The sequence below is a fragment of the Streptomyces sp. NPDC007264 genome (genome assembly GCF_042869095.1).
GTDB lineage: Bacteria > Actinomycetota > Actinomycetes > Streptomycetales > Streptomycetaceae > Streptomyces.
Map to the genome: position 1 here is coordinate 230687 of NZ_JBIAFD010000004.1, position 113691 is coordinate 344377.

The 113691-nt window shown below is 72.4% G+C and carries 98 protein-coding genes, 1 other RNA gene and 2 pseudogenes; 62 read left to right on the forward strand and 39 right to left on the reverse strand.

Annotation, left to right across the window (positions count from 1 at the left end; genetic code table 11):
• Positions 1-529: 529 nt before the first annotated feature.
• A pseudogene (locus tag ACFYMU_RS08220) lies at positions 530-1237 on the forward strand (GAF domain-containing protein); the annotation flags it as partial.
• Positions 1238-1452: 215 nt separating this feature from the next.
• A complete protein-coding gene (locus ACFYMU_RS08225) occupies positions 1453-2094 on the forward strand; it encodes a PP2C family protein-serine/threonine phosphatase (RefSeq protein WP_388369684.1) in 642 nt (213 codons plus the stop codon).
• Here the strand turns inward: ACFYMU_RS08225 and ACFYMU_RS08230 are convergent.
• Positions 2091-2735 carry a TetR family transcriptional regulator gene (locus ACFYMU_RS08230; protein ID WP_388369687.1) on the reverse strand — a complete coding sequence of 215 codons (645 nt, stop codon included), beginning with the start codon at positions 2733-2735 and terminating at the stop codon, positions 2091-2093. The genes ACFYMU_RS08225 and ACFYMU_RS08230 overlap by 4 nt on opposite strands.
• A gap of 206 nt (positions 2736-2941) precedes the next feature.
• Here ACFYMU_RS08230 and ACFYMU_RS08235 point away from each other — a divergent pair, with 206 nt between their 5' ends.
• From ACFYMU_RS08235 to ACFYMU_RS08245, 3 genes are read left to right on the forward strand one after another with little or no spacing between them, the layout of a single operon-like run.
• On the forward strand, positions 2942-4462 hold the full coding sequence (locus ACFYMU_RS08235; RefSeq protein ID WP_388369690.1) for a glycosyltransferase family 4 protein: 1521 nt from the start codon (positions 2942-2944) through the stop codon (positions 4460-4462).
• Positions 4456-5202: a class I SAM-dependent methyltransferase gene (locus ACFYMU_RS08240; protein ID WP_388369693.1), complete on the forward strand. Its 747-nt coding sequence runs from the start codon at positions 4456-4458 to the stop codon at positions 5200-5202. Before ACFYMU_RS08235 ends, ACFYMU_RS08240 begins: the two co-directional genes overlap by 7 nt.
• Complete coding sequence (locus tag ACFYMU_RS08245) at positions 5199-6269, forward strand: prenyltransferase/squalene oxidase repeat-containing protein (protein ID WP_388369696.1); 1071 nt, start codon at positions 5199-5201, stop codon at positions 6267-6269. The genes ACFYMU_RS08240 and ACFYMU_RS08245 overlap by 4 nt, the downstream gene beginning before the upstream one ends.
• A 100-nt stretch (positions 6270-6369) precedes the next feature.
• Here the strand turns inward: ACFYMU_RS08245 and ACFYMU_RS08250 are convergent, their stop codons facing one another.
• Positions 6370-6663, reverse strand: coding sequence for a hypothetical protein (locus ACFYMU_RS08250; RefSeq protein ID WP_388369699.1), 294 nt, complete (start codon positions 6661-6663; stop codon positions 6370-6372).
• A gap of 211 nt (positions 6664-6874) precedes the next feature.
• On the opposite strand from ACFYMU_RS08250, the gene ACFYMU_RS08255 reads away from it, so the two are divergent.
• Positions 6875-7429, forward strand: a complete 555-nt coding sequence (locus ACFYMU_RS08255; RefSeq protein WP_388369702.1) for a hypothetical protein — start codon at positions 6875-6877, stop codon at positions 7427-7429.
• A 45-nt stretch (positions 7430-7474) separates the two neighbouring features.
• On the opposite strand, the gene ACFYMU_RS08260 is transcribed toward ACFYMU_RS08255, so the two are convergent.
• From ACFYMU_RS08260 to ACFYMU_RS08280, 5 genes are all read right to left on the reverse strand, one after another.
• Complete coding sequence (locus tag ACFYMU_RS08260) at positions 7475-8485, reverse strand: LLM class F420-dependent oxidoreductase (RefSeq protein WP_388369705.1); 1011 nt, start codon at positions 8483-8485, stop codon at positions 7475-7477.
• Positions 8486-8589: 104 nt separating this feature from the next.
• The gene (locus tag ACFYMU_RS08265) at positions 8590-9372 is read right to left on the reverse strand and encodes a DUF5336 domain-containing protein (protein WP_388369708.1); all 783 of its coding nucleotides are present in this window, start codon (positions 9370-9372) and stop codon (positions 8590-8592) included.
• A gap of 158 nt (positions 9373-9530) precedes the next feature.
• Complete coding sequence (locus ACFYMU_RS08270) at positions 9531-10487, reverse strand: N-acetylmuramoyl-L-alanine amidase (RefSeq protein ID WP_388369711.1); 957 nt, start codon at positions 10485-10487, stop codon at positions 9531-9533.
• A 10-nt stretch (positions 10488-10497) separates the two neighbouring features.
• On the reverse strand, positions 10498-11160 hold the full coding sequence (locus ACFYMU_RS08275) for a class I SAM-dependent methyltransferase (protein WP_388369714.1): 663 nt from the start codon (positions 11158-11160) through the stop codon (positions 10498-10500).
• A 104-nt stretch (positions 11161-11264) separates the two neighbouring features.
• Positions 11265-13004 (reverse strand): MFS transporter, encoded by a 1740-nt coding sequence (locus tag ACFYMU_RS08280; protein ID WP_388369717.1) that lies wholly within the window; start codon positions 13002-13004, stop codon positions 11265-11267.
• 313 nt (positions 13005-13317) lie between these two features.
• Here ACFYMU_RS08280 and ACFYMU_RS08285 point away from each other — a divergent pair, with 313 nt between their 5' ends.
• Positions 13318-14508, forward strand: a complete 1191-nt coding sequence (locus ACFYMU_RS08285) for a lipid-transfer protein (RefSeq protein ID WP_388369720.1) — start codon at positions 13318-13320, stop codon at positions 14506-14508.
• A 142-nt stretch (positions 14509-14650) separates the two neighbouring features.
• Positions 14651-16069, forward strand: coding sequence for an MFS transporter (locus tag ACFYMU_RS08290; RefSeq protein ID WP_388369723.1), 1419 nt, complete (start codon positions 14651-14653; stop codon positions 16067-16069).
• 43 nt (positions 16070-16112) lie between these two features.
• Here the strand turns inward: ACFYMU_RS08290 and ACFYMU_RS08295 are convergent, their stop codons facing one another.
• Positions 16113-16754, reverse strand: a complete 642-nt coding sequence (locus tag ACFYMU_RS08295) for a response regulator (protein ID WP_388369726.1) — start codon at positions 16752-16754, stop codon at positions 16113-16115.
• A gap of 140 nt (positions 16755-16894) precedes the next feature.
• Positions 16895-18163 carry a sensor histidine kinase gene (locus ACFYMU_RS08300; RefSeq protein ID WP_388369729.1) on the reverse strand — a complete coding sequence of 423 codons (1269 nt, stop codon included), beginning with the start codon at positions 18161-18163 and terminating at the stop codon, positions 16895-16897.
• Between the two features lie 281 nt (positions 18164-18444).
• On the opposite strand from ACFYMU_RS08300, the gene ACFYMU_RS08305 reads away from it, so the two are divergent.
• The 3 genes from ACFYMU_RS08305 (at position 18445) to ACFYMU_RS08315 (ending at position 21585) form a co-directional block, all read left to right on the forward strand.
• Positions 18445-19302, forward strand: a complete 858-nt coding sequence (locus tag ACFYMU_RS08305; protein ID WP_388369732.1) for a MaoC/PaaZ C-terminal domain-containing protein — start codon at positions 18445-18447, stop codon at positions 19300-19302.
• A gap of 130 nt (positions 19303-19432) precedes the next feature.
• Complete coding sequence (locus ACFYMU_RS08310) at positions 19433-20509, forward strand: Zn-dependent alcohol dehydrogenase (RefSeq protein ID WP_388369735.1); 1077 nt, start codon at positions 19433-19435, stop codon at positions 20507-20509.
• Between the two features lie 80 nt (positions 20510-20589).
• Positions 20590-21585: a 3-oxoacyl-ACP reductase gene (locus ACFYMU_RS08315; RefSeq protein ID WP_388369738.1), complete on the forward strand. Its 996-nt coding sequence runs from the start codon at positions 20590-20592 to the stop codon at positions 21583-21585.
• A gap of 127 nt (positions 21586-21712) precedes the next feature.
• On the opposite strand, the gene ACFYMU_RS08320 is transcribed toward ACFYMU_RS08315, so the two are convergent.
• Positions 21713-21913, reverse strand: a complete 201-nt coding sequence (locus tag ACFYMU_RS08320; RefSeq protein ID WP_388369741.1) for a hypothetical protein — start codon at positions 21911-21913, stop codon at positions 21713-21715.
• A gap of 48 nt (positions 21914-21961) precedes the next feature.
• The gene (locus tag ACFYMU_RS08325) at positions 21962-23272 is read right to left on the reverse strand and encodes a hypothetical protein (RefSeq protein ID WP_388369744.1); all 1311 of its coding nucleotides are present in this window, start codon (positions 23270-23272) and stop codon (positions 21962-21964) included.
• Between the two features lie 242 nt (positions 23273-23514).
• Between ACFYMU_RS08325 and ACFYMU_RS08330 the strand changes: the two genes are divergently transcribed.
• From ACFYMU_RS08330 to ACFYMU_RS08340, 3 genes are read left to right on the forward strand one after another with little or no spacing between them, the layout of a single operon-like run.
• Positions 23515-24423, forward strand: a complete 909-nt coding sequence (locus tag ACFYMU_RS08330; RefSeq protein ID WP_388369747.1) for a Nif3-like dinuclear metal center hexameric protein — start codon at positions 23515-23517, stop codon at positions 24421-24423.
• Positions 24420-25163, forward strand: a complete 744-nt coding sequence (locus ACFYMU_RS08335; protein WP_388370319.1) for a zinc ribbon domain-containing protein — start codon at positions 24420-24422, stop codon at positions 25161-25163. Before ACFYMU_RS08330 ends, ACFYMU_RS08335 begins: the two co-directional genes overlap by 4 nt.
• Before the next feature lie 12 nt (positions 25164-25175).
• Entirely contained in the window at positions 25176-26504 is a 1329-nt protein-coding gene (locus ACFYMU_RS08340; RefSeq protein WP_388369750.1) for a bifunctional RNase H/acid phosphatase, read from the forward strand.
• A gap of 82 nt (positions 26505-26586) precedes the next feature.
• On the opposite strand, the gene ACFYMU_RS08345 is transcribed toward ACFYMU_RS08340, so the two are convergent.
• Positions 26587-27003 (reverse strand): hypothetical protein, encoded by a 417-nt coding sequence (locus ACFYMU_RS08345; RefSeq protein ID WP_388369752.1) that lies wholly within the window; start codon positions 27001-27003, stop codon positions 26587-26589.
• 80 nt (positions 27004-27083) lie between these two features.
• Positions 27084-27885, reverse strand: a pseudogene (gene yaaA, locus ACFYMU_RS08350) (peroxide stress protein YaaA).
• A gap of 88 nt (positions 27886-27973) precedes the next feature.
• Here yaaA and ACFYMU_RS08355 point away from each other — a divergent pair.
• The 4 genes from ACFYMU_RS08355 (at position 27974) to ACFYMU_RS08370 (ending at position 31649) form a co-directional block, all read left to right on the forward strand.
• The gene (locus ACFYMU_RS08355; protein ID WP_388369755.1) at positions 27974-29413 is read left to right on the forward strand and encodes an RNB domain-containing ribonuclease; all 1440 of its coding nucleotides are present in this window, start codon (positions 27974-27976) and stop codon (positions 29411-29413) included.
• Between the two features lie 225 nt (positions 29414-29638).
• Entirely contained in the window at positions 29639-30217 is a 579-nt protein-coding gene (locus ACFYMU_RS08360; protein WP_388369758.1) for a Uma2 family endonuclease, read from the forward strand.
• An 85-nt stretch (positions 30218-30302) separates the two neighbouring features.
• Positions 30303-30719, forward strand: an RNA gene (rnpB, locus tag ACFYMU_RS08365) — RNase P RNA component class A.
• 327 nt (positions 30720-31046) lie between these two features.
• Entirely contained in the window at positions 31047-31649 is a 603-nt protein-coding gene (locus tag ACFYMU_RS08370; protein WP_388369761.1) for a tyrosine-type recombinase/integrase, read from the forward strand.
• Between the two features lie 123 nt (positions 31650-31772).
• On the opposite strand, the gene ACFYMU_RS08375 is transcribed toward ACFYMU_RS08370, so the two are convergent.
• Together ACFYMU_RS08375 and ACFYMU_RS08380 are read right to left on the reverse strand one after the other, a co-directional pair.
• On the reverse strand, positions 31773-32720 hold the full coding sequence (locus ACFYMU_RS08375) for a pyridoxamine 5'-phosphate oxidase family protein (RefSeq protein WP_388369764.1): 948 nt from the start codon (positions 32718-32720) through the stop codon (positions 31773-31775).
• A 124-nt stretch (positions 32721-32844) separates the two neighbouring features.
• A complete protein-coding gene (locus ACFYMU_RS08380; RefSeq protein WP_388369767.1) occupies positions 32845-33393 on the reverse strand; it encodes a carboxymuconolactone decarboxylase family protein in 549 nt (182 codons plus the stop codon).
• Between the two features lie 141 nt (positions 33394-33534).
• On the opposite strand from ACFYMU_RS08380, the gene ACFYMU_RS08385 reads away from it, so the two are divergent.
• From ACFYMU_RS08385 to ACFYMU_RS08420, 8 genes are all read left to right on the forward strand, one after another.
• A complete protein-coding gene (locus ACFYMU_RS08385) occupies positions 33535-34155 on the forward strand; it encodes a CGNR zinc finger domain-containing protein (RefSeq protein WP_388369770.1) in 621 nt (206 codons plus the stop codon).
• A gap of 268 nt (positions 34156-34423) precedes the next feature.
• Positions 34424-35470 carry a 2,3-diaminopropionate biosynthesis protein SbnA gene (gene sbnA, locus ACFYMU_RS08390; RefSeq protein ID WP_388369773.1) on the forward strand — a complete coding sequence of 349 codons (1047 nt, stop codon included), beginning with the start codon at positions 34424-34426 and terminating at the stop codon, positions 35468-35470.
• A 38-nt stretch (positions 35471-35508) separates the two neighbouring features.
• Entirely contained in the window at positions 35509-36504 is a 996-nt protein-coding gene (gene sbnB / locus ACFYMU_RS08395; RefSeq protein WP_388370322.1) for a 2,3-diaminopropionate biosynthesis protein SbnB, read from the forward strand.
• Positions 36505-36507: 3 nt separating this feature from the next.
• Entirely contained in the window at positions 36508-36717 is a 210-nt protein-coding gene (locus tag ACFYMU_RS08400) for an MbtH family protein (RefSeq protein ID WP_388369776.1), read from the forward strand.
• Positions 36714-37451, forward strand: a complete 738-nt coding sequence (locus ACFYMU_RS08405) for a thioesterase II family protein (RefSeq protein ID WP_388369779.1) — start codon at positions 36714-36716, stop codon at positions 37449-37451. Before ACFYMU_RS08400 ends, ACFYMU_RS08405 begins: the two co-directional genes overlap by 4 nt.
• A gap of 14 nt (positions 37452-37465) precedes the next feature.
• Positions 37466-42439, forward strand: a complete 4974-nt coding sequence (locus ACFYMU_RS08410) for an amino acid adenylation domain-containing protein (protein ID WP_388369782.1) — start codon at positions 37466-37468, stop codon at positions 42437-42439.
• 45 nt (positions 42440-42484) lie between these two features.
• Entirely contained in the window at positions 42485-43753 is a 1269-nt protein-coding gene (locus tag ACFYMU_RS08415; RefSeq protein WP_388369785.1) for an ATP-grasp domain-containing protein, read from the forward strand.
• A 457-nt stretch (positions 43754-44210) separates the two neighbouring features.
• Positions 44211-47126, forward strand: coding sequence for a BTAD domain-containing putative transcriptional regulator (locus ACFYMU_RS08420; protein ID WP_388369788.1), 2916 nt, complete (start codon positions 44211-44213; stop codon positions 47124-47126).
• Positions 47127-47147: 21 nt separating this feature from the next.
• Here the strand turns inward: ACFYMU_RS08420 and ACFYMU_RS08425 are convergent, their stop codons facing one another.
• Positions 47148-47279, reverse strand: coding sequence for a hypothetical protein (locus ACFYMU_RS08425; protein ID WP_388369791.1), 132 nt, complete (start codon positions 47277-47279; stop codon positions 47148-47150).
• Positions 47280-47698: 419 nt separating this feature from the next.
• Here ACFYMU_RS08425 and ACFYMU_RS08430 point away from each other — a divergent pair, with 419 nt between their 5' ends.
• The 10 genes from ACFYMU_RS08430 to ACFYMU_RS08475 all read left to right on the forward strand — a co-directional run bounded on the left by ACFYMU_RS08430 (position 47699) and on the right by ACFYMU_RS08475 (position 59891).
• Entirely contained in the window at positions 47699-48481 is a 783-nt protein-coding gene (locus ACFYMU_RS08430; protein WP_388369794.1) for a class I SAM-dependent methyltransferase, read from the forward strand.
• A gap of 13 nt (positions 48482-48494) precedes the next feature.
• Positions 48495-49208, forward strand: coding sequence for a 7-carboxy-7-deazaguanine synthase QueE (locus tag ACFYMU_RS08435; RefSeq protein ID WP_388369797.1), 714 nt, complete (start codon positions 48495-48497; stop codon positions 49206-49208).
• 37 nt (positions 49209-49245) lie between these two features.
• Positions 49246-49608 (forward strand): 6-pyruvoyl tetrahydropterin synthase family protein, encoded by a 363-nt coding sequence (locus tag ACFYMU_RS08440; RefSeq protein WP_388369799.1) that lies wholly within the window; start codon positions 49246-49248, stop codon positions 49606-49608.
• Between the two features lie 37 nt (positions 49609-49645).
• A complete protein-coding gene (gene folE, locus ACFYMU_RS08445) occupies positions 49646-50236 on the forward strand; it encodes a GTP cyclohydrolase I (protein ID WP_388369801.1) in 591 nt (196 codons plus the stop codon).
• A 61-nt stretch (positions 50237-50297) separates the two neighbouring features.
• Positions 50298-51278: an aspartyl/asparaginyl beta-hydroxylase domain-containing protein gene (locus tag ACFYMU_RS08450; protein ID WP_388369804.1), complete on the forward strand. Its 981-nt coding sequence runs from the start codon at positions 50298-50300 to the stop codon at positions 51276-51278.
• Between the two features lie 158 nt (positions 51279-51436).
• A complete protein-coding gene (locus ACFYMU_RS08455) occupies positions 51437-52126 on the forward strand; it encodes a 7-cyano-7-deazaguanine synthase (protein WP_388369808.1) in 690 nt (229 codons plus the stop codon).
• Positions 52123-53148 (forward strand): isopenicillin N synthase family dioxygenase, encoded by a 1026-nt coding sequence (locus tag ACFYMU_RS08460; RefSeq protein ID WP_388369810.1) that lies wholly within the window; start codon positions 52123-52125, stop codon positions 53146-53148. Before ACFYMU_RS08455 ends, ACFYMU_RS08460 begins: the two co-directional genes overlap by 4 nt.
• 624 nt (positions 53149-53772) lie before the next feature.
• Positions 53773-55605, forward strand: coding sequence for a BTAD domain-containing putative transcriptional regulator (locus tag ACFYMU_RS08465; RefSeq protein ID WP_388369813.1), 1833 nt, complete (start codon positions 53773-53775; stop codon positions 55603-55605).
• A gap of 276 nt (positions 55606-55881) precedes the next feature.
• Positions 55882-59064 carry an amino acid adenylation domain-containing protein gene (locus ACFYMU_RS08470; RefSeq protein ID WP_388369816.1) on the forward strand — a complete coding sequence of 1061 codons (3183 nt, stop codon included), beginning with the start codon at positions 55882-55884 and terminating at the stop codon, positions 59062-59064.
• A 98-nt stretch (positions 59065-59162) separates the two neighbouring features.
• Positions 59163-59891, forward strand: coding sequence for an alpha/beta fold hydrolase (locus ACFYMU_RS08475; protein WP_388370324.1), 729 nt, complete (start codon positions 59163-59165; stop codon positions 59889-59891).
• 165 nt (positions 59892-60056) lie between these two features.
• Here the strand turns inward: ACFYMU_RS08475 and ACFYMU_RS08480 are convergent, their stop codons facing one another.
• Positions 60057-61454, reverse strand: coding sequence for an MFS transporter (locus ACFYMU_RS08480; protein WP_388369819.1), 1398 nt, complete (start codon positions 61452-61454; stop codon positions 60057-60059).
• A 9-nt stretch (positions 61455-61463) separates the two neighbouring features.
• Positions 61464-62831, reverse strand: a complete 1368-nt coding sequence (locus ACFYMU_RS08485) for a hypothetical protein (protein ID WP_388369822.1) — start codon at positions 62829-62831, stop codon at positions 61464-61466.
• Positions 62832-63101: 270 nt separating this feature from the next.
• Here ACFYMU_RS08485 and ACFYMU_RS08490 point away from each other — a divergent pair, with 270 nt between their 5' ends.
• A complete protein-coding gene (locus ACFYMU_RS08490) occupies positions 63102-64253 on the forward strand; it encodes a GNAT family N-acetyltransferase (RefSeq protein ID WP_388369825.1) in 1152 nt (383 codons plus the stop codon).
• 81 nt (positions 64254-64334) lie between these two features.
• Here the strand turns inward: ACFYMU_RS08490 and ACFYMU_RS08495 are convergent, their stop codons facing one another.
• On the reverse strand, positions 64335-64958 hold the full coding sequence (locus ACFYMU_RS08495) for a TetR/AcrR family transcriptional regulator (RefSeq protein ID WP_388369828.1): 624 nt from the start codon (positions 64956-64958) through the stop codon (positions 64335-64337).
• 63 nt (positions 64959-65021) lie between these two features.
• Here ACFYMU_RS08495 and ACFYMU_RS08500 point away from each other — a divergent pair, with 63 nt between their 5' ends.
• Positions 65022-65858, forward strand: coding sequence for an SDR family oxidoreductase (locus tag ACFYMU_RS08500; RefSeq protein ID WP_388369831.1), 837 nt, complete (start codon positions 65022-65024; stop codon positions 65856-65858).
• Positions 65859-65941: 83 nt separating this feature from the next.
• On the opposite strand, the gene ACFYMU_RS08505 is transcribed toward ACFYMU_RS08500, so the two are convergent.
• The 6 genes from ACFYMU_RS08505 to ACFYMU_RS08530 all read right to left on the reverse strand — a co-directional run bounded on the left by ACFYMU_RS08505 (position 65942) and on the right by ACFYMU_RS08530 (position 72183).
• Positions 65942-66394 (reverse strand): hypothetical protein, encoded by a 453-nt coding sequence (locus ACFYMU_RS08505; protein ID WP_388369834.1) that lies wholly within the window; start codon positions 66392-66394, stop codon positions 65942-65944.
• A gap of 33 nt (positions 66395-66427) precedes the next feature.
• A complete protein-coding gene (locus ACFYMU_RS08510) occupies positions 66428-67459 on the reverse strand; it encodes an ABC transporter permease (RefSeq protein WP_388369837.1) in 1032 nt (343 codons plus the stop codon).
• Positions 67456-68418 carry an ABC transporter permease gene (locus tag ACFYMU_RS08515; RefSeq protein WP_388369840.1) on the reverse strand — a complete coding sequence of 321 codons (963 nt, stop codon included), beginning with the start codon at positions 68416-68418 and terminating at the stop codon, positions 67456-67458. Before ACFYMU_RS08515 ends, ACFYMU_RS08510 begins: the two co-directional genes overlap by 4 nt.
• Complete coding sequence (locus ACFYMU_RS08520) at positions 68411-69928, reverse strand: sugar ABC transporter ATP-binding protein (protein ID WP_388369843.1); 1518 nt, start codon at positions 69926-69928, stop codon at positions 68411-68413. The genes ACFYMU_RS08515 and ACFYMU_RS08520 overlap by 8 nt, the downstream gene beginning before the upstream one ends.
• Position 69929: 1 nt before the next feature.
• Positions 69930-71027, reverse strand: a complete 1098-nt coding sequence (locus tag ACFYMU_RS08525) for an ABC transporter substrate-binding protein (protein ID WP_388369845.1) — start codon at positions 71025-71027, stop codon at positions 69930-69932.
• Positions 71028-71169: 142 nt separating this feature from the next.
• Entirely contained in the window at positions 71170-72183 is a 1014-nt protein-coding gene (locus ACFYMU_RS08530) for a LacI family DNA-binding transcriptional regulator (RefSeq protein WP_388369848.1), read from the reverse strand.
• A 157-nt stretch (positions 72184-72340) separates the two neighbouring features.
• Here ACFYMU_RS08530 and ACFYMU_RS08535 point away from each other — a divergent pair, with 157 nt between their 5' ends.
• Both ACFYMU_RS08535 and ACFYMU_RS08540 read left to right on the forward strand, forming a co-directional pair.
• A complete protein-coding gene (locus tag ACFYMU_RS08535; protein WP_388369851.1) occupies positions 72341-74944 on the forward strand; it encodes a PA14 domain-containing protein in 2604 nt (867 codons plus the stop codon).
• Positions 74945-75060: 116 nt separating this feature from the next.
• Positions 75061-75708, forward strand: a complete 648-nt coding sequence (locus ACFYMU_RS08540; protein WP_388369854.1) for a hypothetical protein — start codon at positions 75061-75063, stop codon at positions 75706-75708.
• On the opposite strand, the gene ACFYMU_RS08545 is transcribed toward ACFYMU_RS08540, so the two are convergent.
• The 3 genes from ACFYMU_RS08545 to ACFYMU_RS08555 form a co-directional block, all read right to left on the reverse strand.
• Positions 75693-75884, reverse strand: coding sequence for a DUF397 domain-containing protein (locus ACFYMU_RS08545; RefSeq protein ID WP_388369857.1), 192 nt, complete (start codon positions 75882-75884; stop codon positions 75693-75695). The two genes, ACFYMU_RS08540 and ACFYMU_RS08545, sit on opposite strands and share 16 nt — an antisense overlap.
• Complete coding sequence (locus ACFYMU_RS08550; protein WP_388369860.1) at positions 75881-76729, reverse strand: helix-turn-helix domain-containing protein; 849 nt, start codon at positions 76727-76729, stop codon at positions 75881-75883. Before ACFYMU_RS08550 ends, ACFYMU_RS08545 begins: the two co-directional genes overlap by 4 nt.
• Before the next feature lie 152 nt (positions 76730-76881).
• Entirely contained in the window at positions 76882-77682 is an 801-nt protein-coding gene (locus ACFYMU_RS08555; RefSeq protein WP_388369863.1) for a DUF2249 domain-containing protein, read from the reverse strand.
• Between the two features lie 77 nt (positions 77683-77759).
• On the opposite strand from ACFYMU_RS08555, the gene ACFYMU_RS08560 reads away from it, so the two are divergent.
• From ACFYMU_RS08560 to ACFYMU_RS08630, 15 genes are all read left to right on the forward strand, one after another.
• On the forward strand, positions 77760-78509 hold the full coding sequence (locus ACFYMU_RS08560; protein ID WP_388369866.1) for a helix-turn-helix transcriptional regulator: 750 nt from the start codon (positions 77760-77762) through the stop codon (positions 78507-78509).
• Between the two features lie 86 nt (positions 78510-78595).
• Positions 78596-79702: a hypothetical protein gene (locus ACFYMU_RS08565; RefSeq protein WP_388369869.1), complete on the forward strand. Its 1107-nt coding sequence runs from the start codon at positions 78596-78598 to the stop codon at positions 79700-79702.
• A complete protein-coding gene (locus tag ACFYMU_RS08570) occupies positions 79699-82482 on the forward strand; it encodes a multicopper oxidase domain-containing protein (RefSeq protein ID WP_388369872.1) in 2784 nt (927 codons plus the stop codon). The genes ACFYMU_RS08565 and ACFYMU_RS08570 overlap by 4 nt, the downstream gene beginning before the upstream one ends.
• A 568-nt stretch (positions 82483-83050) precedes the next feature.
• Positions 83051-84241 (forward strand): ATP-binding protein, encoded by a 1191-nt coding sequence (locus ACFYMU_RS08575; RefSeq protein ID WP_388369875.1) that lies wholly within the window; start codon positions 83051-83053, stop codon positions 84239-84241.
• The gene (locus ACFYMU_RS08580) at positions 84238-84639 is read left to right on the forward strand and encodes a roadblock/LC7 domain-containing protein (protein ID WP_388369878.1); all 402 of its coding nucleotides are present in this window, start codon (positions 84238-84240) and stop codon (positions 84637-84639) included. The genes ACFYMU_RS08575 and ACFYMU_RS08580 overlap by 4 nt, the downstream gene beginning before the upstream one ends.
• Positions 84636-85013 (forward strand): DUF742 domain-containing protein, encoded by a 378-nt coding sequence (locus tag ACFYMU_RS08585; protein ID WP_388369880.1) that lies wholly within the window; start codon positions 84636-84638, stop codon positions 85011-85013. Before ACFYMU_RS08580 ends, ACFYMU_RS08585 begins: the two co-directional genes overlap by 4 nt.
• Positions 84988-85593, forward strand: coding sequence for an ATP/GTP-binding protein (locus ACFYMU_RS08590; protein ID WP_388369883.1), 606 nt, complete (start codon positions 84988-84990; stop codon positions 85591-85593). The genes ACFYMU_RS08585 and ACFYMU_RS08590 overlap by 26 nt, the downstream gene beginning before the upstream one ends.
• On the forward strand, positions 85590-86936 hold the full coding sequence (locus ACFYMU_RS08595; RefSeq protein ID WP_388369886.1) for a cytochrome P450: 1347 nt from the start codon (positions 85590-85592) through the stop codon (positions 86934-86936). The genes ACFYMU_RS08590 and ACFYMU_RS08595 overlap by 4 nt, the downstream gene beginning before the upstream one ends.
• 384 nt (positions 86937-87320) lie before the next feature.
• Complete coding sequence (locus ACFYMU_RS08600) at positions 87321-89855, forward strand: tryptophanase (RefSeq protein WP_388369888.1); 2535 nt, start codon at positions 87321-87323, stop codon at positions 89853-89855.
• A 343-nt stretch (positions 89856-90198) separates the two neighbouring features.
• A complete protein-coding gene (locus tag ACFYMU_RS08605) occupies positions 90199-90681 on the forward strand; it encodes an NADH-quinone oxidoreductase subunit B family protein (protein WP_388369891.1) in 483 nt (160 codons plus the stop codon).
• Entirely contained in the window at positions 90678-92714 is a 2037-nt protein-coding gene (locus ACFYMU_RS08610; RefSeq protein WP_388369894.1) for a proton-conducting transporter membrane subunit, read from the forward strand. Before ACFYMU_RS08605 ends, ACFYMU_RS08610 begins: the two co-directional genes overlap by 4 nt.
• Positions 92715-92723: 9 nt before the next feature.
• Entirely contained in the window at positions 92724-93680 is a 957-nt protein-coding gene (locus tag ACFYMU_RS08615; RefSeq protein WP_388369897.1) for a respiratory chain complex I subunit 1 family protein, read from the forward strand.
• Complete coding sequence (locus tag ACFYMU_RS08620; protein ID WP_388369900.1) at positions 93677-94369, forward strand: hypothetical protein; 693 nt, start codon at positions 93677-93679, stop codon at positions 94367-94369. The genes ACFYMU_RS08615 and ACFYMU_RS08620 overlap by 4 nt, the downstream gene beginning before the upstream one ends.
• The gene (locus ACFYMU_RS08625) at positions 94369-96018 is read left to right on the forward strand and encodes a proton-conducting transporter membrane subunit (RefSeq protein WP_388369903.1); all 1650 of its coding nucleotides are present in this window, start codon (positions 94369-94371) and stop codon (positions 96016-96018) included. The genes ACFYMU_RS08620 and ACFYMU_RS08625 overlap by 1 nt, the downstream gene beginning before the upstream one ends.
• A gap of 4 nt (positions 96019-96022) precedes the next feature.
• On the forward strand, positions 96023-97507 hold the full coding sequence (locus ACFYMU_RS08630; protein WP_388369906.1) for an NADH-quinone oxidoreductase subunit C: 1485 nt from the start codon (positions 96023-96025) through the stop codon (positions 97505-97507).
• A gap of 56 nt (positions 97508-97563) precedes the next feature.
• On the opposite strand, the gene ACFYMU_RS08635 is transcribed toward ACFYMU_RS08630, so the two are convergent.
• The 3 genes from ACFYMU_RS08635 to ACFYMU_RS08645 are packed head-to-tail and all read right to left on the reverse strand — an operon-like array spanning position 97564 to position 99059.
• Entirely contained in the window at positions 97564-98088 is a 525-nt protein-coding gene (locus ACFYMU_RS08635; protein WP_388369908.1) for a hypothetical protein, read from the reverse strand.
• A 37-nt stretch (positions 98089-98125) separates the two neighbouring features.
• Entirely contained in the window at positions 98126-98467 is a 342-nt protein-coding gene (locus tag ACFYMU_RS08640) for a MazG-like family protein (protein ID WP_388369911.1), read from the reverse strand.
• A 37-nt stretch (positions 98468-98504) separates the two neighbouring features.
• Complete coding sequence (locus tag ACFYMU_RS08645) at positions 98505-99059, reverse strand: DoxX family protein (RefSeq protein ID WP_388369914.1); 555 nt, start codon at positions 99057-99059, stop codon at positions 98505-98507.
• Between the two features lie 422 nt (positions 99060-99481).
• Between ACFYMU_RS08645 and ACFYMU_RS08650 the strand changes: the two genes are divergently transcribed.
• The 5 genes from ACFYMU_RS08650 to ACFYMU_RS08670 all read left to right on the forward strand — a co-directional run bounded on the left by ACFYMU_RS08650 (position 99482) and on the right by ACFYMU_RS08670 (position 104922).
• Positions 99482-100831 (forward strand): multidrug effflux MFS transporter, encoded by a 1350-nt coding sequence (locus ACFYMU_RS08650; RefSeq protein WP_388369917.1) that lies wholly within the window; start codon positions 99482-99484, stop codon positions 100829-100831.
• Positions 100780-101967 (forward strand): serine hydrolase domain-containing protein, encoded by a 1188-nt coding sequence (locus ACFYMU_RS08655; protein ID WP_388370327.1) that lies wholly within the window; start codon positions 100780-100782, stop codon positions 101965-101967. Before ACFYMU_RS08650 ends, ACFYMU_RS08655 begins: the two co-directional genes overlap by 52 nt.
• 12 nt (positions 101968-101979) lie before the next feature.
• Positions 101980-102972 (forward strand): small ribosomal subunit Rsm22 family protein, encoded by a 993-nt coding sequence (locus tag ACFYMU_RS08660; RefSeq protein ID WP_388369920.1) that lies wholly within the window; start codon positions 101980-101982, stop codon positions 102970-102972.
• A gap of 428 nt (positions 102973-103400) precedes the next feature.
• Positions 103401-104015 carry a TetR/AcrR family transcriptional regulator gene (locus tag ACFYMU_RS08665; RefSeq protein ID WP_388369923.1) on the forward strand — a complete coding sequence of 205 codons (615 nt, stop codon included), beginning with the start codon at positions 103401-103403 and terminating at the stop codon, positions 104013-104015.
• Between the two features lie 169 nt (positions 104016-104184).
• Positions 104185-104922: a bifunctional DNA primase/polymerase gene (locus ACFYMU_RS08670; protein ID WP_388369925.1), complete on the forward strand. Its 738-nt coding sequence runs from the start codon at positions 104185-104187 to the stop codon at positions 104920-104922.
• A 27-nt stretch (positions 104923-104949) separates the two neighbouring features.
• On the opposite strand, the gene ACFYMU_RS08675 is transcribed toward ACFYMU_RS08670, so the two are convergent.
• Genes ACFYMU_RS08675 through efeO form a run of 4 tightly spaced genes read right to left on the reverse strand, consistent with a single transcriptional unit; the run spans position 104950 to position 109219 of the window.
• On the reverse strand, positions 104950-105951 hold the full coding sequence (locus ACFYMU_RS08675; RefSeq protein WP_388369928.1) for a hypothetical protein: 1002 nt from the start codon (positions 105949-105951) through the stop codon (positions 104950-104952).
• A complete protein-coding gene (gene efeU, locus ACFYMU_RS08680; protein WP_388369931.1) occupies positions 105908-106783 on the reverse strand; it encodes an iron uptake transporter permease EfeU in 876 nt (291 codons plus the stop codon). The genes ACFYMU_RS08675 and efeU overlap by 44 nt, the downstream gene beginning before the upstream one ends.
• A gap of 4 nt (positions 106784-106787) precedes the next feature.
• On the reverse strand, positions 106788-108053 hold the full coding sequence (gene efeB, locus ACFYMU_RS08685) for an iron uptake transporter deferrochelatase/peroxidase subunit (protein WP_388369934.1): 1266 nt from the start codon (positions 108051-108053) through the stop codon (positions 106788-106790).
• 14 nt (positions 108054-108067) lie between these two features.
• Positions 108068-109219: an iron uptake system protein EfeO gene (efeO, locus tag ACFYMU_RS08690; protein WP_388369938.1), complete on the reverse strand. Its 1152-nt coding sequence runs from the start codon at positions 109217-109219 to the stop codon at positions 108068-108070.
• Positions 109220-109409: 190 nt separating this feature from the next.
• On the opposite strand from efeO, the gene ACFYMU_RS08695 reads away from it, so the two are divergent.
• Positions 109410-110054: a PhzF family phenazine biosynthesis protein gene (locus ACFYMU_RS08695; RefSeq protein ID WP_388369941.1), complete on the forward strand. Its 645-nt coding sequence runs from the start codon at positions 109410-109412 to the stop codon at positions 110052-110054.
• A gap of 3 nt (positions 110055-110057) precedes the next feature.
• Here the strand turns inward: ACFYMU_RS08695 and ACFYMU_RS08700 are convergent, their stop codons facing one another.
• Positions 110058-110729, reverse strand: coding sequence for a heme oxygenase (biliverdin-producing) (locus tag ACFYMU_RS08700; protein WP_388369944.1), 672 nt, complete (start codon positions 110727-110729; stop codon positions 110058-110060).
• 273 nt (positions 110730-111002) lie between these two features.
• On the reverse strand, positions 111003-111485 hold the full coding sequence (locus ACFYMU_RS08705; RefSeq protein ID WP_388369947.1) for a MarR family winged helix-turn-helix transcriptional regulator: 483 nt from the start codon (positions 111483-111485) through the stop codon (positions 111003-111005).
• A 36-nt stretch (positions 111486-111521) separates the two neighbouring features.
• On the opposite strand from ACFYMU_RS08705, the gene ACFYMU_RS08710 reads away from it, so the two are divergent.
• Positions 111522-112460 carry an alpha/beta fold hydrolase gene (locus ACFYMU_RS08710; protein WP_388369950.1) on the forward strand — a complete coding sequence of 313 codons (939 nt, stop codon included), beginning with the start codon at positions 111522-111524 and terminating at the stop codon, positions 112458-112460.
• A gap of 254 nt (positions 112461-112714) precedes the next feature.
• Here the strand turns inward: ACFYMU_RS08710 and ACFYMU_RS08715 are convergent, their stop codons facing one another.
• Together ACFYMU_RS08715 and ACFYMU_RS08720 are read right to left on the reverse strand one after the other, a co-directional pair.
• Positions 112715-113173: a transposase gene (locus tag ACFYMU_RS08715; RefSeq protein WP_388369953.1), complete on the reverse strand. Its 459-nt coding sequence runs from the start codon at positions 113171-113173 to the stop codon at positions 112715-112717.
• Positions 113098-113643, reverse strand: coding sequence for a winged helix-turn-helix domain-containing protein (locus tag ACFYMU_RS08720; protein ID WP_388369956.1), 546 nt, complete (start codon positions 113641-113643; stop codon positions 113098-113100). The genes ACFYMU_RS08715 and ACFYMU_RS08720 overlap by 76 nt, the downstream gene beginning before the upstream one ends.
• Between the last annotated feature and the right edge of the window lie 48 nt (positions 113644-113691).

Genomic DNA, 113691 nt, shown 5'->3' on the forward strand with positions numbered 1-113691 from the left:
CCTCTTTGAGCCGGGCGGCGAAGTCCTGAGCGTGGAGTGCGGTACGGGGATACCGACGCGCTTCGTTCGGCCCCTGTGGCATCTCCGCGTCTCCTCGGAGAGCCCCGATCCGCTGATCGAGGCAGTATGTGAGCGCAAGCTGGTATGGCTGCCGTCGAGCGAGGAGTACGCGCGCCGCTATCCCCAGCGCGCCCTGACCTTTCCGCACCAGTACGCCATGGCGGCCGTCCCGCTGGCCGACGAGGAGGCGACGTGGGGCGGCATGGTGCTGTTCTGGCAGCCCGGAAGACCACCCGATCTCAGTTCTGCGGAAACGCGGACGATCGAGGAGGCCGTCGCGAAGTGCGTCCGCGTCCTCCGGGCAGCCGACCGGGCCGGGCAACGCCTCGTGCCGGCCGCCGAGCCGCGCGAGATCCCGCCCGTGCGTACGGGGGCCGTGGACAGGGGCGAGGCGCTCGCGGCCCTGGACCACCTCGCCCGGGTGCCGGAAGCCGCGGTGTCGCTCGACCTCGACGGGCGACTCACCTTCATGAACCCGGCGGCGGTCGCACTCCTCGGCACCAAGGAGAGCCTGCTCGGCACCCGTCCCTGGGAATCCCTGCCGTGGCTGGACGAGCCCCGGTACGAGCGGCACTACCGCGACGCCATCGTCAGCCGGCGTACGACCTCTTTCACCGCCCGCTGCCGCCCCGAGCTCGACCTGCTCTTCCGGCTCCATCCGGACTCCACCGGCATCAGCGTGCGCATCACTCCCGTCGTCGGCGAACACCGGGCGCGGGGCCCCGACCCGTACGGAGGCGATCAGTTCGGCGGACGCATTCGACCAGGGGCGATCTACCACCTCATGCATCTGTCCGGCGCCCTCAGCCAGGCCGTCGACGTGCGGGAAGTCGCCGATCTGGTGGCCCACCAGCTCGCGCAGGCCTTCGAGGCCCAGGCGTCCGCGCTCCTCGTGGCGGAAGCGGGCCGGCTGCACATCATCCAGCACCACGGCTTCACCCCGGGGTCCGTGAGGGTTCTGGAGCGCACACCGCTCAGCTCGCCCACCACTCCCGGAGTGGTGGGACTCACCGAGGGCAAGCCGTCCTTCTTCTCCTCCAGGCGGGAACTCGCCCGGGCGTATCCCGCCCGCGCACAGGTGGACGACGGCATGGCCGCGTGGGCGTACCTGCCCCTGCTGGCCTCCGGGAGCCCCGTCGGCACCTGCGTCCTGGGGTACGAGCGGCCCCACGTCTTCACCCCGGAGGAACGAACCGCCCTCGTCGCCTTCAGCGGCCTGATCGCGCAGGCGCTGGACAGGGCCCGCCTCCCGACGCGACGCGGCGGCTCGCCCGCGGCCTCCAGGAGAGCCTCCTGCCCCATGCCCTGCCCGACATCCCCGGCCTGGAGACCGCGGTCCGTTACCTGCCCTCCAGCTACGGCATCGACATCGGCGGCGACTTCTACGACATCGTGTGCACCGGCCCCGGCAAGGCAGTCGCCGTCATCGGCGATGTGGAGGGCCACAACGTGCACGCCGCCGCCCTCATGGGGCAGGTCCGCACCGCCATCCACGCCTACGCCGTCGCGCGCAAGACACCCGGCCGGATCCTCGCCCGCACCAACCAACTGCTCACCGACCTCGACGCGGACCTGCTCACCAGCTGTCTGTGCGCGGACATCGACATCGCCCGCCACCGCCTCCGCCTGGCCACCGCCGGCCACTGCCCGCCGCTCGTGCGCCATGTCGACCACCACTGTGAGATCCTCGACCTCCCACCGGGGCCCCTGCTGGGCGTCGAACCCACGGCCGCCTTTCCCGTCACGGACATCGAGCTGCCGCCCGGCGCCGTCCTCGCCCTCTACACCGACGGCCTGGTCGAGTGCCCCGCCAACCGCGACGACCGCGAGCTCGTCCGGCTCAGGGCGGCGTTCTCCGCCGCCGGCCATGCCCTCGAAGAGATCGCCGACGCGCTGATCGACGAGGCCCAGCTCCGCGGCGGCCGGACCGACGACACCGCCATGCTGCTCCTGCGGTTCGCCGACCGCGCCCCGGCGGCCGACGACAACGCCGCAGACGTGCGTGCCGGACCCCGCGGCGGGACAGGGGCCTAGCGCTCGCCGCTCCGGCTCGTGAGGTCGATCAGCCGGCACACCGTCTCGATGTCGATCTTGACCTGGGCGATGGAGGCCCGGCCCGAGAGCCAGGTGATCAGGGCCGAGTGCCAGGTGTGCTCGATCACGCGGACCGCGGACAGCTGGTCCGCAGTCGGGTCGTCCTGGCCCATCGCGTCCAGGATGATCGCCGTCGTCTGGCGGGAGACCTGGTCCACCTCGGGGGACACGCTGCGGTCGGCGAAGGTCAGGGCGCGGACCATGGCGTCCGCCAGGTGCGGCTCCCGCTGCAGGGCGCGGAAGGCGCGCATCAGGGTCTCCGCCACCCGCTCGGCCGCCGTCTCCCCGGCGGGCGGCTTCTTCCTGAGGGTGCCGTGCATGTGTTCCAGCTGGTCCTGCATGGTCGCGACCAGCAGGTGCACCTTCGAGGGGAAATAGCGGTACAGCGTGCCCAGCGCCACCTGGGAGGACTCCGCGACCTCGCGCATCTGGACCGCGTCGAAACCGCCCCGGCTGGCCAGCTGCGCGCTCGCGTGCAGGATCCGTCGGCGCCGCGCCTCCTGCCGCTCGGTGAGCGGGGAAGTGGCCGGCTGCGTCGCCGGTCGCGCGGTACTGGCTGGCACCTTGGCTTCCGCAGGCATGGGTCCCGTCCGTGGCAGTCGGTGAGGCCGGGTGATCGGACAGCATGGTAGGGCGACATCCGTGGCGTGAATCACCTGATCCACCGCTTACAGTAGGGCTACCAGCCGGTAGATTCGGAGCCTCTTGAACGATCAAGTCTGAAACTTGTTCTAGATTACCGTCCCAGCGTAGTCTCGCCGGAAATGGCAGGGAGAAGGGGCCGAGAGTGACCGCTGAGGCCAAGGAGGCGGGTCCCCAGGAGGACTCGGCCGCTGACGGCGACCGCCCGTTGCGCATCGCGCTCCTCACCTACAAGGGAAACCCGTTCTGCGGCGGCCAGGGTGTGTACGTACGACACCTCTCGCGCGAACTGGTCCGGCTCGGCCACCACGTCGAGGTCATCGGGGCGCAGCCCTACCCCGTGCTCGACGAGGGGGAGGGACTGGAGGGGCTGTCCCTGACCGAACTGCCCAGCCTCGACCTGTACCGCCAGCCCGACCCCTTCCGCACCCCGGGGCGCGAGGAGTACCGGGACTGGATCGACGCCCTCGAGGTCGCCACGATGTGGACCGGCGGCTTTCCCGAGCCGCTGACGTTCTCGCTGCGCGCCCGCCGCCATCTGCGCTCGCGACGCGGCGACTTCGACGTCGTGCACGACAACCAGACGCTCGGCTACGGCCTGTTGGGCGAGCTGGGCGCGCCTCTGGTGACCACCATCCACCACCCCATCACCGTGGACCGGCAGTTGGAGCTGGACGCGGCGAAGGGCTGGCAGCGGCGGGCGTCGGTACGCCGCTGGTACGCGTTCACGCGCATGCAGAAGCGGGTGGCGCGCCGGATGCCGTCCGTGCTCACCGTCTCCGGCACCTCCCGCCAGGAGATCGTGGACCACCTGGGCGTCGCCCGGGACCGTGTGCACGTGGTGCACATCGGCGCCGACACCGACCTCTTCTCGCCCGATCCCTCGGTGCCGCAGGTGCCGGGCCGGATCGTCACCACCTCCAGCGCGGACGTGCCGCTCAAGGGCCTCGTCTTCCTGATCGAGGCGCTCGCCAAGGTGCGGACCGAGCACCCCGGGGCGCATCTCGTCGTCGTCGGCAAGCGCGCCGAGGACGGGCCCGTCGCGCAGGCGATCGAGCGGTACGGGCTCGACGGCGCCGTCGAGTTCGTGAAGGGCATCTCCGACGCGGAACTGGTCGACCTGGTCCGCTCCGCCGAGGTGGCGTGCGTGCCGTCGCTGTACGAGGGCTTCTCGCTGCCGGCGGCCGAAGCCATGGCGACCGGCACGCCGCTGGTGGCGACGACCGGCGGGGCGATACCGGAGGTCGCGGGGCCGGACGGCGAGACGTGCCTGGCGGTACCGCCGGGCGACGCGGGCGCCCTGGCCGCGGGACTGAGCCGGCTGCTGGGGGACCGGGAGCTCCGGGCGCGGCTGGGCGCGGCCGGACGGCAGCGGGTGCTGAGCCGGTTCACCTGGGCCAGAGCGGCCGAGGGCACGGCGGCGCGGTACCGCGAGGCCATCGCCGCCTCCGCCGGCACGGCTCCCCGCCGCCTCGCGGTGCGGGACACCGATCTCTCCGAGACGACGCGCACCGCCCGCTCGGCGCCCCGGACGCCGGGCCGCTCCGCGACCGCCTCGGGCACCGGCCCGGCGGCGACCGGCCCGGCGGCGACCGGCCCGGCGGGGGCCCGCACCGCACCAGTGACCGACGTCGATTCCAACCGAGAAAGCAGGGCCACGTGCTGACCGTCGACTTCTCCCGGTTCCCGCTCGCCCCCGGCGACCGCGTCCTGGACCTCGGCTGCGGCGCCGGACGGCACGCGTTCGAGTGCTACCGGCGCGGTGCCCGGGTCGTGGCCCTCGACCGGAACGGCGAGGAGATCCGCGAGGTCGCCACCTGGTTCGCGGCGATGAAGGAGGCGGGGGAGGCCCCCGCCTCGGCCACCGCGACCGCGATGGAGGGCGACGCCCTCGCGCTGCCCTTCCCGGACGAGTCCTTCGACGTCGTGATCATCTCCGAGGTGATGGAGCACATCCCGGACGACAAGGGCGTCCTCGCCGAGATGGTCCGGGTGCTCAAACCGGGCGGACGCATCGCCATCACCGTCCCGCGCCACGGACCCGAGAAGATCTGCTGGGCGCTGTCCGACGCCTACCACGAGGTCGAGGGCGGCCACATCCGCATCTACAAGGCGGACGAACTCCTCGCGAAGATGCGGGGCGCGGGCCTCGAGCCGTACGGCACGCACCACGCGCACGCACTGCACTCCCCGTACTGGTGGCTGAAGTGCGCGTTCGGCGTCGACAACGACAAGGCGCTGCCGGTGCGCGCGTACCACAAGCTCCTCGTCTGGGACATCATGAAGAAGCCGCTCGCCACCCGGGTCGCCGAACGGGCGCTGAACCCGCTGGTCGGCAAGAGCTTCGTGGCCTACGCGACCAAACCCCATCTGCCCCGCCTCACCTCCGAGGCGGCCGTCAAGTGACCACCCCCCGGACAGAACACCTCGTCCTGCCCGGGGTCCTCACCGCGGAGCAGGCCGCCGCGACCGTCGGCGGGATACTCGCCGTGCAGCGGGAGGACGGCGCCATACCGTGGTTCCGAGGGCACCATCTCGACCCGTGGGACCACGTCGAGGCGGCCATGGCCCTCGACGCGGCCGGGGAGCGCGCGGCGGCCGAGCGGGCCTACGACTGGCTGGCCCGGCACCAGAACGAGGACGGCTCCTGGTACGCGGCGTACGCCGACGGGGACCCGCGGGACGTCACCGACCGCGGCCGGGAGACGAACTTCGTCGCCTACGTGGCCGTCGGCGTCTGGCACCACTACCTGGCCACCGGCGACGACACCTTCCTCGACCGGATGTGGCCGACGGTGCACGCGGCCGTCGAGTTCGTGCTGGGCCTGCAGCAGCCCGGCGGGCAGATCGGCTGGAAACGTGAGGACGACGGCACGGACACCGCGGACGCGCTGCTGACCGGCTGCTCCTCGATCCACCACGCGTTGCGCTGTGCCCTCGCCATCGCCGAGCAGCGTGAAGAGCCGCAGCCCGACTGGGAGTTGGCGGCGGGCGCGCTGCGGCACGCCATACGCAGGCACCCCGAGCGGTTCCTGGACAAGGGCCGCTACTCGATGGACTGGTACTACCCCGTCCTCGGCGGCGCCCTGACGGGAGCGGAGGCGAAGCAGCGCATCGAGGAGGACTGGGACCGCTTCGTGGTACCCGGCCTCGGTGTGCGCTGCGTCGTGCCCAACCCCTGGGTGACCGGCGGCGAGTCGGCCGAACTCGCCCTGGCACTGTGGGCGATGGGCGAGTCCGACCGCGCACTGGAGATCCTCCAGGCGATCCAGCACCTGCGGGACGCGGAATCGGGCCTGTACTGGACCGGGTACGTCTTCGAGGACCGGGCGATCTGGCCGGAGGAACTCACCACCTGGACGGCGGGTTCGCTGCTGCTCGCCGTGGCCGCGCTCGGCGGCGACGAGCCGACGTGCGCCGTCTTCGGAGGCGAACGCCTGCCGCTGGGCCTGGACCCGGACTGCTGCGCCTGAGCGTTCCGTGCGGGGTCCGGCGCGCCACCGACGGGTCCGTCGTGGCCGGTGGTACCGGACCTCGCCGGACCCGATCGGCGGCCCGCTGCCGTCCGGCGGCTCAGTGCCGGTGCATCCGGTGGGCGATGGCGTGGCCGACGAAGAGGTAGACGACCGCGGCCAGACCGTAGCCGGCGACCACGCGCGCCCAGGCGTCGTCGAACGTGAACAGGTCGTGCGACCAGCCCGCGAGCCAGGCGGCCGCGCCGTGCACCACCCGTACCAGATCGTTGGCGCGGTTCGCCTGCAGCAGGTACATCAGGATCCACAGGCCCAGGATGACGGCCATGACGTCGGCGACGACCGCGATGACCGTTCCGGCCTGATCGGTGCCGTTGCGATATCGAGGGGACATGCCCTCCGGGTTGCCCGGCGCGCCCGTCTGAAACCCCCTCAGGAGAACGGCGCGGCCCGTGCGGGACAAGGGATCCGGCCCCGGATGTCACCCGAACGGCCCCGCCCGGGACGACGGGGCCGGGAGGGACGGGTCAGGCTGCCGGAGAGGGTGTTCTCCCCGGCCGGGGAGAACGAAACCTTCCGATCCTTCCCGGAGACCGGAGGACGTCGTGCCCGCACCGATACGCCCCCTCGCCGTGGCGCTCGCTGTCTGCGGCACGCTGTTCGCGGGCGCCGCCGCCTGCGGGGACGGCGGTGTCGCGCAGAAGGCCGCCGCCTACCTGGCGGTCGCCACCCCCTCGCCGTCCACCCCGGCGGAGCGGCGGACGTTCGCCAGGGACCGCTTCGCGACGAACGCGGGGCTCGCGGCCGGGGCGACGTACCGGTGGATCGTGAAGCCGTGGAAGGCCGGCACGTTCAAGAAGGGTGCCGAGGGGCGGAGGGCCGCACTCGCCGAGGCGGGCCTCGCGGGCACCTTCGCACGGCACCGGCTGGAGGCCGCCGTGCGCAACGCCCGGGGCGACCCCGCGCTCGCCCGGGCCGTCGCCCCGCTCGCCTCGGGCATCGACGCGCTCGAGGCCCTGACGCCCGGGCTGCGCAAGGGCGACGCCTCGGCCGTCCGCTCCTTCCAGGACGTCGTCGAACAGGTCAAGCGGGCGGGGAAGAGCGCCGGCGCACCCGTCACGAACCAGGTCCCGTCGCCGGTGCGGCTCACCTCGGGCTGACGCGGGCCGACGCGACCGGGACGGGCACCGCCGCACGGCGGTGCCCTACGCGTTCAGCTCGGCCAGCACGCGCAGCGTGTGCGGGTCCGGGGAGAGCGCCAGCAGGTCCGTCACCGGGCCCTTGCGCCACAACTCCAGCCGCTCCGCAATCCGTTCCCGCGGACCGACCAGCGAGATCTCGTCGGCGAAGGCGTCGGGCACCGCCATCACCGCCTCCTCCCGCCGGCCCTCCAGGAACAGCCGCTGGATGCGGCGCGCCTCCTCTTCGTACCCCATGCGGGCCATGAGATCGGCATGGAAGTTGCGTGCGGCGTGCCCCATCCCGCCGATGTAGAAGCCGAGCATCGCCTTCACCGGCAGCAGCCCCTCGGCCAGGTCGTCGCAGACCTTCACCCGGGCCATCGGCGCGATCAGGAAGCCCTCCCGCAGCCCGGCCAGCGACGCCTCGTACACCTCGGGGCGGCTCGGCGACCAGTACAGCGGCAGCCAGCCGTCCGCGATCCGCACGGTCTGCGCGATGTTCTTCGGACCCTCCGCCCCCAGCAGGAGGGGGAGTTCGGCGCGCAGCGGGTGGGTGATCGGCTTGAGCGGTTTGCCGAGTCCGGTGCCGTCCGCGCCCCGGTACGGGTGCTGGTGGAAGCGCCCCTCCAGCGTCACCGGCGCCTCGCGCCGCAGGACCTGGCGCACCACGTCGACGTACTCCCGGGTCGCGGTCAGCGGCGAGGAGGGGAACGGCCGCCCGTACCAGCCCTCGACGACCTGCGGGCCCGACAGCCCGAGGCCGAGCATCATGCGGCCGCCGGAGAGGTGGTCGAGGGTGAGCGCGTGCATCGCCGTGGTGGTGGGGGAGCGGGCGGCCATCTGGGCCACCGCCGTGCCCAGTTTGATCCGCGACGTCCGGGAGGCGATCCAGGTCAGCGGGGTGAAGGCGTCCGACCCCCAGGACTCGGCGGTCCACACGGAGTCGTAGCCGAGCCGCTCGGCCTCCTGTGCCAGCGTGACGTGCCCGGCCTCGGGGCCACGGCCCCAGTAGCCGAGCGCGAGCCCGAGCCGCATGCCGGTCTCCTTTTCTGACGCTCCGTCAGGTCCCTTGGGTGCTGCGACTGTACGGCAACGGCCCCCCGCCCGGAAGGGCGAGGGGCCGTGCGCGCACGGGGAACTCAGCCGCGCTGGATCCCGCTCGTGTCCTGCAGCACGCCACGGCGGCCGTCCTGCGTCTGCGCCACCAGGCCCGGGCCGCGCTGCTCCACGGCCAGGTACCAGGTGCCCGGCGCCAGTTCGGCGATCGGCGTGGGCGAGCCGTCCTCCGCGTACAGCGGACGCGCCACCGGCACGGCGAACCAGAACGGCGAGAAGTCCCCGGCGGGGGCCTGCGCCTGCTGCGGCTGCCCGCCGAACGCCTGGCCCTGCTGGCCCGGCTGCGGCTGCCCGCCGTAGGGCTGCTGCTGGCCGGCCGGGTAGCCGTAACCACCCTGCGGCTGCGCGCCGTAGGGCTGGGGGGCGGCCGGCGTGGGGGCGCCCATGAGGGCGGCGCCCAGCGCCGGGACCAGGGGAGTGGCTATGGCCGCGCCGGCCAGGACCAGGGCGGCGATGAAGCCGAGGATGAGGCCGGCGCCCGCGTCACCGGCGTCGATGAGCGTCCACAGCAGCACCCAGGCGGACGCCACGGTCAGCGTGGTACCGAACGCCCCCAGGTCCACACCCGCGACCTTGCGCGGCGCCGGGAGCAGCCGGGAGACCACGACGAGCGCGCCACCGACCACGCCGGCCATGTACGTGCCGAGCCCGAGTCCCAGGCTGTCCCACGAGTTGGGGAGATCGATCTGGCTGCAGTAGGCGCCGGCGCCGCCGCAGCCGGCGAGATCGAGGAACGACGCGATGAACAGCAATACCGCTGCTCCGATCACCACGCCGTCGCCTCTAGTGAGGGAGCGGATATTCACTTCGGGTCCTTCGTCTGTCGTCTCGTCGTCGGTGGAGGCGTCGCTGTCACCATGTCGCCCTCGGGCCGCGGTGTGAAGCGCGGGGGTGGCCCCTCATCGTAGGGACGAGAGTATCGCCCGCCCGGGCGGGGTGTCCGCCGGGTGCGGGCCCGTGATCGCTACCCGCGCAGGAAACTCACGATTCCCTCAGAGATTCCCCGCGCCGCCCGCTGCCGCCACGCACCGCTGGTCAGCAGTGCCGCGTCCTTGGTATCGCGCATGTTGCCGCACTCGATGAACACCTTGGGAACTGTTGACAGATTGAGACCGCCGAGATCGTTCCGTACCACAAGGCCGGTGCCGCCGCCCACGTAGTCGGCGGGCGCGCTGCCCGTCACGCGGACGAAGTTGCCCGCGACGCGCTCGCCGAGGTCGCGGGAGGGGGCGACGACGGGGCGGGTGTCCGCGGCACCCGCGTGCACCGACGCCGGGAGGATGACGTGGAAGCCGCGGTCCCCGGCCGACGCGCCGTCCGCGTGGATGGAGATCGCGGCGTCCGCGTGCGCCTCGTTGCCGATGCGCGCCCGCTCGTCCACGCACGGGCCCCAGGGGCGGTCGCCGTCCTGGGTGAACTTCACGGTGGCGCCCTGTGCCTGGAGGAGCGCGCGCAGTCGGCGCGCCACGTCCAGCGTGAACCGGGCCTCCGTATAACCGTCGTTGGTGGAGGTGCCGGTGGTGTCGCACTCCTTCCGGTTCGTTCCGATGTCGACCTTGCGGCTGATCTCGGTGGTGTGCCGGAAGTTGCCGGGGTTGTGGCCCGGGTCGATGACGACGACCTTGCCCTTCAGAGGCCCCGAAGCGGCCGGGGCCGTCGGGGTCTTCGGGGCCGGCCTGGGCGCGGGGGACGCGACCGGCCGTCCGCCGTCCTCGGTCGGGGAGGCCGCGCTCGACGAGTGCGCAGGAGAGGGGGTGGCGGGTGCCGCTCCCGCCGGTCCGCCGCCGGTGTCGGCCACCGCCTCGTAGACCAGCCAGCCGGCGAGCGCGGCCGGCACCAGCGCGGCGACCGCGACGGTCAGCGTCCGGCGCCGCGGGCGGCGCGGCTGGAAGGGATCGAACTCGGGGCCTGCGTACGACATGCCTGTGACCCTAACGGCGAGGTCCGCTCCCCGCCCGCGTTCGCCTCAGGACACGCAGTGAGTCGGTCGCCGAGACCTCCGTGAACCCGCCCGAGGCGAGTGCCCTCAGGTAGACGCGGTACGGGGCCTGGCCGGTGAACTCGTCCTCCGGTTCGGGGAACACGTCGTGGATGAGGAGCAGGCCGCCGACGGCCACATGGGGGGCCCAGCCCTCGTAGTCGGCCGTGGCGTGCTCGTCGGTGTGGCCGCCGTCGATGAAGACGAGGCCGAGCGGGGTGTTCCACACCCCGGCCACCTGCGGGGAGCGACCGACGACGGCGATCACGTGGTCCTCGAGACCGGCCCGGTGCAGGGTGCGCCGGAAGGTGGGCAGGGTGTCCATCAGCCCGATCTCGGCGTCGACCGTCTCCGGGTCGTGGTACTCCCAGCCCGGCTGCTGCTCCTCGCTGCCGCGGTGGTGGTCCACCGTGAGGGCCATGACCCCGGCGGCGCGGGCGGCGTCCGCGAGCAGGATCGTGGAGCGCCCGCAGTAGGTGCCCACCTCCAGCAGGGGCAGTCCCAGCCGTCCGGCCTCCACGGCGGCCTCGTACAGCGCGAGCCCCTCGCGCAGCGGCATGAACCCCTTCGCGGCCTCGAACGCGGCCAGGATGTCGGGCTTGGGCGCCGCGGGCATGGGGGGTCCTCTCGGTCGTACGCGGGTCCGGGCGCCCCATGCTGCCGCACCCTGCGCCGCGCGGGCGACGCGGGGGTGCGGATCAGCGCCCCCGGGGGGCGGGATCAGGCGGAGACCGTCTCGCCCGGCAGGGAGAGGTCCAGCTCCACCGGGCGGTCGTCGCCCGTGTGCGTCGCCGACGCGGAGTGCGGTCCGTGGCCGTCGGCCCGGGCGGCCAGCACGTAGGGGCCTCCGGCCGGCACGGCCAGCGCATAGCTGCCGTCCTCCGCGGACAGCGCGCCGCCCGCCCGGCGGCCACGGCGGTCGAGCAGCGTGATCCTGGCGCGGGCGACCGGGGTGCCGTCGGCGTCCAGGACCCGGCCGCGGAAGCCGCGCAGCACCTCCGTCGCGCGCTCCAGGCCGGCGTCCTCCGCACTGCTCGCGCGCAGCAGCAGCCCGGCCGACGGACGCCGCGAGGGCAGGAAGAGGGCGAGCAGCAGGCCGAGCGCCACCGCGGCCGTCGCGATCAGGAAGGAGACGCGGAAGCCGTGCATGCTCGGGATCGCGACACCGTTCACCTGGTGCGCCGTGTCGGCGAGCACCATGCCGATCACGGCGCTGGAGACGGACGTGCCGATCGAACGCATCAGGGTGTTGAGGCCGTTGGCCGCTCCCGTCTCGGAGGCGGGGACCGCGCCGACGATCAGCGCGGGCAGCGAGGAGTAGGCGAGACCGATGCCCGCGCCGAGGACCACCGAGGTGACCACGGTCTGCCAGGGGGCGTCCATCAGTCCGAGCCCGCCGCCGTATCCGACGGCGATGACCAGCAGCCCGGTGATGAGGGTCACCTTCGGGCCGTACCGGGTGGACAGCCGGGCGTAGAGCGGTGCGGTGAACATCATCGTCAGGCCCAGCGGCGCCACGCACAGGCCCGCGACGACCATGGACCGGCCGAGTCCGTAGCCGGTGGCCGCGGGCAGCTGGAGCAGCTGGGGCAGGACGAGCGAGACGACGTAGAACGAGACGCCGACCATGATGGACGCGAGGTTGGTGAGCAGCACCTCGCGGCGGGCCGTGGTGCGCAGGTCCACGAGCGGGGCGGCGACGCGCAGCTCCAGCACACCCCACAGGAGCAGGACCACGGCGGACGCGCCGAACATGCCGAGGGTGAGGGGGGACGTCCAGCCCCAGTCGCTGCCCTTGGTGACGGGGAGCAGGAGCAGGACCAGACCCGTGGACAGGCCGAGCGTGCCCGGCAGGTCGAAGGAGCCCTCGGCGCGGGTCGCGGACTCCGGCACGACGAGGAGCGTGAGGGCGATGGAGAGGACGCCGAGTCCCGCGGCGCCGAAGAACAGGGAGTGCCAGTCGGTGTGCTGGGCGACCAGGGCGGCGGCGGGCAGCGCCAGTCCGCCGCCGACGCCGATCGAGGAGCTCATCAGGGCCATCGCCGAGCCGAGCCGCTCGGGGGGCAGCACGTCGCGCATCAGGCCGATGCCGAGCGGGATCGCGCCCATCGCGAAGCCCTGGAGCGTGCGTCCGGCGATCATCGGGGTCAGGCCGCTGGTGAGGCCGCTGACCAGTGCGCCGATCACCATGACGGCCAGGCTGGTGAGCAGCATCCGCCGCTTGCCGTAGAGGTCGCCGAGGCGGCCCATGATGGGGGTGGCCACGGCGCCCGAGAGCAGGGTCGAGGTCAGCACCCAGGTGGCGTTGCTGGGCGAGGTGCCCAGCAGTTGGGGCAGATCCTTGATGACCGGGACGAGCAGGGTCTGCATCACCGCCACCACGATGCCCGCGAAGGCGAGCACCGGCACGATCGCGCCGGACGGCCTCCGGGCGGGGTGGTCGGTCGTCGTGTGCGTCATGGCGTGGGGCCTCCGGGCCGGGCGTCGGGCGGTGCGGGCGGGTCGGTGCGTCCGGTCCGTGCGGGATGGCGAGCGCGACGGTGAGCAGGACGATCGTCAGGACGGGTGTCGGGACGGTCAGCGGGACGGGTGTCGGGACGGGTGTCGGGACGGTCAGCGGGACGGGCGGGCGGTCTGGTGACGGGTCAACCCCGTAGCCCGGGGCACCTATTCCGGTGCTTCGAGTGCCTAACGAATTCTTGACCTTCCCGTGGAGATCTGACGTGACGTCAGGGCTGTCCTTGGAGTGGAACGTGTTCTACTCTGGCGCCCCATGAGGGCCTATGTAGCCGGGGTCGGGATGACGAAGTTCGAGAAGCCCGAGACCCGTGACTGGCAGTACTGGGACATGGTGCGGGAGGCCGGCGTCGCCGCTCTCGACGACGCCGGGATCACCTACGCGGAGGTGGAACAGGTTCCCGTCGGCTACTGCTTCCAGCCGTCCACGGCCGGGCAGCGCGCCGCCTACGAACTCGGCCTGACCGGCGTGCCCGTCTACAACGTCAACAACAACTGCGCCACCGGCTCGACCGCCCTGATGCTGGCCCGGCAGCTTGTCGAGGGCGGGGCCTGCGACTGCGTGCTGGCGCTGGGATTCGAGAGGATGAAGAAGGGCGCCCTGGGCCAGGGAGCCGACGGAGGCGACTTCTCCACCTCCCCCGTGGCCCGGCACTACGGGATCATGGCCGCCCGGCACGGCTTCGAGATGACCCCGCCCACCGCCCAGATCTTCGGCGACGCCGCCCGCGAGCACATGGAGCGCCACGGCACCACCGAGGCGCAACTGGCCGCCGTGGCCGCCAAGAACCACCGGCACTCGGCGCACAATCCGTACGCGCAGTTCCAGGACGTGTACGAGGTCGACGACATCCTGGCGGCACGCACGGTGCACCGGCCGCTGACCCGGCTGCAGTGCTCGCCCACGTCCGACGGCGCCGCCGCCGCGGTCGTCGTCTCCGAACGCTTCGTGGAACGGCACGGCATGGAGGAGCGGGCCGTCGAGATCGTGGCCCAGGACATGGCCACCGACACGGAGGAGTCCTTCGCGTCGGGCTCGTGCATCGACGTCGTCGGACAGCCGATGTCGCGTGCGGCGGCACGGCGGGTCTACGAGCGGGCCGGGCTCGGCATCGAGGACGTGGACGTCGTGGAACTGCACGACTGCTTCTCCGTCAACGAACTGCTGACCTACGAGGCGCTCGGCATGTGCGGGCCCGGCGAGTCCGGTCCGCTGGTCGAGTCCGGGGCCACGACGTACGGCGGGCGATGGGTGGTGAACCCCTCCGGCGGACTGATCTCCAAGGGGCATCCGCTGGGCGCCACCGGCATCGCCCAGATCGCCGAACTGGTGTGGCAGCTGCGCGGAGAGGCGGGCGGGCGCCAGGTCGAGGGCGCCCGGGTCGGGCTCGCGCACAACATCGGGCTCGGCGGCGCGGCGGTCGTGACACTGCTGCGGGCCGGCTAGCCGCGGGCGGGCGGGCCGCGCGGTCCCCGGGGTGGGCGGTCCCCGGGGCGGGCGGTCCGTCCGGACGCAGGCCGCAGGACCGAGGCCCCGATAGGGCGAAATGCCGATGCGGAGCGGTATCCCGGTTGGGAGCATGGCACTCATGCTCCGAGCCGCCGAAAACACCGCACTCGTCCCCCGTACCGCACCGCCCACCTGGGTGGTGATCGCGCTCGCGTGCGCCGGGCAGTTCCTCGTCGTGCTGGACGTGTCCGTCGTCAATGTGGCGCTGCCGTCGATGCGGGCCGACCTCGGGCTGAGCGCGCCGGGGCTGCAGTGGGTGGTGAACGCCTACGCGATCGCCTTCGCCGGATTCATGCTGCTCGGCGGGCGGGCCGGGGACCTGTACGGGCGCAAGCGGATGTTCCTCGTCGGGCTCGCCCTGTTCACGGTGGCCTCCCTCGGCGGCGGGCTGGCCCGGGAGGGCTGGCAGCTGCTGGCCGCGCGGGGCGCGCAGGGGCTGGGCGCGGCCGTCCTCGCCCCCTCGACGCTGACGCTGCTCACCGCCGCCGTCCCGGAGGGCGCGGCGCGCGCACGGGCCATCGCGACCTGGACCGCGGTGGGCGCCGGCGGCGGCGCGGCGGGCGGTCTCGTCGGCGGACTGCTGGTGGACGGGCTGTCGTGGCGGTGGGTGCTGCTGATCAACGTACCGGTCGGAGCCGTCGTCCTGGCCGGGTCGGCGCGCCGGCTGACGGAGAGCCGCGCCGGGGACGGGCGGCGCCTCGACCTGCCCGGCGCGCTTCTGGTCACCGCGGGCCTCGCCACGCTCGCGTACGGGATCGTGCAGACCGAGGCGGAGGGGTGGACGGCGGCCGCGACGCTGCTGCCGCTGTGCGCGGGACCCACCCTGCTCGGGCTCTTCCTCGCCGTGGAGGCGCGCACGAAGGCCCCGCTGATGCCGCTGAAGCTGCTCGGGCTGAGGGCGGTGTCCTCGGCGAACGCGGCCATGTTCGTCTCCGGCTCCGCGATGTTCTGCATGTGGTACTTCATGACGCTGTACGCGCAGAACGTCCTCGGTTACACGCCCCTGGACGCCGGTCTCGCCCTGGTGCCCAGCTCGCTGGCGGTGGTGCTCGGCTCGAAGCTCGCCCCTCGGGTCATGCGGGCCGTCGGAGCGCGGAACGTGGCGGTGCTCGGCACGCTGGTCGCGGCCGCCGGGTTCGGCTGGCAGTCGACGATGACCGCGGACGGCGGGTATCTGACGGCGATCATGTTCCCGGGGATCCTGATGATGCTGGGCGCCGGCCTGGCGGCGACCCCGCTCGCCGCGCTCGCGACGTCGGGCGCGGAGCCGAGGGACGCCGGACTGGTCTCGGGCCTGATCAACACCTCGCGCACCATGGGTGGTTCGCTGGGGCTCGCCGTGATGTCGACGATCGCGGCGACCCGGACGGGGGGAGGCCGGTCGGCGCAGGCCCTGACGGAGGGGTACGCCGAGGCGTTCCGGACGAGCGGGGTCCTGCTGCTGGTGGGGGTCGTGCTGATGCTGGTGTGGCTGCCTCGCAAGGGCGCCGCCCGGTGAGGCGACGGCCCGCCGGCGGACCTCGCGGCGGGCCCTGGTGCTCTCAGAGCCACCCCTGCTGCCGGGCCTCCCGCACCGCCTCCATGCGGTTGCGGGTGCCCGTCTTGCCGATGGCGGCGGAGAGGTAGTTGCGGACCGTGGACTCGGAGAGATGGAGCCTGGCCGCGATGTCGGCGACCGTCGCCCCGTCCACGGACGCCTTCAACACGTCGCGCTCGCGTGCGGTCAGCGGGTCGGGGCCCGCGCTCAGCGCCGCCGCGGCCAGCGCCGGGTCGACCACCGTCTCGCCGCCGAGCACCCGCCGGACGGCGGCGGCGAGTTCCTCCACCGGGCCGTCCTTGACCAGGAAGCCGGCGGCGCCCGCCTCCATGGCCCGGCGCAGATAACCGGGACGGCCGAAGGTGGTGAGGATCAGCACCCGGCAGCCGGGGGCCCGTTCGCGCAGTTCGGCCGCCGCTTCCAGGCCGCTCATGCCCGGGAGTTCGATGTCCAGCAGGGCCACGTCCGGGCGGTGGGCCAGCGCGGCATCCACGATCGCGTCGCCCGTGGCGAGCTGTGCGACGACCTCGATGTCGTCCTCCATGCCGAGCAGCAGGGCCAGGGCGCCGCGCATCATGCCCTGGTCCTCGGCGAGCAGGACCCTGATGACCTCCGCGGGTCGCTCACGTCGGGGCGTCTCGTCCACGGGGCCAAGCGTACGGTGCGGGTGCGGGTGCGGGTGCGGGTGCGGGTGCGGGTGCGGGTGCGGGTGCGATGCCGATGGCGGGCCGTCGCCGTGGCTGTGGCCGTCGCCGTGGCTGTGGCCGCCGTCGTGGCCGGGCATCGTCACTCGGCGCCGGGTGCCGTGGCCGCCGCGACGGTCGGCGGCACGGAGGCCGGCTCCGCGGGGAGTTCGGCCTCCACCGGGAGGTCCGCGGTGACCGTGAAGCCGCCGCGCGGTGAGGGGCCCGCCCGCAACGACCCGCCCGCCGCCGCGAGGCGTTCGGTCAGGCCCTTGAGGCCGGTCCCGCCGACGCCGCCCGGAGCGGGCGCGGGGGAGGTGCCCGTACCGTCGTCGGCCACCGTCAGCCGGACCCGCTCCGACGTGCCGTCGACGGTGATCTCGCAGCGGGCCGCGCCGCTGTGCCGTACGGCATTGGTGACGGCCTCGCGGACCACCCAGCCGAGCAGGGCCTCGGTCCGGGGGCCCAGGGGCGGGCCCGACCGGTGGACGACGGGTTCCACGCCGGCCGCGGTCAGGGCCGAGCGGGCACGCTCCAGTTCCGTGGCGAGGCTGCCCTCGCGGTAGCCGGTGACCGCCTCACGGATCTCGGTGAGCGCCTGGCGGCCCACGGACTCGATGTCCGTCACCTGCATCAGTGCCGCCTCCAGATCGCGGTGGGCCAGACGGCGGGCCGCCTCCGACTTCACGACGATCACCGACAGGGTGTGGCCGAGCAGGTCGTGCAGGTCGCGGGAGAAGCGAAGGCGTTCCTTCTCCACCGCGCGACGGGCCAGTTCCTCTCGGGCGGCACGCAGTTCGCGCACGGCCTCGGACAGGGACAGGAGCGCGGCCGTCACCATCGTCGACAGGAAGGTTCCGTAGGCGATGCCGATCCCCTCCCAGCCCTCCCGCACCCCGGCGACCGCACCGGCCGGCGCGCTCAGCGCGAGGCCGGCCTTCCCCAACCAGCGCCCCCGCAGGATCGCGCCCGTCGCCAGCCCCAGCAGCGGGAAGAACAGCAGCCAGCTGCCGCCGTACCCGAGGGCGAGCGCACAGGTCACCACCCCCATCACGAGCAGCGCCGTCCGCGTGGACCGCGCCTCGCGCCTGGGCTTGTCGAAGGCGCGGAACGCCACGTAGACATAGCAGGAGTTGAACGTGAGCAGACCGAGTGCGCCGATCCACGGATTGGGGGTCTCGGCTTGGAAGACGTTGGAGAGCGCGCCCGTCCCCATCAACAGCCAGGGCAGCAGGGTGAAGCCGCTGGGCGGGGGCCCCGCCTCGTCCAGCGGCGCGAGACCCCGGCCGCCGCGGCGGGAGCCCGCCCCGCCGGCCTTCCTTCCCTTCGTCCCCGTCGTCGTCATCGCTTCCGTCCCCGTCGTCCGCTCCATGTCCAATGACGCTACGGGTGCCGGAGCCGGAGCGGCAGCACCGCTTGTACGCGGTCGGCCGGGACAAATGTCACGGGTGCCGTCGGCCGAGGGGGTGCGGACCTGGATCTGACATGGCGTCAGGAGTCTTCCCAACTGCGGAGTGCTGGGCTATACAGGACGTCGCCGTACTGGAACGCGTTCTAGAACGGGCGGGTTCCACGGCCCCGTCACGACCCCGGTGCGGCCGACGGTGCGGACGGCCGCGCCGGGGTCTTTCCCTCGCCAGCGTCAGGAGCCCCATGCCCATCGACGAAGCCGCGGCCCTCGCCGCCGAACCCCGCTCCGGCGAGATCGCCTGGGACCACAAGGATGTCCAGCTCTACCACCTCGGCATCGGCGCCGGCATCCCCGCGACCGACCCCGACGAACTGCGCTACACCCTGGAGTCCCGGCTGCACGTCCTGCCGAGCTTCGCCACCGTCGCGGGCGCGGGCGCCCCGGGCGTGATCAGCGGCCTGTCCATGCCGGGCGTGGAGGTCGACCTGGCCCGCGTGCTGCACGGCGGTCAGACGCTGCGGATCAACCGCCCGCTCCCGGTCGAGGGAAGGGCCACCGCCACCTCCCGCATCGCCGCCGTGTACGACAAGGGCACGGCCGCCATCCTCGTCCTGCGCACCGAGGTCGCCGACGCCGAGGGCCCGCTGTGGACCAACGACGCGCAGATCTTCCTCCGCGGTGAGGGCGGCTGGGGCGGCGACCGCGGCCCGTCCACCCGCCTGGCACCGCCCACCGGCGAGCCGGACCAGGTGGTCGAGCGGGCGATCCGGGAGGACCAGGCCCTCCTCTACCGCCTCTGCGGCGACTGGAACCCGCTGCACGCCGACCCCGACTTCGCAAAGGTCGCCGGGTTCGACCGGCCCATCCTGCACGGTCTGTGCACCTACGGGATGACGCTCAAGGCGGTCGTGGACACCCAGCTCGACGGGGATGTGACCCGCGTCCGGTCCTGCTCCACACGCTTCGCCGGGGTCGTCTTCCCGGGCGAGACGCTCCGCATCCGCATGTGGCGGCAGGACGACGCGGTCCGGGTCGCCGTCAGCGCGGTCGAACGCGACGACGCCCCGGTCCTCGCCGACACGATCGTCGAACACTCCTGAGCCACCGGGCCGTCGATTCCGTCGGGCCCCCGATTCCGCCGGGCCATCGATTCCGTCGGGCCCCGATTCCACCGGGCCATCGATTCCGCCGAGCCGCCGAGCCACCGAGACTTCGAAGGGGAGCCGCACCATGCGCGCAGCCGTGCTGCACGAGATCGGCCAGGACAAACTGGAGGTCCTCGACGACGTCGAGGCGACGGGGTTCGGCCCCGGCAGGGTCAGGATCCGGGTACGCGCCACCGGGCTGTGCCACTCGGACCTGTCCGCGATGAGCGGCGTGCTGCCGCAGCCCGCCCCGTTCGTGCCCGGTCACGAGGGCGCGGGCGAGGTCCTCGAGGTCGGCGAGGGAGTGAGCAACGTCAAACCGGGCGACCGGGTGGTCGTGTGCTGGCTGCCCGCCTGCGGCGTCTGCCCCGCCTGCAAGCGCGGGCAGACCGAGCTGTGCCTGGCCGGGTTCATGAACGCCGGCACCCCCAACTTCAGGCGCGCCGGCGGTGACGTCTTCGGCTTCGCCGGGACCGGCACCTTCACCGAGGAGGTCGTCGTCGACGCGGGCTGCGCGGTGCCGATCCCGGACGACGTGCCCTACGACATCGCCGCCCTCATCGGCTGCGGGGTGACCACGGGCCTGGGCGCGGCGCTCAACACGGCGGACGTGGAGGCCGGTTCGTCCGTCGCCGTCATCGGGTGCGGCGGCGTCGGGATCTCCGCGATCCAGGGGGCGCGGCTCAAGGGGGCCGCCGAGATCGTCGCCGTCGACCCGGTCGTCTCCCGCCGCGAGGCCGCGCTGAGGTTCGGCGCCACGAGGGCGGTCTCGCCCGAGGAACTGCCCGGCGCCAAGCAGCAGGTCACCGGCGGCGAGGGCTTCGACTACGTCTTCGAGGTCGTCGGCAGGTCGGCCACGGCCCGCACGGCGTACGAGAACACCCGGCGCGGCGGCACGCTCGTCGTGGTCGGCGCGGGTGCGATGGACGACTTCCTCCAGCTCAACATGTTCGAGCTGTTCTTCGACGAGAAGCGGATCCTGCCGTCCCTGTACGGCGGCGGGGACGTCCTGCGCTCGTACGAGCGGACCATCGCGCTCTGGCGCGCCGGACGCATCGACCTGGCGGGACTGATCACGCACCGGGTGCCGCTCGCCGGGATCAACGAGGCGCTGGAGCAGATGCGGACGGGCGCCGCGCTGCGCACCTGCATCGAGGTCTGACCTCCCGCGCCGCGCCGACCGTCCGACCGACCGTGTCGACCGTGTCGACACCGTTCCGACACCGTTGCGAGAGGACCTTGATGTCGCTGCCACTGGAAGGGCTGTCCGCGATCGTCACCGGCGCGGGCCGGGGCCTGGGCCGGGCCGAGGCGCTGGAGCTCGCCCGGCTCGGCGCGTCCGTCGTCGTCAACGACTACGGACAGCCGGGCCGATGGGGGTCCCCCCTGCTCGAGCGAAGCCGAGAGCTTGGGGGAGGTTCCGGTGAGGCGTCCACGACGCCCGCCGAGGAGGTCGCCGCCGAGATCCGGGCGGCGGGCGGCCGGGCCGTCGCCCACACCGGGGACGTCGCCGACTTCGCACAGGCCCGGGAACTCGTCGAACTGGCGGTCGCCGAGTTCGGGAAGCTGGACGTCCTGGTCAACAACGCGGGCATCCTGCGCGACCGCATGGTCTTCTCGATGTCCGAGGACGAATGGGACTCGGTGATCCGGGTCCACCTCAAGGGCCACTTCAACACGACCCGCTTCGCCGCCGCGCACTGGCGGGCGCGCTCCAAGGCGGCGGACCGCCCGGTGTACGGGCGGATCGTGAACACCTCGTCGGAGGCGTTCCTGGCGGGTTCGGCCGGACAGCCCAACTACGCGGCGGCGAAGGGCGGAATCGTCGGCCTCACGACGTCCACCGCGCTCGCGCTCGCCAAGTACGGGGTGACGGCCAATGTGATCTGCCCGCGCGCCCGCACCCGGATGACGCAGGACGTCTTCGCCGGCCTCGCACAGCCGGAGGAGGGCCTCGACCCGCTCGCCCCCGAGCATGTCGGGCCGCTCGTCGGCTATCTGGCGTCACCCGCCGCGGCGCAGGTCAACGGTCAGCTCCTGGTCGTCCACGGCGGTCTGGTCGCGATCGTCGACCGGCCGCGCGTGCGGGCGACGTTCGACACCAAGCAGGACGCCTTCACGTACGACGAACTCGACGCGCTGCTCACCCCGCACTACGCGCAGCGGCCGGAGGGCGAGACGTTCGCGGCCGTGGAGGTGCTCGGACTCCGGCACGACCGGGCCTCGGCGGACCGCTGAGGGGCGGCGGCCGGGCCGCCGAGCAGCGGGCCCGGGGAGCGGGTGCGCGACGGCCCCGCCCGTCGTGGGACGGGCGGGGCCGTGTGCTGCGGCAACGGGTCGGCGTCCGCCGTCGGCTGACGTCCCGTCAGCGCGCGTGTGATTCCCCGTGGCCCGTCGTCAGGCCGCCGAGCCACGCCTGTTCGGGCGCCTGCTCGGACGGCTTGCGGTGCCGGCCGTGCGGAGCCGCCTCGGACTCCTGGGCGGAGACCGGGCCGCGATGCCGGCCATGGCCCGAGAACTGGTGGGCCTCGGCGGACAGTGGCGTTGTCGTACTGATGTCGCTCATCGAGAATGGTCACCCCGTCAACATGTTCCTTCGTACAGCCGGGCGAGTCTAACGGGCGGCACTGACAGTGGTGTCGACGACCGGAGCCGTCGGGCCGTGGCCGCCGCCGTGTCCCTCGCCGTCGACGGGCGGCTCGGCGCGCATCCCCAACGGGCGCCGAGCCGCGAAGAACCTGGCGAGGGGCGCCACCTCCCGTGTCGTGGGCCCCCGCAACGGCGCCTCCCGCAGCGGCACCGGCCGCGCCGCTCCCTGCTCCGCGACCCCGGGGACCGGTCCCGCGTCCGCCTCCCGTACCGCCTCCCGCACCGCGGGCAGGGCCGCGGGCAGGGCCGCCGGCCGACCGGCCGGCTCCAGCCGCGCCACCCCGCACCGCACGACGCCCGTCGTGTACGGCAGCCGCAGCACCCCCTCCCGCGTCCACAGCCCCGCTCCGGTCAACCAGCCCGCGGGCGGCGCGAGATGGTGCACCCGGCGGTCCATGGGCCGCCACACCGCGACCCAGGTGCCCGCGGGTCCGTCGATCCGCAGCGCCACCGCGCAGCTCTCCGGCATGAGCACGTTCCCCGGCTGGATCGCGAACGGCGTCACCGGGCAGTCCAGCAGCAGGCACTCGGGGAAACGCACCGGCAGCCTGCTGCCCATCACCCCCCAGCCCAGCCGGGGGCGGCCCGGTGACGGCGCGTCGGACCGGATCAGCAGCAGCCCGCTGTCCGGGTCCGCGAGCACCAGGCGGTCGTCGCTCCCGTCCGCGATCTGCAGCAGCGGTGACATCTCACCGCCCCGTGCCAGATCCACCACCACCGTCTTGGTGGCACCCCCGTCCGGTGCGAGGTCCAGGGCCAGCAGCCGGCCGGCCCGGTCCAGCCACACCCCGCCCGAGCACCGCCCGGGCACCTCAGCCAGGCGCTCGGGCCCGAAGGCCCCGCCGGCGACCAGCCACACCGTCGCCGAGTCCCGGCCCACCGCGAGCGCGAACGCGCGGTCCCCGGTCGGCGCGGGCGGCAGCAGCCACAGCGTCTCCTCCTCGGGGCACTCCACCGCGCCCAGCGGCAGTTCGCCCGTCCCCGGTCCCGCCGGGTACAGCAGCGAGAACGTGTGCAGCCCGTCCACGACGCGGTGGATCAGCACCCGTCCGTCGGCCATCGGCTGCACTTCGGTGCCGGGTTCCTCCGGCTGGTTGCCCGGCAGCGGCACGGCGTACGGTTCCGGGCCGTCCAGGGTCCAGCGCTCGGGGTACCAGGAGTCGCCGTCCAGGGCGAGGCGCGCCGCGTAGGTACCGTCCGCGGTGATCACGCATCCGGGTCGGGCCGCCCAGTCGTTCCCGTTCTCTGTGGCGGTCATGAAGGCACAGGCCGTCATCGTTCGGTCACCTCCCGCAACGAAAGCTAGTTTTCGTACGCACGGGCGTGGCATCGGCGAGCCGCTGCTTCACACAAAGGGGTGTTCGTCCCACGGTTCGTCCGAGAAAACGGGGGCGGATGTGCTGCAGCAGGGGGCGCACGGCCCGTCGCCGCGCACCCCCGTACCGTCCGTCCCGTCCCGGCCTGGGCGAACGACCCGTGACCGGCGGGACGCGGACCGGGGCAGGTAGCCTTTTCCCCGTGCCCAGTCTGTCTGAAGTCATCGCCGCGCTGGAGAGCCTGTGGCCCGCCGAGCGGGCCGAGTCCTGGGACGCGGTCGGCACGGTCGTGGGCGACCCCGACCAGGAGGTCTCCCGGGTCCTCTTCGCCGTCGACCCCGTCCGGGAGATCGTCGACGAGGCGGTCGCGCTGGGCGCGGACCTGCTGGTCACCCACCATCCGCTCTACCTGCGCGGTACGACGACGGTGGCGGCCTCCACCTTCAAGGGCCGTGTCGTGCACACCCTCATCAAGAACGACATCGCGCTGCACGTCGCACACACCAACGCCGACCGCGCCGACCCCGGCGTCAGCGACGCCCTGGCCGGCGCGCTCGACCTCAGAGTCGTCCGCCCCCTCGTACCGGACCCGACCGACCCGGACGGCCGCCGGGGCCTCGGCCGGGTCTGCGAGCTCGACCACCCGCTGACCGTCCGCGAGCTGGCCGCCCGCGCCGCCGAACGGCTGCCCGCCACCGCGCAGGGCATCCGCGTCGCCGGCGACCCCGACGCGCCCGTCCGCACGGTCGCCGTCAGCGGCGGCTCCGGCGACAGCCTCTTCGACGACGTCCGCGCGGCCGGCGTCGACGCCTTCCTCACCGCGGACCTGCGCCACCACCCGGCGTCCGAGTTCATGGCGGCTCGCGCCCCCGGACCTCTCGCGCTGCTCGACGCGGCGCACTGGGCCACCGAGTGGCCCTGGTGCGAGCTGGCCGCGACCCAGCTCGACGAGATCTCCGACCGGAACGGATGGGACCTTCGCGTCCACGTCTCGACCACGGTCACCGACCCCTGGACCGCCCACGCGGCGTCCTCCCGCCCGTCACCCACCACCGCCCCCGCAGAGAGCGCATCGCGCGCCCCCTCCGATCCTCCTGGAGCCCCCAACTGAACGCCGCGCCCGCCGACCAGATCAGACTCCTCGACGTCCAGGCCCTGGACGTACGCCTCCAGCAGCTCGCGCATCGGCGGAGGTCCCTGCCCGAGCACGCCGAGATCGAGTCGCTGACCAAGGACCTCACGCAGCTGCGCGATCTGCTGGTGGCGGCGCGGACCGAGGAGAGCGACTGCGCCCGCGAGCAGACCAAGGCGGAGCAGGACGTGGACCAGGTGCGCCAGCGCGCCGCCCGCGACCAGCAGCGCCTCGACTCCGGCGCGGTCACCTCCCCGAAGGACCTGGAGAACCTCCAGCACGAGATCGCCTCGCTCGCCAAGCGGCAGGGCGACCTGGAGGACATCGTCCTGGAGGTGATGGAGCGCCGCGAGTCCGCGCAGGAGCGGGTCGGCGAGCTGACCGGGCGTGTCGCGTCGGTGCAGTCGAAGATCGACGACGCCACGGCGCGCCGGGACGCGGCCTTCGAGGAGATCGACGGCGAGGTCGCCTCGGTGACCAAGGAGCGCGAGGTCATCGCGGGTTCGGTGCCCGCGGACCTGCTCAAGCTCTACGACCGGCTGCGCGAGCAGCAGGGCGGCATCGGCGCGGCCAAGCTCTACCAGCGCACCTGTCAGGGCTGCCGCCAGGAACTGGCGATCACCGAGCTGAACGAGATCCGCACGGCGGCGCCCGACACGGTCGTCCGCTGCGAGAACTGCCGTCGCATCCTGGTGCGTACCAACGAGTCCGGGCTGTAAGAGGCTTACGGCGTGCGGGAGTTCATCGTCGAGGCCGACGGCGGGTCCCGGGGCAACCCGGGGCCCGCGGGCTACGGTTGTGTGGTGCGGGACGCGGCGACGGGCGAACCGCTGGTGGAACGCGCCGAGTTCATCGGCGTCGCGACCAACAACGTCGCCGAGTACCGCGGACTGCTGGCCGGGCTGAGCGCGGCCCACGAGCTGGACCCCACCGGACGGGTGCACGTCCGCATGGACTCCAAGCTGGTCGTGGAGCAGATGTCGGGCCGCTGGAAGATCAGGCACCCGGACATGAAGCCGCTGGCGATGCGGGCCGCCGCCGTCTTCCCCGCCGCGCGGGTCACCTACGAGTGGATTCCGCGCGAGCGCAACAAGCACGCGGACCGGCTGGCCAACGAGGCGATGGACGCGGGGAGCCGGGGCGAGCTCTGGACCGCCTCCCGGCCCGCCGGGGAGCCAAAACCCCCGGCCGGGGCGGTGCCCGGACCGTCCGCACCGCCGGGCGACGCGCGTGCCGGGGCGGCCCGTGCGCGGGCGGCCCTCGCGGGGAGTCCGGCGACGGTGTCCGGACCGACGGGCGACGCGCGTGGCGGGGAGCGGGCGGCCCTCGCGGGGGCCGGCGCTGCCGCGTCCGTTCCGCGAGGCGCGGCGGCCCCCGCGGAGGGTGCCCGTGCCGACGTGCGGGCCGCCCGTCATGTCGCCTCCGTGGCGCCCGACCTCGGTGCCCCGACCACCTTCGTGCTGCTGCGGCACGGCGAGACCCCCCTCACCCCGCTCAAGCGGTTCTCCGGCAGTGACGGCAGCGACCCGGCCCTGTCCGACACCGGCCGGCGCCAGGCCGAACTCGTCGCCGCCGCGCTCGCCGCACGCGGCACCGTGCAGGCCGTCGTCTCCTCGCCCCTCGCCCGCTGCCGCGAGACCGCCGGGGTCGTCGCCGCCCGCCTCGGGCTGGAGGTGGGCGTCGAGGACGGGCTGCGCGAGACCGGCTTCGGAGCCTGGGAGGGCCTCACGTTCGCCGAGGTCCGCGAGCGCTACCCGGACGACATGGACGCCTGGCTGGCCGACCCGGAGGCCGCGCCCACCGGCGGCGAGAGTTTCGCGGCCGTCGCCCGGCGGGTCTCCGCCGCGCGGGACGACCTCATCGCCTCCCACGCGGGCCGCACCGTCCTGCTCGTCTCCCACGTGACGCCCATCAAGACGCTCGTCCGCCTGGCCCTCGGCGCACCCCAGGAGGCCCTGTTCCGCATGGAACTGTCCGCGGCGTCCCTGACCGCGGTGGCGTACTACGCGGACGGCAACGCCAGCCTCCGCCTCCTCAACGACACGTCCCACCTGCGCTGAGTCAGCGACACGTCCCACCTGCGCCGAGTCAGCGACGCGTCCCACCTGCGCCGAGTCAGCGGCGCGTCCCACCTGCGCCGAGTCAGCGGCGCAGGGCCGCCGCCTCCCGGGCCAGCCCCTCGATCCGGGCCCAGTCCCCCGCCGCGATCGCGTCCTGCGGGACCATCCAGATCCCGCCCACGCAGCCGACGTCGGGCAGCGCCAGGTACTCCGGAGCGTTCGCCGGGCCGATCCCGCCCGTCGGGAAGAAGCGGGCCTGGGGGAGCGGTCCGGCCGGCGACCTCAGACGGGCCGTACCGCCTGACGCCTGTGCCGGGAAGAACAGCGCGGCCGGGGTGCGCAGCGTCACCTCGATCGCTGGCAGCCCGCCCCCCACCAGCGCCCGCGCGAGGGGCACGGCGTCGGCGACGTCCGCCACGACGACCACGGGGACGACGGGCGCGAGGTCGAGGACCCCGACGGCGGCCGGGGAAGGGGAGGCGGGCAGCGGTGAGGGCATGGCCTCATGCTGCCCAGCGGGAGCAGTACCCGCAAAGGCCGTTGCATCATCTGCAACGACAGACGGCCGGGCGGGGCGGCTCAGTGGATCTCCGACACCACCACGTCCAGCGACCACGCCCTCCCCGCCCCGGCCGGCGCCTCCGCCTCCACCGTGTGACCCAGGTCCCGCAGCGCCACCACGAGCTCCGCCGGGTCCTTCGGCGTGGCCCCCGAGGACAGCAGGCTGCGTACGATCCGCCCCTTCGTCGCCTTGTTGAAGTGGCTGACCACCGACCGCTTCTCCACCCCGTCCACGATCCGGGAGTGCAGCACGCGCACGGTGGCCGTCCGCCCCGCCGTCTCGCCCTTCGGCCTCCACGCGGCCGCGTAGGCGGAGGAACGCAGGTCCAGCACCAGCCCGTCACCGGCCGCCTCCGGCAGGGCGGTGGCCATCGGCGCCCGCCAGTACGCGCCCAGCGCCCCCCAGACCGGGCAGCCTCACGCCCATCGAGCAGCGGTAGGAGGGGATACGGTCCGTCACGCGGACCGCGCCCCACAGCCCCGAGAACACCAGCAGGGAACCGGCCGCGCGCCGCTCGGCCGCCGTGTCCAGCGAGGCCAGGCCCAGGGCGTCGTACAGCACACCGGTGTAGATCTCCCCGGCGGGCCGCGCCCCCGCCGTCCGCAACCCCGCGTTCTTGGCCACCTCGCCGCGCAGGCCCTCGCTGAGCCCCAGCACCTCCCGCGCCTTCTCCTCGTCGCCGGCGCACAGGGCGACCAGTTCGTCGAGGACGGCCTCCCGCGCGGCGGTCAGCCCCGGCAACGACAGCGACTCCAGCCTCAGCGGGGCACCCCGTCCGGAGGGCGCCTTGCCTTCGGAGGGCGGCAGCAGGACAAGCACACGTACTCCTTCAGTAGAGCTCCGCGCCAGCGTACGGCCCGGTGGGCGTGCGGATGCCGCCCCACCGGCCCCGCCCTAGGCTCGGACCATGCCCCGCCGCCCCATCCGCGTCGTCGGCGCCCCCGAGGGCCCGCTGAGGGCCGCGCTGCGCGGGCTGCGCGGCGGACCCGGGGTGCCCGGGGACTTCCCCACCGAGGTGCTCGCCGAGGCCGAGCGGGTCACCGGGGTGCCGCGCCTGCCCGCCCTCGACGCCACCGACATCCCCTTCTTCACGCTCGGCCGGTCCGCTTCCGCCGGCCCCGGGCACGCCCTGCACCTCGCGCGGCGCCCCGGCGGCTTCCGCGTCCGGTACGCGGTCGCCGACGTCGCCGCCTTCGTGCCGCCCGGCGGCGCCCTGGACACCGAGGCCCACCGCCGGATCACCACCCTCTGCTTCCCGGACGGCACCGTCCCGCTGCACCCGGCCCCGGTCGCCGAGCGCGCCGCGAGCCTGCTGCCGGGCGCGGTACGCCCCGCCGTGCTGTGGACCCTCGACCTCGACGCGGACGGCCGCAGCGTCGCCACCGACGTCCGCCGCGCGCTCGTCCGCAGCCGTGCCCGACTGGGCCACCAGGAGGCGCAGAAAGAGATCGAGACCGGCACCGCCGAGGAGCCCGTCGCCCTCCTGAAGGACATCGGCCGACTGCGCCGGGCACTGGAGGCGGAGCGCGGCGGCGTCTCCCTCACCGTGCCCGAACTGGACGTCCTGGAGCACGACCACACGTACCGACTCGCCTACCGCGCCCCGCTCCCGGTCCAGGGGTGGAGCGAACAGATCTCCCTCCTGACCGGCACGGCGGCGGCGGCGCTCATGCTCGCCCACGGCACCGGAGCGCTGTGGACGCTCCCGGCCGCGCCGCACGGTGCGATCGGCCGGCTGCGCCGCGGCGCGTACGCCCTGCGCATCGACTGGCCCCGCCACGCCTCCTACGCCCGCCTCATCCGCTCCCTGGACCCCCACCTGCCCCATCACGCGGCGTTCCTCCAGGAGTGCACGACCCTGCTGCGCGGCGCCGGCTGCACGGTCTTCCGCGACGGCGTGCTGCCGCCCCTGACCACCCATGCCGCCGTCGCCGCGCCCTACGCCCACTGCACCCGGCCGCTGCACCGCCTCGCCGACCGGTACGCCTCGGAGATCTGCCTCGCGGCCGTCGCGAACCGGGCCCCGCCCGACTGGGTCCTCGAGGCGCTCGACGCGCTCCCCGGGGAGACGGCGGAGGGCGGCCGTCGGGCCGACGCCGTCGAGCACGCGTGCCTGGACACCGTCGCGGCCGCCCTGCTCCAGGGCCGCGTCGGCGAGGTCTTCGAGGGCTGCGTGGTGGACGTGCAGGAGGACGAACCCACCCTCGGCACCGTCCAGGTGGAGTGGCCGCCGGTGACCGCCCCCGTCGAGAGCGCCACGACCCCGCTGCCGCTGGGGGAGCGACTACGGGTCCGGCTCACCCGGGCCGCTCCGGCAGCGGCGGCGGTACGGTTCACGCCCGCCTGATCGCCTGATCGCCGCGTACGAGACGGTCGGCGTCGCCGACGCGGCAGCGGAGCGGCCGGGCCGTGTGGGGCGCCGGGCACGACCGCGGAGAGCGACCGGCTCGCCGCGCGCATCCCTGACGGCGGGCGTGACCGTGTGCCACGATCGAGGGAACGGTTCCCGATCTCACGGACAGGTGATCTTCCGATGTCCCAGTCTGGCGGGCGACAGAAGGAGGGGCGTGACATGACTGCCATGGCCCACGAGCCGCTCACGCAGGAGCAGGTCCTGCTGGAGGGCTTTCTCGCCCTGGACACCCCGGAGGGTTTCCGGGCGGAGCTGATCGAGGGGGAGATCGTTGTGACACCGCCGCCGGACGGGGACCACGAGGACTACATCGGCCTGATCGTGAGCCAAGTGATCAGGCGGGCCCGGACCGACATGCAGTTCTCCGGGAACAAGGGCCTGAAGCTGCAGAGCGGGGGCGCCTGCCCGAAGAACCACGTGATCCCCGACGGCACCTTCGCCCCAGCGGAACTGCGGCTCTACCGGGGCGCCGACCCCTGGATGCCCTGCGACGGCGTCGCCATGGTCCTGGAGGTGACGTCCACCAGGCCCGGCGCCGACCGCGAGGCCAAACGCCGCTGCTACGCCGGTGGAGGCATCCCCCTGTACCTGCTCGTCGACCGCGACGACTCCTCGGTCACGCTGTTCAGCACTCCCGAACGCGACGACTACCGCCAGCACTGCACACTCCCCTTCGGTAAGCCGCTCCCCCTCCCGGAGCCCTTCGCCTTCGAACTGGACACGGCGGACTTCCTCTGACGTAGGTGGCCGGCGTGGCCCGGCCGGGGCTCGACCTGCTCACCGGGGCGCACCCTGAGCCCGGTACCATGGTCGGCACGGCAGACGAGCCGGGCGGGCGGCCGCGTGGAGGTCCTGGTGGACCTTCCCGAGGAACGTCCGGGCTCCACAGGGCAGGGTGGTGGCTAACGGCCACCCGGGGTGACCCGCGGGACAGTGCCACAGAAAACAGACCGCCGGGGACCTCGGTCCTCGGTAAGGGTGAAACGGTGGTGTAAGAGACCACCAGTGCCCAGGGTGACCTGGGCAGCTAGGTAAACCCCACCCGGAGCAAGGTCAAAAGGGAGTTCCTTTTCGGGGATATGGAAAGGGCTCCTGCGCGGACGTTCGAGGGCTGCCCGCCCGAGTCCGCGGGTAGACCGCATGAGGCCGGCGGCAACGCCGGTCCTAGATGGATGGCCGTCGCCGGAGGGCTCGCGAGAACCCTCCGGAACAGAACCCGGCGTACAGCCCGACTCGTCTGCCGCCATCTGCGGCTTTGCCTGGGAAAGGGGCCTCTGATCTGCGATGGAGGCCCTTTCCCTCCCGATCGACAGCATGCTGGGCCGCAGACACCTTCACCGTCCTGATGGGGCAGTCCTGAACGCCCGTCGTACGGATTCACGGTTGCGGCTACCGTCGATGCTGTCCCTGCTGCCCGCCGCGATGTGCAGAGGGCGGTGGCGTCGAGCACGGCCCATGTCGCGTGGGTGTACCTCAAGGCGATCACGCAGGCCGCAGTCGAGGACAAACGTCCCGGTACCGGATCACGGTCGACCTCGGGGTCGGGTGCGGACTCCGGCAGGGTGAGGTGTTCGGATTCAGCCCAGACGACATCCACGACGGCTTCGTGCACGTGGAGCGGCAGATCCTCATGCACAAGTCGCAGCTGTACTTCGGTCCGCCCAAGGGCGGCAAGGAACGCGACGCGCCTCTGCCCCAGGCGCTCGCGAAGCGGATCCTCACGCATCAGGAGCATTTCGAACCGATCGAAGTGACGCTGCTGTGGCTGGATCCCGAGGAGCCCGACCTCGCGCGCGAGGACCGGCGCAAGGTGACGGTCCGGCTGCTCGTCCACACGGGCCGGCGTGGCCCGATCAACCGCACGACGTGGAACACCAAGGCATGGAAGCCCGCGCTCGCCGAAGTGGGAGTCATTCCGCCGCTCCCCGAACGGCAACCGGGCGAGAAGCCGTCACGTGTATGGGAGCCGAGCCGTGAGCACGGCTTCCATGTCTTGCGCCACGCGTACGCCTCGGTGATGCTCGAGGCCGGTGAGTCGATCGTGTCGCTCGCGAAGTGGCTGGGGCACTCCGACCCGGCGTTCACGCTCCGGACGTACACGCACTTCATGCCGCAGGCCGGCGCGCGGGGACTGTCCGCGATCGAAGCGTGGCTCACGGACCTCGGCTGAAAGTCCCTGAGAAGTCCCAGAGGGCTGGAGCAGCCGCCGCAAGCCTGTTGGGGCACTAGCGGTGTCGTACTGGCTGGGCCGGGAGCCGGCCGGGGACGTGGTGGTTCACGGCAGAACCGTCCTTCATGGTGCGGAGGGCTGGTCGGTCAGCGGCGGGTTGTCGGGGGCGGCGGTGACGGAGCCGGCCCGAAGTGGCAGCAGCCGGCCGGCCACGAACTGCTCGGGGGTGAAGTGGACCCGCCGTCCGGTGCTGTCGTCGTCGCCGGGGATGCCGGTCTCGGTCCATTCCAGGGTGGCCCGGCCGGACAGGTGCAGGGTGTGGCCGGTGGCGAAGTCGCAGAAGAGCAGTGCGGCGGTGGGGTCGGTCTGGAGGTTGCCGAGCGTGTTGAACATGTTGTTGCCCCAGTAGTCGGGCCACCACAGCTCGCCGTTCTCGACCCGGACGAACCCCGGCGGCCCGCCGCGGTGCGAGGCGTCGGTGCCGCGGGTGGGATGAGTGGTGCCGATCAGGAAGGTGTCGGCCCGGCGGACCAGGCCGATGTCGTCCTGCGTCAGGGCGTGTCCGCTGCGTACCGGCCCCGTGGTGCGGTCTGCGGCGGGTGCGCTGTGAAGATGCCGGTTCTGGATGTACTGGGGGCAGTTGCCGTACGCCTGCTCCACGTCGATGCGCAGCCCGTCGCTGCCGGTGTGGGACAGGGTGCCGTTGATCCGCAAGCGTCGGCGGGTGGCGAACTCGACGATGATCAGCCCGACCGGCTGGTGCTCCGGCAGGCGCTGGAGTGGGTCGCCTGCGGCGGGCAGGGCCCGCACATCGAGGGCCGTCGGCGAGGCGACGTGGAGGAATCCTGGCGGGCCGGCGAGCGGGGATGTCCACAGGGTGCCGTCGGCGTCGCGTGCAGTGATGGCCGCGAAGGTCCGCTCCGCCAGGAACCGGGTCGCTCCGCCGCGCAGCCGGGCCGGGGCCAGCATGCCCGTGAGCCGGGCTGCGTCCTGGGTCACGCCCGCCTTGCGCTGCACGGCCAGCTCGCCCTCGTGGAAGCCGGTGGTGATGGTGCGTGCCGGGTTCGTCATCGTTTTTCCTTCCACGCGCTACCGGCCATGCCGTCGGCGAGGTCGGCGAGGTCGGCGAGGGGTGTGGCCGCCGGCCTGGCCCCGGTCGGGGGCGGTGGGCCGGGTCGGCGGGCCTGGGGCCGGGTCAGGCCGCGACGCGTGGGGTGACCACGGGCCAGTCGTTGTCGACCTTGGCGAGGATGTTGAAGTAATTGGTCAGGACGTTCAGGGCCAGATGCCCGACGACCTCACCGATCTCGTCGTCGGTGGCGCCTGCGTCCCGGGCGGCCTGCACGGCGGCGTCGTCGACCTGGCCGTGGCCGCGGGCGATCGTGTCGGACAGGCTCAGCAGGGCCTGGGTGTGCGGGTCGGACGCCTTGGCGTCGCGTGCCGCCTCCAGCTCACCAGCCTCGATCTTGGCGAGGTTCGCACCGATGTAGGTGTGGGCCGAGAGGCAGTACTCGCACCCGTTGTACTCGGCGGTGGCCAGCGCGAGACGCTCGCGGACCGGGGCGGGCAGGACGCCGGCGGCCAGCGCGCCGTTCAGGGCCAGGTAGCCCTTGAGCAGCGCCGGGCTGTTCGCCATCACCTTGGTCATGTTCGGCGTCAGGCCGAGGGTCTTCTGCACGTCGGCCAGCAGCTCGGCGGCCTTGCCGGTCGCGGTGGCGGGCTCGACGGGTGCGAAACCGGTCATGAGAACAGGGCTCCTTCGATCACTTCGGTTCTAACGTTTGGATGCGCCAGTAACCGTTGGAAAAACCATGGCACGGGCCACCCGTCCTGTCAAACGGTTGGAGCGAGTGACAACCGTTAGGAGCGCGGTAGCCTCGACGCCGTGGAAACGAACGCACCGCTGCTGGGCGAGCCGCTGCCCGTGGAGCTGATGAACACCATCTGGGCGGACCGGGACGGCGTGCACGATGCGCTGCGCGATCCCGACGGCACCCGGGCCTGGCTGCATGCCGTCGCTTCCCGGGTTGATCTGATGGCCCCGGGTGATCTTGACGCTCTGACCGCGTCTGATCTCGGCACACTTGGCGACCGGCTGATTGGCCTGCGCGACGCTCTGCGTCGGCTGGCCGCCGAGGCAACCCGAGATCCGCGTTCGGCGGCCGTGTCCGACACTCGCGAGCTGCATGCGGCCGTCGCCGTGCTCAACCGGGCCGCCGGCGACACTCCCCACTGGTCGGCTCTGTCATGGACGCCCGGCGAGGAACCCTCACGGCACACCCGAACCAGCGGGCAAGCGGCCTCCGCCGCCGTCTCGGCCATCGCCGAGGAGGCCATCACGCTCTTCAGCCAGGACGCCCGCCACCAGCTGCGGGCCTGCCTGGCGCCGGGGTGCGTCCTGTACTTCCTCAAGAACCACTCCCGCAGGGAGTGGTGTTCTGCAGGCTGCGGCAACCGTGCCCGCTCCGCCCGCCACTACCAGCGTCACCGCCAGAGCATTGCCTGACCGCCACGCACCGGCTTCGACCGGCCGGCGGCCAGGACCGGCATCGACTACGCCCTCCACCAGGACACGGAAGCGCGAAACGGGCAGCACGTCACTTGCCGCCCTCTGAGAGCGGACTCGGCGGTCGCGGAGAGGCCGGCTTCGAGGTCGGTGGCCGAGGGTGACGTGGACGGTCGGACAGCGCCTCTCTTTTTGCCGGCAGGCATTGTCGTACCGCGCTTGAGTCGCGGTTGAGCCGCCTCGGCCGACCCCGTGCCAGACTCGGCGCATGCTCCACGGGCGTGCTGACAAATCTCTGATCGAACGGGTAAAGCAGATTCGCAGGGGCCTCACGGGAACCCCGTTGATTTCCCTGGCGGACGAGCAGTGCGACATCGTCGTGAAGCTGGAATTCTGCAATCCCACTGGAAGTAGCAAGGACCGTTCGGCACTGTGGATCCTGGAACAGGCAATCGGTCGCGGGGAGATAGCGCACGGCACCACGGTGGTCGAGTCGTCGTCCGGAAATTTCGCGCTGGCCCTGGCCTATTACTGCCGTATGCTCGGCATTTCGTTCGTCCCGGTCATCGATCCGAACTGCAACGAGGCCACCGAGGCCCAACTCCGGCTGCTGTGCGAGCGGGTGGAGAAGGTCGCCATCCGTGATGTGACGGGCAGCTACCTGAAGAGTCGGCTGTCCCGGGTGCAGGAGCTGCTGGTCGAACTCGACTCGGCCTATTGGCCCAACCAGTACGCCAACCCGGATGCCCGCGACGCGCATTACCGCTTCACCGCGGGCGAGTTGATCGCGCAAGCGGGCCCGCTCGACTATCTCTTCGTCGGCGTGGGCACGGGCGGCACGATCGCCGGGCTCTCCCACCGGATCAAGGAGACGTATCCGGGCTGCGTGGTCGTCGCTGTCGACGCCGAAGGCTCGGTGATCTTCGGCGGTCCGCCGAAGAAGCGGCGGATACCCGGCATCGGCTCCAGCATCGTGCCGCCGCTGTGCGATCAGGCGCTGATCGACCAGGTCGAGATCGTCTCCGAGGTGCGCGCCGTCGAGGCCTGCGGCACCCTGGCCACCGCGTACGGGTTGTACGCGGGCGGTTCGACCGGCAGCACCTATGCCGCCGTCCAGGACCACTTCGCTCGGCACCGTCCCGGCGCACACCGCCCGGGCGCACACCGTCCCGGCGCGCACCGCCCCCGGGTCGCCTTCGTCGCCGCCGACCGCGGCCATGCCTACGCCCAGACCGTCTACGACCCTACGTGGGTGCAGCAACTGCGCGCGGAAGCGGCGCAGCCCGCCCGCGTCGAAACCCTGGCCGTCAACTGAAGGAGCCCCACCCCGTGTCCACCCTGGCCCCGCCGCCCATGACCGTGATCGGTGCGGGCGACATCGCCGCCGAGACGGACCGTCACCGTCCGGAGCTCATCGAGGTCGTCCGTGCCGCCTACCTCGCGCACGACGCCGGTCAGAGCTCGAACCCGCACAGCTCGTTCCTGCGTCTCCCGCACCGGGACCGGTCGCGCATCATCTCCCTGCCGGCCTATCTGGGTGGCGAGTTCGAGGTCGCCGGCAACAAGTGGATCGCCAGCTTCCCGGACAACACGCGGCACGGAATCCCCCGGGCCTCGGCCACGCTGATCCTCAACGACTGCGTCACCGGCTACCCGTTCGCCTGCATGGAGTCCTCGATCGTCTCGGCGACGCGGACCGCGGCCTCCGCGGTGCTCGGCGCGCAGACGCTGCTCGGCGCGCGCCGTGCCCGCCGGGTCGGCATCGTGGGCACGGGGCTGATCGCCGAGCACGTACGGCGGTTCCTGCGTGATCTCGACTGGGAGATCGACGGCTTCCGGCTCTTCGACCTCGACCCGGCGGCGGCGGGCCGCTTCGGCGCCGTCGTGGCCGAGCACACGGAGGCCGAGATCGTGGTCGCCGACAAGGTGGAGGACGCGTTCACCGACTGCGACCTGGTGGTGCTGACCACCGTGGCCGGCGAACCGCACCTGCACGACCCCCGGCTGCTGGCCCACAACCCGGTGGTCCTGCACCTGTCGCTGCGCGACCTGGCCCCCGAGATGATCCTCGCCGCCCAGAACTTCACCGACGACATCGACCACGCCGTACGCGAGCGCACCTCGCTGCACCTGACGGAACAGCGCACCGGCAACCGTGACTTCATCGACGGCACCCTCGCCGACCTGCTGCGCGGGCGGCTGCGCCGGAACCACGAACGCCCCGCGGTCTTCTCGCCGTTCGGCCTCGGCGTGCTCGACCTCGCCGTCGGCAAGTGGGTGCACGACCGGGTCGTCGCCGCGGGCGGGGGCCGTCGCGAGAGCGACTTCTTCACCGGAGTGGGGGCCTGACGCGTGAGTGCCTCACCCGCCCCGCGCCCCGCCGAGGACCGGTACGTCGTCGTGGTGAACCACGAGGAGCAGTACTCGGTCTGGTTCGCCGACCGTGAGCTGCCCGCGGGCTGGACCGCCACCGGCGCGCAAGGCACCCGCCAGGAGTGCCTGGACCACATCGAGCAGGTGTGGACCGACATGACCCCGTGCTCCGTGCGAGCGTCACGATGACGGCCACCGCCCTCGCGATGGCCTGGCTGCGCGGTCTTGGCAGCCGTGAACCGACCGCGCAGCGACGCCTGTTCGTCTTCCCGCACGCGGGAGCAGGCGCCTCCGCCTACCGGCTGGCGGCGTACCTGCCGGACAGCGTCGAAGTCTGCACGGTCCAGTTGCCCGGCCGGGAGAACCGGTTCGCCGAACCGGCCCTGACGTCCCTGGACGACGCCGTGGCCGCGCTCGCGCCGCTCGTCGCGGACCACACGGACCTTCCGTACGCCTTCTTCGGGCACAGCATGGGCTCCCTGATCGCCTTCGAGACGGCCCGGCGGCTCCGTGCGCTCGGCAGGCCCCTGCCCGACCGTCTGTTCCTGTCGAGCATGCGCGCCCCCGGCCTGCCGGACCGCGACCCGCGGCACACGCTGCCGGACGACGAGCTGCTCGCCACGGCCGAGTTCGACGGCGTGGACGCCGAGTTGCACGAGCTGCTGCTGCCGCTGCTGCGTGCGGACCTGACGCTGTGCGAGACGTACACGCACCGGGCCGAGGCACCCCTGCCCTGCCCCCTGACCGTGCTGGCCGGCTCGGACGACGACAGCGTCGACGAGACGGAGCTCGCCGCCTGGCGCGAGCACACCTCGGCCGGCTTCGAACTGCACCTGTTCCCGGGCGCCCCCCACCTGTATGTGCGCGGCGCCGAACGACAGCTGGCGGAGACGATCACGCGCACCTTCCCCGCACGGGGCTGAGAAAGGATCCGTTCATGGCGCCGACGACCCTGGTCGCACTGTGGGAGCAGCAGTCAGCCGCGACACCGGACGCGGTCGCCGTCGTCGCGGGGGCACACCGCGCCACCTACGCGGACGTGGACCGCCGGGCCACGGCACTCGCCGCCGAGTTGCAGGCACGCGGCATCGGACCGGAGAACCTGGTCGGCGTCTGTCTCGGCCGCTCGGTCGAGATGGTGGTGGCCCTGCTCGGCGTCCTGAAGTCGGGCGCCGCCTACCTGCCCCTCGACCCGAGCTACCCGGCCGACCGGCTGCGCCACATGACCACCGACTCGGGGGCCGGGCTGTGGCTGTGCGACGCGGACCACCGCGCACAGGCCCTGGCGGCCGGCGCCCCCGACGTCCTGCTGGTCGAGGACCTCCCCGCGGAACCTGCCGCACCGGTGGCCCCGGTGGTACGTCCGCACCACCTGGCTTACGTCATCTACACCTCCGGTTCGACCGGCCTGCCCAAGGGCGTGGCCGTCGACCACGCGGCGATCGCCTCGTTCCTGCGGAGTGCGGCCGAACGCCCCGGCCTCGGGGCGGACGACCGGGTCCTCGCGCTGACTCCGCTGTCGTTCGACATCTCGGCACTGGAACTGTTCCTGCCGCTGACCCGGGGAGCGACGGTGGTGATGGCCCCACCCGCCGCCAACACCGACCCTGAGCTGCTGGCCGCCACCATCGCCGAGGCGGCTGTGAGCGTCGTCCAGGCGACCCCCACCACCTGGCGGATCCTGCTGGCGTCCGGCTGGACGGACGGGCACGGCCGGGTCCTGCTGTCGGGCGGTGAGCCGCTCGATCCGCAGCTGGCCCGCGACCTGCTCGCCACCGGCGGCACCCTGTGGAACCTGTACGGGCCGACCGAGGCGACGGTGTGGGCCACCGCGGCCCGCATCGACGCCGTGGCCGACCGGGTCACGGTCGGGACGGCCCTGTCCGACACCCGGCTGCACGTCGTCGACGAGGGCGGGCGGGAGACCGGCCCAGGAGTCACCGGCGAGCTGTGGATCGGCGGCGCGGGTGTGGCGCGCGGCTACCTCAACCGGCCCGCGCTGACCGCCGACCGGTTCGTGCCCGACCCGTTCGGGGACGCCTCCGGGCGCCTGTACCGGACCGGCGACCTCGCCCGGTGGTCCGCCGACGGCATCCTGGAGGTGCTGGGACGCAACGACCACCAGGTCAAGGTGCGCGGCTTCCGCATCGAGCTCGGCGAGGTCGAGTCCTGTGCGCGCAGCCACCCCCTCGTCACGGACGCGGTGGTGGTCGTCGACCGCGAGGCGGCCGGCGGCGACCGGCTGGTGGCGTACCTCGTGCCCGCGCACGACGCGCCGGACCTGCCCGAGGACCTGCCTCGCCAGGTCCGTGACCACCTCGCGCAGCGGCTGCCCGCCCACATGGTGGCCCAGGGCTACGCCGTGCTGGACGCCCTGCCCCGCACCCCCGCGGGCAAGGCCGACCGCGGCGCCGTGCGGCGGATCCCCCACAGCCCGGTCCGGGCGAGTGGTCCGATGACCGACGACGCCCGGCTGCCGCCGCACACGGCGACGGTGCGCCGCGTATGGGCCGAGGTGCTCGGGCTCGACGACGTGTCCCCGTACGACGACTTCTTCGGCCTGGGCGGCCAGTCGCTCACCGCGGTACGGGCCGTGGCCCGGCTGCGTGCGGAGCTCGGTGTGCCGGTCGACGCCCAGTCGGTCTTCGCGTGTCCGACACCCGCCGCGCTCGCCGCCGCCCTGGACGGCGTGACGCCCTCCGACGACGAGCCGATCCCCACGGCCGCGACCGCCGAACTCTCCTTCGGCCAGGAGCGGATCTGGTTCTTCGAGCAGCTGAACGACGCGGTGCCCGCCTACCACCTGCCGGTCGCCCTGGGCCTGCCCGGCGGGCGCGTCGACCTGACGCTGCTGCAGGAGTGCCTTTCCGCGCTGGTGCAGCGGCACCCGGCGCTGCGCACGGCCCTCGTCGGCGTCGGCGGCCGGGCCCGCCCCGAGCTGCGCGAGCCGGGACCGGTGCCGCTGCGCCGCACCGACGTCGCCGAGGAGGACCTGGACGCCCTGGTGACCGAGCGGATCCGCGCCCCCTTCGCCCTCGACCGTTCGCCGCTGCTGCGCGCGGACGTGCTGCGCACCCCGAGCCGTGACCTCACCTTGCTGACGATCCACCACATAGCCTGTGACGGCGCGTCGGTGGACCTGCTGGTGCGGGAACTGGGCGAGTTCTACACCGAGCTCGCGGCCGGCCGCCGCCCCGCCCCGGCACCGCTGCCCGTGACGTACGCCGACTACGCGGCCTGGCAGCGCGAGCGACTCACCGGCGCCGAGCTGGAGCGGCTGCTCGACCACTGGCGCACCCGGCTGTCCGGCCTGCCCGTCCTGGAGCTGCCGACCAGCCGGCCCCGGCCGGCCGTCGCGAGCCACCGTGGCCGACGCGAACTGCTGCGCGTCCCGGTCGACTTGGCGCACCGGCTGCGCATGCTGTGCCGGGCCGAGGGCGTCACCGTGTTCATGGGCCTGCTGGCCCCGTTGCAGGTGCTGCTCGGCCGGTACGCCGACGAGAGCGACATCGCCGTCGGCACCCTGACGGGCGGTCGGCCGCGCCCCGAACTGGACGCTGTGGTCGGCTACTTCGTGAACACCGTCGTCCTGCGCACCGACCTGTCCGGCGACCCGACCTGGCGCGAGCTGCTGGGCCGGGTCCGGGAGGTCGCGCGGCAGGCGTACGCGCACCAGGAACTGCCCTTCGAGAAGCTGGTGGCGCAGCTGAGCCCCGAGCGCGACCTGAGCCGTAACCCGCTCTTCCAGGTGTTGTTCGCCCTGCACGAGGAGCCGAGGGCCGGTCAGGCCACCGAGCTGTACGACCGCAAGGAGCTGGAGGGGCGGCTCGGCACCGCCCGCTTCGACCTCGCCTTCGACGTGACGGACCACGCCGCCGGGGCCGGTGACCTCAGCCTCTCCATCGAGTACGCCACCGACCTGTTCGACGCGGACTTCGTCCAGGGTCTCGGCCGGCACTTCCTGCGGGTGATCGAGCAGATGGTGTCCGGTGTCACGGCCCGGCCGTCCGAGCTGGAGATCGTCTCGGCCGACGAGTTGCGCGCCCTGTCCGTCGGCGACCGGACCGAGCCGCTGCCCGAGCCGACCACCCTGGTCCGCCTGTGGGACCGCCAGGTGCGCACCACGCCGGACGCGATCTGCGTCGTGGGCGACGGCCGGTCGCTGACGTTCGCCGAGACCGACGCCCGGGCCTCGGCCCTGGCCAGGGAGCTGCGGGCCCGGGGCGTGCGCCCCGAAAGCCTGGTCGGCGTCTGCCTGGAACGCTCGGTGGAACTGGTGGTCGCCCTGCTGGGTGTGCTGAAGGCGGGCGGTGCCTACGTCCCGCTCGACCCCGGCCACCCCGCGGACCGGCTGCGGTACCTGCTGGCCGACTCGGGCGTACGCCTGGTCGTCGCGGACCCGGGGCACCCCGCCTCGGCCCTGTTCGGCGACGGTGTACGGCTCGTGGCGGTGGACCAGGATCCCGGGGCGGAGGCCGGGCCGGCCGACGAGGCACAGCCGCACCACCTCGCCTACGTGATCTACACGTCCGGCTCGACCGGCAACCCCAAGGGCGTCGCGATCACCCACGCCAACATCACCGGGTTCCTGGAGTGGAACCAGCGGCTGTGCCGGCTCACCGGGCGGGACCGGGCCCTGCTCAACCACTCGGTGGCGTTCGACAACTCGGTCTGGGAGATCTTCCAGTGCCTGGGGTCCGGTGCCCAACTGCACCTGGCGAGCCCCACCGCCGCCTACGACCCCGAGGAGTTCCTGCGCGAGGTCGCCGAGCGCGGTGTCACCACGCTCAACGCGACACCCTCGCAGATGCGCATCCTGCTGGAATCCGGTACGGATGCCGCTTCCCGACTCGGCTCCGTACGCCTGGTGTTCACCGGTGCCGAGGCCGTGCCGCACGATGTGGCCCGCCGCATCCTGGCCGCCACCGCGCCGGGATGCCAGGTCTTCAACGAGTACGGGCCCACCGAGGCGACCGTGACCTCGGCGTTCTGCCCGATCACCGAGGAACTGCTCGACCGGCACAGCCATCGCCCGAGCGTCCCGTTCGGCCGGGCGACCGACAACGCGCGCCTCTACGTGCTGGACCCGCGGCTGCGCCCGGTCGCCCCGGGCTGTCGCGGCGAGCTGTACGTCGGCGGCAGCGCGGTCGGCCGCGGCTATCTCGGCAGGCCGGCCCGCACGGCAGGGGCGTACCTGCCCGACCCGTACGCCGCGGAGCCCGGCGCCCGCATGTACGCCACGGGCGACGTGGTCCGGCTGCTGCCCGACGGAAACCTGGTCTTCCTCGGCCGCAACGACCACCAGGTCAAGGTGCGCGGCTTCCGCATCGAGCTCGGCGAGATCGAGTCCGCGCTCCGGAGCCACCCGGCCTGCGCCGACTGCGTGGTGGCCGTGCGGCGCACCAGCACAGGTGTGGACCGCCTGGCGGCCTACCTGGTCCTCGAGCACCCCGACCGGCCCTCCCCGGACCCGGCGGAACTGCGCGCCCACCTGGCGGAGCGACTGCCGCCGTACATGCTGCCGCAGAGCTGCACGGTGATCGACGAGATCCCCCTCACCCCGAACGGCAAGGTCGACCGCGACGCACTCCCCGACCCACGTCCGGTGCCCGCCCCGGCCCCCGCCGCCCGCCGGGCGGTCACCAAGCAGCAGCTCCTCGTCGCCGACGTGTGGCGGGAGTGCCTGGGCGTCGAGGAGGACTTCGGGCCACAGGACGACTTCTTCGACGTCGGCGGCACCTCGTTGACCATCACCACGGTCGCGGGCCGGCTCGGCGAGCGACTCGGACGCCGGGTCTCGCCGGTCCTGGTCTTCAGGAACCCCACGGTCGCGGGCCTCGCCGAGGCCCTGGAGGAGGACGCACGTCCCGCGGACCCGGGCTCCACGACCGGTACCGAACCGACCGACTGAACACGCAGATCAACGCCGCCCACGGCAGAACCCTGGAGAACCGTCATGCCACAGCGCCCGAAACTCGTCCTCGTCGGTCAGTTGTCCACGCTCCCCTGGCTGTTCGATGCCGCCGAGCGTGCCGGTGTCGACCTGATCCTCGTCCCCAGGGGGGACGACTCGGCGGAGTCCGCGCTGCGGCCCGACGCGGTGGTCGAATTGCTGCCGCTGGACATCTACGGAGATCCGGAAGGTGCGCTGTCCATGCTCGCCGACCGCTACCGGCGGGAGCCCTTCGACGGAATCATGGCGGGCAACGAGCAGGTCGTGCCGTTCGTGGCGCGCGCCGCTCAGGAGCTGGGCCTCACCGGCCTGACCGAGGAGGCCGCGAACGTGGTGCGCGACAAGCGCAGCATGCGCCGTCGCCTGCTGGAGGCGGGTCTGGGCGTGCCCGGCTTCGTGGTCATCGAGGATCCGGACGGCTGGACCGACGCGCTGACCTTGCGGTTCCCCGTCGTGGTCAAGCCGGCGAACGGCCACTCCAGCTTCGGTGTGATCCGTGTGGACGACAAGGACAGCCTCGAGCAGGCCGTGGCCCGCACCTGGAAGATCGTCGAAGGCCACCAGGGCGCCGCCGTGGGATCGGCCTCAGCCGTCGGCGTGTTGGTCGAGGAGTACCTGGACGGGCCCGAGATCTCCGCCGAGTCCCTCGTGCACCACGGGAAGGTACGGGTCTGCGCCGTCAGCTGGAAGGGCGAGATGACGGGGCCCTACTTCGAGGAGACCACGCTGCGGGCCCCCGCCCAACTGCCCGCCGAGATACTCGCCGCGATCGAGGCGGAGGTGATCGGCGCCCACCGCGCCTTCGGCGTCACGGAGGGCACCACGCACACCGAACTGCGGCTGGTCGGCGGGGTGCGGCCGGTGCTGCTGGAGATGGGCGCGCGCATCGGCGGCGGGGGCTTCATGCACCACCTCGTCCAGGGCAGCAGCGGGATCGACCTGGCCGCCGACGCGCTGCGCATCCACCTCGGCCGGGAACCGCTCTGCTGGCGTGAGGAGCCGGCGCCGGCCGGCCATGCGGCGGCCTACCTGGTGCCGGTCGGCAGCGGCGGACGCATCAGCCGGGTACGCGGCCTGGACGCGGTGCGCACCGACCCGCAGGTGGACCACGTGGTGCAGACGGTGGGCCCCGGCGCACTGCTGCAGCCCTACCCGGACTGGTCCGGATACCCGGCGATCGTGCTCTCCCACCACGAGTCGGATGCCGCGGCCGAGGCGTTCCGCGACCATCTCGCCCGGACGCTGCACGTCGAGTACGAAGAGCAGGGGTGAGCACGCGCCACGGGCTGCCGCGCCTTGGCACCGCACCGGCCACGACCGGCTGACCGGGGGAGGCCGGCCACCGGACACCCGCGGGTACCGCGTCGTCCCGCGGGCCTGACGAGCGACACGGACAAGGGGAAGCGGACGGTGCCCGGGGCACCGTCCGCTTCCCCTTGTTCCGTGAAAAGCCGTCGCCGGGACGACGCCCCCACCGTCCTGGTCGATGGTCTGGCCGAATGTGCCACGGAAGTGCCCTCGGAAGCACGGCGCGCCCGTCCGCCGAGCGGCCGCGCGAGGTCGCGTGACCAGCCAGGCAACCTTTCGGGTCAGGTATGCATGTACCTGGCTGGGGCAGCAACCGCGTTGGCCCATGGTTGCGGAAGAGCAGCCAGGCAGGCGTGAGTTCCCCTGCCGCGACGGCGCGAGCCGGACCGGGCCTGGTGGAAACCACAGAAACAGGGTGTGCATGGCAGCTTCGGCAGACTATGAAGGCAGCGGCGCGACGGCGGCTCCCTTCCGGGTGCTCGGGCCACTCGAGGTGAGCGGCGAGCTGGGGGCCGTGTACGTGGCACCGGGCCGGCAGGAGATCGTCCTCGGGGCTCTGGTGCTCGAACTGAACCGGGTGGTGGAGACCGCCCATCTGGTGGATGTCATCTGGGCTCACGACCCGCCGAAGACCGCACGCACCCAGGTGCAGATCTGCGTCTCCCGGCTCCGCAAGGCGCTGTCGGACGGGGGAGTCGACGCCACCATCGAGACCCGCGCTCGCGGGTACGTCCTGAGGGCGCCGGACGATGCGACCGACGTCGGCAGATTCCGTCGCCTGGTGACCGAGGCGCATGCCCTGGCCCGTGAGGGTCTGAAGGTGCCCGCGGTGGACGCGCTCCGTCAGGCGACCGCCCTGTGGCGGGGCCGGTGCCTGGCCGGCGTACCCAGCGAAGTCCTGGCCGGCACGGCAGCGCAGCTGGACGAGAGCCGCCTGGAAGCGGTGGAGACCTGCATGCGGCTGGAGCTGGAGCTGGGCCGTCACGAGCACCTGGTCGGCGAACTGCAGCGGCTTGTCGCCGGCCATCCGCTGCGTGAGCGGCTGCGAGGGCACCTCATGGTGGCGTTGCACCGCTCGGGCCGGCAGGCGGAGGCGCTGGACGTCTACCACCAGGGCCGTGCGATGCTCACCGAGGAACTGGGCCTGGACCCGGGAAGGGAACTGCGCGACCTGGCGCAGGCGATCCTGACCGACGACGCGGATCTGGCACCGGCCGGACCGGCCGAACCCTGTTCTCCCGCGGCGACACCGCTCTCCGAGACGGTGCCGGAGCGCGGCGCCGATCCCGACACGGTCGTGACCCCGAGGCAACTCCCCGCGGACATCGGCGACTTCGTGGCCGACGACACGATCGTTTCGGCGGTCTGCGACGCCGTCACCGAGGGACAGGAAAAGGGGCAACTGAATGTGGTCCTGGTGCTCGGCCGACCCGGTGTCGGCAAGAGCACGGTGGCCAGGCACGTGGCGCACCGACTCGCGACCGAGTACTTCCCGGACGGGCAGCTCTACTGCGACCTCCGCGGGCCGGGCGGACAACCGGTGGCCCCCGCCGAGGCGTTGGGGCGGTTCCTGCGAGCGCTGGGCGTACCGGGCCAGGCCCTGCCCGACGCGCTCGACGAGCGCGCGGAGATGTACCGCAGTCTGCTGGCCGATCGCCGGATCCTGGTGTTGCTGGACGACGCGGTGAGCGAGTCGCAGCTGATGCCCCTGCTGCCCGGAACCGGCAGCAGCGGCGTGCTGGTCACCAGCCGCGGCCAGCTCACGGCGCTGCCGGGCACCCGCCGGTTCGACCTGGAGCCGCTGAGCACCGAGCAGGCCGTCCAACTCCTGGGGCGGATCATCGGAGAGCATCGTCTGGAGAGCGAGCGGGAGGCGGCACGGGCCCTCGTACGCCTGGTGGGCGGGCTGCCCCTCGCGCTGCGCATCATCGGCGCGCGACTGGCCGCGCGCCCGCACTGGTCACTGACCTCCATGTGGAACCGGCTGGAGAACGAGCACCGCCGGTTGGACGAGCTGGCCTACGGCGACCTGTCGATCCGGGCGAGTCTTTCCCTCAGCTACGACGGCCTGACGGCGGCCGACCGTCGCCTGCTGTGCCTGATCAGCCTGGCCGAGGGGACGGAGATTCCCAGCTGGCTGGGGGCCGCCCTCGTCGACGACCGCACGCCGCGTCCCGCTGATCTGCTGGAACCGCTCATCGATATGCGGTTCCTCGACATCACCGCCATGGACCAGGACGGGGAGTTCCGATGCGGACTGTCGCAGATCGTACGGACGTTCGCGTACGAGCGGCTGCCCGAGGAGATTCCCGAGGCGGAACGCGCCGGAGCGGTGCGGCGTATGGTCGGTGGCTGGATGGCCCTCGCGGAGAGGGCGCACAAGGAGATCTACGGTGGTGCGTACACCATCGTGGCGGGCCGGGCCGAACGATGGTATCCGCCGGAGGACCACGTCCGGCGGTGCCTCCGCGACCCGCTCGGGTGGCTGGAGAGCGAGCAGACCAACCTGTTGAACGCGGTCGAGTCGGCGGCCCGGGCCGGGCTGGACGAGTTGTGCTGGGAGCTGGCCACGACTCTGGTGACGCTCTTCGAGGCCCGTGGCTATCCCGAGCTGTGGGAGCGCACCCACCGGATAGCGCTGACCGCGGTACAGGAGGCCGGCAACGAACGGGGACAGGCGGCGGTTCTCGGCTCGTTGGGGACCCTGCACCTGCACCGGGGCGAGCATGAGGCAGCGGGCCCCTACCTCAGCACCGCCCTTGAGATCTTCGAGCGGATCGGGGAGCTGAGTGGTCAGGCGCTGTGCCTGCGCGACCTGGGGCGCATCGAGCGGCACCATGGCGACGACGATCGGGCGCTGGCCCTGTACGAGAGCGCCGAGCGCAACTTCGTGCGGGCGCAGGACGTCATCGGCCGGGCGTACGTGCTGTGCGAGATGGCACACATCACGATGCGGCGACGGGACTTCGCGCGAACCCGCTCGTATCTCGACGAGGCCCTCGGGATCTGCCGGTCGGTCGGCTTCAACCGGGGCCAGGCCCTCGCACTGCGGCGGCTGGGCCAGATGCTGATGTACCAGCACCGGTACGAGGCGGCGGAACGGACGCTGCTCGAGGTCCTGGCCATGGTCGGGGCGAGCGGCGACCTGGTCGGAGAAGGGTACGTGCTGCACGACCTCGGCCGGGTCAACGCCCACCTGCGTCGCGTGGAACGGGCCGTCCACTACTACTCGCAGTCGGCCAGGATCCGGGAGCGGATCCTGGACCACAGCGGCGCCGCCGCTGCCCGGGCTGACATCGTTGCCATCCTGGGCGGCCCGATGACGTCGGTCGGCTGACACCAGCAGGCATGCGGTTCGTCACGTCCACGGCGTGTTGTCGGCCGGCGCCACGGCGACCGGACCCTGCTCCACGCCGTGCTGAATTCCTGCAGCGCCCAGGACCAGCACGACGGCGGCCCCCGCGGCAGCCAGGAACTTCTTGATGACCATCCGAATTCCCCTCCCTTCGCAACCCGTCTCGCAATCCGTCCGGGCGTTGCTGAGACCAGAGTGAACCGAGTGCCCATCGTGGCCGCATGCTCGCGCTATCACCGCCCTATCCCGGCCCGTCCCTGCCGTGGATGTGCCGTGATGCCGGGCCGATAGGGCGACACCGGAGATTGGTCCTGCCGACCTCGGCGCCCCTTCGGGGGGACGGCCCTCAAGGAGGTCCGAATGACCCTAGTGACCCGGGAAGCGGTGACGCCCGCCGCGTTCGGCGTCCCGGAAACCGAATCACAGCGCAGCACGAAGGCCCCCGCGACAGCAGCGGTAGACCTTGTCAGGGAGTTCCCGCGGCAGAGGAAGGAACTGGTGCGCGCGCACCGGGGCCTCTCCTCGACCGTGGGTCAGGGGAGGGTGCACGGCCGATGACGATGGATGCGGAGTTCTACTCCCGGGTGGCCGAGCGGTTCGGCGGCTACTTCAGCGACGCGCGGAGCACCGACGTGTTCCCGGACGGCCGCCCGGACGCCGTCTTCGACGAACTGGTGACCGCACTGGGAGCGTCGCACGCCCGACTGCTGGATGTCGGCTGCGCCGACGGGCGCAGGGTGCTGCGCACCGCTCCTGCGTACGGCGCCGTGACCGGGATGGATCTGTCGCCGTCGATGCTGGAATGCGCCGAGCGGTATCGAGCGGAAGCAGGTCTGTCGCACGTCGCGTTCGAACTGCGCGACGCCGCCCGCACGGGGCTGCCCGACGGGTACGTCGACGTGGTCACCTCCCGCCGCGGTCCGCTGTTCGCCCGTGAGTTCGCGCGGGTGCTCCGCCCCGGTGGGGCGGTGGTGTACATGGGCATCGGGGAGCAGGACGCGCGCGAGCTGAAGGAGACGTTCGGTCGCGGCCAGGACTTCGGCAGCTGGAACGGCAGGCCCTTGTCGGAGGAGGTTGCCCAGGAACTGTCCGACGCGGGCCTGGCGGTGACGGGAAGCCAGGAGTTCCGGTTCGAGGAGTTCTACCACTCGGCGGGCGATCTGGACACGTTTCTGCAGCAGGTGCCGATTCTCGACGACTACGACCCGGCGGCGGACAAGGAAGCGTTCGATCGATATGCCGCCGCGGTGACCGTCGAACAGGGCGTCCGGCTGAGTCGTCATTGGTTCATCGTGCAGGCGCAGAAGCCGGCGGCCGTCGAGCCGTCCCACGCATAGGAGACGGTGCGCCATGGAGCAGGATCTCGTGGTCAACGAAATCTTCGGTCCGACCGTCCAGGGCGAGGGTCGGTCCATGGGGCGCAGGTGTGCGTTCCTGCGACTCGGCGGGTGCAACCTGTCGTGCTCGTGGTGCGATACGCCCTACACGTGGGACTGGACCGGAGCCGGCGAGAGCGGGATCGCCCACGATCCGCGCAAGGAACTGCACCGCCGCCCGGTCGAGGATGTCGTCGCGGAGTTGCTCGCCTTCGACACCGAGCTGATCGTGATCTCCGGCGGTGAGCCCCTGGGCCAGCAGGAGCGACTGGTTCCCCTGGTGGTGGAACTGACCGGACGCGGTAAAGAGATCGAGATCGAGACCAACGGGACGCACGCCGCGCACCCCGCACTCGTCGCCGCCGGCGTCAGGTTCAACGTCTCGCCGAAGCTGGCGCACTCGGGCGACGCCCTGCAGCGCAGGATCGTCCCCGCCGCACTCACCAGTCTCTCGGCACTGCCGGGCAGCACGTTCAAGTTCGTCTGCCGGAACACCCGCGATCTCGACGAGGTGGCCGAGCTGGTCGCCGCCTTCCACCTGGCCTCGGTGTGGATCATGCCGATCGGGCGTACCGCCGACGATGTCACCAAACACATGAGCGAGTTGGCCGACGCGGTGGTACAGCGCGGCTGGAATCTGACGACCAGACTGCACACCTTGTTGTGGGACGACAAACGCGGCGTGTGAGCAGCGGCATACGCACAGAGGAACGGAACTCGGATCGATGGCATTTCGCATCACGAAGAAATTTGAATTCTCGGCCAGTCATCGGCTTTCCGGCCTTGCTCCCGAGCACCAGTGTGCCCGACTGCACGGGCACAACTACGTGATCGAGTTGGAGCTCGGAGCCGATGACACGGAGCTGTCGCCCGTGGGCTTCGTCCGAGACTACGGAGAACTGTCCGCATTCAAGGTGTGGCTCGACAATCATCTTGATCACCGGCATCTGAACGATGTCATGGACGAGAATCCGACCGCTGAGAACATGGCGGCCTGGGTCTACAGGACCTGGTCGGTGGAGTTCCCCGAGTTGACCTGCGTTCGTGTCTCAGAAACTCCCAAGACTTGGGCCGAGTACCGGCCGTGAGGTCGGTGACTTCGAAGCCCGGACGAAAGGTGGCCGCATGCCGGTGACGAAATTGGACGTCGATGGTGCCCCGTCGGCGTCGAGCACGACCGAGGACCCGCTGGTCGAGCTCGCCCGCCAACTGTTGAAGGAGATCGGCGAGGACCCGAGCCGTGACGGACTGCGCGACACACCTGCGCGGTTCGCCCGCTGGTGGCGAGAGTTCATCGACTACGACCCCGGTTCGCTGGGCACGCTGTTCGAGTCCATCGGCACGAGCCAGCTCGTGGTCGTCTCGGACATTCAGGTCTGGTCGCTGTGCGAGCACCACCTCCTGCCGTTCAACTGCTCCGTGACCATCGCCTACCGTCCCACGGGGCAACTGCTCGGCTTGTCGAAGTTCGCCAGGGTCGCCCATCAGTACGCGCACAGACTGCAGGTCCAGGAGCGTCTCGTGGACCAGATCGCGCTCGAGATCAGCACCCTGAGCGGCACCCCGGACGTCGCGGTCATCGCGAAGGGCGAGCACCTGTGCATGTCGATGCGCGGCATCAAGGCGGCCGCGCAGATGACGTCGACCGCATATCGCGGGGAGTTCGGCACCGACTCCGCGCTCCGGGGCGAGCTGTTCGACCTGATCCGGGCATGACGGGCCGTCAGCTCTGCTCGACCACCTGTGGATCCGGTCCGGTCGACATGAAAGGACAACGATGAACGCAAACGGCTCTTCGACGCCTGCGGAAGCGGCTCTCCTGCTTCCCGAACTGGACGCCGACCGGCTGGTGGCCGACCTCATGACCGCGCGCAACCACCTGTGGGACCAGCAGCGCGTGTACCGGGACGGGGTCGTGGTCAGGCAGGCCGAAGAGGACTGGCGCTGCCTCGCGGTGCGCAGCCCCGGTGGTGACAAGACGCGTACCGACCCGGGCGGCCCTGGTGGTGCGGAGTTCGCCGACACCGAGTGGCTGGCCCACATGCCGTACGTGCGGGAGGTACTGCGTTCGATTCCCGGCCCCCTCTTCGCCGCCCGGTTCATGGATCTCGGGCCCGACACCGTCGGATACCCCCACTGCGACTCCAAGTTCGCCCCGGACTGGGGTATGGCCCGGCTGCACATCCCGGTCATCACCCACGAGAAGGCGTCGCTCGTGCTCGACGGAGTGACCTACCACTGGCAGCCCGGTGAGTTCTGGTTCGGTGACTTCAGCCGCATGCACCAGATCCAGAACCTCGGATCCGAGCACCGGGTGCACCTCGTCGTGGACGTGCTCGTCACACCGGAGCTCGCGCAGCTGTTCCCGGCCGACTGGGCCGACTACTTCAACGGCCCGGACGTGCTCCACAACCGGCCGGCCGTGGCCGTGACCGACGGAGAGCGGGAAGCCGCCCGGTGTTCCTTCGACGCGCCGGCGCACCTGCTGGAGGTGGAGGAGTTCGGGTCGCTCACCGGCCCGCAGCCGCAGGCCGGCTTCAGCATCGTCGACACCGGCACGGGCCTTGCCGTCCGATCTCCCCGGGACCACCTGTTCGAGCTGGTGCCCCTCGGTGGACACGAGTACCGCCTGGTCGGGTGGAGCGAGGAGCGGACCGTGACGACGCGGCTGGAGGATCCGCAGCCCAAGGTCGAGCTGGCCTACCGCAAAGGCCGGCGGACGAGCCGGCTTCCCGTCCCGGCCACGCCGGCGGCATGACCGGCACCGCGCAGCGACGGCCGGCCGCCACGGCCCACCCGGCGACGGACAAGAGTCTCCTCCGGTGTCGACCGAACGGGCGGAACGGACACCCGCACCGACCCGCTGCGAACCCCAGGTACTGAACCCGTCCATTTCCATCCGCCGGAAGGCGACGCATGCCCAGAACTGTCGCAATCGTGTCCGGCGGCCTGGATTCGGTCACCATGGCCTACCACCTCCAGGCACAAGGACACACACTCCGACTGCTGTCCGTGAACTACGGGCAACGCCACCTCGTCGAGCACGAGTTCGCCGCGAAGGCGGCTCGAACGCTCGGGGTGCCGCACGACATCGCCGACCTCAGCCCGATCGGCAGGCTCATGCACGGCTCCTCGCTCACCGACCCGGCCGTCGACGTGCCGGACCAGAAGGGGGAGTCGCTCGGCGAGAGCCCGAACGTCGTGCCCAACCGCAATGCCCTGCTGCTGTCCGTCGCCTTCGCGGTCGCCGTCGCCGAGAAGGCGGAAGCGGTGGCCATCGGGGTGATCGACGACCCGCAGGCCGCGCCCGACAGCAACACCGCATTTCTCGACTCCTTCCTCGCCATGGAGAAGATCGCGACCCGCGGATACGCGCACCCCGAACTGACCTTGACGGCGCCCCTGGCCGAGCTGCGCAAGAGCGGCGTGGTGTCGCTCGGAGAGCAGCTCGGCGTCCCCTGGACCGAGACGTGGACCTGCATGCGGGGCGGCACGCTGCACTGCGGACGGTGCGCTTCCTGCTGGGACCGGCAGGAGGCGTTCCAGGACGCCGGCGTGACCGATCCGACGACCTACCAGACCAGCCATGCGAAGGAGCTGCCATGACCGACACGTTTCCGGTGCTCGACCTCAGTGACGCCGCCGGTTCGGAAGAAGACCGGGCAAGGTTCCTGCGGCGGTTGCGCGTGGCCGTCCACGAGGTCGGCTTCTTCCAGCTCGTCGGGCACGGCATCGAGGACGCCGACGACATGCTCGACCTGACCCGCCGGTTCTTCGCCCTGCCCGAGGCCGATCGGCTCGCGATGAACATCCTCGACTCGCCGCTGTTCCGGGGCTACTCGGAACTCGGCCGCGAACACACCAAGGGCGTCCCCGACCAACGCCGGCAGCTGGACATCGGGCCGGAGCAGCCCGCGAGGCCGCTCGCGCCCGGCGATCCCGCCTACCGGTGCCTGATCGGCTCGAACCGGTGGCCCGAGACGATGCCCGAGCTGCGCCCGGCCGTCGAGTCCTGGATCGCCCGGCTGACCGATCTGTCGCATCGGCTGCTACGGCTGCTGCTCGAGTCGCTGGAAGCCCCCGCCGGGTTCCTGGACGACGTGGTCGAACCGGATCCGCAGATCCACCTCAAGCTCCTGCACTACCCCGGCCCCGCGCAGACGGACGGGGACGCGGGCGACGGCCAGGGGACCGGCATTCACAACGACCTCGGGCTGCTCACCCTGCTCGTCCAGGACGACAAGGGCGGTCTCCAGGTCGCGGTCGGGGACGATCGTTTCGCCGAGGTTCCGGTGATACCGGGGGCGTTCGTGGTCAACCTGGGAGAGCTGCTGGAGGTGGCGACGCGGGGTTACGTGCGTGCCACCAAGCACCGGGTGATCCGGCCCGCCCCGGGCGTCGACCGTTACTCCATTCCGTTCTTCTACAACCCTCGGCTGGACGCCACGATGCAGCCACTGCCGAGCCCCTATGTCGCGGGCTCCGACGGAGTCGTCGCCGAGGCCGACAACCCGCTGTTCGCGCTGTACGGCGACAACGTCATGAAGGGGCTGATCCGCTCCTTCCCCGAGATCGTGGCCCGCCACCACCCGACCCTGGCCGCGGCAGCCCGGTCCACGAGTGCCTGACCGGGAGCCGCACGCCCGAGCGGGTCGCCGGGCCGGCCGGCCGGCTCATCGCCGAGCACGGACGGCCCGGTGACCCAGGGCGTGTTTCGAAAGTCCCGTCTGCCCCGCGACGCCTGGCACGGCTCCCCCACGCTCGGCTGCGCTCGCGCGGGAGGGGCTCCCACCGCCGCGTTGTCGGGATCGCCCGCGTACGCCCAGTACGCGGACGACCCTCCGCCTTGCGATGCTCCCCCGCAGCCCGAAGGGCGCGGGAGGTGCCCCCAGCACCAGACGCCGCGGGCCCCGCCCTTCGGGCGGACGACGCCACTTTCGAAACACGCCCTGGGCCGGTCCGGATCACCACCGGCGAGGTCACGCCGAAGGGGGATCGTCCGCCGGTGCTGTGGCCGGACCACTCACCCGGAAGGGGCGCCCACGAAGCGCCCCGATCGGTCGGATCCGAGGCACGCGCCACCCGCGCGGCCACGGACGACGCGCGTCGGCAGCGTTCCACAAGGACGCGGGCCGGCCGCCGCACTGCGAGGACTCGGTGGTCCGGTCGGCCCAGGAGTACGCGAGGAGCAGGCGGTCGCCGGCCGAGGAACTCCTCCGGGGACCGAACGAACATGAGGGAGGGCGAATTTCATGAGAATCAACCTTCTCGGGCCGCTCCAGGCCTACGGGGACGATCAGCGTGTCGACCTGGCACCGGCCGCCCAGAAATTACGTCAGACGCTGGCACTGCTCGTGCTGAACGCCGGCCGGGTGGTGCGCTTCGAGCACCTCATGGACGAGCTGTGGGACGCCGACCCGCCGGCCAGCGCGCACACCGCCATGCAGACGTACGTGTACCAGCTCAGGAAGCGGTTCTCCCTCGGCAACCCGAGGAGCGGCGGCGCCGTACGGGCGGCCGGCCCGCTGCTCGCCACGGTCGACGGCGGCTACCAGCTGTCGCTGCCCGCCGACCACGTGGACGTCTTCCGGTGCGAGCCGCTGCTCGCCCGTGCCCGTGAGGAGTTCCGCGACGAGGACTTCGCCCGAGCCCGTGACACGGCCGCCGCCGCGCTGCAGCTGTGGCGGGACGATGCCCTGGTGGACGTGCGCAAGGGGCCCACGCTGCGGGCCGAGGCGGACCGCCTGAAGGAGTTGCGTGCCGGCGCGCACCACCTGCGGATCGAATCCGACCTGAACCTCGGCCGGCACCACGAGGTGCTCGGTGAACTCACCTCGATGGCCGGGCGGCAACCCACGAACGAGCGGGCCCAGCGCAACCTGATGACGGCTCTCTACCGGATGGACCGGCGGGCGGAGGCCCTCCAGGTCTACCAGCGGGCACGCGAGCGGATCGCCGCCGAGCTGGGTCTCGATCCTTCCCCCGAACTCCAGGCCCTGCACACGGCCGTGCTCACGTCGGACGAGGCGCTGCTGCGTCCCGCCGGGCGGGTGACGGCCGTGACCGCCGTCACCCGGGCGCCCTGCCATCTGCCCGCCCCGCGCGAGCCTCTGACCGGCCGCGCCGCCCAACTGGCACGCATCACCGCGGTGCTGGCCGGCCGGGCGCGCACGGACCGGCCGCTCGCGATCGTGGGCGGCGCCCCCGGCACGGGGAAGAGCGAGCTGTGCCTGCACGCCGCGCATCAGGTGAGCGGTCACTACCCGGACGGACGGCTCTACGCGCGTCTCCGCGACGGCGCCGGCCGGCGGGTGCCGCCCGCCGAGATCCTGCGTTCGTTCCTGCGCGGACTCGGCGCCACGGAGGGGCAGTTGCGACTGGGCACGACCGACCTGAGCCTGCTGTTCCGTACCTGGACCGCCGACCTGCGGGTCCTGGTGGTGCTCGACGACGTGTGCGACGTACGGGACTTGACGCCGCTGCTGCCGTCCGGCGCCGGCTGCGGCGTGGTGATCGGCAGCCGACGCCGGCTGTTCGTGTCCTCGTCGGCGGTCCACGTCGAACTGGCCGGACTGCCCTTCGACGACTGTCTGCATCTGCTGGCGTCCTCCGTGCCGAGCCACCGGGCCACCATGGACCCGGAGGGGCTGCGACGGCTGGCGGCGCTGTGCCGGGGGCTGCCGGGTGTGCTCTTCGCGGTCGCTTCGCAGTTGCGCCGCCGCCCGCACTGGACGGCCCGGCAGGCCACTGCCTGGGTCCTCGCGTCCGGGGGCGCCGACAGCGACCCGCTGGGGGTGCGGGCCGGAATCGACCGGACCCTCGCGACGCTGCCCGCCGAGTCGCGGTCCCTGGCGTACGCGCTGTTGTCTCCCGGCGTCCCCGATCGGCTCACGCCGGCGCTTGCCGCCGCGGCCCTGGGGACCAGCGACCAGCGGGCCGAGGACCTGCTGGAGGAACTGTCGGAGAGCTACCTGCTGCGCGCCCGGCACCCCTGTGTGAACGGCCGGTTCTCCTACGAGTGGGAGCCCGGGGTACGCCCGTTCGCGGCACGGCGGAGCAGCGCGCGGGTCATGTGCTCCGCCTGAGTGAGGACGCCGCGGACCGCGAGGGCGGGCGCGGCGCGTTCCAGGGTGCGGATCGGGTTGCGCCGCCACGTCCAGGCACCGCCCGACGAGGTCGGCGACCTCCTCCGCGAACGCCGGGTCCTTCGGCGGTCTGATGGGCGGCCGGCGTGCGCGTCGAGGACACGAACCAGATCACGAGACACCAGTGAGGGACGTGACAAGATGACCCCCAGCGAAGAGGAATTGGGAAAGAGAGTGGTTTCCAGGAGTCCCGCACCCGTTTCTGGCTATGACCGTGTGCGACACGGCGTCCACAACCTTCAGCGCGCTGACGTCATTGCCGATCCGCAAATCTACTGGAACGCGATTGCGGAACTCCCGCCGATCTTCTACGACGAAGTAGGAGGCGTCTGGGTCTGCTCCGGCTATGCCGAAGCGGCCGAGATCCTTTCCAACGGCCGAGTCTTCTCCTCCGCCCGTCATCACGCCCCCGGAACGCTGCAGCAGCGCGGCATGGAGCATTTCCTGCCGACCGCAGAGATGCTTTCGGCGCAGTTCCTGTTCAGCGATCCGCCCGAGCACACCAGAATCCGGGACGCGCTGCGCGGGCAGTTCACCAGGGCGAGCGTGCGGCGGCACGATCCCGCGATGCGGGACATGGTCGCCGAGTTGCTGCGCTCGCTGCCCGACCGCGGAACCGTCGATGTCGTAGCGGACTTCGCAGAGCGGTTGCCGACGCTCCTGATGACGTATCTGCTGGGCATGGAGGGCCGGGCCGAGGAGCTGACCCGCTGGGCGGACGCCTACGAGCGGCTGCTGAGCAGCGTGTCCACCTTTCCCAGCCGGGCGGACGTCGAGATCATTCCGGTGATCGACGAGGCACTCGCCGGGTTCCGCCGGTTGACGGCCGAGCGGCTGGCCACGCCTGGTGACGACCTCCTCTCCGCGCTCGCGACCGGCCTGCAGGGCGACTTCAGCCCTCCCTCGGGTTCCTCCGGCCAACCCCCCGCGGAACTACTGCAGTTGGTCGCGGCCAACGCCATGGTCCTGGTCGCCGGCGGCTATCAGACCCTCACTCACCTGGTATCCACCGGCCTGCTGCTGCTCGCCGGGCAACCCGAGCAGCTCCGGCGACTGCGCGCCGAGCCGTCTCTCATCGACTCCGCGGTGGACGAGGTGATGCGCATCGACGGATCCAGTCAGTACGTGGGACGCCATGTGGTGCGCGATGTCGAGGTCGGGGGAGCGCGGCTCGAGGCCGGAGCCGGTGTCATCGTGCTTCTCGGCGCCGCCAACCGCGACCCGCGGAAGTTCACGGACCCGCTCGTCTTCGACATAGGCCGCAGCGAGGGGCGTCACCTGGGCTTCGGAGCGGGACCGCACTACTGCCTCGGCGCGCCCTTCGCGGAACGACTGGCCGGGTGGGCGATTCAGGGCTTCATCGAGCAGTACCAGGAGTTCACGCCGTTCGACGGCCCGCCGGGTTCCGTCCGGTGGGGGCCGCACGGCAACACACGGAGCCGGGCCCACGCCGGGATGAGCGTCGAGTGCGGCCCCGGGGAGGACGCGGCCGGTGTCGTGCCGTCGGACGGGGCGCAGGATGTCCTCCCGGAGCCGAAGACGCTCACCGAACTCGAACGGCACCAGCTGGTCACGGAATGGAACGAGACCAGCGCTCCGGGGGGCACCGCCGCCTTGGTCTGCTGGCATGTGCTGTTCGAGGAACGCGCCCGTCTGACACCGGACGCCATAGCGGTCGAGGACCAGGGTGTGCCCTACTCGTACGCCGGGATCGACGCGCTCGCGAACGGCAATGCGCACCGCCTGCGCGCGCTCGGCGTCGAACCCGAGTCCGTCGTCGCCGTCACCATGGGGCGATCCGTGGACCTCGTCGTGGCGCTCCTGGCCGTCGCCAAGGCGGGTGGCGCCTTCCTGCTGGCGGACGCCGCGTGCCCCGCCGAACGCCTGAAGACGATGCTCGAACAGGCGCACGTGCGGGTGGTCCTCACCGACGACATGACCGCCGGCCGGATCGAAGGGCTCGATGTCTCCGCGGCCGTCACCCTGTTGGACAGGGCCGCTCCGGCAGCCGAACCGCCGATCACCGGGGTGATGCCGGGCAACACCGCGTACGTCGTGTTCACCAGCGGTACCACGGGGCAGCCGAAGGCCATCATCAACAGCCATGAGGCGCTGGCGAACCTGCACATCGCCCAGCGACGTGTGTTCCGGGTGCACCCCCAGGACAGGGTGTTGCAGTTCCTGTCCCTGAACTTCGACGGCTGCATATCCGAGATCGTGCTGGCACTGCTGTGCGGAGCGACCCTCGTCATGGCGAGCACCGCGGAGCTCATGCCGGGCCCGTCCCTGGCACGCCTGTTGCGCGAACGGCGGGTGACCATCGCCATCATGACCCCCTCGGTGTGGGCCGTGATTCCCCCTCCGGAGCTGCCCGACCTGCGGATCGCCGCGTTCGCCGGCGAGCGGTTGCGCGGCGGGCTGGTGCGCCGGTGGCGGGCGCGGGGACGCCGGCTGCTCAACCTCTACGGGCCCGCGGAGGCCGCGATCTGGTCCACCTGGCACGAGTGCGCGGACGACGACTCCCCGCCGATCGGGCGCCCGGTTCACGGGAAACGCGTCTATGTGCTCGACGACGACCGGCGGCTGCTGCCCGTCGGCTGCCCGGGCGAGCTGTACATCGGAGGGGTGGGCGTCGGCAGATACCTCGGCCGCCCGGACCGTATGGCCGACTCCTTCGTGCCGGACACGTTCGCCGACGAGCCGGGACGACTGCTCTACCGGACCGGCGATGTGTGCGTGTGGCGCGCGGACGGGGTCCTGGAGTACGTGGGCCGCCGCGACCGGCAGGTCAAGATCCGGGGACAGCGGGTGGAGTTGGACGAAGTGGAGCGCGTCCTGGAAAGGGCGCCCGGCGTGAGCACGTGCCTCGTCACGGAACGCGACGGCCGGCTGACAGCCGTCGTCGTGCCCTCATCGCCCGGTTCCTGGCGAGAGGCCGAGGTGCGTGCGTACCTCGCGGCACACCTGCACACCGGGATGATCCCCGCGGCGTTCACGCTCGCCGACCGACTGCCGATCACCCGCAACGGCAAGGCCGGGCACGACGCGTCGGAGGGGGCCCACGCCCAGACGGCCGAACCGGGCGGCGGCGCGCCGGCCGCGGCGCCCCCCGCCGGAGTCTCCCGGTCCGCCGAAGACCGTGCTCCAGGCTCCGAAGGGCCGTCGCACATCACCTGGGAGCTGGCCCGTCTCTTCTCGTCCTGCCTGGGCCTGCCGCAGGCGGCCGTCAAGTTGGACACCGACTTCTTCTCCGCGGGCGGTGACTCGCTGGGCATGGCCGAGTTCCTGGTGACCGCCGAAGAGCGGTACGACGTGGTGATCGGGGTGGAGGAACTGCTCGGGAACCCCACGCTGGCCGGTGTGGTGCGGCTGGTGGACCGGCGGGAGGAGGCGCGGTGAGCGGGTTCTCGGCCGCGGAACCGGGTGGGCCGGGTGTCAGGCCCACCGTCAGCAGGGTTCGCGGCGCAGTCCCCGCGACGGGTGGTCCGGTGGTGTTCGTGCATGGGTCCATGGACCGCAGCATCAGCTTCCGGCGGGTCGCGGACCACCTCCCGGGGCGTCCGGTTGTCGGCTACGACCGGCGCGGGTGGGGCCGTTCACGGTCGATGGGCGGTCCGCACGTGTCCTTGGAGACGCATGTCGACGACCTCTGTGCGGTCCTGGCGGAGCTGGATTCGCCCTCCGTGGTGGTAGGTCACAGCTACGGCGCGCTGGCGGCGATGGCCGCCGCCGCCCGCGAGCCGGAGTCGACCGCGGGCGTCGTCGCGTTCGAACCTCCGGTGCGATGGCTGCCGTGGTGGCCCGCCGCCGATCCCTGGGAGGAAACGGTCAGCCGCAGCTCGGCCGAGGGGGGACCCGAGCAGGCGGCTCGCGCGATGCTCGCCGAGACCCTCGGCGGGGCGGGCCGCCTGCTGCTCGCCCGTGCGCAGCCCGCGGATCTCGCGGCCGACGGGGCCTCGTTGCTGGCCGAGATGGCGGATCCGACCGTCGATGTGCCGTTCTTCGACCCGCTGGACTTCCGCACGCCCACCGTCGTCGCCGCCGGCTCCCTGTCCGTCCCCCATCACCGCGAGGTCGCTCGACGACTCGCCGACCTGCTGCCGCACGGGCAGTTCGTGGAGATCCAGGACGCACGACATGCCGCCCATGTCAGTCATCCCCAGGAGTTCGCCCACCTGATCGACAGGCTCGAACGACTCGATGCCCGGCCGGACGGGGCGTACTGAGCCGATCCCCCACGGCACGCGCCGACCGCCGACCGGCTTGTTGCGGGTCGGCGGTCGGCGGTCGGCGTCGCGCGGTGGGCGGTGGGCGGTCGGCGTCGCGCGGTGGGCGCGGTGCGCGTGGTGGGCGTGGTGGGCGTGGTGTGTGCTCGACAGGCGCCGGCAGGCTCAGCCGATGGGGTCGCCGTCGAACCGCGCCACGGGAGCGGCGCCCCCGGCCGGTGCGGCCTCGCTCGTGGCCGCGGGCCGCCGGTCGAGCCCGAGCACGAGCGGTACGGCCAGCAGGCTGATCGCGGTGAGGAACACCCAGGGCAGCGCCGCGCCGCCCTCCGACAGCGCGGTGAGCAGCGCCGGGGCGACGGCCCCGCCGACCGACCAGGACAGCTGGTAGACGCCCAGATAGCGGCCCCGCAGATGCTCGGGCGCCATCACCACGCTCAGTTCGCTGGTCGGGGGCGAGCCGAGGATCTCGGCCACCGTGTAGAGCACCATCGCGATCAGCAGCCCGGCGATCACCGCCCAGCCGGGCAGCACGAGCAGGGTGCCGAAGACGACGAACGCCGCCGCGTTGAACAGCAGGGCCAGCGTCAGCACCGTCACCGGGCTGCGGGCCTCGGTCCACCGGCTGGCGAGCGTCTGGAACAGCGCGACCACGGCCGTGTTCAGCACGACGAGCACGCCGACGATCCAGGAGCCGACACGGAGGTCGTCCGCCGCGTAGACGGCGAGCAGCACCGTGATCACCGCGGAGGCGAAGGCGAAGGCGATGTTCGTCGCGACCAGCCGCAGATACCGGGTGTCCTTCAGCACGGTGCGATAGCCGTCCGAGGGTGGTCCGGCGCTCTCACCCGCCGCCTGCTCCGGCTCGGCGGGCCCAGGTTCGGCGGGCGCAGGTTCAGGCTCGGGCTTCGGCTCCGCGGGCCCGGCGTCGGCCGCCTCGCCGGTGTCCGCACCCCGGAAGGTGATCAAGAGCCAGCCCGCGACGGCGAAGGTGACCACGTTGATCACCATGACCGCCCGCAGTCCGGCGACGGTTCCGATGCTCAGGGCCACCGCGGACGCGGCGCCGCCGAAACCGATGCCGACATTGCGCAGGGCGCGGACGAAGCCGAACCAGCGGGCCCGCTCGACGCCCCGGGCGACCTGCACGATGAGCGGGCTGCTGCCCATCCAGAAGGCGGTGGAACCCAGTTGCACCACGAACTGCCACAGCACGATCTGCCAGGCCGCCTGAGCGAACAGGAAACCGATGAATCCGGCCACCGAGATCCAGTTGCCCGCGGCGACCACGGTGCGCGGACCGAATGTGTCCAACAGCGGCCCGATGAAGGGCGGAACGGGCAGGGCGAGCAGCTGGCCGACGGTCAGCGCGGCGCCGACGGCGACCAGCGACAGCGACGTCGTCCTCACGAAGAAGACGACGGTGAACGCCATCACCAGCCCGTTTCCCAGGCTGTCGATCAGATTGGCCGTGACGAACCGGCCCTTTCCCGCGAGGTCCGGCAGACCCCAGGCCGTCCGGACCCGCCGCCACGCCGAAGTCGCGGGGGAATGCTGCGGCATCATGACGTCTCTCTACTTCGCCGCATCGGCGGGCAGCTCGCTCTGCTGGAAGACAGCCGCCCCGCGCGCCTTGGCGTGCGACATGCCGGAGATGACGCCGCCCGAGCCGGCCGGCACCACCCGGCCGTCTGCGCCTGCACAACCCTGCGGGGTGTAGAACATGCCATAGACCGCGTGCCATTCCTCGGTCTTCCCGGACACCGGGTCCACCACGAGCTCGGGCCGGGGGATCACCCGCTGCTGTACGACACATCCTTCGACGGCGGAGTCCTCCAGAGCCCGCCGCCAAGCGTCCTCGTCCGTTTCCCAGCCCGCCACGGCGCCGGCTCCGCCGCCGCGCGCGTTGACCTTCAGAATCAACTGCTCGCGCCGCTCGATGCATTCGTCGACGAGGTCGGTGTCGGTCTTGAGCGCGTCAGGGTCGATCAGCCGGGTCCAGGGCAGCACCCGGTCGATGAGCCGGCATTCGTCCTCGCTGAGGTTGCGCCGCCGCGCCGGGTCCGAAAGCAGTGCCATACAGGCCTTGTTGGCGAACACGGTGCTGGAGAGCGGGGTCCACAGCAGGGTTCCGCCCGCCCGGTGCGCACGCAGCAGGGGAGCGGCCAGGTCCCAGCCGCCGGGCTCCTCGGCGATCTGGTCCGGGACGAAGGAGCGGTAGACCACGTCGATCTTCGTGTCCCCGAGATAGAGCGCCCCGCCGCGTTCGTGCACGTCGGAGACCTCGGCCACCAGGATGTCGAGGCCCGCCCGGCGCAGTGCGGACTGGAAGCTGACCCAGAGCTCGCCGTAGTCCCTCAGACCGCCGCGCCATTCCAGCAGGGCCACCACCGGCTCGCGCCCGGGTGCCACCCGGGCGCCGAAGCGGCGCAGCGCCTCCACCAGGGCGCGCACGGGATCCACGTAACCGAGCCGGTTCCGGCGCGCGAAGTCGGCGAAGGCATCGACCTCCATCGCCGCCTGGGACATTTCACTCGTGAGGCCCCAGCCGCCGGACTCGCTCCCCAGATTGGTCTCGAGGAGTTTGAACGAGGTGCCGTCGTGATACATGTCGGCCCGGCCGAAACGGGGTGGCACCAGGTCACCGAACCGCCGGACCACTTCCCAGCGTCCGTCGCTGATGCCGAGCACCGACCGGAATGCGTCCGGATCTCCGCCGAACATCCGGTCCGGCAGGGAAAAGAGTAGGTCGACGAGCTGCCGCAGGTCATCGGCGAACTCGCGAATCTCACGCTCGGCGACGAAGAGGGGTCTGGCCAGATACTCGCCGTGCCAGGATGCGAGCGTCGGGAAGTCCTTGATGCGCTGGGCGACCGTACGCAAGTCACTGCCCGGTGTGCGGAACTCCTCGTTGTACCGGGCTGTTACCCGCTCCGCCGACATGAAGTCTCCCTGCTCGATGGCGACTGGGCCCCACGGCCCGCAGGGGTCACTGTTCCATCCCGGCCTCCGGAGCGACTCAATTGCGGCTCAATTCTCGCTCGACGGCGCCCGCGGGAAAGGGAAATCTGTGTTATTGCTAGAACACTTGAACACCCGAAAGGAATGGTTCTGCAACCGTGGGGGAACGTTGATTCCGGTCGTGGAAAGTCCTTCAGGAACCGAAAGCGGTGAACTCGCGTGCACGGTCGGGCAGAGAATGCGGGAGGCGCCATGACCGCCAGGACGGACACTTTCGCCGACGCCGTCGGCGGGCTCGGGGACGCCGAGTGGGACCGGCTCGCCGACGGCAGGTTCTACTCGTCGGCGCTGTGGCTGAGGCTGTGCGCCCTCCTGGAGCCCGGGTCCGTCTCCGGCGGACTGCACGTGGAGACCCCGGGCGGCGGCCGGGCCGCGATCCCCGTGGCGGCGGTGACCGACGAGCCCAACCCGCACCTGCGGTGGCACGACCTGCTTGCCGCCCGCGGCCTGCCGGCGCCCGAGCCGGGCGGCCTGCTCATCGGCCAGCGCCGGGGCTACCTGGCGCACCTGCTGACCGGCGAGGGGACCGATCGGACCGAGGCCGCCGCGGCGGTGCTCGACGCGGTCCGCGCGCTGCGCTCACCCCTGCACGAGGAGTCGAAGATCGCCCGCGTGGCGATGTACCTGACCACCGAGGACGTGCGGGCGCTGCGCGCGGCGGGGGTGCGGACCGCCCCGGTCGCGCTGACCACCGACGCCTGGATCGAGATCCCGCCCGGCGGCCATGACGCCTGGCTGGACTCGCTGTCGGCGCACCGGGCCCGCCGTATCCGCAGCGAGATACGGAAGTTCGAGAAGGCCGGGTACGAGGTGGAGCACCGGACGCTCGCCGAGTCCTGGCAGGACGTGGCCCGGCTGGTGGCCCGCTCGTTGCTGCGCTACGGCAGGACCGTCGACGTGGCCCCGATGGCGGAGTCCTTTCGCGAGCAGGCCGAACTCGCCGGTTCGCGGGCCGAAGTGGTGCTGTGCTCGCGGCCCGGCGAACCGCCCGTCGGCTTCTGCCTGTACTACCGCTGGGGCGACACCGTGCACCTGCGGGCGCTCGGCTTCGACCACGACCGACTGGCCTCGGCAGCCGAGTACTTCAACCTCACCTACTACATACCGGCGCGGCTCCCGGGAGTGCGCCGGCTGCACGCGGGCACCGAGACCGCGGAGGGAAAGGCGCTGCGCGGTGCCGCGCTCCGGCCGCTGTGGCTGCTGGACCTGTCCGAGGACAGCCCGCTGGCCGGGTACGACGAGGAGATCCGCGACCACAACCGCGCCCTGCTCGGCCGCCTGCGCGACTCCTCGCCCGCGATTTCCGCCGCCCTGGAGTACGACCTGTGGGAGCCGTACTGCTGAGGTCGCTCGCCGCCGCACCGGTGGCACGCACCGGGCGAGCGCCGGCTTCCGGGCTGCGCGGTCGGCCCCCCTGGTGGGGGGTCAGGGGCGTGGGGTGCGGGCCTCGGGGTGGCGCAGCCCGTTCAGCAGGACCCGGGTCAGTGCCTCGGCCCGCTCGGCCGCCACGGCGGTCTGGCCGGTGAGGAGCAGGTAGAGAGTCGATCCGATCAGGGCGTCCACGACCGCGTCGATGTCGGCGTCGGACCGGAACTCGCCGTGCTCCACGCCCGCGCGCAGCAGATCGGCGATGGCCGTGTGCTGGTGGCGGGTGTGGTGCAGGTACAGCGACTCCGCGTCCTGCGGGTTCTCCGCGGCCGCCGCGGTGAGGGCCAGCACCAGGGCGGACACGCGCGGATCGGTGGAGGCGTCCGCATGCGACCGGAACCAGTCGGTGATGGCCTGCGCCACCGATCCCGGGCCGGGGGCGGGCACCTCGCCGTCCGGGACGACCGCGAGATAACCACGCCGGGCGACGTCGCCGACCAGGGCCGCCTTGGAGGGCCAGCGGCGGTACACGGTGGGTTTCCCGACGCCGGCCTCCGCGGCGACCTTCTCCATGGACAGCCCGGCGTAGCCCTCCCGGAGCAGCACCTCGCGTGCGGCGTCCAGGATCGCCTGGTCCGTGTCCGCGCTCCGGGGTCTGCCGCGACGCCGCACCTGTGTCATGGGGGCATTCTACGGGCCGCTATCATATTTACGTAACGACACGTAACGTAATGTGGAGGGATCATGAGCACCGACGTGGTCGTCGTCATCGGTGTCGGAGGCATGGGGGAGGCCATCGCCCGCCGTCAGGGGCCGGGCAACTCCCTGCTGCTGGCCGACTTCGACGAGAAGGTCCTCCAGACCGTCGCGGACAAGCTCCGGGAGCACGGCCACTCGGTGACCACCCGCGTCGTGGACGTCTCCTCCCGCGACTCGGTGGCCGCCCTCGCGCGGGCCGCCGCGGAACTCGGCCCGGTCACGCAGGTCGTGCACACGGCCGGGCTCTCCCCGGCGCAGGCGCCCGCCGCCGCGATCCTCCGGGTGGACCTGCTCGGCACCGCACTCGTCCTGGAGGAGTTCGGCAGGGTGATCGCTGCCCGGGGCGCGGGCGTGGTGATCGCCAGCATGGCCGGACACATGCTGCCGTCCGGCGCGCTGAGCGCCGAGCAGGAACAGGCCCTGGCGCACACCCCCGCCGACGATCTGCTCGGCCTGCCCTTCGTCGACGCCGACGCGCTGGGCCCGCAGGGCGCCTATCCGCTCGCCAAGTACGCCAACCGGCTGCGGGTGCAGGCCGCCAGCACGCACTGGGGAGAGCGCGGGGCGCGCGTCAACTCCATCAGCCCCGGTGTGATCTCCACCCCCATGGGACGACAGGAACTCGACGGCGAGAGCGGCGGCATGATGCGGGCCATGATCGAGGCCTCCGGCACCGGCCGGCTGGGGACCGCCGACGACATCGCAGCCGCCGCCGCCTTTCTGCTGGGGCCGGACGCCACCTTCGTCACCGGCAACGACCTGCTGGTCGACGGCGGAGTGATCGCAGCGCTGCGATGCGGCCGCCTCGGACAGGAGAGGTGACGGCGGACCGGGCCGCGCCGGGCAGCCCGCCCGGGGCGGCCGCGACCACCGCTGCCAGGGCCGCGAGCGCGACCCGGCCGCCCTCACGGGACCGGGCAGGCGCACGGCGACGACCTTCTCGCCGAGACGGGCGCGAGGCGTCCCGGAACGCCGGCGAGGCGTCCCGGACGGCCGGCGACCCGACAGGAGGGCGCGGCCCGCGAGGGCGGGGACGGGAACGGGGCCGATCCCGCCCTCGCGGCCTGTGCACGGGCCGGGAGGCCCGCCGAGACACCGGCCGCTACCGGTAGCCGACGGTCACCGCGTCCCGGATGCCGTGCGAAGGGACGCCGATCCGCAGGACGTGGCGGTCGGTGTCCCGGACCCTGCGTGTCGTGGGGCACGTCGTCGGTCCGTGCGACGACGATGCCGCCCGCGCGGACGAAGACCGGCATGGTGTCCAGCGACGTCGTGACGTCGTGCGTGGCGCCGCCGGCGGGCGCGGTGCAGGTCCGTCCGGTGAAGCAGCCCGTCCACCGGCCCGGGGGGAACCACACCGGCCTGGACGGATGCAACGATGTAAAGGCGTCTCACAGGACCCTGCGCCTGCGGCCCAGCCAGGTCTGGGCGACGACGACCACGGCCAGGAAGGCGCCGCTGACGACCTGTTGGTAGGCGGAGTCGAGCGAGCCGATCTGGTTGATCACGTTCTGGATGACCTTCAGCAGCAGCACCCCGACGAGCGAGCCGCTGATGAAGCCGAAGCCGCCGCTGAGCAGGGTTCCGCCGATGACCACGGCCGAGATCGCCTCCAGCTCCATGCCGGTGCCGAGAATGGTCACGCCCGACACCAGCCAGGCCGCGTTGAGCGCGCCGGCGAGCCCGGCGCACAACCCCGACAGCGTGTAGACGGAGATCTTCGTGCGGGCCACCGGCGCGCCCATCAGGGCCCCCGCGTCCTCGTTGCCGCCGACCGCGTACACGTACTGTCCGAACCTGGTCCGGCGCAGCACGACGGCACCGGTCGCGAACAGCGCCACCGTGATCCACACGGGCACCCCGACGCCGAGCAGCGAGCCCTGCCCGAGTGTCGCGAAGAAGGAGTCCTTGTCGACGAGATACGTCGTCGAGCCCTCGTCGGTGATCGCCAGCAGGATGCCTCGCGCACCCAGCATCGCGGCCAGCGTGACGATGAACGGTGCCAGCCGGACGCGGGCGATGAGCAGCCCGTTCACCAGCCCGATCAGTCCGCACACGGCAAGCGGCAACAGCAGCGCGACCGCGGTGCCGTACTGCGAACCCCAGGCGGCGAGCACGCCGCCGAGGGCGAACAGCGAGCCGACCGACAGGTCGATGCCACCGGTGACGATCACGAACGTCGTCCCGAGCGCGACCACGGCCAGGAAGGCCGAGGACAGCGCCATGTTCTCCAGGTTGTCGCCGGTCAGGAAGGTGTCGAAGCTCAGCGACGCCACCGTCATGGCGATCACCAGGGTGACCAGTGCGCCGTGCTGCTGGGCGAGCGCGCTCAGCCGCTCGGAGCGGTTCGCCCGCGCGGGGCCGTCGTCCTTCCGGCTCACGGTGCCGGCCGGCACGCCGGCCTCTTCGGTGTGCGTGGTCATCGCCTGCCTCGTTCCCGGGCCGCGTAGACGGCGAGGACGATCACCGCGGCCTGGGCGATCTGGGTCCACGACGGCGGCAGATCGTGCTTGATGAGCGTGGTCGTGAGCAACTGGATGAGCACGGCGCCCGCGACGGTGCCGCCGATGCGTACCCGGCCGCCGCTGAGCGGGGTGCCGCCGACGACCACGGCGGTGATCGCGGACAGCTCCATCAGGGTGCCGAGGGAGGTGGGGTCGCTCGCGGTGAGGCGGGCGGTGGCGAGCACGCCCGCGATCGCGGCGAGGGCGCCGGAGCAGACGTAGACCACGACCAGCACGCGGCGCACCGGAAGTCCGGCGAGCCGCGCCGCGGCGCGGCTGTCGCCGATGGCCAGGACCTGCCGCCCCAGAGTGGTGCGGCGCACCACGAAGGCCATCAGCAGCGCGAGCGCCGCGGCGATCAGGACCAGGTACGGCACGCCCAGGAGGTCGCCGGAGCCGAGTGCCGCCATACCGGGGTCGCGCACGTCCTTGAGCTGCGGCAGCAGCACCAGGGCCAGTCCGCGTCCGGCGACCATCAGGGCGAGCGTGGCGACGATGGGCTGGACGCCCACGAAGGCGATCAGCGCGCCGTTGGCGACACCGACCACGATGCCTCCGACCACCGCGGTCAGCGCGGCGAGCCATGGCCCGTATCCGAGGTAGAGCGACAGCAGGGAGGTGGACAGCGCCATCACGGAGCCCACCGACAGGTCGACGCCCTCGGTGCCGATCGCCAGCGCCATGCCCAGCGCGACGATGAGGACCGGGGCCACCTGGACGGCCTGGGTGCGGAAGTTCTCCGCGGACACGAAGTGCGGGGTGAAGACGAAGTTGAACAGCAGCAGCACCGCGACGCCCCCGTACACGCCGTAGTCCTGGAGCAGGCGCAGCACACGGTCGCGGTCCGGTGCGCCGCGCGCCAGGGCGAGTTCAGTCATCGCCGCCTCCAGCGGGTACGGCCGCGATGGCGCGCATCAGCCCGTCCTCGGTGACGGCGTCGCAGGTCAGCTCACGGACCACGACGCCGTCCTTGAGGACCACCACGCGGTCGCTGCCCTCGATCAGCTCCTCGGTGTCGGAGGAGATCAGCAGCACGGCGAGCCCGTCGCCGGCGAGTTCGTCGACGAGTGCCTGCACCTCCGCCTTGGCGCCGACGTCGATGCCGCGTGTCGGCTCGTCGAGCAGCAGCACCTTGGGGTGCAGGGCGAGCCAGCGGGCGAGCAGCACCTTCTGCTGGTTGCCGCCGGAGAGTTCGCCGACCTTCTGGTGCGGGCCCGCGGCCTTGATGCGCAGCCTCTTCATGAACGTCTCTACGATCCGGTCGATGCGGGCGTCGTCGACGAGGCCGAAGCGGGAGAGCGCGGGCAGCGCGGCGAGCGCGATGTTCTCGCGCACCGACAGCCCCGGCACGATGCCCTCGGCCTTGCGGTCCTCCGGCAGCAGGCTGATGCCCGCGCGGATCGCGGCGGCGGTCGAGCCCGCCCGCACCGCGACTCCGGCGACGACGACCCGGCCCGCGTCGGTGGGCAGTGCCCCGGCGATGGCCTTCGCCGTCTCGCTGCGGCCGGAGCCGAGCAGCCCGCCGAGGCCCACGACCTCGCCGGGCCGTACCGTCAGCGACACGTCCCGCAAGCGGTGCCGGACCGTCAGTCCCTCGGCGCGCAGCACGGGTTCGGCCGCGGTGTCGTGCGAGCCGGAGAACTTGGTCATGCCTTCCGCGCGCACTTCGCCGATCTCCCGCCCGAGCATCATGGCCACCAGGCGCAGCCGGTCGAGGCCGGCGAGCGGGCCGGTGTGCACCACACGTCCGTCGCGCAGGACGGTGACCGTGTCGCAGATCTCGTACAGCTCGTCCATGCGGTGGCTGACGTAGATCACCGCCACCCCGCGCTCGCGCAGCATGCGGATCACCCCGAACAGGGTGTGCACCTCGCGTGGTTCGAGCGAGGAGGTCGGCTCGTCCATGATCACGACTCGGGCGTCGACGGCCACGGCGCGGGCCAGCGCCACCATCTGCTGTGCGCCGACGCCGAGTTCGCGCAGCGGTCGGCGCACGTCGACCCGGATGCCGAGGGCGCGCAGGGCCTCGTCGGCCTCGCGGTGCATGCGCCGGAAGTCGATCAGGCCGAGCCGGCCGAGCGGTTCGCGGCCGAGGAAGAGGTTGCGGGCCACGCTCATCAGCGGGACGAGGTTGACCTCCTGGTAGATGGTGGAGATGCCCGCCTGCTGGGCCTGGAGCGGGGTGGCGAAGCGGACCGGCCCGCCGTCGTACGTCACCTCGCCGGCGTCGGGCCGGTAGACACCGGTGAGCACCTTGATGAGCGTCGACTTGCCGGCGCCGTTCTCTCCGACGAGCGCGTGCACCTCCCCGGCGCGCGCGGTGAAGTCCACGTCGGACAGCGCGCGCACGCCGGGGAAGGACTTGGACAGATGGCTGACCGAGAGCACGTCAGTAGGCCTTGCCGAGGTCCGAGCGGGCGTTGCTCCTGGCGTAGGAGCTGTCCTTGATAACGATGTCCTGGCCCACCTTCCGGCCCTGGGTGAAGGCGTCGAGGGTCTGGAAGGCGAGCGGTCCGAACCGCGGGTTGGACTCGATCACGCCGTAGATCCAGCCGTCGACGATGCCCTGCACGGCGTTGCGGGTGCCGTCGATGGTCACGATCTTCACGTCTCCGGGCTTCTTGCCCGCGCCCTTCAGGGCGTTGACGGCGCCGAGGCCCATCTCGTCGTTCTCGGCGTAGATCCCCGTGATGCCGGGCTTGGACTGGATGAGGTTCTCGGTGACCGACTGACCCTTCTCGCGGGCGAAGTCGCCCGTCTGCCGGAACACGATCTTCAGACCGGGTGCCTTCTCCTTGACGCGGTCCTCGAAGCCCTTGGTGCGCTCGGTGGTGACGTTGTTGCCGGCCGCGCCGAGCAGAATGGCGACCTCGCCCTTGCCGCCGGTCGCCTCGATCATCCGGTCGGCGGCCCGCCTGCCCTGCTCGGTGAAGTCGGAGCCGATGAAGCTCACGTAGTCCTTGCAGGCGGTGGCGTTGATCTTGCGGTCGATGGTCACGATCGGGATGTGCTTGGCGCCGGCGGTGCGCAGTACCGGTTCCCAGCCGTCGGAGTTGAGCGGCGCGATCACCAGGAGGTCCGCCCCCTTGGCGATGAGGTCCTGGACGTCGCTGATCTGCTTGGAGAACTGCGACTGGGCGTTGGCGGTGAGCAGTTCGACGCCTCGCTTCTGGGCCTCGGCCTTGATGGAGGCGGTCTCCGCGATCCGGAAGGGGTTGGCCTCCTTCTCGGACTGGGAGAAGCCGACGGTGGCGCCCTTCAGGTCGAGCTTCTGCCCGCCGTAGGCGTCGATGGCGCAGGTGGGGCCCGAACCGGTGCTCGGCGAGGCGACCACCTGGCCGGCGCCGTCCTGCTGCGAGGCGGAGCTGTTCTTGCCCGGGTCGTCCTCGGACTTGGTGCATCCGGTCGCGAGCGCGAGGCTCGTCACGAGGCCGGCGGCGAGGAGGTGTCGTGCGGAGGTGCGACGGACAGATGCGGTGGGCTTCATGGGAGTCCCCAAACGGCGCGGCCCCGGCGCTCAGAGCGCTGCCGGGGGGCTGGCTCTTGCGGTCAACTCGATGTGCACGTCGTTCAGGTGAGGTTTTTACATCGTTGAAAGACCTCTGTAAACCCTTCCGTCCGACATCCCGTCACCGCCGCCCCAGGGTGCTCTCCCGCTCGACGAGCTCGAACCGCGCGGTGAGTTCGCGCCCACCGGGCTCCTCGCGGCCCGACAGGCTGCGCAGCAGCGAGGCGACGGCCATCTTGGCGATGGCCCTCTTGTCCGGCGAGACGGTGGTCAGGGTGACGGCGCCGAAGCGTCCCTCCGCGATGTCGTCGAAGCCCACCACCGCAACGTCCCAGGGCACCCGCAGGCCCCGCTCGTGCAGCACCCGCATCGCCCCGATCGCGATCAGGTCGTTGAAGGCGAAGACGGCGTCCGGACGCACACCCGAGTCGAGCAGCTCGGCCATCGCACGCGCCCCGTCGTCCCGGTCCCAGCCGCCCACCGGCACCACCAGGCTGTCGGGCGCGGGCACCCCGGCCGCCGCCAGCTCCTCCCGCCAGCCGCCGAGGCGCAGATGGGCGGGCCGGTTCACGGAGTCGGTGCGCGCGCCGAGGTAGGCGATCCGGGTCCGGCCGCGGCCGAGCAGATGGCGTACCGCGCACCGGGCCGCCGCCACGTTGTCGATCGCGATGTGGTCGAAGGGCAGGTCGTACTCGCGCTCACCGAGCAGCACCAGCGGCACGTCGTCGGACCGGCCCTGAAGGTCCTCGGCCTCCAGGGCCAGCGGGCTCAGGATCAGCCCGTCGATCACCCGGGCCCGGAAGCCCTGGCTGACCAGGATCTCCTGCTCGCGCTCGCCCCGCGTGTGGTCGAGCAGGACGGTGAACTCGTGCTCGGCGGCCGCGTCGATCACGGCGCCGGCCAGCTCGGCGAAGTACGGGTTGCCGAGTTCGGGAACGGCCAGCGCGATGATCCCCGTGCGGCCCTTGCGCAGGTGGCGCGCGGTCAGGTTGGGCCGGTAACCGAGCTCGTCGATGGCCGCCTGCACCCGGGCCCGCATCGCCGGGGTGACGTGCGGATAGTTGTTCACTACGTTGGACACGGTCTTGATCGAAACGCCCGCGCGTTCCGCCACGTCCTTCAGGCTGACCCGCAAGGGATCTCCTCAGCGTCGATGGATGCCCCGCCCCCGGGGCTTCGTCATGGCTCTGGACAGGGGCCGGGAGCCGTGCTCTGATGCCAACTGCCGTTCCTTCCAACGTTGTACAGACTGAAGCAACGAGCCGCCACCCTTCCTCAGCCAAGGAGGATTCGTGCGCATCAGACCTCTCGGACAACGCCTCGCCCTGCTGCTCGCCGCGGCACTGGGCACCGCGGGACTCGCCTCGGCACCCGTCGCGACCGCGGTGGACGACCCCGTGGAGATCCACGGGCTCAAGGGCGAGTACTACACCCAGTCCGCTCCCGGCGCCTTCGACTTCCACGAGCTCAAGGCGACCGGATTCGACCCGAACCTCGACTTCGACACCCTGGAGCCGCGCCTGAGTTTCGCGACCGGCCGGTCGGACGACGTCAGTGTCCGCTGGACCGGCAAGATCGTCCCGGAGCGGACCGGCCCCACCACCTTCTCGATCACCGGCGACAACGGCTTCCGGCTGTGGGTCGACGGGAGGACGGTCATCGACCACTGGGTCGACGACTGGGACCGCGAACAGACCGGTGAGCCGGTCGAGTTGACCGCGGGCAAGGCATACGACATCAAGGTCGAGTACTTCGAGCACTACGGCGGCTCCAACCTCCATCTGCGCTGGACCGAGCCCGGCGGCAGCAAGGAGGCCGTCCCGCAGTCGGCGTTCCGGCTGCCCGACGGCTTCGACTACGACGGTGCCGTCGCGACCACCGTCCTGGGCACCGGCCGCACCCTCAGGCTCGACTTCGCGCAGCCTCTCGCCGCGCCGCCGGCCGACCTCGCCGACCACATCGACGCCGTGATCGGCGGCGCCAAGTGGCCGCTGGGGACGGCCGCGCCGGACCCCGCCGACCCCAGGGCGCTGCTGATCTCCCTGAAGGAACCGGTCGTCGGCGACAAGTCCGGCACGGCATCCGGGCCGGCGGACGTCCGCTACGACGGGCAGGGCGGTCTGACCAGGACGGACGGCAACGTTGTCGGGGCCTTCTGGAGCAGCGGCGCCAACAGGTCCACCTACGAGCTGCGCACCAGGTGGGCCGACCAGGTCTCCCCGCACAACGCCCACCCCGAGTACCCGAGGCCCCAACTCACGCGCGGGGACTGGCAGAACCTCAACGGCTCCTGGCAGTTCGCCGCGGCCCGGGCGGGGGAGCAGCCGCCGGTGGGCAAGAACCTCGGCGAGCGGATCCTGGTCCCCTATCCCGTGGAGTCCCAGCTGTCCGGGATCGAGCGGCACGAGGACCGCATGTGGTACCGGCGCACCTTCACCGTCCCGCGCGGCTGGCACATCGGCTCCGGCAGGCGTCTGCAGCTGAACTTCGGCGCGGTCGACTGGAGGGCCGAGGTGTACGTCAACGGCACCCGGGTCGCCCAGCACCAGGGCGGCTACGACAAGTTCGGTGCCGACATCACCGACGCCCTCAGGCCGGGCCGTACCCAGGAGCTGATCGTCGGCGTCCACGACCCGACCGACGCGGCGAACGGCGAGAACCCGCCGGTGGGCAAGCAGCGTCTGGACCCCAGCGGCATCTGGTACACCCCGACCTCGGGCATCTGGCAGACGGTGTGGATGGAACCGGTCGCCACCGACCACGTCGACTCCCTCGAGCTGACCCCGGACGTCGACGCGGGCACCCTCACCGTCCGGCCGCAGGGCGTGCGCGACGGCCTGCCGGTCACGGCGACGGCGTACGACGGCAGGCACAGGGTGGCCGTCGCCGCCGGCCGCACCGGCAAGCCCCTGACCCTGCACCTCCGGGACCCGCACCTGTGGTCGCCGAACGACCCGTTCCTGTACGGCCTGAAGGTGAGCGTCGGCGGCGACCGGGTCGGCAGCTACTTCGGGATGCGCTCGATCTCCGTGCAGCAGGTGAACGGCGTCCCGCGGACCGTCCTCAACGGCACCCCCGTCTTCATGATGGCGACCCTCGACCAGGGTTTCTGGCCCGACGGCCTGTACACCGCGCCGACGGACGAGGCCTTGGCGTACGACCTGAAGATGCACAAGAAGATGGGCTTCAACGCGGTGCGCAAGCACATCAAGGTCGAGCCCGACCGCTGGTTCTACTGGGCCGACCGGCTGGGTCTGCTGGTGTGGCAGGACATGCCCGCGATGACCGCCGGGGTGAACCCGAGCACCGCGGCCCGCGCCGAGTACGAGCGCGAGATGCGGCAGATGATCGACGAGCACATCAGCAGCCCGTCGGTCGTCATGTGGGTCACCTTCAACGAGGGCTGGGGCCAGTACGACATGGCCCGCATCGCCGACCAGGCCAAGTCCTGGGACCCGACCCGGCTGGTCAACTCCATGTCCGGGCTCAACCTCGGGGCCGACGGCGGCACCGGCGACATCATGGACGAGCACGGCTACCCCAGCCCCGCCCTGCCACCCCACCCCGACGGCCGGCGCGCCCTGGTCAGCGGCGAGTACGGCGGCCTGGGCCTCGCGGTGCCCGGGCACGCCTGGTCGGTGCAGCAGTCGTACGTCGACGTCGACCCGGCCACCTACACCGACGACTACCTGGCCAAGCTCGCCGAGGTGCACGCGCTGGCCTGCCAGGGCGGCAACGGCGCGGTCTACACCCAGATCTCGGACGTCGAGGGCGAACTCAACGGCCTGCTGACCTACGACCGCAAGGTCGTCAAGCCCGATGTCGAGCGGGTCGGGGCGGCCCAGCGAGCACTGATCGACGACGCGTCGCGGGCGACCCCGGCCGGCTGCGCCTGACCCGAGGACCGGTCCGCCCGCCGTGCGAGCGGCGGGCGGACCCGCACTTGCGGGGTCCGCCGACCGGGCGGGCCGGCGCAGCCGGATCGTCCGGCCCTCGTGCCATACTCCCCGCCATGACATCGGCCAACGGTTCTGATGGTTCCGCCGCCGTCGCGGACGGCATGGACACCCTGCTGTGGCGCTGGGTGGACCACATCAACCGGGACGACCCCTCACGGATCAAGAGACCGGAATGGTTCGCGCCCGCCGGTGAGTTGGTGCTCGACGAGCAGGTCACCTGGTTCGGGATGACGACCGTCGGCGGCTGGTACCACCAGCCATGGCCCGCCGGGACGGACAAGGCACCGGTGTACGCGGGTTTCCACTGGCACCGGCAGGACGACGCACCGCCCGTGGCCCGAGTCAGCGTCGTCGTCGTGCCGTTGGCGGATCCGGCCCGGATCACCGCGGCCGACTGGGACGACGGATACGGCGGCTACGAGCCCGCCCCGCTGAACGACTACGCCGTCCTGTGCAGCGATCCGTACGACCCGGGCGGCTCCGCCGACCGCGAGACGCACCTCCGTGCGGCCGAGCGCGTCATCGCGGCCGGTGACGCCGAGGGCCGCAGGGCCAACTACGCCGAGATCGTCACCGATCCGGACCGGGGAGGCAATGCGCTGTTCTTCCCGGTCGCAGCCGAGGAGAGGGACGGCTTCGAGGCGGTCGAGCCGGACGGCACGATCGTCTGCCTCGCCTTCACCGCCTACGACTTCGACTGACGGGCCGCGTAGTCGACGAACGCCGACCAGGCGGTGGGGGAGAGGGCGAGCTGCTCGCCCTCCGAGTGCTTCGAGTCGCGCACGTGGATACGGTCGGCCAGGGCGACCTCGACGCAGTTGTCCCCGGAACTGCCGCTGTAGCTGCTCTTGAACCAGGCCAGTTCGGTGCTGCTCATAACGCTCCTCGCATCTGCTCCAGCAGGCTCGTGCCGGGTTCACGGCCGAGAGCCTGCTGACGCAGCTTGCCATAACGCTGGAGCATTGCGCTCACGTCTTCCGGGCTGGTGATCAGGACGCTTGACTGCTGCCCTTCGGTGTACCCGATCCACTGGTGATCGGGGGTCTCCGCCAGGTACATCTGCCCGTCGACACCTACATGATCTTCTTGCCGCAGCGGCACCATCTGAATCTCCACGTTGCGCAGCCGCCCGGCCGTCAGCAAGTGGTCGATGAGAAACCTGGTGACCTCTGTGCCGCCCACCCGTCGTTCGATGAGGGCCTGCTCGATGATGAAGCTGAACGCAGTGTTCGGCCTCTCGGCGAGCAACCGCTGCCTTTCGAGCCGCGCTTCCACCTGCCGCTCGATCTGTGCCTCCGTCAGCGGCGGCAGCCGCCTCTCGAAGATCGCCCTGATGTACGGCTCCGGCTGCAACAGCCCCGGAATCGCCCGGCACTCGTACGCGTAGAGCGAGATCGCCTCCTCCTCGATCCCCGCCCACTGCTGGAACCACGACGCCAGGCCCTGCCTCCGCGTCAGGTTCCGCGCCGCCGCCCGCAGGACCCGCGGTGCCTCCAGCACCTCGCCGGCGCGCTCGACGAACCGCGGCTGCGGAAACCGCCTGCCCTGCTCCAGCTTGGCGATGGCATGGACCGAGTAGCCGACGATCTCCGCGTACTCCTCCTGCGTGAGCCCCGCGTCCTCCCGCAGCGCCTTGTGCACGGCGCCGAAAGCCTTGAGGCCGTCCGAGACCTCCGGTTCACCGTCGACCGCCCCGGCCCCCGCGTCCTCGACGTTCACCACGCCCGGCCACCTCCCGTACCCGCCACGCGCCCGACCCGCCCATGGTCACGGACCGTCACTCACCGTGTCCAGCGAGTGAACCGGTACAGCGCGGCTGTACCAGCGTCGTGCCTGTCGAACCGCCGCGCTGCCGGGACGCCGCCTCGTCGGTGTCAGCGGTGGGTCAGCTGGAGGCGCCAGGCTTCCGGGCCCCGCTCCAGGTACTCCACGGAGAACGTGCCCGGCCGTCGGTCCTCGATCTGGGCCAGGAGCGGCAGGGGGTCGTGGGGGGCGACCAGGACCATGGCCCGGCCCGCCGGTACGGCGTCGAGTGCGCCGAAGACGGTCGCATGCCGCAGGGCGTGCGGGACGCTGCGCACGTCGAGTTCGGGTACCGCGGCGTCGTTCGAGCCGCCGCAGGCGCACCCCCCGCCGCCACAGCCGCCCTGCCGCGCCTCGCCCTCCGCCTCGTCGTCCTCGTCGTCGTGCGCGTGACCGCCGAGCAACTCGTGCATGCCGGCGAGCAGTTCCGCCAGGGAGATGTCGGGCGCCGCCGCGAGCAGCGGCAGGATGAGGGAGTTCTCCTTCTCCAGGTGCTCCTCGAACAGCACCTGGAGCGCCCGGGCCTCGGCCGCCGCCCGTGCGGTGGAGGGCGCGGTGCGCAGCGCCTCCACGAGCGCCCCGATGCGCCGGTGCTCGGCGATCATGCCGTCGACCAGCAGACGGCCCTCCACCGTGCCGTGTGCGGCGGGGTACATGGCGGACTCCTCGGCGGCGGCGTGCGGCAGGAGTTCGCGTTCGCAGAAGGTGACCAGGCCGGCGCGGGTCCGCTCGGCCGCGTCCGGGTCGCGCTCGGCCTCCAGGAGCATCGTGACGCGTCCGGCCAGTTCGCCGGCCAGTTGGGCGTGGTGTGCCTCGACGGCTTCGGCGGCCGCGGCGTCTTCGGGGTCCGACGCGAGGGTGAGAGAACTCATGATCGTTACTCCAGCGGTTCCAGCGGTTGGGGGCCGGCCGGGTCCGACCGGGCCGGTGACTGCAATATACTACGGACATGTCCGTGGAAAATAAGGCTCTCCCTCTCCCGGGCGGCGGCTCGGACGACGACCCGTCGCTGTCCCGGCAACGCCGGGCGGTCCTCCAGCACCTGCGGGGCCAGGCCGCGCCGGTCACCTCGGCCGCGCTCGCCCGGGTCTGCGGACTGCACACCAACACCGTCCGCGAGCATCTGGACGCGCTCGTCGACCTCGACCTGGCCTTCCGCGAGCGGGCCCCCGCCGCCGGACGCGGCCGCCCCGCCTGGCGCTACCGGGCCGCCCTGCCCCAGCAGTCCCCCGTACGGGAGTACGCCGGACTCGCCGCCGTGCTCGCCGCGCAGATCGCCCGGACCAGCCCGGATCCGCAGGCGGCCGCCGTCGCCGCCGGGGAGGAGTGGGGCCGCGCCCTGGTCGCCGGGCAGGCACCCGGGCGCAGCCCGGAGGAGGCGCGCGGCCGGATCGTCGCCCTGCTCGGCGAGATCGGGTTCGCGCCGGAGACGGACGACGACGGCAACCGCGTACGGCTGCCGCGCTGCCCCTTCATCGAGGTCGCCCGCGAGTACCCGAACGTGATCTGCAACGTCCACGCCGGGCTGGTCAGAGCCGGTATGGCCGCGCTGGGCGGTGACGGTGAGCGGGTGGCCCTGCGGCCGTTCGCCGAACCAGGCGCCTGCGCGCTGCACTTCGACGCCGGACCGGAGGCCCCGGACGGCCGCGGCGACGCCCCTCCGGCGGACGGCCCCGAGCGCCCCCGGGGCACCCGGTGACCGCCACGGAGGGGAGCCGGGGGGCTCCCCGGACGTCCCCCGCCCCGGGCGCTGCCCCCGCGCGGCGGAGCGGTGCGGGGCGCGGAGTGCTCCTGCTGCCCGCCGGGTTCGCCCTCCTGGCCGGGCTGGACGCCGCCCTGCTCCGGCTCGGCCTGCCCGCCCCCGTCACCACCGGCCGGCTGCCCGATGTGCACGGGGTGCTCCTCGTGCTCGGGTTCGTCGGGACGCTGATCGCGCTGGAGCGGGCGGTCGCGCTGGGCCGCCGCTGGGCCTATCTGTCTCCCGCCTTCCTCGGCGCGGGCGGTCTGCTGCTGGTCGCACCCGTCACCACGCTCGCCGGGCGGCTGCTCTTCGTCGCCGGTACGGCCGTCCTGCTCGCCGTCCACACCCGGTTCTGGCAGCGGCAGCCGAGCGCCGCCCTGCTCGCCGAGGCGGCGGGCGCGGTGTCGGCGCTCGGTGCCGCGCTGCTGTGGCTGGGCGGACTGGACGTCCCCCGGCTGCTTCCCTGGCTGGCCGCCTTCCTCGTGCTGACCATCGCCGGGGAGCGGGTGGAACTGGCCCGCGTGGCCGCGCCGGCGCCCCGGGCCGAGCACGCCTTCCTGGCCTGTGTCGCCGCCGTGGTGGCCGGCACCCTGGCGAGCCTGCTGTGGCCGGCCCGGGGCGTCCTGCTGTTCGGCGCCGCCCTGCTCGCGCTCGTCCGGTGGCTCGTCATCCACGACGTGGCCCGCAGGATGCTGCGCTCGAGCGGGCTTCCCCGTTTCAGCGCCGCCTGTCTGCTGGCCGGGTACGCGTGGCTCTCCCTGGCGGGCGTGCTGTGGCTGTGGCCGGGTCCGGTCGGGGCCGGGGGCCGGTACGACGCCGTCGTGCACGCCGTCTTCCTCGGCTTCGTGCTGTCCATGATCATGGCGCATGCCCCGGTGATCCTGCCCGCGGTGCTGCGCCGTCCCCTGCCGTACCGGCCGGTGCTGGCCGCACCGGTCTGGCTGCTGCACGGCTCGCTGGCCCTGCGCGTCCTCGTGGGCGACCTCGGGGGCACCGGCTGGGCCTGGCGGCTCGGCGGGGTGCTCAACATCGTCGCCGTGCTGCTGTTCGTGGCGACGGCGGCAGCCCTCACACTCACCCGCACCGCGGGAGACGGGACGGCGCCACGTCCGGCGTCCCGGCCGCGTACCTCGGAGGAGACCCCCTCGTGAGCGCCCTGCCCCTCTCCCGTGATCCCCAGGGCCCCTCCTCGCCCGGTCTCCCGCCGGGCCCGCCCGGGCCGCCGACCGGCAGGTCGCCGCGCGCCGCCTGGCACCTCGGCGTGAACGTCGTGGTGGCGGTGTGGCTCGCGCTGTTCGCCGCCGGCTCGCTGGTCCACCCGTTCGTCCCGGCGGCCCGCTGGCTGCTCGTCCACCTGCTGCTGCTCGGCGCGGTCAGCAACGCCGTCGTCATCTGGTCCGGGCACTTCGCCGCCTCCGTGCTGCGGCTGCCCGAGGCGCACCGGGGGGCACCGGCGGTCCTGCGGCTGGCCTGCCTCAACGCCGGTGCCGTCGCCGTCGTCGGCGGCATGCTCACCGGCACCTGGCCCGCGGTCCTCGCGGGCGGTACCGCGGTCGCCGCCGCGGTGCTGGCCCACGCGGTGTGGCTGGTCCGGCTGCTGCGGCGGGCCCTGCCCAGCCGCTTCGCGATGACCGTCCGCTACTACGTCGCGGCGTCCGCGCTGCTGCCGGTGGGTGCCGGTCTCGGGGTCCTGATGGCCCGCGGCAGCCTGTCCGGCACCGGCCACGCGCGCGTCCTGCTGGCGCACGAACTGATCAATCTGCTCGGGTGGGTCGGGCTCACGGTGGCCGGGACCCTCATCACCCTGTGGCCGACGATGCTGCGCACGCGGGTGGCGGACGGTGCGGAGCGGGCGGGGCGCACCGCCCTGCCGGTGCTGCTGGGCGGCCTCGGGGCGGCCGTCGCCGCCGCGCTGCTGGCGCCGCCGCCGCTCGCCGCGGCGGGGGTGGCCGGTTACGCGGCGGGGCTCGTCGTCGCGGGGCTGCCCTGGGTGCGCGAGGCACGGGCCAAGGCCCCGTACTCCTTCGCCACCTGGTCGGTGGTCGCGGGCGGCGGCTGGCTGCTCGGCGCGCTGGCGGTGCTGGTCTGGATCCTGCTGACGGCGCCGACGTGGCCGGAGGTGGCGGACCGGGTGCCGGCGCTGACCGCGCCGCTCGCCGCCGGGTGGATCGCGCAGGTGCTGCTGGGGGCGCTCAGCTTCCTGGTGCCGGTGGTGCTGGGCGGTGGCCCCTCGGCCGTGCGGGCGGCGAACGCCGAACTGGACCGCGGCTGGCCGATGCGGCTGACCGCGGCCAACGCGGCGCTGGTGACGGCTCTGCTGCCGGTGCCCAGCGCGGTGCGTGTCGTGTGCTCGGTGGTGCTGCTGGCGATGCTGGTGTGGTTCCTGGTGCTGCTGGTGCGGACGGTGGTCCGGCACCGCGCGGCACGCCGCGGCGCGGCGGCGCCGGACAGCCCGCCCGCACCGCCGGCGCCCCCGGCCGCGCCGTCCTCGCCGTACCGCGTCCTGGGCGGCGTGGCCGCGGGCGTGGCGGTGGTGGTGCTGGCGGTCGCGGCGGGCGGTGCGGTGGACGTACGGTCGCTGCCCGTCGCCCCGGGGTCGCACTCCGCCGCGCTCACGGCGGACGGGAACCGGGTGCGGCCCACCGGCCGCACGACCACGGTGGAGGTGACCGTGCACGGCATGCGGTTCTCCCCGGACTCCGTCGAGGTGCCCGTCGGCAACCGCCTGGTGATCACGCTGCGCAACCACGGCACCGACCGCCACGATCTGGTCCTGGAGAGCGGCGCCCGCACGGGCCGGCTGTCCCCGGGCCGGCAGGCGACCCTGGACGCGGGCGTCATCGGCCGTGATCTGGAGGGCTGGTGCTCGATGGCCGGGCACCGGCAGATGGGCATGGTGTTCACCGTGAAGGCCACCGGAACCCCCAAGACCACCGGCGACAGCGCGTCCGCCACGGGCGCGGGGACGGACGGCCGGGAGGCCGGGGGGCACGCGGGCCACGGCACCGGCACCGCGGCCGCCGGATCCGGGACGTCCGCCGCCGAGGACTTCGACCCCATGGCCCGGCCGTCCCACGGCTTCACGGCCCGCGATGCCGCGCTGCCGCCCGCCGAGGGCGGCGACGGCCCACGCGTCCACCGGCGCACCTTCACCGTCCGGGAGACCCGGAAGGAGGTCGCGCCCGGGGTCCGGCAGACCGTGTGGACCTACGGCGACACCGCGCCGGGACCCGTGCTGCGCGGCCGCGTGGGGGACAGGTTCGAGATCACGCTCGTCAACGACGGGTCGATGGGCCACTCGGTCGACTTCCACGCCGGGACGCTCGCTCCGGACCGGCCGATGCGGACGATCCAGCCGGGCGAGTCGCTGACGTACCGGTTCACGGCCACCCGCAGCGGTGTGTGGATGTACCACTGCTCGACGATGCCGATGTCGCTGCACATCGCCAACGGCATGTACGGGGCGGTGGTCATCGATCCGCCGAACCTGCCGCGCGCCGACCGGGAGTACCTGCTGGTCCAGTCCGACCTCTACCTCGGCCCGCAGGGCGGGACCGCCGACCCAGCGAAGGTGGCCGCGCAGCGGCCCGACGCCGTCGTCTTCAACGGGTACGCCGGCCAGTACACGTACGCGCCCCTGAAGGCCCGTACCGGCGAGCGGGTGCGGATCTGGGTGCTGGACGCGGGACCGAACCGGGCGAGCGCGTTCCACGTGGTCGGCGGGCAGTTCGACACCGTCTACCAGGAGGGCGCCTACCGGCTGCGGCGGGACGATCCGGGGCACGGAGGCGCGCAGGTGCTGTCTCTCGCCCCGGCGGAGGGCGGATTCGTCGAGTTGTCCTTCCCCGAGGCGGGGACGTACCCGTTCGTCTCGCACATCATGAGCGACGCCGAGCGGGGGGCACGCGGGGCGTTCGACGTCACGCGATGAGCCGGCGCGACGAGGGGACGCGACGAGGGGACGCGACGAGAGCACGCGGAGTTCGAGTTCGCGCTCGTCCTGGGGAGTACGTGGGGAGCACGTGGGGAGCACGTGAGGAGGATTTGAGGAGATGTGGGGTCGCCGTGGGCCCCGCCGGCCCCGGCCGGTGAGGCGGACGCACCGCGGATCGGGCGCCGATCGGGCACCGACCGGATGGCGCGCGGGGCCGCGAACACCGGCCCAAGGGCACGTCCACGGCCGGAAAAACGTATCCGCGGCGGGATGCGTCCCCCGCTCGCCCCGGGTGCCCGAACGGTTGGTGAAGGTGTGCCTTCCGGTCGTTTCCGAGGTGCTTTGTGAAGGCTTCCGAGGGGATGTCAGTTCCGTGGTGGGGGCACCCGGTTGGCCGTCACGGCGGTGATACGATCACCGCACTTGTCGAGCGGGCGGATGGACGCACAACACGACATCTGAGACCGAGAGGACAGCCCGGCCGAAACGTGGCGCGGGCGCCTGAAGGCCCATCCGCGTTGACGGGATTTCAGCAGCTGACCTTCAGTCGTCTGAAGAGAGTCATATGACGCACTACTTGCAGGACCCGGCATTCTGGGCTTTCCTCGTCGTAGTTCTTGTCGCAGCTGCCTTTGCTGTTCGCCAGCGTAGGGCGGCACGGAATTTACGGCGGGAGATCGATGGGCTCAGGACCCATTACGACGAACTCGAGAACCACTATTCGGAATCCGTCAAAAAGGCGCAGGAACACGCCGAAGAGGAAACCAAAACCGCCCTCAAGTCCGCCATGCGGACGATTCAGGGTCTCGCTGCCGAACAGCAGTTGATCATTTCGAGGCTGCAGACCAAATACGGTGAGTCGGTCATTCTGCAGGACCTTCTGGACATCGACCACATGAATTCACAGTTCGGTCGGCGCGCCCAGTCCATCGCCGTGCTGTGCGACGGCTGGCTGGGGCGGCACCGCGAGGTCGCCTCGGTCTACGACGTCGTGCGCAGCGCGCAGGGCAGGATCCGTCACTTCCAGCGGGTGGAGATCCTCTCGCAGGTCGACTTCGGCATCACCAGCCGGGCCGTCGAACCGGTGGCCCTGGCCCTTGCGGAGCTCCTCGACAACGCGACCAGCTATGCCAGCCCCGACACCATCGTCGAGATCAACGTCCGTGCCGTGCCCAAGGGCATCTGCATCGTCGTCGACGACGCGGGTGTCGGCATGAACGAGGAGGAGCGGGCCCGGGCGACGAGGCTGCTGTCGAGCGAGCGCGTCTCGGGCGTCTCGCAGCTCGGCAACCCGCCGCAGTTCGGTTTCGCGGTGATCGGTGTGCTCTGCGAGCGCTTCGGCTTCACCGTGTCCGTGGACTCCACCTCCCCCTACGGCGGTGTGCGGGCGGTCCTCCTGCTGCCCGACGAACTCCTCACTGCCATGCCCGACCCGAAGGAGACCGCCCCGGCCGCCGAGGCCGTCTCCGCGCCGGGCCTCAACGGGCCCCACTCCTCGCCGAACATGTCCACGACCGCCGACGGCCTGCCCAAGCGGCGCCGCAAGCGGCCGATGGCCCTCGTATCCACCGGTTCGGCACCCGCGCAGGCATCGAAGGGCTCGCGTGCCCCGAGGCGACGCTCCGACGAAGACACGGCAGCGATCATGGCCGCCTTCCAGCGGGGCACGGTGATCGGCCGGTCCTCGCATCCGGACACGCCGGATGAGACGAGCAACACACGCGATGCAAGCAGTGAAGGACATGAGGTCTCGTGAAGAACGATCTGGCGTGGATGCTTGACAGTGCCCTGGAGATCCCCGGGGCCCTGCATGCCGTCCTGGTCTCCGCCGACGGGCTGCTGATGGCCCGTTCCAAGGGGGTCGACAAGGACATGGGGGACACCGTCGCCGCCGCGATGAGCGGTGTGCAGTCGCTGAGCCGGTCGATCGGGTTCTTCTGCGAGGGATCCGAGCGGCGGTGGCGGCAGACGCTGGTCGAGTTCGACGAGGGATGGGTCTTCCTGATCTCCGCGGGAGAAGGCGCCTACCTGGCGGTCTCGGCGGCGCTCGACGTCGACATGGGGGACATCACCTTCCGGATGCAGCAGCTCGTCGGCCAACTGGGCAAGGAACTGACGACGCCGCCGCGCGAGAACGCCGGTTCACGGCCATGACCGACGCCAGCCGACCGGAGCCCGAAGCCGCGGAGTTGGTGCGCCCTTACGTCATCACCAAGGGACGCAGTCTCCCCGATCACGAGCAGTTCTCGCTCATCACCCTGATCACGGCGGTGACGGACCACCAGCAGCGGCCGAACCGGCTGTCCCCGGAGGAGCAGAAGCTGCTGACGATGTGCACCGGCGGTTACCTCTCGGTCGCCGAGATCGCCGGGCACACGCGCTTACCCCTGGGGGTGGTGAAGATCCTGCTCGCCGCTCTCGCGGAAGGCGGATACATCGTCATACGCCCGCCCGCGGCGCGTGCCCAGGTCACCGACGTACGGATCCTCGAGGAGGTGCTGAATGGTCTCCGGGCCAAGTTTGGCTGAGCACGCCTACGTTCGCGGCGGCGACACCCAGACTCCCGTGAAGATCCTGGTCGTCGGGCACTTCGCGGTGGGCAAGACCACCTTCATCGGGTCCATTTCCGAGATCCCCCCGCTGTCCACCGAGGAGAGGATGACACGGGCGGGGGAGACGGTCGACGACCTCAAGGGCGTCGCCGGCAAGACCACCACCACGGTGGCCATGGACTTCGGACGGCTCACGCTCAGCGACCGGGTCGTCCTCTATCTGTTCGGCACACCCGGTCAGCAGCGCTTCCTGCAGATGTGGGAGGCCATGGCCCGCGGTGCCCTCGGGGCGCTGGTGCTGGTCGACCCCGAGCGGCTGGCGGACTCCTTCGCCGTGATCGACCTGATCGAGCAGTACGGACTCGACTACGCGATCGCCGTCAACCGCTTCGACGGTTCGCCGCTGCGCGAGGAAAGGGCGCTGCGCGAAGCGCTGGACCTGCTCGATGACACGCCCGTGGTCACGTGTGACGCACGGGACGAGAAATCGTCGGCCCAAGCACTGATCACACTCGTCCGCTATTTGCAGGACCGTGCACTTCAGGAGCAGACATGAGCGCCCATTCCACCGATCCCGCGCCCCCGCCGGGGTGCCCCGCCCACGACAGCGGCCTCAGCGTGCCCCTGTACGGGCCGGAGTTCGCCGCCGATCCGCAGGCCTACTACGAGTACATGCGCCACCACGGGCCGACCGCGCCGGTGGAGCTCGCACCCGGGGTGGAGGCCACCCTGGTCACCGACTACACGACGGCGCTCCAGCTGCTGCAGGACTCCGGGACCTTCCGCAAGGACGGCCGCCGCTGGCGCGACCTCAACGAGGGCAGGATCAGCCCGGACAGCCCGGTGCTTCCCCTGCTGGTGCACCGGCCCAACTGCATGTTCACCGACGGCGCCGAGCATCTGCGGCTGCGCCAGGCGGTCACCGACAGCTTCGCCCAAGTGGACTCCCGCCGGCTCAGCCAGAGCACCCAGCGGGTCTCCGACTACCTCATCACCCAGTTCGGCACCCGCGGTTCGGCCGACCTGCTCAACGACTACGCCAAGCAGCTCCCGCTGTTCGTGTTCAACGAACTCTTCGGCTGCCCCGCGGACATCGGTGACCGGGTCATGTTCGGCATCGCCGGCATCTTCGACGGCATCAACGCAGAGAAGGCCAACGCGGTGCTGTTCCAGGCCGTGAGCGAGCTGGTGCAGATCAAGCGGAACAGGCCGGGCGACGACGTCACCTCCTGGCTGATGCAGCATCAGGCACGGCTGAACGACGAGGAGATGGCCCACCAGCTGGTGCTGCTCCTGGGAGCGGGCGCCGAACCGCTGCGCAACCTGATCGGCAACACCCTGCACCGGCTGCTCACCAACGACCGGTACGCCAACGGCGGCCTGATCGACGAGGCCATCGACGACACGCTGTGGGAGAACCCCCCCATGGCGAACTACGCGCCGCACTATCCGGCCGCGGACATGGAGTTCGCCGGGCAGAAGGTGCGGGCGGGCGACCTGATGCTGATCAGCTTCGCCGCCGCCAACACCGGGCCGACGCTCACGGCGGCCCGCCAGGCGGGCAGCAACCGCTCCCACCTGGCCTGGAGCGCGGGCCCGCACGCGTGCCCGTCCAAGGAGCCGGCCCGGCTCGTCACGGTCTCGGCCATCGAGAACCTGCTCAACCGGCTCCCCGACGTCGAACTCGCGGTGCCGGAGGACAGCCTGACCTGGCGCCCCGGCCCCTTCAACCGGGCGCTCGCCACGCTGCCCACCCGCTTCACCCCGATGCGGACCGTGCGCCGTCCCGACCCGTCGGCGGGCGGGCAGACGGCCGCGGCCGGCACCCCGGACGACGGCGGATCCCGCAAGCCGGAGCGTGGACTGTGGAGTTCGTTCCTGACGTGGTGGAAGGGGTGATGCACGCAACACCCGGCCAACTCCCCCATACTGCATGAAAGTTGAACGGGTGGGGTAGTGAGCAGCGCGGTACGCGTGTTGAAATCGAGTTGAAGGAGGTGTGGTGGACCACGTATCCACCGCCGCCGATCCCGCTCAGCGCTTCGCCGCTTCACTTCCCCGGGAACACATCCACCCCATAAGTCCGTTGTCTTCCGCTCCGGATGCCGAGATACCCGTCTGCGAGGACGGGTATCTTTTCGCCCTCTTCCGGGCGAGCGCCCGTTCCGGGACGCCTCTCCCGGCCCCGCCGTCCCGTGTGCACCCTCGCCGGTGCCGGGACGTCCGGTGATCCCCGTCCGGTCCGGCGGCCCGGCTCCCGTCGGACATCCCCCTACGCTTGGCATGTTCACAACTAAACAACTGCGGCGGCTGTGCGCCGTCGCGGGGCTCGACCGGAGCGACGCGGACACGTACGCGAGCGTGCTGGCCGAGTACCTGGGCGCCGTGGCCGAGCGCCCGCTCGACCTGCCTCCGCCGTCCGGGAGCTTCCTGTCCGACGACCATACGCCGGTGGAGTTCTCCCTCGCCTTCCTGCCCGGTACCGCGCCGTCGCTGCGTGTGCTGCTGGAGCCGGGCTGCGGTGCCGGCAGCCTGGCGGAGAACGGGCGCATCGGCTTACGTGCGCTGCGGTCCATGACGCGGCGCTGGGGCTTCGCCTCCGACCGGCTCGACCTGCTGGAGGACCTGTTCTTCCCGTCCTCCCCGCACGGCCCCCTGGCGGTGTGGTGCGCGCTGGAGTTGCGTCCCGGCGGCGTCCCCCGGCTGAAGGCGTATCTGAACCCCGCGGCGTCGGGGCCGGAACGCGCCGCCGGGACCGTACGGGAGGCACTGGAACGGCTCGGCCACCGGGAGGCGTTCGCCGCGCTGCCCCCGGCCGACGGCTACCCGTTCCTCGCCCTCGACCTGGGCGACTGGGAAGCACCCCGGGTGAAGGTCTACCTCAGACACGACGGTCTGGCGGCCTCGGAGGCCGGCGGTCTGTCCCGCGCGGACTCCGGTCCGGCACCCGGGACCGTGGCGGACTTCTTCCGTACGGCGGCCGGGGCCGACGGGTGGACGCCGTCCGGGCCCGGGACGGAGCAGGAGATGCGGCTGGGCAGGCGGCCGGCCCTCACCTGCCACTCCTTCACGGAGACCACGACCGGTCTGCCGAGCGGTTTCACCCTCCACGTCCCGGTCAGGGACTACGTCCGCGACGACGCGGAGGCCCATGCCCGGGCGGTGGCCGTGCTCGGCCGGCACGGCATGGACGCCACGCCGCTCACCCGGGCGCTGGCCGCCGTCACCGGGCGCAGACCGGAGGACGGGACCGGGCTCATCGCCTACCTGGCGCTGGTCCACGAGCGGGGCAGACCGCTCCGGGTGACCGCATACGTCTCCTCGGAGGCGTACGGGGTCCGGCCGCCGGCCGACCCCGCACCGCCGCGGACGGTGCCGTCCGCACACCGTCGGGCCCCGGCTTCCGGGACCGCGCAGCAGTCGCAGCAGCCGATACAGACAGGAGCAGGGATCACAGTGGAGCCGTACCGGATCAAGGTGGTCGAGCCCATTCCGATCACCACGCGCGAGCAGCGCGAGGAGGCGCTGAAGCGCGTCCACTACAACGTCTTCGACCTGCGCGCCGACGAGGTGACCATCGACCTGCTGAGCGACTCGGGCACGGGTGCGCTGTCGGCCGCTCAGATGGCCGCGGGAATGGAGGGCGACGAGTCCTACGCGGGCTCCCGCTCCTTCTACCGGTTCCGCGAGACGGTGGCCGAGCTGACCGGTTATCCGCACATCCTGCCGGCGCACCAGGGCCGGGCCGCGGAACGCATCCTGTTCTCGTCCCTGCTCGAACCCGGCAGCATCGTCCTGTCCAACACGCACTTCGACACCACCCGCGCCAATGTGGAGCTGGCGGGCTGCCAGGCCCGCGACCTGCCCTGCCCCCAGGCCCGCGACCTCGACAGCGAGGAGCCGTTCAAGGGGAACATCGACCTGGAGGCGCTGCGGCGGGAACTCGAAGGACCCGACGGCCCCAAGGTCGCCGCGGTGGTCATGACCATCACCAACAACGGCGGCGGTGGTCAGCCGGTCTCCATGGAGAACCTGCGGCAGGCCGCCGACCTCTGCCGACGGCACGGTGTCCCCCTGCTCCTGGACGCCGCCCGGTTCGCCGAGAACGCCTGGCTGGTGACCCGTCACGAGGCGGGCTACCAGGACCGCACTCCCCGGCAGGTCGCGGAGGAGGCCTTCCGGCTGGCCGACGGCTGCATGATGAGCGCCAAGAAGGACGGCATCGTCCACATCGGCGGATTCATCGGGCTGAAGGACCCCGAACTCGCCGAGAAGTGCGAGCGTCTGCTCATCGCCACCGAGGGCTTCGCGACCTACGGGGGCCTCGCCGGACGCGACCTCGACATGATGGCCCAGGGCCTGCTGGAGGTGACCGAACCGTCCTACCTCGCGGAGCGTGCCGACATCGCGGCCCACCTCGCCCGGCGGGTCCGCGGCGCCGGCGTCGACATCCTGGAGCCCCCCGGTCTGCACGCGCTGTACCTCAACGCCGGTCGCCTGTTCCCGCACATCCCGGCCCACCACTACCCGGGGCACGCCCTGTCCTGCCAGCTCTACCTCGAGGGCGGTATCCGCTCGGCCGAACTCGGTTCCCTCTACCTCGGCGAGGAGGACGAGGACGGCAACCCCGTCAAGAGCGCACCGTTCGAACTGGTCAGGCTCGCGCTGCCGCGCCGGGTCTACACGCGCAGCCACTACGACCACATCGGCAGGACGCTGGAGAGCATCGCCAAGAAGGCGGAGTCGGTCGGCGGCTTCAAGATCGTGGAACAGTCCCCGATCCTGCGTCACTTCCGCGTGAAACTCCAGCCGGCCTGACCCTGCCCCTTCCGTCGGACCCGCGAGTCGACGTCCGACCTTCCGGCTCCGCCGCCCGGCGGCGGGGCCTCCCACGGCCCGCCGCCGCGGCCGGCCCCGATCCGCGGATCTCTCCCCATGCGACCTTATGAGTTGCTAATCTGCGCAATTAATCAGGCCGTCACTCCTGCGGATCTCCTGACGGGCGGGTGGTGCCATGCGCTTACGGCGGGCCGGCGGGGCCGTACTGCGCGACGGTCAATGATCCGCCAAGCGGGCAAAGCACAGTAAAAGCCTCGTATCCGGTCGAGGCGTGTCCCGTTGGACACCCTGCGGACCGGTCCGCACCGCGTCGGGAGGGTTCATGGGCCTGTTGCACAAGATCCACGCCACCGGGCGGGTGGCCGAACCGGCTCCACCGCGCCCGGCCGGGGACGTCCCGGCCGCGGCACGGGAGTTCGGCGGCTCGGTGCAGGTGCGCTGCGTGGACGCGGGGTCCTGCAACGGCTGCGAGATCGAGATCACCGCGGCCTTCAACCCGGTGTACGACGCCGAGCGCTACGGGGCGCGGCTGGTGGCCTCGCCCCGGCACGCCGACGTGGCCCTGGTGACCGGGCCGGTGACCCGGAACATGGCCGGGCCGCTGCGGCGCACGGTCGCGGCGATGCCCGAGCCGAAGCTCGTGGTGGCGGTGGGGGACTGCGCCATCGGCTGCGGGGAGTTCGCGGGCGGTTACGGCGTCGAGGGCGCCGTGGCCGACGTCGTGCCCGTGGACCTCCAGGTGCCCGGCTGCCCGCCGGAGCCGGAGGCGATCGTGGCGGCGCTCAGGAGGGTGACCGGCAGATGACCGCCGTCTCCGTCGCCCTCGCGACGGCCACCGGGCTGGGCGGCACGGGCGCGGTGGCCGGACTCGCGCTGCCGTACCGGCCGCGCGTGCCGGTCGCCGGAGCGCTGACGGCGGGCGTCGGCGTCAGCGGTGCCGTGGCGGGCGCGGCCGCGCTGGGCGGCGGCCGCTGGACGGCCTTCCTCCCCGGGGTGCTGCCCCTGGCCGGGACGCATCTGGCGGTGGACGCCCTGGCGGGGGTGTTCATGACGGTGGCCGGCGTCGTGGTGGCCGCGGTCGCGGTGTACGGCATCGGCTACGCCGCCGGGCACGGACCGCATGGGCTCGGCTCGCGCACGGCGCAGGCGGTGCTGCCGCTCTTCGCCCTCACCCTGGTGCTGGTGCCCGTGGCGGCCTCGGTGTCCACGTTCCTCGTGCTGTGGGAGCTGATGGCGCTCGCCTCGTTGTTGCTGGTGCTGGCCGAGCACCGGGAACGGGGCCCGGTGCGGCAGGCCGGCGTCTGGTACGCGGTGATGACCCATCTCGGTCTCGTGCTGCTGCTGGCCGGGCTCGCCCTGTTCGCCGCGCGGGCCGGCGGAGAGACCTTCGACGCGCTGCGCGCGGCCTCCCACACCCTGTCGCCGACGGTGCGCGGGCTGGTCTTCGTCCTGGTGGCCCTGGCCTTCACCTCGAAGGCGGGCGCGGTGCCGCTGCACGCCTGGCTGCCCAGGGCTCACCCCGAAGCGCCCAGTCCCGTCTCCGCGTTGATGAGCGCGGCCATGGTCAACCTGGGCGTCTACGGCCTCGTCCGCACCGGCCTCGACCTGCTCGGCGGCGGGCCCGCGTGGTGGTGGCTGGGGCTGATGGCCCTCGGCGGGGCCAGCGCCGTGTACGGCATCCTCCAGGCGGCGATGGCCTCCGACCTCAAGCGGCTGCTGGCCTACTCGACCAGCGAGAACATGGGCCTGGTGCTCATCGGCGTGGCGGCCGCCGGGCTGTTCGCCACCTACGGCGACCGGGCGCTCGGCGCGCTGGCCCTGACGGCGGCGCTGCTGCACGTGGTCAACCACGCCGCGTTCAAGGCCCTCCTGTTCTGCGCGGCCGGATCGGTGCTGCGCGCCACCGGTCTGCGCGACCTGGACCTGCTGGGCGGGCTGCGCTCCCGGATGCCGTACACGGCCGGTCTGTTCGCGCTCGGCGCCCTGGGGGCGGTGGCGCTGCCGCCGGGCAACGGGTTCATCAGCGAGTGGCTGCTGCTGCAGTCCCTCATCCACGGGCTCCAGGTGCCGGGCGTCGCGGTCGCGGTCGTGCTGCCGCTGGCGGTGGCGCTGATCGCGCTGTCCGCGGGCATCGCCGCCGCGGTGTTCGTCAAGGCGTTCGGCGTCGGGTTCTCCGCCCGCCCGCGCGGGGGAGAGCGGGCCGCCTCGGCGCGGGAGGCGCCACCCCTCATGCTCGTCGGGATGGGCCTGCTCGGCGCCCTGTGCGTGGCCCTGGCACTGGTGCCGGGCCTGCTGGGCGGCGGCCTCGACCGCGCCGTGGCCGCGTCCGGGCTGCCCGGCGGCGACGCCCTGGCGGGCGGCGGGCCGGCGCTGCGGCTCGCCGAGGTCTCCGCGGCGCTGTCCCCGCTGTGGGTGGTCGCCGCGCTGACCGCCGCGCTCGTCCTGGCCGCGGGCCTGCCCCGGCTGCTGCGGCGACGCCGGCGCCGTACCCGCGCCCCGCTGTGGGACTGCGGGGGCGGGGCCCCGACGGCCCGCATGGCCTACACGGCGACCTCGTTCGCCGAGCCGCTGCAGCGGGTCTTCGACGACGTGCTCGCACCGGAGCAGGACCTGGACGTCACACCCGTGCGGGAGTCGACGTACCTGGTGGAGCGGGTCCGCTTCCAGCGCCGGGTGCCCGACCGGATCGAGCACCGGCTGTACGAGCCGGTGCTGCGCCTGCTCGCGGGGGCCGGACGGGCGGCACGGCGGCTGGCGGGCGGCAGCGTCCACCTCTATCTCGGCTACGGCTTCGCCGGTCTGGTCGTGGTGCTGTCGATCCTCGCGGTGGGGTGGTGAGGCGGACGGATGAGTGCCGTCGGATACGCCGCCGTCGCCGGCCAGGTCCTCGCGGTCGGGGCCGGGGCACCACTGCTGACCGGCTGGATGCGGCAGGTGCGGGCCCGCATGGAGGGCCGGGCCGGCGCCGGTGTGCTCCAGCCGTGGCGGGACCTGCGCAAGCTGCTGCGCAAGGAGCCGATCACACCCGTCGGGACCGGACCCGCCTTCCGCGCCGCCCCTGCGGTCCTGGTCGCCACCACCGTGGTGGCCGCCGCCCTGGTGCCGCTGCTCGCCACCGCCACCCCGGTCAGCGGCCACGCGGACCTCATCGTGGTGGTGGCCCTCATCGCGCTGGGCACCCTGGCCCTGGCCCTGGCCGGCCTGGACACCGGTACGGCGTTCGGCGGGATGGGCGCCTCCCGGGAGATGACGGTGGCCGCACTGGTGGAGCCCACCATCCTGCTGTCGGTGTTCGCCCTGTCGATCCCCGCCGGGACGACCAACATCCCGGCCATCGTCTTCGGCGCCGCCCACGACCCCGCCCGCCTCACCTCCCCCGTGAGCCTGCTCGCCACCGCCGCGCTCGCGGTGGCGGTGCTGGCGGAGACCGGGCGGATCCCCGTCGACAACCCCTCGACGCACCTCGAACTGACGATGATCCACGAGGCGATGGTCCTGGAGTACGCCGGCCCCGACCTGGCGCTGGTCGAACTCGGCGCCCAGATGCGCCTCACCCTGCTGCTCGGACTGCTGTCCTCGCTGTTCGTCCCGTGGGGGATCGCCACCAGCACCTCCTGGGCCGCCCTGGCCGTGGCGCTGATGCTGTTCGCCGTGAAGGCCGCCGCGCTGGGCGCCGTGCTCGCCGCGGCCGAGGTGTTCTGGGCGAAGGTGCGGCTGTTCCGGGTACCCGAACTCCTCGCCGGTTCCTTCCTGCTGGCGCTGCTCGCGGTGGCCGCCTCGTACTTCCTGAACGGAGCGCCATGAGCAGCGGCCTGTACACGCAGTTCCTGGATGTGGCCTGCGGCGCCTTCCTGCTGGCCGCCGTGGTCGTGCTGTGGCGGCGCGAAATCGCCGCGATCGTCCGGGTCTTCGCCCTGCAGGGCGTCGCCCTGGCCGCCGTCGCGGTCCTTCTCGGCGCGCACGAGCAGCGGTGGGACCTGGTCGGTGTGGGCATCGGCATCGGACTGCTCAGGGCGGGCGTGCTGCCGTATCTCATGCGACGGGCCCTGGCCGCGCTCACGGCGGACCGGCAGCGGTACGGCACCGACGGGGCGGAGACCCGGGAGACCCAGCCGCTGGTGAACGTCGCCGCGTCGCTGCTGACCGCGTCGCTGCTGACCCTGCTGGCCTACGTGGTCAGCCGGCCCCTGACCGAGCTGGACCCGACGCCGGCCACCCGCGCGCTGCCGGTCGGCCTCGCCGTGGTCCTGATCGGCTTCTTCGTCCTGGTGACCCGCAGGCGGGCCCTGGCCCAGGTGGTCGGCTTCCTGCTGCTGGACAACGGCATCACCGCCACCGCGTTCCTGGCCGCCTCGGGGGTGCCGCTGATCGTCGAACTCGGCGTCTCCTTCGACGTGCTGCTGGCGGTGCTGGTGCTGCAGATCCTCACCACCCGGATGCGGGAGGCGTTCGGTACCACCGACATCGACGACCTGCGGGAGCTGCACGACTGATGCCGTACCTGTCCCAAGGGGCCACCGCTTCCGCCCTGCTGCTGACCGCGCCCACCGCCGTCCCCCTGGCCGTCGCGGGCGCGTACGCGGCGGCCGGAGCGCGCATCCGCCGGCCGGCGGCCGCGGCGGCCCGGCGCCCGGCGAAGGCCCCCGTTCCGGCGACCCCCGTTCCGGCGGCAGCCCCCGTCCCGGTGGCGGAGGCACCCCCGCCCGCACCGGCCCCGCGGCGCCGCGCCACGGACTGGGCCGGACTCCTCTCACCCGCCGCCATCCTCGTGTGCGCGGCCCTGCTGGCGCCGACCGTCGTGGCGGACGGCCCGCGGTCGGCGTACGCGGGACTGCTGCGGGCCGACGCGCTCACCGTCTGGATGCTGCTCGTGGTGGGCGCCGTCGCCGCGATCGCCTGCGGATCCGCACCGGCGTACCTGGCGGGCGAGCGCGCCGCCGACCGGGCGGGCGAGCACGCCGGCGACCACGCAGGCGACCACACCCCGTGGCGCTACCACGCCCTCGTGCAGGCGTTCCTGGCCGCCATGTGCCTGGCGGTCGTGACCGCCAACCTCGGCGTGCTGTGGGTCGCCGTGGAGGCCACCACCATCGTCACCGCCTTCCTTGTCGGGCACCGCCGCACCCGCACATCCGTGGAAGCCGCCTGGAAGTACGTGGTGATCTGCTCGGCCGGCATCGCGCTCGCCTTCCTCGGCACCGTCCTCGTCTACTACGCGGCCCGGCAGGCGGGCGTCACCGAGGCATGGGCCCTGGACTGGCCCACCCTGGTCGCCCACGCCGACCGCCTCGACCCCGCGGTCACCCGCCTCGGCATCACCCTGGTCGTCCTCGGCTTCGGTGCCAAGGCCGGCCTGATCCCGCTGCACGCCTGGCTGCCCGACGCCCACAGCCAGGCCCCCGCCCCCGTGTCCGCGCTGATGTCCGGGGTGCTGCTGTCGGTGGCCTTCGCGGCGGTCCTGCGCTACCGGGTCATCGCGGACGCCGCCCTCGGCCCGGACTTCACCCGGGTCCTGCTCGCCGCGATCGCGCTGCTCACCCTCGCCCTGGCGGCCGGGCTGCTGCTGGCCCAGCGCGACTACAAGCGGATGCTGGCCTACTCCAGCATGGAGCACATGAGCCTGATCGCGCTGGCCGCGGCGGTCGGCAGCAGGCTCGCTCTGGCCGCCGCGCTGCTGCACATCGCCGGACACGGCCTCGCCAAGTCGGCCGCCTTCTGCGCCTCCGGCCGCATCCTGCACCTGACCGGCACCACCCGCATCGAGCAGGTCGGCGGGCTGCTCGCCCGGGCCCCCGCCTGGGCGGGGGTGTTCGGGCTCGCGGTCGTGGCGCTGATGGCGTTCCCGCCGTTCAGCCTCTTCGCCTCCGAAGTGGGCATCGTCCGGGCCGGGTTCTCCGCGGGCACCGGCCTGGGCTGGGTCACGGCGACGGCCCTGCTGCTCGTGCTCCTCGCCTTCGCCGCGCTCGCCACCCGCACCGCCCGGATGCTGCTGGGCCCGGCACCCGCACAGGAGACCGCCTCCGAGGCGTCGGCCGTGTGGCCGCTCGCCCTGGGACTCCTGGCCTGCGCCGCCCTCGGCATCGCCACCGGACCGCTGACCGATCTGCTGCACGCCGCCGCACAGGCGATCGGGGGAAGGTGACACGATGCGCATCACCCACGACATCGGCGTCGAGGAACTGCCCCGGCGCGCGGAGGAGTTGCTGCGCGAGGGCCACCGGCTGGCCCTGGTCGCGGCCCACCACGACGAGCGCGGACCGCGCGTGGTGTACCTGTTCGTGGCCGGCCCGCCCGACACCCGCACCGAACTGCACGTCCGCCTGGATCCGGACCGGCCCGAGCTGCCGACGCTGGCCCGTCTGTCGTTCCCTGCGGGCCGGTTCGAGCGGGAGATGCGCGACCTGTTCGGCATCGTGCCCCTCGACCACCCGCTCCCGCGCCGGCTGGTCCGGCACTTCCACTGGCCGCGCGGCTGGTACCCCATGCGGCCGGACGCCGGCCCGCCCCCCGACTTCGGCGAGCAGGAGGGACCGTACCCCTTCCTGGAGGTGGAGGGCGAGGGTGTCTACGAGATCCCGGTCGGCCCGGTGCACGCCGGGCTGATCGAGCCGGGTCACTTCCGGTTCTCCGTCGTGGGGGAGACCATCCTCAAGCTCAAGGCACGGCTGTGGTTCGTGCACAAGGGCATCGAGAAGCTCTTCCAGGGCCGCACGATCGCCGCCGGGCTTCCGCTCGCCGAGCGGATCAGCGGCGACACCGCCGTCGGCCACGCGCTGGCGTACTGCCTGGCCGTGGAGGAGGCCACCGGCACCGAGGTGCCGCCGGAGGCGCAGCGCGTCCGCGCCCTGCTCCTGGAACTGGAGCGGATCCACAACCACGTCGCCGACCTCGGCATGCTCTGCAACGACGTCGGCCACGGCATCCTCAACGCCCAGGCCCAGCGGGTCCGCGAGCACCTCCTGCGTCTGAACCGGGAGCTCACCGGACACCGGCTGCTGCGTGGCGGCGTGGTCCCCGGCGGGGCGGTGCTGCGCGCGCTGCCGGACCCGGGCCGGCTGAGGGCGATCGGCGACGACATCCGCGAGATCACCGGTCTCGCCCTCGGCCACCCCACCGTGCACGACCGCTTCAACGGCACCGCCGTCCTCCCCGCCGACGCCGCCCGCGCGATCGGCTGCCTCGGCTACGTCGCCCGCGCCAGCGGCCTGCCCGGCGACGCCCGGATCGCCCACCCCTTCACCCCGTACGACGCCCCGCCCGACGTACCGGTCCACGACACCGGGGACGTCCTGGCCCGCTTCCTGGTCCGCGCCGAGGAGATCGACGTCTCCCTCGCGCTCGCCGAGCGGTTCGTGGACGGTCTGCCGGCCCCGGGGGCGCTGCCCGCGCCCGTGGCGCCGCGGCCGGGCGCGGGTCCCGGCACGGGGGTGGGACTCGTGGAGGGCTGGCGCGGCACCCTCGCCACCCGTGTCGAACTCTCCCCGGGCGGCACCCTGACCCGGGTCAAGCCGGTCGACCCGTCCTTCTTCAACTGGCCCGCGCTGCCGGTGGCGTTGGCGGACACGATCGTCCCGGACTTTCCCCTGACCAACAAGAGCTTCAATCTCTCCTACGCGGGCAACGACCTGTAGGGCGTCCCGGGCAGCCGCAGCCGCAGCCGCAGCCGCCGCAGCCGCGGGCGCGTGCGTCACATCTCGCGCAGCGCCTCGCGCGCCCGCTCCACGAAGTCCCGCAGCGCCTGCCAGAAGGGCGCGTACGCCGCGTCGAAGCGTTCGGCGGCCTCTCGGTCGCCTTCGAGCATGTCCTCGACGGCCCGGTAGGCCGGGGAGGTGCTGCGCCGCAGCGTGTCCGCCGCGTCGGCGACCTCGGACGGGCCCTCCAGCGACACGACCCATGTGCAGTGGCGCAGCCCGCTGTACTCGTCCCGCAGGAGGTTCCGCAACCGCGCGAGTTCCGGCAGCCGCGGGCCGAGGTCGCCGCTCGCGCACAGGTCCGACACCTTCCAGTACAGGTCGCCCATCCGCTGCGCCCGCTCCATGAGCTGTGCGTACGCCGCACGACGGGTCTCCCGCAGCCGTTCCACCCGCTGCGCCCGCGTCGTCGTGTCGGCTTGGATCCGTGCCGCCCGCGCCGTCCCGCGGCTGCTCACCCAGCTCGCCAGGACCGCCGTGCCCGCGGTCAACGAGGCGATCCAGAACGCGTTGTCGGCCATGCCCTCCCCTGTCGTACGGACCGCCTGTCCCCCGGGTTCAGGAGGCCGGGGAACCGAGTGAGCGCCGGGTGACCCTCTCCAGATGCGCGGTGAAGACCTCGCGCGCGTCCGGGGTCAGGGTGCGCAGCACGACCAGAGCGGTGATGACCACGTCGCACAGCTCCGACTGGACGTCCTCCCAGCGGTGCGTCGTGCCCTTGCGGGGGTTCTGGCCCGTCGCGCCGATCACCGCCTGCGCGACCTCACCGACCTCCTCCGACAGCTTCAGCACGCGCAGCAGCAGGCCCTCCGCGCCGTCGTGCGTCCGGTGCGCGTCGAGCCACGCGTGCAGCCGGGCGATCGATTCCCACAGGTCCGTGGATCCGTCGAGTTCGGTCATGCCGGCAGCCTGCCACGCGGCGGCCCGCCGCCGCGGCCTACTCCTCGAACAGTGCCTCCTGCTCGCCCTCCTCGCCCTCTGCCCTCCTGCGCACCCGCCTGGTCCGCGCCCCCACCACCATCGCCGTGACCGCCGCCGTCACCGCGAACGCGGCCGGGACCATCCAGCCGCGGTTCACCGCGTGGCCGAGCGCCGCGTCCAGGGAGAGCCGGCCGGGGCCGGTGACCGCCAGGCCCGCCGCCGTGAGACCGAGCGACGCCGCGTACTCGTAGCCGCCGCTCTGGGCGAAGAACCCGTTCGGCATGTGCACCACCGTGGCCCCCGCCATCGCGCCGGCCGCCGCGGCGCCCGCCGCCGGTGTCGCGAGGCCCAGCGCCAGCAGCGTGCCGCCGCCCGCCTCCGCGAGCCCCGCCGCCCTCGCGCTGGCCCTGCCCGGCCGGTAGCCCACGGACTCCATGAACTGCCCGGTTCCCTCGATCCCGCCCCCGCCGAACCAGCCGAACAGCTTCTGCGCCCCGTGCGCGGCCAGCACCCCGCCGGTGCCCAGCCTGAGCAGCAGCAGCCCCACGTCACGTCGCTCGGTACAGGTCACGGTCACTCCCGGGGCAGCCGGTCGGCGGAAACGGTCTTCGCGTTCCCACCGTCCCACCGTCCACACCCGCCCGGCCCGCCCGCGACGCCGTTCGGGTGGCGAGCGCCCCGGACGGTCGTAGGTGCAGCCGTTCCGCGGTCCGGCGTGTACCCCGCGGTCACCCGCGGGTCACACCCCCTCCCGGACCGCCGAACGGCTGCCGCCCCCCTGGTATGGTCGGCGGAACCTCCGTGCCCCAACTGTGAAGCCGCAGTGGAGGAGTGTTGAGCGTAAGCCCTTTCTTTGCCGGAATGGTGCGGAGTTGAACATTCCGGTTGTGTAGGTTGAACGGTCGACGGTTCGACCGCTCCTCGGTACACCGCCCCGGTCACCCCGCAGGAACTGAGAACATGGGCGGCGCGCCGTACGAAGAGGAGGGGCAGATGCCCGAGCGTGGCCGTACCACGCACGACCAGGAAGGGCCACAGGGCCACATACCCGCCGCCGCGTCCCCCGCACCGGGCGGCCCCGCCCTCCGCCGCACCGGTCTCCTCGTCACGTTCATCCTCGGCGGGCTCACCGCCACACCCCCGCTGGCCATGGACATGTACCTCCCGTCCCTGCCGGAGGTCACCACGTCCCTGCACGCGTCCGCCGCGACGGTGCAGCTCACCCTCACCGGCTGTCTGGCGGGCATGGCGCTCGGGCAGCTGCTGGTCGGCCCGATGAGCGACCGGTGGGGGCGCAGGCGCCCGCTGCTCGCCGGCCTCGTCGTCTACGTGGTCGCCACCGTGCTGTGCGCGCTCGCGCCCACCGTCGCCGCCCTCGTCGCGTTCCGGCTGGTGCAGGGGCTCGCGGGCGCGGCCGGCATCGTGATCGCGCGCGCCGTCGTCAGGGACCTGTACGACGGGGTGACGATGGCCCGGTTCTTCTCGACGCTCATGCTGATCTCCGGGATCGCGCCGATCGTCGCCCCGCTGATCGGCGGTCAGGTCCTGCGCGTCACGGACTGGCGCGGCGTCTTCGTCGTCCTGACGGCCGTCGGGGTCGGGCTCACCGCGCTCGTGTGGGCGAAGCTGCCCGAGACCCGCGCCCCGGACGGACAGCACGGCGGGGGAGCGGGCACGGCCCTGCGGTCCCTGCGGACCCTGCTGGGCGACCGCGTCTTCACCGGCTACACGCTCGTCGGCGGCTTCGCCTTCGCGGCGCTGTTCGCATACGTGTCCGCGTCCCCCTTCGTCATCCAGAAGATCTACGGCGCCTCCCCGCAGACCTTCAGCCTGCTGTTCGGCCTGAACTCCGTGGGGCTGATGATCGTCGGCCAGATCAACGGCAAGGTGCTGGTCGGCCGGGTCAGCCTCGACCGGGTGCTGGCCGTCGGCCTCGCGGCCGTCACCCTCGCCGCGACGGCGCTGCTGCTGATGTCCACGGGCGTCCTCGGCGACGTGGGCCTCGCGCCGGTCGCCGCCGCCCTCTTCGTGCTGATGTCGGCCATGGGGATCACGCTGCCGAACACCCAGACGATGGCGCTGATGCGCACCCGGCAGCACGCCGGCTCCGCGTCCGCGCTGCTGGGCACGTCCTCCTTCCTCATCGCCGCGGTCGCCTCGCCCCTCGTCGGGATCGCCGGCGAGGGGACGGCCGCTCCGATGGCCGTCGTCCAACTGGCGGCGGCGCTGGTGGCCGTCACCTGCTTCGTGGCACTGTGCCGTCCCTGGGCAGGACGTGCGGGCGCGGAGGGCTGGGGCACCCCCGGCCCGAGCTCCGCCGAGAGCGTGGGGGAGGAGAGCTGAGCGCACCGAGACTGCGCGTCGACACCCCGGGGAAGGCCGGGCTCGATCCGGAAGAACTGCGTCTTCTCGTACGTGGCGTCCGCGACGCCCTCGGCGGGGAACGCCCCTGGGCGGCGGGCGCCGTGGTGATCGCCGGCCGCGGCCCGGTGATCGCCGTCCAGGAGGCGGCCGGCTGGGCGGTCCGCTACACCGCGTACGACGCGGAGTCGGACCGGGGCGTGGAGCTGCCGCCCGCGGCGCGGGTGCCGATGACCCTGGACACCCCCTTCGACCTCGCGTCGCTCACCAAGCTGTTCACGGCGGTCGCCGCGGTGCAGCAGCTGGAGCGCGGCACGCTGGGCGTCGACGCGCGCGTGGGGGCGTACCTGCCGGACTTCCACGGGGCGGCGGAGCACGGCATCACCGTGCGCCAGCTGCTGACCCACACCTCGGGGCTGCCGCCCGAACTGCCGCTGTACGACCGCCCTTCGCAGGCGGCACGGCTGGCGGCGCTGCGGGCGCAGGCGCCGGTGGGCGAGCCGGGCGCGTACTGCTACTCGGACCTGAACCCGCTGCTCCTGCAGCACGTCCTGGAACGCCTCACCGGGCGCACCCTCGACGTGCTCGTCCGGGACGGGATCACCCGGCCGCTCGGGATGACGGCGACCCGTTTCGGCCCCAGCCCGGGCGCGGCGGCCACGGAGGACCAGCGGCGTCCGTGGGCGAAGGCGGACCGGGGGATGCTGCGGGGCGTGGTCCACGACGAGAACGCGTGGGCGCTGGGCGGGGTGGCCGGGCACGCGGGCCTCTTCTCGACCGCGCGCGACCTGGCCGTCTTCTGCCGCACGCTGCTGGCCGGCGGCTCGTACGGTCCCGCGCGCATCCTGGGCCCGGACTTCGTGGAACTGATGCTCACCCCGCCCGGTCTGGGCTTCGCCGTCGACCAGCCCTGGTTCATGGGGGAGCTGGCGGGCCGGGGCGCGGCCGGCCACACCGGCTTCACGGGCACGTCGCTGGTCCTGGACCCGGCGACGGACACCTTCCTCGTCCTGCTGGCGAACACGGTCCATCCGCGCCGCCGGGCACCGGACAGCCGGCCGCGGGCGGCGGCGGGGGACCGGCTGGCACGGGCGGTGCGGGCGGTGCGGGGAACCTGAGAGAATTCCCCGGTGAACGCGCCCGTCTCCCCAGCCGACACCCTCCGCGCCGCCCTCTCCGGACTGCTCGACGGGCTTGCGCCCAGGCAGGCCGGCCAGGCCGTGGACCGGCTGATCGCCAGCTACCGGGGACGGACCCCGACCGGTGCGCCCGTGCTGCGGGACCGTGCGGACGTGGTCGCCTACGCCGCGTACCGGATGCCCGCGACCTTCGGCGCGGTGTGCGCGGCGCTGGAGGCGTTCGCCGCCGCCGTCCCCGGGTGGGCGCCGGCCGGCCATGTGGACATCGGCGGCGGGACCGGGGCGGCGACCTGGGCCGTGAGCGCGACCTGGGAGGGGCGGCGCCCGGTCACCGTGCTCGACTGGGCCGAGCCCGCCCTCGCCCTGGGCCGGGAGATCGCCGCCGCGAACCCGGCGCTGCGGGACGCCGAGTGGCGGCGCTCCCGTATCGGATCGGCGCTCACCGTCGAGAGCACCGATCTCGTCACGATCTCCTACGTCCTCGGTGAGCTCACCGAGGCGGACCGCGCCTCCGTCGTCGAGACCGCGGCCGCGGCCGCCCGGGCCGTCGTGGTCGTCGAGCCCGGCACGCCGGACGGCTACGCCCGCGTCATCGAGGCCCGCGACCGCCTCGTCCGCGCCGGCTTCCGCGTCGCCGCCCCCTGCCCGCACAGCGCGGCCTGCCCCATCGTCCCCGGCGAGGACTGGTGCCACTTCTCGGCCCGGGTCAGCCGTTCCTCGCTGCACCGACAGGTCAAGGGCGGCACCCTGGCCTACGAGGACGAGAAGTACAGCTATGTCGCCGCGACCCGTCTCCCGGCGTCGCCGGCCCCCTCCCGGGTCGTCCGCAGGCCGCAGATCCGCAAGGGCCAGGTCCTGCTCGACCTGTGCGGCCCGGACCGCTCCCTGCACCGCGAGACGGTGACGAAACGCCACGGCACCCACTATCGCGCGGCCCGCGACACGGCCTGGGGCGACGCCTGGCCGCCGGGCCCCGCGGACTAGGGCGTGTTGCGAAAGTGGCGTCGTCCGCCCGAAGGGCGGGGCCCGCGGCGTCTGGTGCTGGGGGCACCTCCCGCGCCCTTCGGGCTGCGGGGGAGCATCGCAAGGCGGAGGGTCGCCCGCGTACTGGGCGTACGCGGGCGATCCCGACAACGCGGCGGTGGGGGCCCCTCCCGCGCGAGCGCAGCCGAGCGTGGGGGAGCCGTGCCAGACGCCGCGGGGCAGACGGGACTTTCGCAACACGCCCTAGAACCGCCGTCCGGACACCCCGGCGTCGCGGGGTCCGGCACGCACGTCCGTGGCGTCGTCGTCGGTCGTCGAGGCTCCGCCTCGGCGCCCTGGGTCCGGCCCCCGGCGGACCGGGCGGCGGGTCCCGGCGCGGGCGTCGCCCGGCGAGACGTGCCGTCTTGCGCCCCTGGTAGGTTCGCCGCATGGCCGAGAAACCCGCCCCGGACGCGTCCCGTCGCAGCGAGACGTCGCGTCGGGCCATTTACGACGCCGCGCTCGGGCTCGTCGCGGAGGTCGGATATCCGAGGACCACCGTCGAGGGGATCGCCGCGCGGGCCGGCGTGGGCAAGCAGACCATCTACCGGTGGTGGCCGTCCAAGGCCGACGTGCTGCTGGAGGCGTTCCTGGACCTCGGCGAGCGGGCCGCACGGGAGGCCGGGCACCCGCCGGACGCCCTCCCCGACACCGGAGACCTGGCCGCCGACCTCAAGCTCGTGCTGCGCGCCACCGTCGACGAGCTCAACGACCCCCGCTTCGAGGCCCCCTCCCGCGCCCTCGCCGCGGAGGGCCTGGTCAACCCGCGGCTCGGCGCCGAGTTCGTCGCCAGGCTGCTCGAACCCCAGCTCCAGCTGTACGTCCGGCGGTTGCGCTCCGCCCAGGAGGCGGGTGCCGTGCGGCCCGAGGTCGACCCGCGCATCGCCCTGGAGCTGTTCGTCTCCCCGCTGGCCCAGCGCTGGCTGCAGCGCACCGGCCCGATCACCCACGCGTACACGGACACCCTCGTCGACTACGCGCTCCACGGCCTGGCGCCCCGCTGAAGCCCGACTGGAGGGACACTTCGCAGGAAATCCCTTCATGTCCCCTGATACCAACCCGCGGTTGGCATCGCCCCACCTACCCCGGATGCGGACTCCGGCCACCCGTGCCGCAGGATGGTGGGAGCATGAGGCATGCTGTCCGCACAACTGCTGTGAGGCGAGGGGATAGATGAGCGCAGGGTTCGGCCGCCGCACGAGCGGGCAGGGCAGGATCTCCCAGTGGCTGCGCGGACGCCGTCCCGCCCGTCTCCAGGAGGACGCCGGTGACGGCGGCCGTGAGGCGATGCTGCTGGCCGCCGCCGCCGTGGGGCTGCCGCTCGCGCCCGCCGCGCACCCGGTCGGCTACCGCTGCTCGTGCGACCGCGTCGGCTGTCCCACCCCCGCCCGCCACCCCGTCTCCTTCGCCTGGCAGACGCAGTCCACCACGGACCGGGCGCAGATCGAGCGCTGGGCCCGCCATCAGCCCGAGGCGAACTTCATCACGGCCACCGGGATGGTGCACGACGTGCTCGACGTTCCGCACCAGGCCGGCGACGAGGCCCTGGAGCGCCTGCTCGCCACCGGTGTCGAGGTGGGGCCGGTGGCCACGACCGGCGACGGGCGCATGCTGTTCTTCACGCTGACCCGCGGCACGCCCGAGGACGAGGACGAGTGGTGGCCGTGCGAACTGGACTGCCACCCCGAGACGATGGACGAGCACCCGGGGCTGCGTTGGCACTGCCGGGGCTCCTATGTGCTCGTGCCGCCCGCGCAGTTGCCCGGCGACCTGACGGTCGCCTGGGTACGGGGACCGGAGCACGCCCTGCCGGACCCGCTGAGCCTGCTGGAGGTGCTGACGGACGTCTGCGCGCGCTACGCGGGCGACGAGGCCGAGGACCAGCTCGCCGCCTGGCCCCACAGGCCCTGAGGCCCCGCGCCGCCCCCCCCGCGCGCCCTACTCTCCCTCGGCCCCCGTCAGCCCCTCCACCCGGCTGAGGAACTTCACCGGGCCCTTCGCCGGGTCCAGCACCGCCTGGTTGGAGACGAACTCCAGTGTCAGGGACTGCTTGACCTCGCCGGTCATCAGCGCCTTGATGTTCGGGTCCGTGACGTTGATGTTCACGCCCTGCGCCGCCGTCTGCTTCTCGTAGCGGCGTGTGACGAAGAACACCAGCGCGCCGCCGTCCGCCGTGCGCAGTCCCACCGGCGCGTAGGCGCCGTTGGTCAGCGGCTCGTCGATGTACTGCCGGGCCAGGCCCGGCTTGGTCGCGTTCTTCAGCCGTGCGGCCCGCCACTGCGAGGTGTGCGTGCCCGGCGCGAACGCGTCCCCGCCGTCCTTCAGATAGGCGGCGTACGCGGCACCGAGCCGGCGCGGCTGCACCGCGAGCGCCGCGTCGTCCGCGGGCACGGGCTCGGCCCAGCCGTCCTCGTCCTTCTTGAACGCCGGTACGTCGCCGGGCGCGAGGATGGTCAGATACGACACCGCCCACACCGCGTCCGGGCCGGAGCGGGCGAACACCAGCAGCCAACGGGCGTCGCGGCCGCCCTTGTTGGCGTGGGCGTCCGCGACGAACCAGCGCGGCCAGCCCGCCTTCTCCGGGATCGTGAACGTCGCGTCGGTCAGCTTCAGCGGGGAGTGGTTGCGGTTGCCGCCCGGGCTGTTGCGGTGGCCCGCCTCGATCTTGCCGCCGTCGATGTCGGCGAGGGCACCGGAGACCCGGTCCGCGTCCTGGGAGCGGTCGTAGTCCTTGTCCGCCTTGTTGTACGCGCGGAGGAAGTCCTTGAGCGCCCGGGCGGCCTCGGCGTGCGTCGCCGTCGGCACGACCTTCCGCTCGCCGTGCACCACGACGCAGCCGCTCGCCGTCAAGGACACCACGGTCGCCGCGACCGCGGACCGGGTGAACCGGCCCGGACTACGAAGCGTTCGAGGGCTGTGATCCCCGCGATCCCTGCTCATCAGTGACCTTCACCTTCCCCTTTCCGGAGGCGAACCCTACCGGGGCGAGGAAGATCACGAGGGTCGGGACCAGGTACAGAGCCCACACCGTGACCTGGAGGACCGTGGGATCGGGCTGGAAGTTGAAGACACCCTTCAGCAGGGTGCCGTACCAGCTGTCCGGCGGGACGGTGCCGCTGATGTCGAAGGCCAGGCTCGTCAGGCCCGGGATCCAGTCCGCCTCCTGGAGGTCGTGGAAGCCGTAGGCGAGCACACCCGCCGCCACGACGACCAGCATGCCACCGGTCCAGGTGAAGAACTTGGCGAGGTTGATGCGCAGGGCGCCGCGGTAGAAGAGCCAGCCCAGCAGGACCGCGGTGGCCAGGCCCAGGGCGACGCCGACCAGCGGGCGCGGGGTGCCGTCGCTCGCCGCGTGCACCGAGGCCCACACGAACAGCGCGGTCTCCAGGCCCTCCCGGCCCACCGCCAGGAACGCGGTGGCGACCAGCGCGCCCGTGCCCATCCGCAGGGCCGCGTCCAGCTTGCCGTGCAGTTCCGACTTCAGGTGCCGGGCGGTGCGCCGCATCCAGAAGACCATCCACGTCACCAGGCCGACCGCGAGGACCGACAGGGAGCCGCCGAGCGCCTCCTGCGCCTCGAACGTGAGCTCCTGGGAACCGAATTCGAGGACGCAGCCGAAGGCCAGCGCGATGGCCACCGCGATGCCGATGCCGGTCCAGATGGGCCTGAGGGCGTCCCGTCGGCCCGTCTTGACCAGATAGGCGATCAGGATGCAGACGACGAGGCTGGCCTCGAGCCCCTCGCGCAGACCGATCAGGTAGTTGGAGAACAACTGACTACGCCTCCTCGGTCAGCAGCGTCCGGCCCCACCAGTCGTCCTTGTCGTGGACGCCGGGCGGGACCGCGAAGACGGCCGAACCCACGTGCTGGATGTACTCGTTGAGCGCGTCCGACGCCGACAGCCTGCGCTGCAGCGGGATGAAACCCTTGCGCGGGTCGCGCTGGTAGGCGAGGAAGAACAGGCCCGCGTCGAGGCGGCCGAGCCCGTCCGTGCCGTCGGTGAAGGAGTACCCCCGGCGCAGGATGGTGATCCCGTCGTTGGCGTCGGGGTGCGCGAGACGGACGTGCGCGTCGGGCTTCATCGCCTTCAGGAACGGCTCGTCGTGCTCCTTCGCCTTGCCGACGGGGGCGCCCTCACCCTTGCTGCGGCCGAAGACGTCCTCCTGCTCCTGCAGCGAGGTGCGGTCCCAGGTCTCGATGTTCATGCGGATGCGCCGGGCGACGAGGTAGGAGCCGCCGGTCATCCACGCCGGTCCGTCGCCGTCGCCGACCCACACGAACTTCTTCAGCCGGGCCGTCTCCGTGCCCGCGATGTTGCGGGTGCCGTCCTTGAACCCCATGAGGTTGCGCGGGGTCCGGTCGTCCGGGGTCGTCGACGAGGTCTTGCCGAAGCCGAGTTGGGACCAGCGGACGGCGACCTTGCCGAATCCGATGCGGGCCAGGTTGCGGATCGCGTGCACGGCGACCTGCGGGTCGTCCGCGCAGGCCTGGACGCACAGGTCGCCGCCGGTGCGGGAGCGGTCCAGGTTGTCGCCCGGGAACGGGGGCAGGTCGACCAGGGCCTCGGGCCTGGAGCCGGCGAGCCCGAACTTCTGGAAGAGGGACGGCCCGAAGCCGATCGTCAGCGTGAGCCGCGACGGCTTGAGGCCCAGCGCCTCCCCGGTGTCGTCCGGGGGCGCCTCGGCGAGCCCGCCGAACGCGCCCTCGCCGACCGACCTGCCCGCGGTCATCCGCCGCGCGGCCTCGGTCCAGTCCTTGAGCATCCGCACGAACTCGGCCCGGTCGCCGGTCTTCACGTCGAAGGCGGCGAAGTGCAGCCGGTCCTGCACGGGTGTCGCGATGCCCGCCTGGTGGGCGCCGTGGAAGCCGACCGCGGGTCCCGCCGAGGCACCGGCCGGTTCGGCGTCGTCGCCGACGCGGGTCGTGGCCACCGCGCCGCCGGCCACGGCGGCGCCGAGCGCGAGGCCCGCCCCGCCCCAGCCGATCAGCGCACGCCGCGACGGCGCCGGGGAAGTGGTGGAGGACGTGGTCGTGTCCGTCATGATCCGGGTCTCCCTCACTTCGCGACGGCGGCGGCGAGCTTGGACAGCGGCTCCGCGAGCGCGTTGACCGCGTCCGAGAGCTCCTTGCGGTCGCCGGCGCCGACCTTGTCGTAGGACACGAAGTCGTACTGCGACGCGTCCGTCCCCTTCGTGCGGTGCGTGTCCAGCAGCGTGTTCAGCGCCGCGAACTGCCGGTCGAGCTCCTTGACCAGGGCCGCGTCGTTCTTCTGCGCCACGGGCCTGAGGAGTTCGTACGCCTTCTGCGCGCCCTCCACGTTGGCCTTGAAGTCGACCAGGTCGGTGTGCGAGTAGCGCTCCTCCTCGCCGGTGACCTTGCCGGTGGCGACCTCGTCGAGCAGCTCCTTGGCGCCGTTGGCCATGGAGGTGGGGGTGATCTCCGCCTTGCCCACCCGCTCCTGCCAGTCCTTCAGGTCCGTCACGAGCCGGTCGGCGAGGGACTTCTCCTCGGCGCCGGCCCTGCCGTCCGCCCACAGGGCCTTCTCCAGGCGGTGCCAGCCGGTCCACTTCTGGCCCTGCTCCAGGCCGTCGGCGCGGACGTCGACCTTCGGGTCGATGTCGCCGAAGGACTCGGCGACGGGCTCGGTGCGCTCCCAGCCGATGCGGGAGGTCGCGTACGCCTTCTTCGCGGCCGCCAGGTCACCGTCCTCGACGGCCTTCGCGAACGCCTGCGCGCGGGGCAGCGTGTCGTCGGCCTGCTGCTGCACGTACCGGCGGTAGGCGGCGACGGCCGAGTCCAGGCGGGGGTCGCGCGCGGCGGCCTTGCTGGCGCCCGTGGCCGTGACGTCCTGGCGGATGCCCTTGCCCTTCATGCCGGGCTTGCAGGCGATCCGGTAGCTGCCCGCCGTCACCTCGGCGGTGACCTTCTGCTTGGTACCGGGGCCGATGTTCTCGCGCTCGGTGACGACCCGGTCGTCGGGGAAGAGGACGTAGACCTCGGTGACCTTGGAGCCCTTGTTCTCGATGGCGAGCTCGATGTGCCCGGCCGGGAACTGCTTCTTCGACACCTTGCAGGCGTCGTCCGTCGCCGTGACCCTGATCACGTGGTCGCCGTCCTCGGCGCTGCTCTTCTCCGTGCACCCCGTGACGGCGGTCAGGGCGGCCGCGGTGGCGGCGGCGACGACGACGGAGAGTCGGACGGCTCGCATACATGCTCCAGAGGACGGACGGCGGTACGTCGCGCGGGGGAGCCGCGCAGTTGGTGAGGCTTGCCTAAGTTACCTGAGCCTTACCTCACCTGCACCCCCCGGGGTACGTGATGTGGGTCCCACCCCTCCGGGCCGGTCCACGGGACCGCTGCCGGACCCGCCGGCCGTCCGCGGATGCTTGAATGCCCGCGTGACTGACTACGACGTGCTGCGCGTCTTCTGCGGACCCGGCGGCGGATACGGCAACGAACTCGGTGTCGTCCGCGACGGCTCGACGATCCCCGGGCGCGACGAGCGGCAGGCGTTCGCCGCGAAGCTCGGCTTCAGCGAGACCGTCTTCGTCGACGACCCCGAGCGCGGCGTCATCGACATCTACACGCCGACGCTGCGGCTCCCGTTCGCCGGCCACCCCTGCGTGGGCACGGCCTGGCTGCTCGACGTACCCGAACTCGTCACCCCGGCCGGGGTGGTGGGCACCCGCCTGGACGGCGAGTTCAGCTGGATCGAGGCCCGCCCGGAGTGGGCCCCGCCGCGCACCCTGCGCCAGTACCCGACGGCCGCCGAGGTGGACGCCCTGCCCGTGCCGCCCCCCGGCGAGTGGATCTACGCCTGGGCATGGGAGGACGAGCCCGCCGGACGTGTCCGCGCCCGGGCCTTCCCCGGCCGCGACGACGGGATCGACGAGGACGAGGCGACCGGCGCGGCCGCCCTGCTGCTCACGGCCCGGCTGGGCCGCGCGCTCAACATCGTGCAGGGGGCGGGCTCGCAGATCCTCACGGCGCCGCAGCCGGAGGGCTGGGTGGAGGTGGGAGGACGGGTGTTCCTGGAACGCTGACCGTCACCGGACGCTCAGCCGGAACTCCTCGCCCAGGGCCCGGAAGACCGCCGTGTTGAGCCGGAACGCCCGTCTGCACTCGTCCACGACGCGCAGCTTCTCCGGGTCGTCCACCCGGATCGCGTCCAGCAGCCCCCGGTAACTCCTCTTGAACGCCGCCGGGTTGGAGATCCCTTCGAACACGTAGAACCGCACGCCGTCGCCCTTGCGGGCGAAGCCCCACGTGCGCTCCGCCGTGTCGCGGACGACCTGGCCGCCGGAGAGGTCGCCCAGACAGCGGGTGTAGTGGTGGGCGACGTATCCGGCGGGCCACCGCTCGGCGCACTCCCGCACCCGGGCCGCGTACGTCCGGGTCGCGGGCAGCGCCGTGAGTCCCGCCCGCCAGTCCGGCCCGCGCAGATGCGCGAGGTCCCGCTCCAGCGACGGCAGCCGCAGCAGCTCCGGCCGTAGGAAGGGCCCGGCCACCGGGTCCCCGGCCAGCCGCTCGCCACCGGTCTCCAGCGCCTCGTACACGAACCACAGCTGCTCGGTGTACCGCGCGTACGCCTCGACCCCCAGCGCGCCGCCGAGGAGGTCGCTCATGAACGCCGAGGTCTCCGCCTCCGTGTGCTGCTCGTGCGACGCGTCGCGGATGAGCGTGGAGAACGCCGCGTGGGCCGGGTCCGGCGTCTGCATCGGGCCTCCACGGTCTTGCCGACACCTTGTCGGTAAAACCCTACTCCGGATCACACGGCGCAGCCCACAGCACACCACCCACCCGGTGGACACCGCACACCGCCGCACCCCGCACCCCGCCCACAGGTCACAGCGCGACGCCGGGACGATCCGGACGGCAGGGCCTGGCTAGAGAGTTCTCGGTGCTGAAGTTAGCTCTTGAGTAAGTGAGCCCGGCCGAAGTGATCTTCATCGCTTCCGCCGGCTTCTTCGTGTTCCGGCAACCGGCCGCCCTCAGACGACCTCGCCGAGATCCTCACCGAGCCGCGCGGCGGCTTCGGTGCTCGACGGCCGGTGCGCGATGAGCCGGGCCAGGTGAACTTCGAGGGCCTCGAGCTGTTCGGGTCCGATCTGCCCCGCCCAGCGTTCGCGCACGTCGTCGAAGAGCGAGGCGCCGAGCGTCATCATGGCGTGTCCGTGGTCGGTGACCCACAGCCGTTTGAGGCGGGCGTCGCTCGCGTCGGGCTCCCGCTCGAGGTATCCGAGCTTCTCCAGGGCGGCGATCGTCTTAGCAGCGCCCTGTTTGGAAACCGAGAGCCGGCGGCCGAGCTCCGAGGCCGTGTCCGCTCCCTCGTCGATGGCGCGCAGGGCGAACTCATGCGATGCGCGCACGCCCGGGTGTCCGCGCTGTGCCAGTTCGCTGTGCACGTCGTCCATCATCGACTGGAAGCCGCCGAGAAGCAGCAGCGCGAGTTCGGCGCCCGGTGAACGTGCCATGCGACGAATCATACGAGAAGCCGCAGGTCGACAACCATGTTGTCGACCTGTAGATTGACAACCATGTTGTCGATCGATTCGAGGAGAACCATGGACCCCATGACCGGCGGCGCCACCATCCCGGGCGTCGAACACCACCACGTCGGCCTGAACGGGACCGAGCTGCACTACATCTCGGCCGGAACCACCGGCTCTCCCGTGGTGCTGGTCCACGGCTTTCCCGAGACCTGGTGGGTCTTCCGCAAGCTGATCCCGCTGCTCAGCGAGCACCACCGCGTATTCGTCCCCGACCTTCGCGGCTTCGGCGACTCCGCCACCGCGACCGCAGCGCACGACAGCGCAACCTCGGCCCGGGACCTGAGCGAACTGATCACGCGACTCGACGTGGGGCCCGTCCACCTCACCGGCCAGGACATCAGCGGCCCCACCACATTCCGCGTCACTGCCACACACCCCGACCTCGTGCGAAGCTACACGGCCATCGAGACCGGGCTGCCCGGGTTCGGCCTCGAAATGCTCGCGGACGTCGCCCACGGCGGCGCCTGGCACATCGGCGCGCTCGCCGCCCCGGGCATCCCCGAAATGCTGCTCGCCGGACGAGAGCGGGCATTCCTCGCGCAGTACGCGATCCCGTCGCTCTGCGCGACCTCCGACGCGTTCACCGACGGCGACATCGACGAACTCACCCGCTCCTACACGCGACCCGACGCGTTCAACGGAGCGGCCGGGCTGTACCGGTCGATGCTCCGCGAAGGCGACGAAATCCGGCGACTGGCATCCCGGAAACTCACCACGCCCGTGCTCGCCGTCGGCGGCGGATCGGGAGAGTTCACCCCGGCGACCCTGCGCCAGGTCGCCGAGAACGTCAGTACCCTTTCGCTCGACGGCATCGGGCACTACGCGGCGATGGAAGCCCCCGACAGGCTTGCGGACGGCCTCCTGTCCTTCTACGGGAAACTCGACGACATGTTGTGACGCGGGCCGCGCCGACCCGCGAAGCGCCGGGAAACGATCACGGCGAGCGTCCGAATCATGTCACACAAGAGGTCTTCGCCCAGTTCGCGCGAGTTTCGCCGGTGCCCGTTATGGCGGTCGGGGGTCGAGTCTGGTTTTCGCGAGGAGCCCGGCGAGTAGCTCTGGCCGGTACTGCATGCGTCGTAGTCGGTGCTTGACGATGTCTCGGAGCTGGTCGATCTCGCGTTTGACGAGGTTGACCAGCCCGGACTTCATCACCGACCACACGCCCTCGACCGGGTTGAGTTCGGGGCGGTGGTGGGCAGGTAGAAGACCGTCAGCCACTCGCGGGCGGCTATCAACCTGCGCATCAACGCGGACTTGTGCGTGTTGAGGTTGTCCCGCACCAGCACGATCGGCGCGCGTAGCTGCTGGCGGGCGGCGTCGAGCAGGCGGATGTAGTCGTGCTCGTCGAAGCCCTTCGGCTCGTTCTTCCAGCCGTGATAAACCCGGCACCGGTGGATCAGGTGCACCCTGGGTGCCGACCCGGGACGAAAGGCGAGAACCCCGGCGAGGTTGAGCCTCTTGGTCCCGGCGTTGGACACCTTCACCACCGGGGTGTGGCCCTTCTTGCCCCAGGTGCGTCCGCGCGGTGGCTTCAGCCCCTGGCCGGCTTCGTCTTCGAAGCAGACGTACGCGCCGCGTTCCGCGGCCGTCCTCTTATATCCGGCCACGTCTCCTCGCGCCAGGCGGCGATCGCCTCCTCGTTGCGCTCGACCGCACGCCTGGTCGGGACCTGCCAGGACACCCCGAGCCGGGTGAGCATCTCGTGTAAGCCGCCCGAGGAGCGGTAGTCGACCGCGAATCGCACCCGGATCAGCTCCCTGATCCGAGCGAGGGTCCAGCGCTGGTCGAGGTGCCCGTGCGCGGCGGGACCCTGCTCGATCAACTCGACCAGCTCCCGCCGCTGGTCCTCGGTCAGCAGCGGACGGTTCCCGCCCGCGCCCTCAGAGGTCAGTGCCGCCGTCCCGCCGCGAGCGAAGGCGCGACGCCACCGATTGACCGACATCTTCGTCACCCGGAACCGCGCCGCCACCTGCTCATCGCTCTCACCGGCCGCGATGAACTCCACAGCCGCCATCCTCACCTGCTCGCGCCGCGCCCTGGCCGCAGCATCAAGCCCACCACCCTGTGCATACCTCACACATACGGCATAGCGCGCCTACCACCGCACGTCAGCAGAGTGCGACCC

Excerpts from the sequence above, each read along its gene's own strand:
- ACFYMU_RS08620 (WP_388369900.1), top strand. The coding sequence starts at position 93,677 with ATGAGCAGCGGCCTGTACACGCAGTTCCTGGATGTGGCCTGCGGCGCC.
- ACFYMU_RS08405 (WP_388369779.1), top strand. The coding sequence starts at position 36,714 with ATGACGGCCACCGCCCTCGCGATGGCCTGGCTGCGCGGTCTTGGCAGC.
- ACFYMU_RS08355 (WP_388369755.1), top strand. The coding sequence starts at position 27,974 with ATGCCCCGCCGCCCCATCCGCGTCGTCGGCGCCCCCGAGGGCCCGCTG.
- ACFYMU_RS08635 (WP_388369908.1), bottom strand. The coding sequence starts at position 98,088 with ATGGCCGACAACGCGTTCTGGATCGCCTCGTTGACCGCGGGCACGGCG.
- ACFYMU_RS08605 (WP_388369891.1), top strand. The coding sequence starts at position 90,199 with ATGGGCCTGTTGCACAAGATCCACGCCACCGGGCGGGTGGCCGAACCG.
- ACFYMU_RS08435 (WP_388369797.1), top strand. The coding sequence starts at position 48,495 with ATGGAGCAGGATCTCGTGGTCAACGAAATCTTCGGTCCGACCGTCCAG.
- ACFYMU_RS08700 (WP_388369944.1), bottom strand. The coding sequence starts at position 110,729 with ATGCAGACGCCGGACCCGGCCCACGCGGCGTTCTCCACGCTCATCCGC.
- ACFYMU_RS08510 (WP_388369837.1), bottom strand. The coding sequence starts at position 67,459 with ATGACCACGCACACCGAAGAGGCCGGCGTGCCGGCCGGCACCGTGAGC.
- ACFYMU_RS08485 (WP_388369822.1), bottom strand. The coding sequence starts at position 62,831 with ATGTCGGCGGAGCGGGTAACAGCCCGGTACAACGAGGAGTTCCGCACA.
- ACFYMU_RS08500 (WP_388369831.1), top strand. The coding sequence starts at position 65,022 with ATGAGCACCGACGTGGTCGTCGTCATCGGTGTCGGAGGCATGGGGGAG.
- ACFYMU_RS08585 (WP_388369880.1), top strand. The coding sequence starts at position 84,636 with ATGACCGACGCCAGCCGACCGGAGCCCGAAGCCGCGGAGTTGGTGCGC.
- ACFYMU_RS08675 (WP_388369928.1), bottom strand. The coding sequence starts at position 105,951 with ATGAGCAGGGATCGCGGGGATCACAGCCCTCGAACGCTTCGTAGTCCG.
- ACFYMU_RS08380 (WP_388369767.1), bottom strand. The coding sequence starts at position 33,393 with ATGACCGGTTTCGCACCCGTCGAGCCCGCCACCGCGACCGGCAAGGCC.
- ACFYMU_RS08280 (WP_388369717.1), bottom strand. The coding sequence starts at position 13,004 with ATGACGCACACGACGACCGACCACCCCGCCCGGAGGCCGTCCGGCGCG.
- ACFYMU_RS08310 (WP_388369735.1), top strand. The coding sequence starts at position 19,433 with ATGCGCGCAGCCGTGCTGCACGAGATCGGCCAGGACAAACTGGAGGTC.
- ACFYMU_RS08270 (WP_388369711.1), bottom strand. The coding sequence starts at position 10,487 with ATGTCGTACGCAGGCCCCGAGTTCGATCCCTTCCAGCCGCGCCGCCCG.
- ACFYMU_RS08425 (WP_388369791.1), bottom strand. The coding sequence starts at position 47,279 with ATGGTCATCAAGAAGTTCCTGGCTGCCGCGGGGGCCGCCGTCGTGCTG.
- ACFYMU_RS08360 (WP_388369758.1), top strand. The coding sequence starts at position 29,639 with ATGACTGCCATGGCCCACGAGCCGCTCACGCAGGAGCAGGTCCTGCTG.
- ACFYMU_RS08610 (WP_388369894.1), top strand. The coding sequence starts at position 90,678 with ATGACCGCCGTCTCCGTCGCCCTCGCGACGGCCACCGGGCTGGGCGGC.
- ACFYMU_RS08710 (WP_388369950.1), top strand. The coding sequence starts at position 111,522 with ATGTTGTCGACCTGTAGATTGACAACCATGTTGTCGATCGATTCGAGG.
- ACFYMU_RS08590 (WP_388369883.1), top strand. The coding sequence starts at position 84,988 with ATGGTCTCCGGGCCAAGTTTGGCTGAGCACGCCTACGTTCGCGGCGGC.
- ACFYMU_RS08430 (WP_388369794.1), top strand. The coding sequence starts at position 47,699 with ATGACGATGGATGCGGAGTTCTACTCCCGGGTGGCCGAGCGGTTCGGC.
- ACFYMU_RS08600 (WP_388369888.1), top strand. The coding sequence starts at position 87,321 with ATGTTCACAACTAAACAACTGCGGCGGCTGTGCGCCGTCGCGGGGCTC.
- folE (WP_388369801.1), top strand. The coding sequence starts at position 49,646 with ATGCCGGTGACGAAATTGGACGTCGATGGTGCCCCGTCGGCGTCGAGC.
- ACFYMU_RS08540 (WP_388369854.1), top strand. The coding sequence starts at position 75,061 with ATGACATCGGCCAACGGTTCTGATGGTTCCGCCGCCGTCGCGGACGGC.
- ACFYMU_RS08670 (WP_388369925.1), top strand. The coding sequence starts at position 104,185 with ATGAGCGCAGGGTTCGGCCGCCGCACGAGCGGGCAGGGCAGGATCTCC.
- ACFYMU_RS08315 (WP_388369738.1), top strand. The coding sequence starts at position 20,590 with ATGTCGCTGCCACTGGAAGGGCTGTCCGCGATCGTCACCGGCGCGGGC.
- ACFYMU_RS08555 (WP_388369863.1), bottom strand. The coding sequence starts at position 77,682 with ATGAGTTCTCTCACCCTCGCGTCGGACCCCGAAGACGCCGCGGCCGCC.
- ACFYMU_RS08455 (WP_388369808.1), top strand. The coding sequence starts at position 51,437 with ATGCCCAGAACTGTCGCAATCGTGTCCGGCGGCCTGGATTCGGTCACC.
- ACFYMU_RS08460 (WP_388369810.1), top strand. The coding sequence starts at position 52,123 with ATGACCGACACGTTTCCGGTGCTCGACCTCAGTGACGCCGCCGGTTCG.
- ACFYMU_RS08290 (WP_388369723.1), top strand. The coding sequence starts at position 14,651 with ATGCTCCGAGCCGCCGAAAACACCGCACTCGTCCCCCGTACCGCACCG.
- ACFYMU_RS08305 (WP_388369732.1), top strand. The coding sequence starts at position 18,445 with ATGCCCATCGACGAAGCCGCGGCCCTCGCCGCCGAACCCCGCTCCGGC.
- ACFYMU_RS08465 (WP_388369813.1), top strand. The coding sequence starts at position 53,773 with ATGAGAATCAACCTTCTCGGGCCGCTCCAGGCCTACGGGGACGATCAG.
- ACFYMU_RS08450 (WP_388369804.1), top strand. The coding sequence starts at position 50,298 with ATGAACGCAAACGGCTCTTCGACGCCTGCGGAAGCGGCTCTCCTGCTT.
- ACFYMU_RS08625 (WP_388369903.1), top strand. The coding sequence starts at position 94,369 with ATGCCGTACCTGTCCCAAGGGGCCACCGCTTCCGCCCTGCTGCTGACC.
- ACFYMU_RS08285 (WP_388369720.1), top strand. The coding sequence starts at position 13,318 with ATGAGGGCCTATGTAGCCGGGGTCGGGATGACGAAGTTCGAGAAGCCC.
- ACFYMU_RS08650 (WP_388369917.1), top strand. The coding sequence starts at position 99,482 with ATGCCCGAGCGTGGCCGTACCACGCACGACCAGGAAGGGCCACAGGGC.
- ACFYMU_RS08490 (WP_388369825.1), top strand. The coding sequence starts at position 63,102 with ATGACCGCCAGGACGGACACTTTCGCCGACGCCGTCGGCGGGCTCGGG.
- ACFYMU_RS08630 (WP_388369906.1), top strand. The coding sequence starts at position 96,023 with ATGCGCATCACCCACGACATCGGCGTCGAGGAACTGCCCCGGCGCGCG.
- ACFYMU_RS08575 (WP_388369875.1), top strand. The coding sequence starts at position 83,051 with ATGACGCACTACTTGCAGGACCCGGCATTCTGGGCTTTCCTCGTCGTA.
- ACFYMU_RS08300 (WP_388369729.1), bottom strand. The coding sequence starts at position 18,163 with ATGGAGCGGACGACGGGGACGGAAGCGATGACGACGACGGGGACGAAG.
- ACFYMU_RS08560 (WP_388369866.1), top strand. The coding sequence starts at position 77,760 with ATGTCCGTGGAAAATAAGGCTCTCCCTCTCCCGGGCGGCGGCTCGGAC.
- ACFYMU_RS08325 (WP_388369744.1), bottom strand. The coding sequence starts at position 23,272 with ATGACGGCCTGTGCCTTCATGACCGCCACAGAGAACGGGAACGACTGG.
- ACFYMU_RS08440 (WP_388369799.1), top strand. The coding sequence starts at position 49,246 with ATGGCATTTCGCATCACGAAGAAATTTGAATTCTCGGCCAGTCATCGG.
- ACFYMU_RS08415 (WP_388369785.1), top strand. The coding sequence starts at position 42,485 with ATGCCACAGCGCCCGAAACTCGTCCTCGTCGGTCAGTTGTCCACGCTC.
- ACFYMU_RS08640 (WP_388369911.1), bottom strand. The coding sequence starts at position 98,467 with ATGACCGAACTCGACGGATCCACGGACCTGTGGGAATCGATCGCCCGG.
- efeO (WP_388369938.1), bottom strand. The coding sequence starts at position 109,219 with ATGCGAGCCGTCCGACTCTCCGTCGTCGTCGCCGCCGCCACCGCGGCC.
- ACFYMU_RS08345 (WP_388369752.1), bottom strand. The coding sequence starts at position 27,003 with ATGCCCTCACCGCTGCCCGCCTCCCCTTCCCCGGCCGCCGTCGGGGTC.
- ACFYMU_RS08515 (WP_388369840.1), bottom strand. The coding sequence starts at position 68,418 with ATGACTGAACTCGCCCTGGCGCGCGGCGCACCGGACCGCGACCGTGTG.
- ACFYMU_RS08545 (WP_388369857.1), bottom strand. The coding sequence starts at position 75,884 with ATGAGCAGCACCGAACTGGCCTGGTTCAAGAGCAGCTACAGCGGCAGT.
- ACFYMU_RS08320 (WP_388369741.1), bottom strand. The coding sequence starts at position 21,913 with ATGAGCGACATCAGTACGACAACGCCACTGTCCGCCGAGGCCCACCAG.
- ACFYMU_RS08525 (WP_388369845.1), bottom strand. The coding sequence starts at position 71,027 with ATGAAGCCCACCGCATCTGTCCGTCGCACCTCCGCACGACACCTCCTC.
- ACFYMU_RS08665 (WP_388369923.1), top strand. The coding sequence starts at position 103,401 with ATGGCCGAGAAACCCGCCCCGGACGCGTCCCGTCGCAGCGAGACGTCG.
- sbnB (WP_388370322.1), top strand. The coding sequence starts at position 35,509 with ATGACCGTGATCGGTGCGGGCGACATCGCCGCCGAGACGGACCGTCAC.
- ACFYMU_RS08615 (WP_388369897.1), top strand. The coding sequence starts at position 92,724 with ATGAGTGCCGTCGGATACGCCGCCGTCGCCGGCCAGGTCCTCGCGGTC.
- ACFYMU_RS08480 (WP_388369819.1), bottom strand. The coding sequence starts at position 61,454 with ATGATGCCGCAGCATTCCCCCGCGACTTCGGCGTGGCGGCGGGTCCGG.
- ACFYMU_RS08250 (WP_388369699.1), bottom strand. The coding sequence starts at position 6,663 with ATGTCCCCTCGATATCGCAACGGCACCGATCAGGCCGGAACGGTCATC.
- ACFYMU_RS08705 (WP_388369947.1), bottom strand. The coding sequence starts at position 111,485 with ATGGCACGTTCACCGGGCGCCGAACTCGCGCTGCTGCTTCTCGGCGGC.
- ACFYMU_RS08375 (WP_388369764.1), bottom strand. The coding sequence starts at position 32,720 with ATGACGAACCCGGCACGCACCATCACCACCGGCTTCCACGAGGGCGAG.
- ACFYMU_RS08275 (WP_388369714.1), bottom strand. The coding sequence starts at position 11,160 with ATGCCCGCGGCGCCCAAGCCCGACATCCTGGCCGCGTTCGAGGCCGCG.
- ACFYMU_RS08230 (WP_388369687.1), bottom strand. The coding sequence starts at position 2,735 with ATGCCTGCGGAAGCCAAGGTGCCAGCCAGTACCGCGCGACCGGCGACG.
- ACFYMU_RS08495 (WP_388369828.1), bottom strand. The coding sequence starts at position 64,958 with ATGACACAGGTGCGGCGTCGCGGCAGACCCCGGAGCGCGGACACGGAC.
- ACFYMU_RS08420 (WP_388369788.1), top strand. The coding sequence starts at position 44,211 with ATGGCAGCTTCGGCAGACTATGAAGGCAGCGGCGCGACGGCGGCTCCC.
- sbnA (WP_388369773.1), top strand. The coding sequence starts at position 34,424 with ATGCTCCACGGGCGTGCTGACAAATCTCTGATCGAACGGGTAAAGCAG.
- ACFYMU_RS08410 (WP_388369782.1), top strand. The coding sequence starts at position 37,466 with ATGGCGCCGACGACCCTGGTCGCACTGTGGGAGCAGCAGTCAGCCGCG.
- ACFYMU_RS08595 (WP_388369886.1), top strand. The coding sequence starts at position 85,590 with ATGAGCGCCCATTCCACCGATCCCGCGCCCCCGCCGGGGTGCCCCGCC.
- efeB (WP_388369934.1), bottom strand. The coding sequence starts at position 108,053 with ATGACGGACACGACCACGTCCTCCACCACTTCCCCGGCGCCGTCGCGG.
- ACFYMU_RS08260 (WP_388369705.1), bottom strand. The coding sequence starts at position 8,485 with ATGCGGCTCGGGCTCGCGCTCGGCTACTGGGGCCGTGGCCCCGAGGCC.